Annotated in this window: 107 protein-coding genes, 1 other RNA gene, 2 pseudogenes and 1 riboswitch (2 of these 111 only partly in view); of the genes and pseudogenes, 43 read left to right on the top strand and 67 right to left on the bottom strand. The window is 64.1% G+C overall.

Annotated features, from left to right (window positions below):
• On the bottom strand, nt 1–280 hold the 5' portion of the coding sequence (locus A9K71_RS24010) for a lysozyme inhibitor LprI family protein (RefSeq protein ID WP_067002206.1). 137 nt of this gene lie to the left of the window's left edge; the window shows 280 of its 417 coding nt (coding positions 1–280); it begins with the start codon at nt 278–280; its stop codon lies off the left edge, out of view.
• A 335-nt stretch (nt 281–615) separates the two neighbouring features.
• Between A9K71_RS24010 and ykgO the strand changes: the two genes are divergently transcribed.
• The 3 genes from ykgO to A9K71_RS23995 all read left to right on the top strand — a co-directional run bounded on the left by ykgO (nt 616) and on the right by A9K71_RS23995 (nt 2,779).
• Complete coding sequence (gene ykgO, locus A9K71_RS24005) at nt 616–741, top strand: type B 50S ribosomal protein L36 (protein WP_040974291.1); 126 nt, start codon at nt 616–618, stop codon at nt 739–741.
• 110 nt (nt 742–851) lie between these two features.
• Complete coding sequence (locus A9K71_RS24000) at nt 852–1,469, top strand: hypothetical protein (protein ID WP_067001924.1); 618 nt, start codon at nt 852–854, stop codon at nt 1,467–1,469.
• A 251-nt stretch (nt 1,470–1,720) separates the two neighbouring features.
• Complete coding sequence (locus A9K71_RS23995) at nt 1,721–2,779, top strand: alpha/beta hydrolase (protein ID WP_067001921.1); 1,059 nt, start codon at nt 1,721–1,723, stop codon at nt 2,777–2,779.
• 151 nt (nt 2,780–2,930) lie between these two features.
• On the opposite strand, the gene pyk is transcribed toward A9K71_RS23995, so the two are convergent.
• A complete protein-coding gene (gene pyk, locus A9K71_RS23990) occupies nt 2,931–4,358 on the bottom strand; it encodes a pyruvate kinase (RefSeq protein ID WP_067001918.1) in 1,428 nt (475 codons plus the stop codon).
• The gene (locus tag A9K71_RS23985) at nt 4,355–4,873 is read right to left on the bottom strand and encodes a DUF1036 domain-containing protein (protein ID WP_170950279.1); all 519 of its coding nucleotides are present in this window, start codon (nt 4,871–4,873) and stop codon (nt 4,355–4,357) included. Before A9K71_RS23985 ends, pyk begins: the two co-directional genes overlap by 4 nt.
• Nucleotides 4,874–5,087: 214 nt before the next feature.
• Between A9K71_RS23985 and A9K71_RS23980 the strand changes: the two genes are divergently transcribed.
• From A9K71_RS23980 to A9K71_RS23970, 3 genes are all read left to right on the top strand, one after another.
• Nucleotides 5,088–5,885, top strand: coding sequence for an N-formylglutamate amidohydrolase (locus A9K71_RS23980; protein WP_067001916.1), 798 nt, complete (start codon nt 5,088–5,090; stop codon nt 5,883–5,885).
• A gap of 29 nt (nt 5,886–5,914) precedes the next feature.
• Nucleotides 5,915–6,223: a DUF1244 domain-containing protein gene (locus A9K71_RS23975; protein WP_067001913.1), complete on the top strand. Its 309-nt coding sequence runs from the start codon at nt 5,915–5,917 to the stop codon at nt 6,221–6,223.
• Between the two features lie 227 nt (nt 6,224–6,450).
• Nucleotides 6,451–7,632: an MFS transporter gene (locus A9K71_RS23970; RefSeq protein WP_067001910.1), complete on the top strand. Its 1,182-nt coding sequence runs from the start codon at nt 6,451–6,453 to the stop codon at nt 7,630–7,632.
• On the opposite strand, the gene A9K71_RS23965 is transcribed toward A9K71_RS23970, so the two are convergent.
• Complete coding sequence (locus A9K71_RS23965) at nt 7,590–8,504, bottom strand: LysR family transcriptional regulator (RefSeq protein ID WP_067001907.1); 915 nt, start codon at nt 8,502–8,504, stop codon at nt 7,590–7,592. The two genes, A9K71_RS23970 and A9K71_RS23965, sit on opposite strands and share 43 nt — an antisense overlap.
• Nucleotides 8,505–8,600: 96 nt before the next feature.
• On the opposite strand from A9K71_RS23965, the gene A9K71_RS23960 reads away from it, so the two are divergent.
• A complete protein-coding gene (locus tag A9K71_RS23960; RefSeq protein ID WP_067001905.1) occupies nt 8,601–9,557 on the top strand; it encodes an SDR family oxidoreductase in 957 nt (318 codons plus the stop codon).
• Nucleotides 9,558–9,622: 65 nt separating this feature from the next.
• Here A9K71_RS23960 and A9K71_RS23955 read toward each other — a convergent pair whose 3' ends face one another.
• The 6 genes and pseudogenes from A9K71_RS23955 to A9K71_RS23930 all read right to left on the bottom strand — a co-directional run bounded on the left by A9K71_RS23955 (nt 9,623) and on the right by A9K71_RS23930 (nt 18,609).
• Nucleotides 9,623–9,781 carry a DUF3309 family protein gene (locus tag A9K71_RS23955; protein ID WP_040991775.1) on the bottom strand — a complete coding sequence of 53 codons (159 nt, stop codon included), beginning with the start codon at nt 9,779–9,781 and terminating at the stop codon, nt 9,623–9,625.
• Nucleotides 9,782–9,879: 98 nt separating this feature from the next.
• Nucleotides 9,880–13,056 carry an efflux RND transporter permease subunit gene (locus A9K71_RS23950; RefSeq protein WP_067001902.1) on the bottom strand — a complete coding sequence of 1,059 codons (3,177 nt, stop codon included), beginning with the start codon at nt 13,054–13,056 and terminating at the stop codon, nt 9,880–9,882.
• Between the two features lie 71 nt (nt 13,057–13,127).
• Nucleotides 13,128–14,300: an efflux RND transporter periplasmic adaptor subunit gene (locus A9K71_RS23945; RefSeq protein ID WP_082980682.1), complete on the bottom strand. Its 1,173-nt coding sequence runs from the start codon at nt 14,298–14,300 to the stop codon at nt 13,128–13,130.
• Nucleotides 14,301–14,668: 368 nt separating this feature from the next.
• Entirely contained in the window at nt 14,669–16,090 is a 1,422-nt protein-coding gene (locus tag A9K71_RS23940; protein ID WP_067001899.1) for a coniferyl aldehyde dehydrogenase, read from the bottom strand.
• A 118-nt stretch (nt 16,091–16,208) separates the two neighbouring features.
• Complete coding sequence (locus A9K71_RS23935; protein WP_067001896.1) at nt 16,209–17,339, bottom strand: patatin-like phospholipase family protein; 1,131 nt, start codon at nt 17,337–17,339, stop codon at nt 16,209–16,211.
• Between the two features lie 189 nt (nt 17,340–17,528).
• Nucleotides 17,529–18,609, bottom strand: a pseudogene (locus A9K71_RS23930) (citrate synthase/methylcitrate synthase).
• Between the two features lie 93 nt (nt 18,610–18,702).
• Here A9K71_RS23930 and A9K71_RS23925 point away from each other — a divergent pair.
• Nucleotides 18,703–19,854 (top strand): citrate/2-methylcitrate synthase, encoded by a 1,152-nt coding sequence (locus A9K71_RS23925; protein ID WP_067001894.1) that lies wholly within the window; start codon nt 18,703–18,705, stop codon nt 19,852–19,854.
• A gap of 3 nt (nt 19,855–19,857) precedes the next feature.
• On the opposite strand, the gene phaR is transcribed toward A9K71_RS23925, so the two are convergent.
• Nucleotides 19,858–20,451, bottom strand: coding sequence for a polyhydroxyalkanoate synthesis repressor PhaR (gene phaR / locus A9K71_RS23920; RefSeq protein ID WP_067001892.1), 594 nt, complete (start codon nt 20,449–20,451; stop codon nt 19,858–19,860).
• Between the two features lie 300 nt (nt 20,452–20,751).
• On the opposite strand from phaR, the gene A9K71_RS23915 reads away from it, so the two are divergent.
• The 6 genes from A9K71_RS23915 to A9K71_RS23885 all read left to right on the top strand — a co-directional run bounded on the left by A9K71_RS23915 (nt 20,752) and on the right by A9K71_RS23885 (nt 28,780).
• Nucleotides 20,752–21,939, top strand: a complete 1,188-nt coding sequence (locus A9K71_RS23915; protein WP_067001890.1) for an acetyl-CoA C-acetyltransferase — start codon at nt 20,752–20,754, stop codon at nt 21,937–21,939.
• A 134-nt stretch (nt 21,940–22,073) separates the two neighbouring features.
• Nucleotides 22,074–22,796, top strand: a complete 723-nt coding sequence (locus tag A9K71_RS23910) for a beta-ketoacyl-ACP reductase (protein ID WP_067001887.1) — start codon at nt 22,074–22,076, stop codon at nt 22,794–22,796.
• 723 nt (nt 22,797–23,519) lie between these two features.
• Complete coding sequence (locus A9K71_RS23900; RefSeq protein WP_067001882.1) at nt 23,520–26,933, top strand: helicase-related protein; 3,414 nt, start codon at nt 23,520–23,522, stop codon at nt 26,931–26,933.
• 15 nt (nt 26,934–26,948) lie between these two features.
• Nucleotides 26,949–27,335 (top strand): RNA-binding S4 domain-containing protein, encoded by a 387-nt coding sequence (locus A9K71_RS23895; protein ID WP_067001879.1) that lies wholly within the window; start codon nt 26,949–26,951, stop codon nt 27,333–27,335.
• 149 nt (nt 27,336–27,484) lie between these two features.
• Complete coding sequence (fdxA, locus tag A9K71_RS23890; RefSeq protein WP_067001876.1) at nt 27,485–27,823, top strand: ferredoxin FdxA; 339 nt, start codon at nt 27,485–27,487, stop codon at nt 27,821–27,823.
• 375 nt (nt 27,824–28,198) lie between these two features.
• Nucleotides 28,199–28,780, top strand: a complete 582-nt coding sequence (locus A9K71_RS23885; RefSeq protein WP_040974338.1) for a CarD family transcriptional regulator — start codon at nt 28,199–28,201, stop codon at nt 28,778–28,780.
• A 257-nt stretch (nt 28,781–29,037) separates the two neighbouring features.
• Here A9K71_RS23885 and A9K71_RS23880 read toward each other — a convergent pair whose 3' ends face one another.
• The 3 genes from A9K71_RS23880 to A9K71_RS23870 all read right to left on the bottom strand — a co-directional run bounded on the left by A9K71_RS23880 (nt 29,038) and on the right by A9K71_RS23870 (nt 31,404).
• Complete coding sequence (locus A9K71_RS23880) at nt 29,038–29,832, bottom strand: amino acid ABC transporter ATP-binding protein (RefSeq protein WP_067001874.1); 795 nt, start codon at nt 29,830–29,832, stop codon at nt 29,038–29,040.
• Nucleotides 29,829–30,509, bottom strand: coding sequence for an ABC transporter permease subunit (locus A9K71_RS23875; RefSeq protein WP_067001871.1), 681 nt, complete (start codon nt 30,507–30,509; stop codon nt 29,829–29,831). The genes A9K71_RS23880 and A9K71_RS23875 overlap by 4 nt, the downstream gene beginning before the upstream one ends.
• Before the next feature lie 121 nt (nt 30,510–30,630).
• On the bottom strand, nt 30,631–31,404 hold the full coding sequence (locus tag A9K71_RS23870) for an amino acid ABC transporter substrate-binding protein (protein WP_067001868.1): 774 nt from the start codon (nt 31,402–31,404) through the stop codon (nt 30,631–30,633).
• Between the two features lie 307 nt (nt 31,405–31,711).
• On the opposite strand from A9K71_RS23870, the gene A9K71_RS23865 reads away from it, so the two are divergent.
• Together A9K71_RS23865 and A9K71_RS23860 are read left to right on the top strand one after the other, a co-directional pair.
• Nucleotides 31,712–32,575 carry an RNA polymerase factor sigma-32 gene (locus A9K71_RS23865; protein ID WP_067001865.1) on the top strand — a complete coding sequence of 288 codons (864 nt, stop codon included), beginning with the start codon at nt 31,712–31,714 and terminating at the stop codon, nt 32,573–32,575.
• A 156-nt stretch (nt 32,576–32,731) separates the two neighbouring features.
• On the top strand, nt 32,732–34,729 hold the full coding sequence (locus A9K71_RS23860; protein WP_067001862.1) for a caspase family protein: 1,998 nt from the start codon (nt 32,732–32,734) through the stop codon (nt 34,727–34,729).
• A gap of 78 nt (nt 34,730–34,807) precedes the next feature.
• Here A9K71_RS23860 and A9K71_RS23855 read toward each other — a convergent pair whose 3' ends face one another.
• The 4 genes from A9K71_RS23855 to thiB all read right to left on the bottom strand — a co-directional run bounded on the left by A9K71_RS23855 (nt 34,808) and on the right by thiB (nt 40,062).
• Nucleotides 34,808–36,250 carry a M48 family metalloprotease gene (locus A9K71_RS23855; RefSeq protein WP_067001859.1) on the bottom strand — a complete coding sequence of 481 codons (1,443 nt, stop codon included), beginning with the start codon at nt 36,248–36,250 and terminating at the stop codon, nt 34,808–34,810.
• A gap of 207 nt (nt 36,251–36,457) precedes the next feature.
• Nucleotides 36,458–37,219, bottom strand: a complete 762-nt coding sequence (thiQ, locus tag A9K71_RS23850; protein ID WP_067001857.1) for a thiamine ABC transporter ATP-binding protein — start codon at nt 37,217–37,219, stop codon at nt 36,458–36,460.
• Nucleotides 37,216–38,838, bottom strand: coding sequence for a thiamine/thiamine pyrophosphate ABC transporter permease (gene thiP, locus A9K71_RS23845; RefSeq protein WP_067001854.1), 1,623 nt, complete (start codon nt 38,836–38,838; stop codon nt 37,216–37,218). Before thiP ends, thiQ begins: the two co-directional genes overlap by 4 nt.
• Nucleotides 38,839–39,054: 216 nt before the next feature.
• Nucleotides 39,055–40,062, bottom strand: a complete 1,008-nt coding sequence (gene thiB, locus A9K71_RS23840; RefSeq protein ID WP_067001851.1) for a thiamine ABC transporter substrate binding subunit — start codon at nt 40,060–40,062, stop codon at nt 39,055–39,057.
• A gap of 42 nt (nt 40,063–40,104) precedes the next feature.
• Nucleotides 40,105–40,220, bottom strand: a riboswitch (TPP riboswitch).
• A 141-nt stretch (nt 40,221–40,361) separates the two neighbouring features.
• On the opposite strand from thiB, the gene A9K71_RS23835 reads away from it, so the two are divergent.
• Nucleotides 40,362–41,006, top strand: coding sequence for a thiamine diphosphokinase (locus tag A9K71_RS23835; RefSeq protein ID WP_067001848.1), 645 nt, complete (start codon nt 40,362–40,364; stop codon nt 41,004–41,006).
• Between the two features lies 1 nt (nt 41,007).
• Nucleotides 41,008–42,822 carry an ABC-F family ATP-binding cassette domain-containing protein gene (locus A9K71_RS23830; protein WP_067001845.1) on the top strand — a complete coding sequence of 605 codons (1,815 nt, stop codon included), beginning with the start codon at nt 41,008–41,010 and terminating at the stop codon, nt 42,820–42,822.
• 16 nt (nt 42,823–42,838) lie between these two features.
• Here A9K71_RS23830 and A9K71_RS23825 read toward each other — a convergent pair whose 3' ends face one another.
• Nucleotides 42,839–43,777 carry a homocysteine S-methyltransferase family protein gene (locus A9K71_RS23825; protein ID WP_067001842.1) on the bottom strand — a complete coding sequence of 313 codons (939 nt, stop codon included), beginning with the start codon at nt 43,775–43,777 and terminating at the stop codon, nt 42,839–42,841.
• A 154-nt stretch (nt 43,778–43,931) separates the two neighbouring features.
• Here A9K71_RS23825 and A9K71_RS23820 point away from each other — a divergent pair, with 154 nt between their 5' ends.
• Both A9K71_RS23820 and A9K71_RS23815 read left to right on the top strand, forming a co-directional pair.
• Nucleotides 43,932–44,174: a type II toxin-antitoxin system CcdA family antitoxin gene (locus tag A9K71_RS23820; protein ID WP_067002201.1), complete on the top strand. Its 243-nt coding sequence runs from the start codon at nt 43,932–43,934 to the stop codon at nt 44,172–44,174.
• Nucleotides 44,174–44,476: a CcdB family protein gene (locus A9K71_RS23815; RefSeq protein WP_067001839.1), complete on the top strand. Its 303-nt coding sequence runs from the start codon at nt 44,174–44,176 to the stop codon at nt 44,474–44,476. Before A9K71_RS23820 ends, A9K71_RS23815 begins: the two co-directional genes overlap by 1 nt.
• Nucleotides 44,477–44,487: 11 nt before the next feature.
• Here A9K71_RS23815 and A9K71_RS23810 read toward each other — a convergent pair whose 3' ends face one another.
• The gene (locus A9K71_RS23810; protein WP_067001836.1) at nt 44,488–46,332 is read right to left on the bottom strand and encodes a hypothetical protein; all 1,845 of its coding nucleotides are present in this window, start codon (nt 46,330–46,332) and stop codon (nt 44,488–44,490) included.
• A 71-nt stretch (nt 46,333–46,403) separates the two neighbouring features.
• Complete coding sequence (locus A9K71_RS23805; RefSeq protein WP_067001833.1) at nt 46,404–47,702, bottom strand: adenylosuccinate synthase; 1,299 nt, start codon at nt 47,700–47,702, stop codon at nt 46,404–46,406.
• Nucleotides 47,703–47,920: 218 nt separating this feature from the next.
• Between A9K71_RS23805 and A9K71_RS23800 the strand changes: the two genes are divergently transcribed.
• Nucleotides 47,921–48,811 carry a DMT family transporter gene (locus A9K71_RS23800; protein ID WP_067001830.1) on the top strand — a complete coding sequence of 297 codons (891 nt, stop codon included), beginning with the start codon at nt 47,921–47,923 and terminating at the stop codon, nt 48,809–48,811.
• 41 nt (nt 48,812–48,852) lie between these two features.
• Here A9K71_RS23800 and serA read toward each other — a convergent pair whose 3' ends face one another.
• The 5 genes from serA to glmM all read right to left on the bottom strand — a co-directional run bounded on the left by serA (nt 48,853) and on the right by glmM (nt 55,259).
• A complete protein-coding gene (gene serA, locus A9K71_RS23795; RefSeq protein WP_067001828.1) occupies nt 48,853–50,454 on the bottom strand; it encodes a phosphoglycerate dehydrogenase in 1,602 nt (533 codons plus the stop codon).
• Between the two features lie 67 nt (nt 50,455–50,521).
• Nucleotides 50,522–51,697 (bottom strand): phosphoserine transaminase, encoded by a 1,176-nt coding sequence (locus A9K71_RS23790; protein WP_067001825.1) that lies wholly within the window; start codon nt 51,695–51,697, stop codon nt 50,522–50,524.
• A gap of 197 nt (nt 51,698–51,894) precedes the next feature.
• Nucleotides 51,895–52,668 carry an outer membrane protein gene (locus A9K71_RS23785; RefSeq protein WP_067001821.1) on the bottom strand — a complete coding sequence of 258 codons (774 nt, stop codon included), beginning with the start codon at nt 52,666–52,668 and terminating at the stop codon, nt 51,895–51,897.
• Between the two features lie 206 nt (nt 52,669–52,874).
• Entirely contained in the window at nt 52,875–53,690 is an 816-nt protein-coding gene (locus A9K71_RS23780; protein WP_067001819.1) for an outer membrane protein, read from the bottom strand.
• 216 nt (nt 53,691–53,906) lie between these two features.
• Entirely contained in the window at nt 53,907–55,259 is a 1,353-nt protein-coding gene (glmM, locus tag A9K71_RS23775) for a phosphoglucosamine mutase (RefSeq protein WP_067001816.1), read from the bottom strand.
• A gap of 364 nt (nt 55,260–55,623) precedes the next feature.
• Here glmM and A9K71_RS23770 point away from each other — a divergent pair, with 364 nt between their 5' ends.
• Complete coding sequence (locus A9K71_RS23770) at nt 55,624–56,487, top strand: hypothetical protein (RefSeq protein WP_067001813.1); 864 nt, start codon at nt 55,624–55,626, stop codon at nt 56,485–56,487.
• Nucleotides 56,488–56,864: 377 nt separating this feature from the next.
• Here A9K71_RS23770 and ftsH read toward each other — a convergent pair whose 3' ends face one another.
• From ftsH to A9K71_RS23695, 16 genes are all read right to left on the bottom strand, one after another.
• On the bottom strand, nt 56,865–58,799 hold the full coding sequence (ftsH, locus tag A9K71_RS23765; RefSeq protein WP_067001810.1) for an ATP-dependent zinc metalloprotease FtsH: 1,935 nt from the start codon (nt 58,797–58,799) through the stop codon (nt 56,865–56,867).
• Nucleotides 58,800–58,905: 106 nt separating this feature from the next.
• Complete coding sequence (gene tilS, locus A9K71_RS23760; RefSeq protein WP_067001807.1) at nt 58,906–60,297, bottom strand: tRNA lysidine(34) synthetase TilS; 1,392 nt, start codon at nt 60,295–60,297, stop codon at nt 58,906–58,908.
• 51 nt (nt 60,298–60,348) lie between these two features.
• Nucleotides 60,349–61,494, bottom strand: a complete 1,146-nt coding sequence (ybgF, locus tag A9K71_RS23755) for a tol-pal system protein YbgF (protein WP_067001805.1) — start codon at nt 61,492–61,494, stop codon at nt 60,349–60,351.
• Between the two features lie 269 nt (nt 61,495–61,763).
• Complete coding sequence (gene pal, locus A9K71_RS23750; protein ID WP_067001802.1) at nt 61,764–62,270, bottom strand: peptidoglycan-associated lipoprotein Pal; 507 nt, start codon at nt 62,268–62,270, stop codon at nt 61,764–61,766.
• A gap of 317 nt (nt 62,271–62,587) precedes the next feature.
• Nucleotides 62,588–63,868: a Tol-Pal system beta propeller repeat protein TolB gene (gene tolB / locus A9K71_RS23745; protein WP_245299761.1), complete on the bottom strand. Its 1,281-nt coding sequence runs from the start codon at nt 63,866–63,868 to the stop codon at nt 62,588–62,590.
• Nucleotides 63,869–63,947: 79 nt separating this feature from the next.
• On the bottom strand, nt 63,948–65,102 hold the full coding sequence (locus A9K71_RS23740; RefSeq protein ID WP_067001796.1) for a TonB family protein: 1,155 nt from the start codon (nt 65,100–65,102) through the stop codon (nt 63,948–63,950).
• A gap of 7 nt (nt 65,103–65,109) precedes the next feature.
• Nucleotides 65,110–65,571 (bottom strand): protein TolR, encoded by a 462-nt coding sequence (gene tolR, locus A9K71_RS23735; RefSeq protein ID WP_067001793.1) that lies wholly within the window; start codon nt 65,569–65,571, stop codon nt 65,110–65,112.
• A 9-nt stretch (nt 65,572–65,580) separates the two neighbouring features.
• Nucleotides 65,581–66,291, bottom strand: a complete 711-nt coding sequence (tolQ, locus tag A9K71_RS23730) for a protein TolQ (RefSeq protein WP_067001789.1) — start codon at nt 66,289–66,291, stop codon at nt 65,581–65,583.
• 407 nt (nt 66,292–66,698) lie between these two features.
• On the bottom strand, nt 66,699–67,172 hold the full coding sequence (gene ybgC / locus A9K71_RS23725; RefSeq protein ID WP_067001785.1) for a tol-pal system-associated acyl-CoA thioesterase: 474 nt from the start codon (nt 67,170–67,172) through the stop codon (nt 66,699–66,701).
• A 137-nt stretch (nt 67,173–67,309) separates the two neighbouring features.
• Complete coding sequence (locus A9K71_RS23720; protein ID WP_067001780.1) at nt 67,310–68,212, bottom strand: metallophosphoesterase; 903 nt, start codon at nt 68,210–68,212, stop codon at nt 67,310–67,312.
• Nucleotides 68,213–68,340: 128 nt separating this feature from the next.
• Nucleotides 68,341–69,378, bottom strand: coding sequence for a Holliday junction branch migration DNA helicase RuvB (gene ruvB / locus A9K71_RS23715; RefSeq protein ID WP_067002199.1), 1,038 nt, complete (start codon nt 69,376–69,378; stop codon nt 68,341–68,343).
• Nucleotides 69,379–69,421: 43 nt separating this feature from the next.
• The gene (gene ruvA / locus A9K71_RS23710) at nt 69,422–70,042 is read right to left on the bottom strand and encodes a Holliday junction branch migration protein RuvA (protein WP_067001776.1); all 621 of its coding nucleotides are present in this window, start codon (nt 70,040–70,042) and stop codon (nt 69,422–69,424) included.
• A gap of 10 nt (nt 70,043–70,052) precedes the next feature.
• Nucleotides 70,053–70,472, bottom strand: a complete 420-nt coding sequence (locus A9K71_RS30800; protein WP_082980671.1) for a type II toxin-antitoxin system VapC family toxin — start codon at nt 70,470–70,472, stop codon at nt 70,053–70,055.
• Entirely contained in the window at nt 70,450–70,719 is a 270-nt protein-coding gene (locus A9K71_RS23705) for an AbrB/MazE/SpoVT family DNA-binding domain-containing protein (RefSeq protein WP_067001773.1), read from the bottom strand. The genes A9K71_RS30800 and A9K71_RS23705 overlap by 23 nt, the downstream gene beginning before the upstream one ends.
• A gap of 53 nt (nt 70,720–70,772) precedes the next feature.
• Nucleotides 70,773–71,285 (bottom strand): crossover junction endodeoxyribonuclease RuvC, encoded by a 513-nt coding sequence (ruvC, locus tag A9K71_RS23700; protein ID WP_067001770.1) that lies wholly within the window; start codon nt 71,283–71,285, stop codon nt 70,773–70,775.
• Between the two features lie 212 nt (nt 71,286–71,497).
• Nucleotides 71,498–72,028: a DUF1465 family protein gene (locus A9K71_RS23695; protein ID WP_067001767.1), complete on the bottom strand. Its 531-nt coding sequence runs from the start codon at nt 72,026–72,028 to the stop codon at nt 71,498–71,500.
• A 524-nt stretch (nt 72,029–72,552) separates the two neighbouring features.
• Here A9K71_RS23695 and A9K71_RS23690 point away from each other — a divergent pair.
• The gene (locus tag A9K71_RS23690; protein ID WP_067002197.1) at nt 72,553–73,104 is read left to right on the top strand and encodes a DUF2269 family protein; all 552 of its coding nucleotides are present in this window, start codon (nt 72,553–72,555) and stop codon (nt 73,102–73,104) included.
• A 38-nt stretch (nt 73,105–73,142) separates the two neighbouring features.
• Here A9K71_RS23690 and A9K71_RS23685 read toward each other — a convergent pair whose 3' ends face one another.
• A complete protein-coding gene (locus A9K71_RS23685; protein WP_067001765.1) occupies nt 73,143–73,913 on the bottom strand; it encodes a sulfite exporter TauE/SafE family protein in 771 nt (256 codons plus the stop codon).
• A 193-nt stretch (nt 73,914–74,106) separates the two neighbouring features.
• Here A9K71_RS23685 and A9K71_RS23680 point away from each other — a divergent pair, with 193 nt between their 5' ends.
• Nucleotides 74,107–74,565, top strand: a complete 459-nt coding sequence (locus tag A9K71_RS23680; protein ID WP_067001762.1) for a GNAT family N-acetyltransferase — start codon at nt 74,107–74,109, stop codon at nt 74,563–74,565.
• A 30-nt stretch (nt 74,566–74,595) separates the two neighbouring features.
• Here the strand turns inward: A9K71_RS23680 and A9K71_RS23675 are convergent, their stop codons facing one another.
• Entirely contained in the window at nt 74,596–75,315 is a 720-nt protein-coding gene (locus A9K71_RS23675) for a class I SAM-dependent methyltransferase (RefSeq protein WP_067001759.1), read from the bottom strand.
• A 226-nt stretch (nt 75,316–75,541) separates the two neighbouring features.
• On the opposite strand from A9K71_RS23675, the gene A9K71_RS23670 reads away from it, so the two are divergent.
• The 8 genes from A9K71_RS23670 to A9K71_RS23635 all read left to right on the top strand — a co-directional run bounded on the left by A9K71_RS23670 (nt 75,542) and on the right by A9K71_RS23635 (nt 82,605).
• Entirely contained in the window at nt 75,542–76,189 is a 648-nt protein-coding gene (locus A9K71_RS23670) for a thiamine phosphate synthase (protein ID WP_067001756.1), read from the top strand.
• A 202-nt stretch (nt 76,190–76,391) separates the two neighbouring features.
• The gene (locus A9K71_RS23665) at nt 76,392–77,366 is read left to right on the top strand and encodes a tetratricopeptide repeat protein (protein WP_067002195.1); all 975 of its coding nucleotides are present in this window, start codon (nt 76,392–76,394) and stop codon (nt 77,364–77,366) included.
• A 132-nt stretch (nt 77,367–77,498) separates the two neighbouring features.
• Nucleotides 77,499–78,065: an elongation factor P gene (gene efp, locus A9K71_RS23660; RefSeq protein WP_067001754.1), complete on the top strand. Its 567-nt coding sequence runs from the start codon at nt 77,499–77,501 to the stop codon at nt 78,063–78,065.
• A 25-nt stretch (nt 78,066–78,090) separates the two neighbouring features.
• Nucleotides 78,091–78,891: an inositol monophosphatase family protein gene (locus tag A9K71_RS23655; RefSeq protein WP_067001752.1), complete on the top strand. Its 801-nt coding sequence runs from the start codon at nt 78,091–78,093 to the stop codon at nt 78,889–78,891.
• A gap of 192 nt (nt 78,892–79,083) precedes the next feature.
• The gene (locus tag A9K71_RS23650) at nt 79,084–79,776 is read left to right on the top strand and encodes a hemolysin III family protein (RefSeq protein WP_067001750.1); all 693 of its coding nucleotides are present in this window, start codon (nt 79,084–79,086) and stop codon (nt 79,774–79,776) included.
• A gap of 105 nt (nt 79,777–79,881) precedes the next feature.
• Entirely contained in the window at nt 79,882–80,901 is a 1,020-nt protein-coding gene (locus A9K71_RS23645; protein WP_067001748.1) for a MotA/TolQ/ExbB proton channel family protein, read from the top strand.
• A gap of 1 nt (nt 80,902) precedes the next feature.
• The gene (locus A9K71_RS23640) at nt 80,903–81,931 is read left to right on the top strand and encodes a peptidoglycan -binding protein (protein ID WP_067001746.1); all 1,029 of its coding nucleotides are present in this window, start codon (nt 80,903–80,905) and stop codon (nt 81,929–81,931) included.
• 248 nt (nt 81,932–82,179) lie between these two features.
• Entirely contained in the window at nt 82,180–82,605 is a 426-nt protein-coding gene (locus A9K71_RS23635; RefSeq protein ID WP_067001742.1) for a hypothetical protein, read from the top strand.
• Nucleotides 82,606–82,693: 88 nt separating this feature from the next.
• Here the strand turns inward: A9K71_RS23635 and A9K71_RS23630 are convergent, their stop codons facing one another.
• Complete coding sequence (locus A9K71_RS23630; RefSeq protein WP_067001740.1) at nt 82,694–83,047, bottom strand: DUF1304 domain-containing protein; 354 nt, start codon at nt 83,045–83,047, stop codon at nt 82,694–82,696.
• A 148-nt stretch (nt 83,048–83,195) separates the two neighbouring features.
• Here A9K71_RS23630 and A9K71_RS23625 point away from each other — a divergent pair, with 148 nt between their 5' ends.
• Nucleotides 83,196–84,680: a peptidase M32 gene (locus A9K71_RS23625; RefSeq protein WP_067001737.1), complete on the top strand. Its 1,485-nt coding sequence runs from the start codon at nt 83,196–83,198 to the stop codon at nt 84,678–84,680.
• 19 nt (nt 84,681–84,699) lie between these two features.
• Here A9K71_RS23625 and A9K71_RS23620 read toward each other — a convergent pair whose 3' ends face one another.
• The gene (locus A9K71_RS23620) at nt 84,700–86,502 is read right to left on the bottom strand and encodes an ABC transporter transmembrane domain-containing protein (RefSeq protein WP_067002193.1); all 1,803 of its coding nucleotides are present in this window, start codon (nt 86,500–86,502) and stop codon (nt 84,700–84,702) included.
• 205 nt (nt 86,503–86,707) lie between these two features.
• Between A9K71_RS23620 and rpmE the strand changes: the two genes are divergently transcribed.
• Nucleotides 86,708–86,929: a 50S ribosomal protein L31 gene (rpmE, locus tag A9K71_RS23615; protein WP_040974396.1), complete on the top strand. Its 222-nt coding sequence runs from the start codon at nt 86,708–86,710 to the stop codon at nt 86,927–86,929.
• Between the two features lie 91 nt (nt 86,930–87,020).
• Here the strand turns inward: rpmE and A9K71_RS23610 are convergent, their stop codons facing one another.
• Nucleotides 87,021–87,659 carry a TetR/AcrR family transcriptional regulator gene (locus A9K71_RS23610; RefSeq protein ID WP_067001733.1) on the bottom strand — a complete coding sequence of 213 codons (639 nt, stop codon included), beginning with the start codon at nt 87,657–87,659 and terminating at the stop codon, nt 87,021–87,023.
• A 111-nt stretch (nt 87,660–87,770) separates the two neighbouring features.
• On the opposite strand from A9K71_RS23610, the gene A9K71_RS23605 reads away from it, so the two are divergent.
• Both A9K71_RS23605 and A9K71_RS23600 read left to right on the top strand, forming a co-directional pair.
• Nucleotides 87,771–88,604: an NAD(P)H-binding protein gene (locus tag A9K71_RS23605; protein WP_067001730.1), complete on the top strand. Its 834-nt coding sequence runs from the start codon at nt 87,771–87,773 to the stop codon at nt 88,602–88,604.
• Nucleotide 88,605: 1 nt separating this feature from the next.
• Entirely contained in the window at nt 88,606–89,082 is a 477-nt protein-coding gene (locus tag A9K71_RS23600; RefSeq protein WP_067001727.1) for a DUF1772 domain-containing protein, read from the top strand.
• Nucleotides 89,083–89,111: 29 nt separating this feature from the next.
• On the opposite strand, the gene A9K71_RS23595 is transcribed toward A9K71_RS23600, so the two are convergent.
• The 3 genes from A9K71_RS23595 to A9K71_RS23585 all read right to left on the bottom strand — a co-directional run bounded on the left by A9K71_RS23595 (nt 89,112) and on the right by A9K71_RS23585 (nt 90,753).
• Nucleotides 89,112–89,423 carry a SelT/SelW/SelH family protein gene (locus A9K71_RS23595; protein ID WP_128373438.1) on the bottom strand — a complete coding sequence of 104 codons (312 nt, stop codon included), beginning with the start codon at nt 89,421–89,423 and terminating at the stop codon, nt 89,112–89,114.
• A 33-nt stretch (nt 89,424–89,456) separates the two neighbouring features.
• On the bottom strand, nt 89,457–90,206 hold the full coding sequence (locus A9K71_RS23590; protein WP_067001721.1) for a YebC/PmpR family DNA-binding transcriptional regulator: 750 nt from the start codon (nt 90,204–90,206) through the stop codon (nt 89,457–89,459).
• A gap of 223 nt (nt 90,207–90,429) precedes the next feature.
• Entirely contained in the window at nt 90,430–90,753 is a 324-nt protein-coding gene (locus A9K71_RS23585; RefSeq protein WP_067001718.1) for a helix-turn-helix domain-containing protein, read from the bottom strand.
• A gap of 51 nt (nt 90,754–90,804) precedes the next feature.
• Here A9K71_RS23585 and A9K71_RS23580 point away from each other — a divergent pair, with 51 nt between their 5' ends.
• The gene (locus A9K71_RS23580; protein WP_067001716.1) at nt 90,805–91,287 is read left to right on the top strand and encodes an SRPBCC domain-containing protein; all 483 of its coding nucleotides are present in this window, start codon (nt 90,805–90,807) and stop codon (nt 91,285–91,287) included.
• Nucleotides 91,288–91,313: 26 nt separating this feature from the next.
• A complete protein-coding gene (locus A9K71_RS23575; RefSeq protein ID WP_280940573.1) occupies nt 91,314–91,703 on the top strand; it encodes a VOC family protein in 390 nt (129 codons plus the stop codon).
• 1 nt (nt 91,704) lies between these two features.
• On the opposite strand, the gene A9K71_RS23570 is transcribed toward A9K71_RS23575, so the two are convergent.
• The 5 genes from A9K71_RS23570 to ssrS all read right to left on the bottom strand — a co-directional run bounded on the left by A9K71_RS23570 (nt 91,705) and on the right by ssrS (nt 94,908).
• Nucleotides 91,705–92,472 carry a TerC family protein gene (locus tag A9K71_RS23570; RefSeq protein ID WP_067001713.1) on the bottom strand — a complete coding sequence of 256 codons (768 nt, stop codon included), beginning with the start codon at nt 92,470–92,472 and terminating at the stop codon, nt 91,705–91,707.
• A gap of 80 nt (nt 92,473–92,552) precedes the next feature.
• Entirely contained in the window at nt 92,553–93,377 is an 825-nt protein-coding gene (locus A9K71_RS23565; protein WP_067002189.1) for a YmdB family metallophosphoesterase, read from the bottom strand.
• 190 nt (nt 93,378–93,567) lie between these two features.
• Nucleotides 93,568–93,876 (bottom strand): hypothetical protein, encoded by a 309-nt coding sequence (locus tag A9K71_RS23560; protein WP_156752755.1) that lies wholly within the window; start codon nt 93,874–93,876, stop codon nt 93,568–93,570.
• A 209-nt stretch (nt 93,877–94,085) separates the two neighbouring features.
• A complete protein-coding gene (locus A9K71_RS23550) occupies nt 94,086–94,670 on the bottom strand; it encodes a 5-formyltetrahydrofolate cyclo-ligase (RefSeq protein WP_067001704.1) in 585 nt (194 codons plus the stop codon).
• Nucleotides 94,671–94,752: 82 nt separating this feature from the next.
• Nucleotides 94,753–94,908, bottom strand: a non-coding RNA gene (gene ssrS / locus A9K71_RS23545) — 6S RNA.
• Nucleotides 94,909–95,058: 150 nt separating this feature from the next.
• Between ssrS and A9K71_RS23540 the strand changes: the two genes are divergently transcribed.
• The 5 genes from A9K71_RS23540 to msrB all read left to right on the top strand — a co-directional run bounded on the left by A9K71_RS23540 (nt 95,059) and on the right by msrB (nt 98,841).
• The gene (locus tag A9K71_RS23540) at nt 95,059–95,898 is read left to right on the top strand and encodes a MoxR family ATPase (protein ID WP_067001701.1); all 840 of its coding nucleotides are present in this window, start codon (nt 95,059–95,061) and stop codon (nt 95,896–95,898) included.
• Nucleotides 95,899–95,988: 90 nt separating this feature from the next.
• Entirely contained in the window at nt 95,989–96,435 is a 447-nt protein-coding gene (locus A9K71_RS23535) for a GNAT family N-acetyltransferase (protein WP_067002187.1), read from the top strand.
• Nucleotides 96,436–96,487: 52 nt separating this feature from the next.
• On the top strand, nt 96,488–97,099 hold the full coding sequence (locus tag A9K71_RS23530; protein WP_245299748.1) for a type II toxin-antitoxin system HicB family antitoxin: 612 nt from the start codon (nt 96,488–96,490) through the stop codon (nt 97,097–97,099).
• A 10-nt stretch (nt 97,100–97,109) separates the two neighbouring features.
• Entirely contained in the window at nt 97,110–98,300 is a 1,191-nt protein-coding gene (locus A9K71_RS23525; protein WP_067001697.1) for a VWA domain-containing protein, read from the top strand.
• Nucleotides 98,301–98,436: 136 nt separating this feature from the next.
• The gene (gene msrB / locus A9K71_RS23520) at nt 98,437–98,841 is read left to right on the top strand and encodes a peptide-methionine (R)-S-oxide reductase MsrB (protein WP_067001694.1); all 405 of its coding nucleotides are present in this window, start codon (nt 98,437–98,439) and stop codon (nt 98,839–98,841) included.
• 52 nt (nt 98,842–98,893) lie between these two features.
• Here the strand turns inward: msrB and A9K71_RS23515 are convergent, their stop codons facing one another.
• The 12 genes and pseudogenes from A9K71_RS23515 to A9K71_RS23460 all read right to left on the bottom strand — a co-directional run.
• A complete protein-coding gene (locus tag A9K71_RS23515) occupies nt 98,894–99,193 on the bottom strand; it encodes a hypothetical protein (RefSeq protein ID WP_082980670.1) in 300 nt (99 codons plus the stop codon).
• 7 nt (nt 99,194–99,200) lie between these two features.
• Nucleotides 99,201–99,641, bottom strand: coding sequence for a hypothetical protein (locus A9K71_RS23510; protein ID WP_067001692.1), 441 nt, complete (start codon nt 99,639–99,641; stop codon nt 99,201–99,203).
• A gap of 121 nt (nt 99,642–99,762) precedes the next feature.
• Nucleotides 99,763–100,023, bottom strand: a complete 261-nt coding sequence (locus A9K71_RS23505) for a DUF2312 domain-containing protein (RefSeq protein ID WP_067001689.1) — start codon at nt 100,021–100,023, stop codon at nt 99,763–99,765.
• 355 nt (nt 100,024–100,378) lie between these two features.
• Nucleotides 100,379–103,837 (bottom strand): pyruvate carboxylase, encoded by a 3,459-nt coding sequence (gene pyc, locus A9K71_RS23500; RefSeq protein WP_067001687.1) that lies wholly within the window; start codon nt 103,835–103,837, stop codon nt 100,379–100,381.
• Nucleotides 103,838–104,100: 263 nt separating this feature from the next.
• Nucleotides 104,101–105,219: a branched-chain amino acid ABC transporter substrate-binding protein gene (locus tag A9K71_RS23495; RefSeq protein WP_067001684.1), complete on the bottom strand. Its 1,119-nt coding sequence runs from the start codon at nt 105,217–105,219 to the stop codon at nt 104,101–104,103.
• Between the two features lie 139 nt (nt 105,220–105,358).
• Complete coding sequence (locus A9K71_RS23490; protein ID WP_067001681.1) at nt 105,359–105,706, bottom strand: DUF6867 family protein; 348 nt, start codon at nt 105,704–105,706, stop codon at nt 105,359–105,361.
• A gap of 17 nt (nt 105,707–105,723) precedes the next feature.
• Nucleotides 105,724–106,452, bottom strand: a complete 729-nt coding sequence (locus A9K71_RS23485) for an ABC transporter ATP-binding protein (RefSeq protein WP_067001678.1) — start codon at nt 106,450–106,452, stop codon at nt 105,724–105,726.
• 23 nt (nt 106,453–106,475) lie between these two features.
• A pseudogene (locus tag A9K71_RS23480) lies at nt 106,476–107,558 on the bottom strand (ABC transporter ATP-binding protein); the annotation flags it as partial.
• Nucleotides 107,558–108,949: a high-affinity branched-chain amino acid ABC transporter permease LivM gene (gene livM / locus A9K71_RS23475; RefSeq protein WP_067001672.1), complete on the bottom strand. Its 1,392-nt coding sequence runs from the start codon at nt 108,947–108,949 to the stop codon at nt 107,558–107,560. The pseudogene A9K71_RS23480 and the gene livM, both read right to left, overlap by 1 nt.
• A 5-nt stretch (nt 108,950–108,954) precedes the next feature.
• Nucleotides 108,955–109,857: a branched-chain amino acid ABC transporter permease LivH gene (locus A9K71_RS23470; protein ID WP_067001669.1), complete on the bottom strand. Its 903-nt coding sequence runs from the start codon at nt 109,855–109,857 to the stop codon at nt 108,955–108,957.
• Nucleotides 109,858–110,309: 452 nt separating this feature from the next.
• Complete coding sequence (locus tag A9K71_RS23465; protein WP_067001666.1) at nt 110,310–111,311, bottom strand: 4-hydroxyproline epimerase; 1,002 nt, start codon at nt 111,309–111,311, stop codon at nt 110,310–110,312.
• 36 nt (nt 111,312–111,347) lie between these two features.
• A protein-coding gene (locus A9K71_RS23460; RefSeq protein ID WP_067001663.1) for an FAD-dependent oxidoreductase crosses the window boundary here: on the bottom strand, nt 111,348–112,555 show its 3' portion. It continues 109 nt past the right edge of the window; the window shows 1,208 of its 1,317 coding nt (coding positions 110–1,317); its start codon lies off the right edge, out of view; the stop codon is at nt 111,348–111,350.

The following is a 112,555-nucleotide window of genomic DNA, read 5'->3' as shown; positions in this document are numbered from 1 at the left end:
AACCGCCCTCGCTGTCGGCGGTCGAATAGGCGCATTCGGCGTCGCGGAAGGTGATCCAGGCGCGCTGTGCGGTCTGCAGCAACTTGTTGGCCTTCTCGTCATTGCGGCCGACAATATCCTTGTAGGCGGCGTTGAGCTTGGCATCGGCCGCCTGATAATCGGCATTGGCGCAGATATTCATCATCGACTGGCTGTCGTCGCTGCGGTCGCAGTCCTCGGCCCATGCAGCCGGAACCGTCGCGATGAGGACAAGGCATGCGGGCAGAAAGAGACGGCGCATGATAAGACTCCGTTTCGCTGAGAGCATCTGCAACCTAGAGGAATCGCTTGGCGTCGCAGAAATGCAGCTAAACAAATAGACATAACCGGAGGGGACCGATGTCCCGCTCTGGCGTGGCCCGCAACATTCCAGCCGCCTCTGAGTCGCGCAATGCCGCGCGTTACCTATGGCGAATATTTGATCAGCGCACCATTTGCGGCATAAGAGCCGCCCGCTTGCGGTTGACACGGGCAAGGCTCCTCGTTTATGAGCCAAGCAAGTTCAAGGCGCGCTTTTTTCGGGCGCGCCTTTAAAATTCGGCCCGGGACCGGGCCCCCGACCGAACAGGCAAGACCATGAAGATCAAGAATTCGCTCAAGGCGCTCAAGGCGCGTCACCGCGACAACCGGCTGGTTCGCCGCAAGGGACGCATCTACATCATCAACAAGACCGCTCCGCGCTACAAGGCGCGCCAGGGCTGAGACTTGCGCGCGGCGCTAAGCGCCGCGCCGCTGATGTCGACTGCCGGTTCGCCGGACCTCTCACGCTAAAATCATTTTGACGATCCGCCGTCCGGGACTAGATTCCGGACATGCGGATTCTTTTTGCGTTCTTCATTGCCCTCGTCCTTTCCGGAACGACCTTGCCCGCTTCGGCGCAGGATGAGGCCACGCCGCCCGCCGCTTCGCCGCCGCCCGCCATCACGCCGCCGCCGGTCGCCTCGACCAGGCAGGGACGGCTCGACCAGCTCTTTGCCGATCTCAGACGCGAGCGCAACGAGAAGGCCGCCGAACGCATCGCCGGCCGCATCTGGAATGAGTGGAACCAGTCCGGCAGCGCCTCGATCGACCTGATGATGCGATGGGCGCAAAGGGCGGCGGAAGACCAGAAATTCGACGTCGCGCTCGATTTCCTCGATCAGGTGGTGACCTTGCAGCCCGATTATGCCGAAGGCTGGAACCGCCGCGCTACCGTGCATTTCCTGATGAAGAACTATGGAAAGTCGATGTCGGACATCGACCACACGCTGCGGCTCGAACCGCGCCATTTCGGCGCGCTGTCGGGTCTCGCGCAGATCATGGCCGAGACCGGCCACAAGCAGTCGGCGCTGGAAGCCTGGCAGAAGGTGCTCACCATCTATCCGATGATGCGCAGCGCCCAGGGCCAGGTCTCGACGCTGTCGGAAGACCTGGCCGGCGAGGGCATTTGAGGGGCAGCTTTTCGTCATCCTCGGGCTCGAGCCAACGACCCATGCCGTGACTTTTCCGCGCCGCGACGGTGGTGCAGAACTCTGCTCCGCTGCAGCCTTCGCGCAAGGTGACGACGACCTTGACAAGCCCGGCCAAGCCGAACGTTTGCGATACTCCACCGAAGCGGGCAATAATTTGGCCTGGCAGCAGGCCGCCAGCTCGCCAAACTCACCGTGCTCCTAAACTAAATCCGCTCGCCCGTACTTTCCGCATGGACCTCATCTGCCTCGCGCTCCTCCCCCTCGTTGCCTTCCTCATCGCCCTTGCCGGCATTACCCGCGCCGGCGTCTGGCTGATCGAGCGTCGCAATCCGCCGATCGGCGCATTCGCCGACATCGATGGTGCCCGCATCCATTATGTCCACGTCCCCGCCGCCGGCGCCGGTCTGCCGCCTGTCGTCTTCATGCATGGCGCCAGTGCCAATCTCAAGGACCAGATGCTGCCGCTGAGGCCTCTGCTCGAGGGCCGCGCCGAGCTGCTGTTCCTCGACCGACCGGGCTTCGGCTGGTCCGAGCGCGGCGACAACGAAACGCTGGCGGCGCAGGCCGACACTGTCGCCGCGCTGATGGATCGGCTCGGCATCGCAAGGGCGATCATCGTCGGCCATTCCTTCGGCGGCGCGGTCACAACCGCCTTCGCGCGCCAGCATCCGCAAAAGACGCTCGGCCTCGTCTTCCTGGCGCCCGTGAGCCATCCGTGGCCGGGCGGCGCGACCGCCTGGTATTACAAATTGACGGCTGTTCCGGTGGTCGGCTGGCTGTTTTCCGAGACCATTGCTTACGCCGCTGGCATGCTGCGGATCGGCAATGCCACGGCCTGCGTGTTTTCACCGAACAATGTGCCGAAGGGCTATATCGGCAAGGCTTCCATTCCGCTTGTGCTGAGGCCGCCCGCCTTCCGCGCCAACGCCCGCGATGTGGCCCGACTTTACGACTATGTGCGCGCGGCCTCGCCTGGGTACCGTGAGATCAAGGCGCCGACCTTGGTCATCTCCGGCGATCGCGACAAGGTGGTCTATGCCACGGTCCATTCCGTCGGCCTCGAACGCGACATTCCCGGCGCCGAGCTGGTCTGGGTCGCAAATCTCGGCCACAAGCCCGACTGGATCGCCCCCGACCTCGTCGTCGGCGCTATTGAAAAGGCGGCCGGCGCGCCGGTCGACCTGCAGTCGATGGCGAGTGTGGTGGAAAGCCGGATCGCCGGCGACGCGCAAGGCGCTGACAGGTACCCGGAACTGAAGGTGCCGGACGCCGAGCTGGCGCCGGGCTAAGCTCGAGACCGGAAGGGCATCGAGATTCAAATTAGGCCGAGCCGAGCAGAGCGGATTCCCAGAACCGGAGCGGAGCGACTTAACCACATGGGCCCCGGAAGCGCAGGGAGGCGCGCCTCATAGGCCGGACCCACCTGAATACGGGCATAGCTTAGTGCGTCTCTGATCCGACATAGGCTATGCGCAGCATGTTGGTCGAGCCGGGCGTCCTCAGCGGCACGCCCGCCGTGATGATGACGCGGTCGCCGGGCTTGCCGAAGCCTTCCTCGAGGGCAATGCGGCAGGCGCGGTCGACCATATCGTCGAGGTCGATAGCGTCCTCCGAGACCACGCAATGCGTACCCCACAGAAGCGAGAGCCGGCGCGCCGTGTTGACGATCGGCGACAGCGCCACGATCGGCACTTGCGGCCGTTCGCGCGCGGCGCGCAGACCAGTTGTTCCAGAGGCGGTGTAGGAAATGATCGCCGACAGTTTCAGCGTCTCCGCGATCTCGCGCGCAGCGAGAGAAATGGCGTCGGCCCCGGTCGCTTCCGGTTCCGAGCGCTGGGCGTTGATGATGCCGGCATAAGTCGGGTCGGCTTCGACCTTGGTGGCAATGCGGTTCATCATCGCGACCGCCTCGACCGGGTAGGCGCCGGCGGCGGATTCGGCCGAAAGCATGATCGCGTCCGCGCCTTCGAAGACGGCGATCGACACATCCGAGACCTCCGCGCGGGTCGGCACGGGTGCGGTGATCATCGATTCCAGCATCTGGGTCGCGATCACCACCGGCTTGCCGGCGCGGCGGGCGGCGCGCGTGATCTGCTTCTGAATGCCGGGCACCGCCTCGAGCGGCATCTCGACGCCGAGATCGCCGCGTGCGACCATCAGCGCGTCGGAGAGTTCGATGATCTCGGCCAGGCGCGCCACCGCCTGCGGCTTTTCGATCTTGGCCATGATCAGGGCCCGGCCGCGCGCGATCTTGCGCGCTTCGGCCAGATCCTCCGGCCGCTGCACGAAGGACAGCGCCACCCAGTCGACGCTTGCCGCCAGCACCGCGTCGAGATCGGCGCGGTCCTTCTCGGTCAGCGCGCCGACCGGCAGATCGGTGTCGGGCAGGCTGACGCCCTTCTTGTCGGAGATGCCGGTGCCGGCGACCACCGTGCAGGTGATCGACTTGCCGTCGCTCTTGACCGCCTTGAGCTCCAGCTTGCCGTCATCGATCAAAAGACGGTGACCGGCCTCGACCGAGTTCAGGATTTCCGGATGCGGCAGGTAGACGCGCTTCGACGTGCCGGGTTCCGGACTGTCATCCAGCGTGAAGGTCTGGCCGACGGTCAGCGCTTCCCTGCCATTGGCGAACTTGCCGACCCTGAGCTTTGGCCCCTGAAGATCGGCGAGAATGCCGATCGGCCGCCCGACCGCCGCCTCGACGGCTCGGATGCGGCCGACAAGCGTGCGCATCAGCTCATGGTCGGTATGGCTCATATTGATGCGGAAGACGTCGGCGCCTGCCTCGAAGAGCTTTCGCAGCATCTCCTCGGAGGAGGAAGCCGGACCGATGGTGGCGAGGATCTTGACCTTGCGGTTACGTCTCATTGATTGTTCGTTCCCGGAGCGGGAGCCGCTGGCGCGCCGCCCGTTGCGGGCTCGTCAGTCAGCTGGACCATCCAGCTTGCCTGCTCGCCCGTGTCATATTCCTGAAATCCGGCGCGCTGAAAGCCCCGGGCGACGCAATCATTCACGCCGGCAATCTTGAACTCTTTTTCGGCGACGCACATGTTGATCGGGCCGTCCCAACGCCCGCCGCGCTCGGCGTCTTCTGCATAAAGATAGTAAAACCTTGATGACAGCGGCCCCTCGATCAGCGTCTTGCAGGTCGATCCCTCGATGTGCCACCAGCCCTCGGTGATCCAACCCGCCTTCGCCCGATAGCCGATGCCGACGCCGACCAGGTTCTGCGTTGCGTTGCAGACGCGGAAGTCGGCGCGCGCCGGCGAGGTCGCGGCGAGCGCGCACAGGCCCGCGCCAAAGATCAGGAGCGGCAGGCTCAGGCGCTTGCGCAGCCTGCCGGCGCAACCCAATCCAAAACCCTTGGCGAACCACATCTGCATCGTCGAAGCACCTTTTCAGCAAACTCCGGGCGCATGTCAACGCGCCGTTTTATTCAATTCCAATCGATTTAGAAGGGTCCGGTGGACGATTTGGCGTCCCATCCGGGATTCTTTGCAGAAACCGTGGCCAAACAACGGCATTGCGCCTCAGTCCTCTTCGTGGAATGACGATACCACCCCGCCCGGACGCCAGCGAACAGACCGTTTTCAGCCGATGACCCGATCCACAGCTTTCGCGCCCTTCGACATCGTCGAGGGCGACCGCAAGAAGGGCATCGTGCTTCTGGCCGATCACGCCCGCCGCGACCTGCCGGAAGAGTATGGCAGCCTCGGCCTGCCGGCTGCCGAGTTCGAGCGCCACATCGCCTATGACATCGGCGTCGAGACGGTGACGCGCGAGTTGGCGGCGGCGCTCGATGCGCCGGCCGTGCTGGCCGGCTTCTCCCGCCTTCTGATCGACCCCAACCGGGGCGAGGACGACCCGACGCTGATCCGCCAGCTCTATGACGGTACCGTCGTGCCGGGAAACTATCCCATGGCCGCCGAGGAGCGGGAGAGACGGCTCGACCGCTTCTACCGCCCCTATCACGACGCCGTCGGGGCGATGATTTCTTCGGTGGCGCAGGCCTCCGGCAAAGCGCCGTTCATCTTCTCGGTGCATTCCTTCACCCCTCGCATGCAAGGCTTCATCCGCCCCTGGCATGTCGGCATCTTGTGGGACCGCGACGACCGCGTTGCGCGGCCGCTGATCGACATGCTGGCCGAAGACAAGGCGCTGATCGTCGGCGACAACGAGCCGTACGACGGCGCGCTGCGCGGCGACACCATGTTCCGCCATGCCATTGTCAACGGCTATGCCCATGCCCTGCTCGAGATCCGTCAGGACCTGATCGCCGACCGCGCTGGCGCTGTTCAATGGGCGGAGCGATTGGCTCCGATCGTTGACGCCGTCGACCGCCGTGCCGATATACACGAGGTGAAGATGTTCGGCTCGCGCACCGGGCCGGCCTAAAAAACGGCCGAGAGGCCGGGGACCACGAAATGACCGAACTCAGCGAAGAACGGAAACGCGATTTCGAGGCCGCCGCCTTCCGCCGGCTGGTCGAGCATCTGCGCGCACGCGGTGACGTCCAGAACATCGACCTGATGAACCTGGCCGGCTTCTGCCGCAACTGCCTGTCGAACTGGTATCGCGAGGCGGCCGAGGCCGACGGCATTGCGCTGACAAAGGACGAATCGCGCGAGATCATCTATGGCATGCCCTATGCCCAATGGCAGGCGCTCAACCAGACCGAAGCCTCCGAGGCCAAGAAGGCTGAGTTCGAGGCCAGGCGGCCGAAGGATCATTGAACGGTCCTATTTGGCTCGCCCCTGCTGCTTTGTCGTCCAGGGTCTGCGCGCGTCGCTTCGTTCCTGCTCGCCCATGGATGGCGAAGGAGGCGTTTCGGCCAAATCTCCAAAGTAGGGCCCATTCCTCACAGGTCCGCGCCTCTTGGTCCAACGCTTCTGCCATAGCGCTTCTTGACTACAAATTGAATCGATCTAATTTGCCGCGCAAAGCATTCGGACTTCAAACCATGAGCGTGCAAACCACAAGGCAAGCCGCGACGCGCGGCCGCTGGGCCGTTGCCGGCATTTTCCTGGCCAATGGCTTTCTCACCGGCAGCTGGGCGCCGCAGATCCCGGTGTTTCTGACCCGGCTGGACATCTCGAAATTCACGCTCGGCCTGCTGATCCTGTTGTTTGGTGTCGGCGCGGTGATGGCGATGACCTGGTGCGGCCATCTCATTTCCAGGCACGGCTCGCGCCCCGTGCTGCGCTGGTTCGGCATCTGCGGCAGTTTCGGCCTGCTGGTCGTGGCACTTGCGCCCAACGTGCCGCTCGCGGCCCTCGCGATGCTCGTCTTCGGCGGCTCGATCGGCGGCATGGACGTCGCCATGAATTCCAACGCGGTGATCGTCGAACGACGGCTCTCCCGCGCCATCATGTCGTCCTCGCATGGCTTCTGGAGCCTCGGCGGCTTCGCCGGCGGCGCGCTTGGTGGCTATTCCATTCAGAACTACGGCTATCTCGCGCATGCGATTGCGGTGACGGCGCTCGCCTTTTTGGTCATCGCCTTTGCTGTTGGCTACCTCATCGCCGACGACAGGCCGCAGGCCGCCGGGCATCAGAAATTTACGCTGCCGCGGCACACAATTGTCTATCTGGTCGGGTTGATGGCGCTGCTCACCATGGTCTCAGAGGGCGCCGTGCTCGACTGGGCCGCGCTCTACCTCCAGCAAGAGCTCGGCGCCGACCTTGCGATTGCCGGCCTCGCCTATGCTGCCTTCTCCGGCGTCATGGCGCTCATGCGCTTTCTCGGCGACGGCGTGCGCAACCGCTTCGGCGCGGTGGCGACGCTGCGCGGCTCGGCGCTTGTCGCTGCCGCCGGCCTGTTCGTGGCGGGCCTCTCCCCCTCGCCTTATCTTGCCATTGCCGCTTTCGCCTTCTGCGGTTTCGGCATCGCCAATATGGTGCCGATCCTGTTTTCGGCCGGCGGCAACCAGGAAGGCTTGTCTTCCGGCACCGGCATGAGCGTCGTGACCACCATGGGGTATTCAGGAATCTTGGTGGCGCCGTCGGCGATCGGCTTCGTCGCCGAGCATTCGAGCTTCGGCCCGATCTTCGTCGCGCTTTCCGGCCTGCTGGTCGTCGTGCTGTTGATGGCAAACCTGGCTCACCGCGCCGAATTCGCCGCCGAGCCTGCGCCGGCGGAGTAGCGCTTCAGCTCTTCATGCAGAAAATCCGCGACGCGGCGGATGCGCATGCTGGTGCGCACGTCACGGTGCATTGCAAGCCACACCGGCAGCTCGGGCAAGGGAACCTCCGGCAACAGCTTCTCCAGTCGAGGATCGCGGCTAGCGAGCGGCTCCTGGCCGATGCCGATGCCATTGCCGGCCCGCACCGCCTCCCACAGCACGATCTGGTTGTCGGTCCTGAAGCGGAAGTTGCTGCGGCTGACCGGGATGCCAAACGCGGTGAGGCCGCGAACGATCTCATCGCTGCGGTCGAAACCGACCAAAGGATGGTCGACGAGATCGCTCGGCTTCTGCGGGCGTCCATGTCGGTCGAGATAGGATTTCGCAGCACATATGCAGAGCGCGATATCGGTGACCTTGCGCGCCATCAGCTCGTTCTGCGCCGGCCTGACCATGCGGATGGCGATGTCGGCGTCGCGCCGCAGCAGGTTCTCGACCTGGTTGGAAGCGACGATCTCGACCTCGATGCCCGGCTCTTCCTCGCCAAGGCGCGCCGTGATCTGCGGCAGCACGCAGGCCGCAACCACCTCCGAGGCAGCGATGCGCACCGTACCCTCGATCGCCTCGACCGAGCCCAGCGCAAGCAATGAGACTGCATTGGCCTGCTCGCTGACTGCCTTTCCGCGCCCGTAGAGTGCGCTGCCTGCCTCCGTCAGTTCGTAGCCGCGCCGCCCGCGCCGGAACAGCGTGACGCCGAGCGCCTGCTCCAGCTCGGCGATGTGGCGGCCGAGCGTCGGCTGGCTTGATGCGAGCTTGCGCGCGGCGGCCGAAAGGCTGCCGGTCTCGGCCACCGCGACGAAGCTCTTGATCAGATTCCAGTCGAATTCATTCATTCGTTTTTGAATAACAGAGTGCCAATCTTAGTCAATTTCCATTCGGCTTTGAAGACGTCAGATTAAGCGAGCAAACGCAAACAACGGAGACGAACAATGACCAAGATCGCAATTCTGGGCGCCAATGGCCGGCTCGGACGCGTGGTTGCCAAGGCCTTCATCGACGCCGGTTTCGACGTCCGCACCGTCACCCGCACCGGCAAGGTGCCGGCCGAGCTCAAGGGTGCTATTGCCGTCGCCGGCGACGCTCTGGACCGCCAGTCGCTGATCCGCGCCACGCGAGACGTCGACATCATCTTCAATGGCTTGAACCCGATCTATACCGACTGGGACAAATGCCTGCCGATGGCCGAGAACGTCATGGCAGCCTGTCGGGCGAACGGCGCGCTGCATCTCTTCCCTGGCACTGTCTATAATTACGGCTCGCCGATGCCGCAGGTGATCACCGAGGAAACGCCTTTCCATCCTACCACCGAGAAGGGCCGCATCCGCGTCGCCATGGAGGAGCTTTTCCGTCGCGAAGCCGATGCGGGCCGCGTGCGCACCATTCTGCTTAGGGCCGGCGACTTCTTCGGCGGCACCGGCAGCGGCGGCTGGTTCGATCTCGTCGTCGCCGCCAAGATGGAAAAGGGGGTCTACACCGCCGCCGGCCCGGCCAAGCTCGTGCACGAATGGGCCTATCTGCCCGACTTCGCGGTGGCTTTTGTTGCACTGGCGCGCAATCTCGATAAGCTCGGCTTTTACGAGGCCATCAATTTCCCCGGCCACGCCGTCACCGATCTCGACATCAAGGCCGTCGCCGAAAAGGCGCTCGGCCGCAAACTAAAACTCACGCTCATGCCCTGGTGGGTGTTGCGCGCCGGCAGCCCGTTCGTGACCATGTGGCGCGAGATCGTCTCGATGTCCTACCTGCGCTTCGAGCCGCACCGGTTGGCATCAGTGCGCCTGGAAAAGGTCATCGGCGAAATCCCGCACACCCCGCTCGACCGAGCAGTGGCGGAAGCCATGCAGGACATCGGCATAGCCGTCGCGCCCACGCGTCAGGCCGCCTGAGCAAAGAACAACCTCAAGATGAAAACGGGCCGGACCTCAAGGCCCGGCCGCAAATCGTCGTCGGTTCAGATCCTGCCCATCAAAAGCAGGATCAGCAACACTACCAGAATGACTCCCACAATCCCCGAAGGCCCATAGCCCCACGACCGCGAGTGCGGCCATGCCGGCACGGCGCCGATCAGGATCAGGATCAGGATTATTACGAGAATTGTACCGATCGTCATGAAAAACCCTCGCCGTCTGGTTGAACTTCGAGGGAACAATGCAAAAAGCCGCCCGGTAGTTCCCGAGCGGCTTTATGTACCTGAGTTGCGAAGCTGCTCTACTCGGCGGCTTTCGGGAAGGCGACCGCCGGCTCGGCATTGGCTTCCGCTACCGGCTCGCCTGTCGAGAGCTCGCCCTTGCCGCGGCGGAACAGGCGGCTTAGCCAGCCACGCCGGGCGCCGGGCTTCACCTTGGCGCGGGTGAACACCATCAGCATCGAGGGCGTCACCACCAGCGTCAGCAAGGTGGCGAAGGACAGGCCGAAGACGATCGCCGACGACAGCGAAATCCACCACTGCGTCGATGGCGCGTTGATCGTCGTCTCGTGATGGAAGATTTCAAGACCGAGGCCGAAGGCTATCGGCAGCACGCCGAGGATGGCCGACACCGCGGTCAGGACCACCGGCCGCGCGCGCTCGCGGCAGGTCTGCAGCACGGCATCCATCTTGTCCCAGCCTTCCTCGCGCAGCCGGTCATAGGTATCGATGAGCACGATGTTGTTGTTCACCACCACGCCGGCAAGCGCAATGACGCCGATGCCCGACATGACGATGCCGAAGGCCTCGCCCGTCAGAAGCAGCCCGAGGAACACGCCGATCGTCGCCATCACGACGCAGGAGAGAACAAGCCACACGCTGGTGAACTTGTTGAACTGCGCGAGCAGCACCAGGAAGATCAGGAAGATTGCCGCGCCGAAGGCCTTGCTGAGGAAGGCGCTGGCTTCCGCGCTGTCCTCGTTGGAGCCAGCGAGCTTCCAGCGTATGCCGCTGCCGAGATCCATGTCGGCCACGGCCTTGGTGACTTCCGCCTGCACCGCTGCCACTTGCGCGCCGGCGCTGACATTGGCTTGCACCACAACGGTGCGCGCGCCGTCGATCCGGTTGAGGACGCCGACTGTCGGCTCGGGCTTCCTGACCACGAAGTTCGAGATCGGCACCGAGCCTTGCGAGGTCTGCACCCTGAGCTCGTCGAGCGTCGAGAGCGTGCGCCGGTCTTCCGGCAGACGCAGGCGAATGTCGACGGCGTCGTCGGCACCGGCCGGCCGGTATTCCGACAGCTTGAGGCCGTTCGTCACCAGCTGCACCACCGTGCCCACCGAGGTCGGGCTGATGCCGTATTGCGCTGCCTTGGCGCGATCGACCTCAAGAGCCCAGTCGACGCCGGGCGGCGGCAGGCCGTCGGAAACATCGATCACGTTGGGGACCTTGGCGATGCGCGCGGCGACGGCGCGTGCCTTGTCGTCGAGCCCGGCGGGGTCGGCGGCCGAAAGCCTGATCTGGATCGGCTTGCCGGTCGGCGGGCCGGCCTCGGGCACGCGCACTTCGACATCGACCCCGGGAATGCCGGCCATGACGCCACGCAAATCGTCGAGGATCTGGTTGGCGGACTTGCGCTCGCGCCAGTCGACGAATTCGTACTGGATCACCCCGACCACGTCTTCCGGGATGTCCTGGCCGCCGCCTTGCGTCTTGCCGACGCGCGTGTAGACCGATTTCACGCCGAGCCAGCCGAGCAGGCGGCTTTCCGCCGTCTTGGTTGCGGCGTCCATTTCGGCCAGCGAAAGGTTGCCGCGGGCATGCACATAGAGCAGGCCGTAATCCGGCTCGACGCTGGGGAAGAACTCGACGCCGGCGCCGTATTTCGAATAGGCGAAGCCGACGCCGACCAGCAGGCCGACGGTGAGCAGGATGACGGTGATCGGGAAACGCACCGCCTGCTTGACCAGCGCCATATACCAGCCGTCGCGATCGCTGTCCTCGTGATGCGCCGGCGCCTTGGCGAAGATGGCGCCGAGCGTCGGCGCGAAGACCAGCGCATAGAGCATCGAGGCCGACAGCGTCACGATCAGCGTGATCGGCATGTACTTCATGAAGTCGCCTATGATGCCGGGCCAGAAGAGCAGCGGCGAGAAGGCGGCGATGCGCGTCATCGTCGCTGCGATGACCGGGCCGGCCATGCGCTTGGCGGCTAGCGCGAAGGCATCGGCCTTCGGCATGCCCTCGCTCATGCGCCGCTCGGCGAATTCAGTGACGATGATGGCATCGTCGACCAGCATGCCGACCGCCAGGATGAGGCTGAACAGCACGATCATGTTGATCGTGTAGCCCATCATCGCAAGCAGCAGGATGCCGATCAGGAAGGACGACGGAATGGCAAGGCCGATGAGCAGCGAGGCGCGTCCCGACAGCGCGTAGAGGATAACGATGAACACCAGGATGACCGCGATCATCACATGGTTCTGCAGGTCGCCCAAAAGCTGGTTGACGAAGACCGACTTGTCCTGCGTGTAGGTGACGTGCATGCCTTCCGGCATCGTCTTGATGAAGGTGTCGGACACTTCCCGAACATGGTTCAGCGTGTCGATCAGGTTGGCGCCGATGCGCTTCTTCACCTCGATGGCGATCGCCGGCTTGCCGTCGAGGCGGGTCACCGTCTCGGCGTCCTTGAAGGTGGAGCGGATGGTGGCGACGTCCTTGGCCTGCACCACGGCATTGGGCGTGGCGACGACCGGCAGCTTGGCGACGTCCTCGGGCGTCTCGATCAGCGACGGCACCTTGACCGCGTACTTGCCCTCGGAGCCTTCGAGATTGCCGGCCGCGACCAGGCTGTTGGAGGCGCCGACGCCCTGGATGACCTGATCGAGCTGGAGTCCGTAGGAGGAGAGCTTCACGGGATCGATGACGACTTCAACCAGATCGTCGCGCGCGCCCTGCAGCGAGCCTTCGAGCACGCCCGGCACCTCCTCGATGCGATCACGCAATTCGCGCGCCGCCGACGTCAGCACGCGCTCCGGCACGTCGCCGGAAAGCGTGACGACGAGAACGGGGAATTCCGAGACGTTGACTTCAGTGACGGTCGGCTCCTCCGCCGCCTGCGGCAGGTCGGCCTTGGCGTCCTGCACCTTGCTGCGCGTGTCCTGCAGCGCGGTGGCCAGATTGGTCTGCGGCTGGAACTCGACCAGCACGTAGCCGCCGCCCTGGAAGGCGGCCGAGCGCATCTCCTTAAGCCCCTTCAGGCTCTTGAGCTTGCTTTCCATCGGCCTGAGCAGCAGCCGTTCTGAGTCCTCCGGCGAAATGCCCTGGTAGATCAGGCTGACATACATCATCGGAATTGGAACGTCCGGCTCCGCTTCCTTCGGCGTCGACTGATAGGCGACCCAGCCCGCGACGAGCAGGAACATCAGCGCCGATATTGTGAGGCGGGCGTTGTGAATGGCGAGTCTGACGATGTCCATGACTTATGCCTGCTGTTTCCCTGGAAGCCGCGACATTGGCCAGCGGCGCCGGCCGAGCCGGCGCGGCCGCGCTATTGCGTGCCGGCGGAGGCTTCGCTGATCAGCTTGTTGATGGTTGCCTGGTCGGCCTCGACCGGCTTCACCAGATCGCCTTCCTTCACCAGTTCCTGGCCGGCGACGATGATGCGCGCGTCCTGCGGTATGCCGCCGAGCACCAGTCCCTTCGGCGTGTCGTCGACGAGGTCGATCGGGAAGAACGCCACCTTGTCGTCCTTGCCGACGGCGCGGATGCCGAGGTCGCCCTTGTCGCCCAGCGTCACCACCGAGCGTGGCAGCATGACCGCATCGGTCGGCTGGGCGCTGAGCGTGATCTCGGCCGTCATGCCGGCGGGGATGGAGCCGTCGGCATTGGGGATGGCCACCTCGACACGGAAGGTGCGGGTCTGCGAGGAGGCGTCACGGCTGATGTAGCGCACCGTGCCGGTAACCTTCTGGTCGTTGACAAGGCGCACATTGGCCTGGTCGCCGATCTTGATGTAGCGCAGGTCGCGCTCGCTGATCTCGCCGCGCGCGATCACCGGGTCGAGCTTGAGGATGGTGGCCACCTCGCCGCCCTGCATCACCGAGCTGCCGAGCTCGACGGGCACGCGGTCGATGACGCCGTCGAAAGGCGCCTTCACTTCGTTGCGGTCGAGTTCGGCCTGCGCCGTCTCCAGCATGGACTGCGCCGCCGTCAGGTTCGACCGAGCGGTGTCGAGCTGCAGCTTGGGCAGATTGCCGGTCTTGGCCAGCCGTTCGGCTGCGTCGAGCTCGGCCTTGCGCTGCGCCAGCAGCTGCCTGGCATTGTCGACATTCGAGAGCTTCTCCTCGGCGGCAAGCATCAGCACGAGGTCGCCGGTCTTGACGTGATCGCCCTGCTTGACCGGGAGCTTATCGATGACACCGGCGACGCGGACAGCAAGCACAGCGCGCTTGTCGGCTTCGGTCAGGCCCGAGATCCGTATCGCCCGCGCGAAGGTTTTGCGCGGCGGCGTCACCACCGCGACGGTGCGCAATGCTGCCTTCGGCTCGGCCTCCGCCGTCTTCGGCTTTTCGGCGACGGACTGCGCGGCTTTGCCTGCTTCTCCCTGCTTCTGGTGGTCGGCGGCGCTGCCCACGGACGAGAACTCGCCCGTTGCCATCCAGGCAGCGAATCCGATGAGCACAGCAATGGCTGCAAGCTTGTGAAACCTGATTTTCGGCATCGTCATTTTTTCCGTTGCAGGCTTGGGCGAGGTCGACGGTTTCGATCCCCGGGCGCGCGGCCGATATGGGGGCGCGCAGAGCCATCTTCAATTTGCCGTGATCGGCGAAGCGCGCTTCTACCGCAAAGCCGTTGCGCAAAACAGTCAGAAACTTTGATGGATTATTGCGCCGCCGAGCTTGGGGCGCTGGTTTTTTCCGCGTTTTACATGCTGGACTGCTTGGCTTTTCTCAATCGGGGCCGGTTTTTCAGCCGATCGGACACTCAATGGCAGCAGGCGTCAGTATGATGAAGAATTTTTTTGCGAAATGACATGTCGCATTGGCATGGGGCAATCAGAGGACGCGCCCAATCCGAAAATAAATCCGATCAGGTGATCAGGTTGAGCAAGCGGAACAGCCGCTCGAATGTGCGGCCATAAGGCGGCCTGAGCAGGGCCCCGGCACTCAGCCTGGATTGGACGAAGATCGGCTTTTCCTTGCTGAAGGTGCGGAAACCCCATTCGCCGTGATAGGCGCCCATGCCGCTCTCGCCGACGCCGCCGAATGGCTGCCGTTCCTGCACCAGATGCATCATGCTGTCGTTGATCGTCACGCCGCCGGCAACGGTTTCTCGCATGATCCTTTGGCGATTGGCGCTGTTCTTGCCGAACCAATAGAGGGCGAGCGGACGCTCGCCGCGGTTCACGTGATCGATTGCCTCATCTACCGCGCCGTATTCAACGATCGGCAGCACCGGCCCGAAGATTTCCTCGCGCATCAGCCGCAAACTCTCGCCGGCGTTCCTGACCAGGACCGGCGCCATCTTGCGGTCGCTCCAGCCGAGCCTTTCATTTGCCGGGTTGACCTCGGTGACATCGGCGCCGCTTTCGCGCGCCTCGGCGATCATGTCGCTCAGGCGCCGCTGGTGCCGTTCGCTGATGATCGCCGTGTAGTCGGGATTGTCGCCCAGGCGCGGATAGAGCTGCGTCATCGCGCCGGCAAGTTTTGCGGCGATCGCCGCGCCTTGCCCTTGCGGGACCATCAGATAGTCGGGTGCGATGCAGGTCTGGCCCGCATTCAAGAGCTTGCCGTAGGCGACGCTCGCAACCGCAGCGTCGAGATCGCACGACGCATCGAAGATCGCCGGCGACTTGCCGCCAAGTTCGAGCGTCACCGGCGTCAGATTGGCGGCCGCGGCTAGCGCCACCTGCCGGCCCACCGCGGTGGAGCCGGTGAACAGGAGATGATCGAAAGGCATGGACACGAATGTCTTGCCGACTTCGGCATCGCCGACCACAACGCTCATCTCGTCGGAAGAAAAATGCTCTTCGACCAACCGGGCGAGCAGGTCCGAAAAGTTCGGCGTCAGCTCGGACGGCTTGAGCAGCACCCGGTTGCCGGCGGCTAGAGCGGCAGTTGCCGGCGCGATGGCAAGCTGGAACGGATAGTTCCAGGGCGAGACGATGCCGACGACCCCGAGCGGCTGCGGCAGAAGGCGGTTGCGCCCCGGCAGGAACGGCAGGCTGGTGGCGACGCGGCGCTCGCGCATCCAGCCGCGCAGATGCCGGATGGCGTGCTTGATGCCGGCGCGAACGACGAACAGTTCCGCAAGCCGCGTTTCCTGCGCCGCCCGTCCAGTGAAATCGCTGTCGATCGCCGTGCAGATCTCGGCTTCATGCTTTTCGGTCAGCGCCAGCAGCCGCTTCAGCCGATCCTTGCGCACTGCGAGGCCAGGAAAGGGGTCCTTCTCGAAGGCCCTGCACTGCGCCTCAAACTTGACCCCGAGAGAGTTCTGTCTGGTCTGCAGCATCGCTGCCTCCCGTTTACGTCGAGGTAAACTACTCGCGCAACGGAGGTGAATCCAGCATATCGCCGGTTCCGCAAGGGAAACCTCAGCGCCTGCTGAAACGTGCGACAGGGTTGGGCAACTAGGCTCGCCGGCGCGCTGACTCTGGCTTGATGCGCGCGGCGAGGAATTCCTTGACCCGCCGGCCCGGGGCCGGGCCGCGCATCGGCTTGAAGCCGTCGTCGAGCTCGCCCGAGAGGTCGAGCGTCGCTCGGCTGCCGACCGCGTCGTAGTTTTCCTCCAGCCAGTCGCTGGCCGCACTGCGGCCAAGGTCCCGCAGATAGGCGAGGAAGGCCCATTCGGCGTTGACCTTGGACGAGGCCGACAGATCCTTGAAAGCCTCGTCGGCATCGATGCGGTGCATGCGGATGTCGCGGTATTCGCCATGCGGCAGGCGTCCCGCCGCGATCAGTTCCTTGACGAAGGCGATCGAGCGGAATTCGCGCAGCAGCCCGGCATTGAAGGTGATCTCGTCGATGCGGTTCTGGATCTCGTTGGCACTCTTCGGCGTGCCTTCGCGCACCACCGGATTGATCTGCACGAGCAGCACGTCCTCGGTCGCCGCAGTCTTGAAGAAGGGATAGAGCGCCGGATTGCCGCCATAGCCGCCATCCCAATAGGGCACGCCCTTGATCTCGACGGCGCGGAACAATTGCGGCAGGCAGGCCGACGCCATCACCGTGTCGAGGTCGATCTCGCCATCCGAGAAGACGCGCAACTGCCCGGTCTCGACATTGGTCGCCGAAATGAAGAGCTCCATCGACTTGCAGGCGTGCACGTTGCCGAAGTCGATCTCCTTCTCGACCACATCGCGCAGCGGGTTGAAGCCGAGCGGATTGGCGACGTAAGGCGAGAAGACCCGCGACATGGTGTCGAAGAAGAAATAGCCGGGCGTGTTCTCGATCGACCAGTTCCCCCAGACCACGTCCCACGGCATGCGTTGCACCGGGCTGAACCGCCCCTTCGAGGCCACAGCACGCCAGAAATCATCGAGCTTTGTGCGCGCGCCCTCGACGCCGCCGCGCACGAAGCCGTCGGCCAGCGCCACCGCATTCATCGCGCCGGCGCTGGTGCCGGACACGGCAGCGATCTCAAGCCGCCCGTCTTCGAGCAGACGATCGAGCACGCCCCAGGAGAAGGCGCCGTGCGAACCGCCGCCCTGAAGCGCGATGTTGATCTTCTTCTTGTCCCCCGCCTTGCCGTTCTTCGCCATGGCGTTCCTTGTCGCGATGTGCCGGCCTGCCCCTGCGTCATTGGAGCGGGACCGCTGCCGTCAGCCTATGTTGCAGCGCAGCATATAAGGACGGACCAAGGCAAGAACACGAGCACACAAGCGTGATCGGGTGAAATTTCGCTCATGAAAAAACTGTCCGCTGCCGGACGCGGAGTATTGCTCGCGGCGTCAGGCGACGAGATCGGGCACCGGCCCGACATAGCGCGACTGCGGCCGGATCAGGCGTCCGGTCGCCTGCTGCTCGCGCGCATGCGCAATCCAGCCGGCGACGCGGCCGGCGGCAAAGACGTTGGAGAACGCCTCCTTCGGGAAGCCCGCGGCTTCGAGCAGGAGCGCGGTATAGAATTCGACATTGGTCTGGATCGAGCGTTGCGGCTTGGCCACCCTGAGCACGTCGAGTGCCGCCTGCTCCACCGTCTCGGCGAAGGCCAGCCGGCGGCCGGACTCATTTCGTGTGCCGCCGCACGACGGCTTTCAGCACGTCGGCACGCGGGTCGCGTACGCGGTAGATGCGATGGCCGAAGCCCATGATGCGCTCGCCGCGCGCTATCTCGTTTCGCAGCCAGGCGGCCGCGTCGCCGCTCGCCTCGATCGCGTCGAGCATCTCGATCACCGGCCCCGGCGCGCCGCCATGCAGCGGGCCTTTGAGCGCGCCGAGCCCGGCCAGGATCGCCGAGGTCAAGCCCGCCTGCGTCGACGCCACCACCCGCGTTGCGAAGGTCGAGGCATTGAGCCCATGGTCGCAGACTGTCACCAGATACGTATCGAGCGCCTTGGCAAGGGCCGGCGACGGCGTGCCGGAGAGCATTCGGAGCATGTCGTTGGCATGATCGGCGCGTGCGTCCGGAGTCAGAGGCTTCTCGCCGCGTCCGAGCCGCAGCAGGGCCGGAGTTAGCACCGCCGGCGCCGCGATCAGCCGGAGCGCGTCGGCGAGCGACTCGCCGTCGGGCAGAAGGGCGATGCCGGCGCGCATACCGCTGTAGACGTCGAGCGCTGGAAGTTCAGCGAGCATCGGCTGCAGCCGTTCGAAAATCTCGACACGCGCATTGCCGATCGCCTTCTCCAGCTCGTCGTCGCCGGGAAGCTCGTCAAAGAACCCGTGGAACAAGAGGCGGACCACCTGGCCGTAGCGCCAGTGCCCGGCGAGTTCCGTCAACGAATGGCCTCGGATGGTGAGATGGCCGCCCGCGCCGTCGACATCGGAAAGAACCGTCTCCGCCGCCACAACATCATCGAGCCCATTTGCCATGACTGTCTCCTTGACCCTTTGTGCACTGCAGTTAATGCTCTACAATCAACGCATCAATCTTGATCAACTGAATCAATATGAGGCGGTGCGGACTTGTCCGAATGGCTGACGCGGGAGGAAGCGCTGGCGCGGCTCAAGGTCCGGCCGCAGACGCTTTACGCCTATGTCAGCCGCGGCCGCATCGGCATGCGGCCCGACGGGGCCGATCCGCGCCGCAGCCAGTATCGAGCCGACGACATAGCCGCGCTCGCCACCCGCCGGGCGCGCGGGCGCAGCCCCCAGGCGATCGCCGAAAGCGCCATCGCCTGGGGCGAGCCGGCGATCACCACTGCCATCTCGACCGTGCTGCACGGCCGCCTCGTTTATCGCGGCAAGGATGCCGTTGCGCTTGCCGCGACAGCGACGCTGGAGGAGGCAGCAAGCCTGCTTTGGGCATCCGGCGCCGCGATATCCTTCGCATCGCTGACGCCTTCGATCGTTCGCGAGAGCGGCACCCCGACGGCCTTTGCAAGATTGTCGGCGCTTGCCGCGGCTGGCCGGCCTTCGCTCGGCCGCAGGCCGGGCATGCTGCAGCAGGATGGCGCCAGCGCCACCAGCGTGCTCGCGACGTCACTCGGTGCAAGCCCGGGGGCGGAGCCGGTGCATGAAAGGCTGGCGCGCGGCTGGTCGGTCGACGCTGCCGGTGCCGATCTCATCCGCAAGGCGCTGGTGCTTTTGGCCGATCACGAGCTCAACGCCTCGACCTTCGCCGCACGCGTCGCCGCTTCGACCGGCGCGCCGATCGTGGCCTGCCTGCTTGCCGGGCTCGCTGCCCTTACCGGCCCGCGTCATGGCGGCGCCAGCGCCGCGGCCATCGCGCTGGTCGAGGATGCCGAGCGGCTCGGGCCGGACGAGACGATCGCGCGCTGGCTGGCCCACGACCGGCCGCTGCCCGGCTTCGGCCATCAGCTTTACCCCGAAGGCGATCCGCGCGCCGAGGCTCTGCTGCCCGACTTCGATATCGCTGACGGTCTGCTGCATCTGCGCGACGCCGTCCTTGCCGCGACAGGCATGCGCCCGAATGTCGACTTCGCGCTGGCCGCGCTGACGCGCAGCCTCAATCTCCCCGCCGACGCGCCCTTTCGCCTGTTCGCGCTCGGTCGCAGCATCGGCTGGACGGCGCATGCCATCGAGCAGGTGACGAGCAACAGGCCCATCAGGCCGCGAGCCCGCTATGACGGCCCTGCAGGAACACCTGACGGCTAGCCATCACGACATGGTGTCGAGCTTGCGCTGCATGGCGGCGATCTGCGCCTTCAATTCCTGCAGGTCGTCGGATTTCTCGTCCTTCTTCGACGGCTCGGCGGGCGCCGCGGAATTGGGGCCGGCTGACGGGAACGGCGTGAACATGCGCATCGCGTTCTGGAACATCTCGACGTTGCGCCGCGTCTGTTCCTCCAGCGCCTTCATCGGCGTCTTCATCATGTCGATCGGCGTCTTGCCGAAGGCGCCCTTCAGCTGCTCGCGGAAACGCTCCTGCTCCTTGGAGAAGGCGATCATCGACTGTTCGAGGAAGCTCGGCACGATCATCTGCATCTGGTCGCCGTAGAAGGAGATCAGCTGGCGCAGGAACGGGATCGGCAGCATGTTCTGCCCGTCCTTGTTCTCCAGCTCGAAGATGATCTGGGTCAGCACCGGATGCGTGATGTCGTCGCCGGTCTTGGCGTCCTGCACGGTGAATTCTTCGCCCTTCTTGACCATCTCGGCCAGATCTTCGAGCGTGACATAGGTGCTGGTGCCGGTGTTGTAGAGCCGGCGGTTGGCGTATTTCTTGATGACGATCGGGTCGTCTTTTGCGGCCATCCGTATCCTCCCCAGGATACCGGCGCGTTCACAGTAAGCGGCCGGTAACGATTGCGCCATTTGTCGAGGATATGCGCAAAAGCGTCACAATTCCAAGCGGTTTGTGCAGTGCGGCATCAATTAATGCCGAAAGGGCGGGCCAAATTGTGCTGCAGCGCGATGGCCACGCCGTCACGATAAGCGCTCGACTTGCTTGCCGCGCATGGCGGCCATGCCGATTTCCGGTTTGACTCAGGTGCTTGAACGGGCAAGAAAGTCTCCAAGGATAGCCTAACGACACCTCGAAGCCTGGAGAAGAAAATGTCCGCTTCCAATTCAATCGTCGTCGCCAGCGCAGCCCGCACAGCAGTCGGCTCCTTCAACGGCAGTTTCGCCGCCACGCCCGCGCACGAGCTCGGCGCGGTCGTCATCAAGGAATTGCTCGCGCGGGCCAAGGTCGACCCGGCGGAGGTGGACGAAGTCATCCTGGGTCAGGTGCTGACCGCCGCTCAGGGCCAGAACCCGGCCCGCCAGGCTTCCATCAATGCCGGTCTGCCCAAGGAGACGACTGCTTGGGGCCTCAACCAGGTTTGCGGCTCGGGCTTGAGGGCCATTGCGCTCGGCATGCAGCAGATCGCCACCGGCGACGCCAAGGTGATCGTCGCCGGCGGCCAGGAATCGATGTCGCTGTCGCCGCACGCCCAGCACCTGCGCGCCGGCGTCAAGATGGGCGACTACAAGATGATCGATACCATGATCAAGGACGGCCTATGGGATGCCTTCAACGGCTACCATATGGGCAACACCGCCGAGAACGTCGCTCGTCAGTTCCAGATCACCCGCGAAGTCCAGGACGAGTTCGCGCTGGCCTCGCAGAACAAGGCCGAGGCGGCGCAGAAGGCCGGTAAGTTCAAGGACGAGATCGTCGCCGTCACCATCAAGGGCAAGAAGGGCGACACCATCGTCGACCAGGACGAATACATCCGCCACGGCGCTACGCTGGATGCCATGACCAAGCTGAAGCCGGCCTTCGACAAGGACGGCACCGTCACCGCCGCCAATGCTTCGGGCATCAATGACGGCGCCGCCGGCGCGCTGCTGATGACCGAGGCCGAGGCTGCCAGGCGCGGCATCACCCCACTGGTCCGCATCGCCTCCTGGGCGACCGCCGGCGTCGATCCGGCGATCATGGGCACCGGCCCGATCCCGGCCTCGAAGCGGGCGCTGGAGAAGGCCGGCTGGTCGGCCAAGGACCTCGATCTCGTCGAGGCCAACGAGGCCTTCGCCGCGCAGGCCTGCGCCGTCAACAAGGGCATGGGCTGGGATCCCTCGATCGTCAACGTCAATGGCGGCGCCATCGCCATCGGCCATCCGATCGGCGCCTCGGGCGCCCGCGTGTTCAACACGCTGGTCTACGAGATGCGCCGCCGCGGCGCAAAGAAAGGCCTCGCGACGCTTTGCATCGGCGGCGGCATGGGCGTCGCGATGTGTGTGGAAGCCTTGAACTGAGCGAACGGCGAACTGAGCGAATAGCGAATGGGGAGTAGCCTATAGGGGGAAATGGTGTTGCGCGACGGGTTATCGGATTCCTACTCGCTATTCGCCGCTCCCTACTCGCTCTTCCGACCAAAGGGAGGAAATGCATGAGCAAGGTAGCAATCGTCACGGGCGGATCGCGCGGCATCGGTGCGGCGATATCGGTGGCCCTGAAGAATGCCGGCTATTCGGTCGCCGCGAACTATGCCGGCAATGACGAGGCGGCCCAGAAATTCAACGCCGAGACCGGCATCCCCGTCTACAAATGGTCGGTCGCCGATTATGACGCTTGCGCCGCCGGCATCGCCCAAGTCGAGGCCGATCTCGGTCCGGTCTCGGTGCTGGTCAACAATGCCGGCATCACCCGCGACACCATGTTCCACAAGATGACCCGCGAGCAGTGGAAGGAGGTCATCGACACCAACCTTTCCGGCGTCTTCAACATGACGCATCCGCTATGGAACGGCATGCGCGATAGGAAGTTCGGCCGCGTCATCACCATCTCCTCGATCAACGGCCAGAAAGGCCAGATGGGCCAGGTCAATTATTCGGCTTCGAAAGCCGGCGATATCGGCTTCACCAAGGCGCTTGCCCAGGAAGGCGCCCGCGCCGGCATCACCGTCAACGTTGTTTGCCCCGGCTACATCGCCACCGACATGGTCATGGCCGTGCCGGAAAAAGTGCGGGAATCGATCATCGCTCAGATCCCGGTCGGCCGTCTCGGCGAGCCGGAGGAGATTGCGCGCTGCGTCGTCTTCCTCGCCTCGGAAGACGCAGGCTTCATCACCGGCTCGACGATAAGCGCCAATGGCGGCCAATATTTCGCCTGAGATCTTACTGGCCTGAACTCTTCTGACACCGATGGCAGACGGCCCGCCGCAAACGGGCCGCCTGTTTTTGTCTGCGCAGCGGCGGCACCGGGTGGGCATGCCTCAATTTGGCACGCAAAAGTTAACGGCCTCCCCGCGCCCTGTGGGAAACCCGGTTCACAAGCTGTGGATTTTCGGTGCACAAGCTTTGGACAACACCATATCTAGGGGTGAACAAAACAGGAAGTTTTGCAGATCGCTGATTCGTCGCCGATTCGTTCCGGCTTTGGCCGAAAAGTTAACACGCCACGCCGCAAATAGCCCGAAAAAGATTAACGCCGGTTAGGAAAGATCAACCATTTCATAATGTTGGCGGCCGCGCTCGAGTCCGTCGCGGTCGCTCTCCCGCAAAGGTTAACGACGCCCCAGAACCAGCGCGAGCTAAGCACGAAACGGGCCAGTTCACAGATTCAGCATGTGGTGAGACTCATGGTCAAAAAATCCACATATAGCCGTGAACAAAACCTGAATCAGAGCGAGTCAGTGATTCGTCGCCGATTCGTTCCAGACTCGTTCCAACGGTTAATCGGCCGCGGATTTTGACCTTGCCTGTCGTCGCGCCATCTCTTGATGGGAACATTCCGCTTTCGCTTCGCGTCTGAAATCCCTATGTGTGCCCTGTCACACGCGGCGGCACCGCCGCGTCCCCGACAACAAGCGGCAGAAAGCCTCATTTCCGAGCCGATGAATATCCAGCCGAAACCCTCCCAGCCGCTGATCCTTTCCGGCCGCGACGTGACGGCCGTGCTCGGCCCCACCAACACCGGCAAGACCCATCTCGCCATCGAGCGCATGGTGGCGCACGACACCGGCATCATCGGTCTGCCGCTGAGGCTCCTTGCCCGCGAGGTCTATACGCGCGTCTGCGAGAAGGTCGGCGCCAGCAAGGTGGCGCTGGTCACCGGCGAAGAGAAGATCGTGCCGGCGAGCGCGAGATATTCCGTCTGCACCGTGGAGGCGATGCCGCGAGAGACCGATGCCGCCTTCGTCGCCATCGACGAGGTGCAGCTCGCCGGCGACCTCGAACGCGGCCACATCTTCACCGACCGCATCCTGCATCTGCGCGGCCGCCAGGAGACGCTGCTTCTGGGCGCCGCCACCATGCACGGCATCCTGCAACGCCTGCTGAAGGGCGTCTCGGTGGTGACGCGGCCGCGGCTGTCGCATCTTGCCTATGCCGGCTCGAAGAAGCTCACCCGCCTGCCGCGGCGCACGGCGATCGTCGCCTTCTCCGCCGACGAGGTCTATGCCATCGCCGAATTGATCCGCCGCCAGCAGGGCGGTGCTGCCGTCGTTCTCGGCGCGCTCAGTCCCCGCACCCGCAATGCCCAGGTGGAGATCTTCCAGTCGGGCGACGTCGACTATCTGGTCGCCACCGATGCCATCGGCATGGGCCTGAACCTCGACCTCGAGCACGTCGCCTTCGCCCAGAACCGCAAGTTCGACGGCTACCAATACCGCAACCTGACCGCCGCCGAGCTAGGCCAGATCGCGGGGCGTGCCGGCCGACACCTGCGCGACGGCACCTTCGGCGTTACCGGCCAGGTCGATCCGTTCGACGAGGATCTGGTCAAGAAGATCGAGGCGCACGATTTCGACCCGGTGAAGGTGCTGCAGTGGCGCACCGCCGATTTCGATTTTGCCAGCCTCGATGCCCTGAAACGCTCGATCGAGACCAACGCGCCGGTCGAAGGGCTGACCCGGGCATTGCCGGCGGTCGACGCTCAGGCGCTGGAACATTTGTCGCGCGACGCCGACATCAGGACGCTTGCCACCGGCAGGGAGCGCGTGGCGCTGCTGTGGGAGGCCTGCGCGCTGCCGGACTACCGCAAGATCGCGCCCGCCCAGCATGCCGACCTCATCGCCTCGATCTACATGGACCTTGCACGCCATGGCCATGTCGATGAGAATTACATGGCCGAACAGGTGCGGCGGGCCGACACCACGGATGGTGATATCGACACGCTGTCGCACCGGATCGCCCAGATCCGCACCTGGACCTTCGTCTCCAACCGACCGGGCTGGCTGGCCGATCAGCTACACTGGCAGGAAAAGACGCGCGAAATCGAAGACAGATTGTCGGATGCGCTGCATGAGCGGTTGACGAAACGCTTCGTAGACCGCAGGACTTCCGTCCTCATGCGGCGCCTTAGAGAAAATACCATGCCTGAAGCTGAAATCAGCCCAACCGGAACCGTGCTCGTCGAAGGCCATCACGTCGGCGAACTGCAGGGATTCCGCTTCACCGCCGACCAGAGCGCCGGCGGCGAGGACGCCAAGGCGGTGCGCACCGCTGCCCAGAAGGCGCTCGCGGCTGAGTTCGAGGCGCGCGCCGAGCGCTTCGCCGCCTGCGCCAACGGCGATCTGGCATTGGGCTCGGACGGTGTCCTGCGCTGGATCGGCGCGCCGATCGGCACCCTGGTTGCCGGCGACGAGGCCTTGAAGCCGCGCCTTGTGCTGCTTGCCGACGAGCAGCTCACCGGCCCTGCCCGCGACAAGGTCGCAGCGCGTGCCGAGCGTTTCGTCAATTTCCAGATCGAGTCGCTCTTGAAGCCGCTGGTCGATTTGAAGAACGCCGAGCAGCTCACCGGCATCGCGCGCGGTATCGCCTTCCAGCTCGTCGAGCATTTCGGCCTCATCAACCGCCGCGACATCGCCGAGGAAATGAAGTCGCTCGACCAGGAAGGCCGCGCGGCGCTGCGGCGTCTTGGCGTCCGCTTCGGTGCCTACCACGTCTTCGTGCCGGCGCTGATCAAGCCGGCGCCTGCCGGGCTGGTGACGCTGCTCTGGGCGCTTAAGAGCGACGGCAAGGACAAGCCAGGCTTCGGCGACGTGGTGCATGCGCTGGCATCGGGCCGCACCTCGGTGGTGATCGATCCTGCTTTCGACAAGACGTTCTACAAGCTCGCCGGCTATCGCAATCTCGGCCGCCGCGCCGTACGCGTCGATATCCTAGAGCGGCTGGCCGATCTCATCCGACCCGCGACCAACTGGAAGCCCGGTCTCGGCCAGCGACCGGACGGCGCCTATGACGGCCACGCCTTCATGGTGACGCCGCCGATGATGTCGATCCTCGGCGCCACCGCCGACGACATGGAAGAGATCCTCAAAGGCCTTGGCTATCGCGCCGAACCGAAGCCGGCGGCGGAGGTGAAGGCCAAGCTCGACGCGCTGGACAATGCCGCCCGCGAGGCCTCCGCTGCGAAGCTTGCGGCGGAAGAGGCCGCGCGTGCTGCACAGGCGGCAGAGACGGACGCCGTGGCAACCGACAGGGTTGCAGAGGCAACGATCGAGGGATCCGAGCCGGCTGCCGCTGTAGTTCCTGCCGACGCCATCGCGGAAGCCGCGAGGGAGCCTGACGCGAAAGACCCGGCGGAAGCGTCGGCTGCGGTCGCGGAAGAGGCTCCGCCTGTGGAGGCCGCCGCAGCGGTGGACGCTGCAGCAGCGTTTGGGTCGGCTGAAAGCGCCGACGCCTCCACCTCGATGGGGGAGGTCGCGGCGGGAAGCGACGCGGGTGGGGCTGACGGCGCCGACGATGCAGACGGCACCAACACCGCCGACGCCGGCGCTCTCCACGAGGGCGAAGGCGGTGAAGGCGCAGAGCCCCCCGCCGAACCGGAAGAGCCGAAGCCGATCCTGCTGTGGCGGCAGGCGCGCTTCGACCATTCGCGCCCGCGCCACCGCCATGACAATCGCCGCGACAATCGTCCGCGCAACGGCCAGGCTGCAGGCGATGGCCAGGCGGCTGCCACGGGTGGCCAGGCCGGCGATCGGCCAGCCCGTGAGGGCCGCCGCGACCAGCGCGACGGGGCCGGCAAGCCGCGCTTCGACCGCTCGAAGTTCAAGCCGAGACCGGAACGCGAAGGCGGCGAACGGCGCGAAGGCAGGCCGCAGGGCGAGCGTGCCGATCGCCACGAGGGGGGCCGCCGCGAGGGCCGGCCGGACTGGAAAGGCAACAGGCAGGACGGCAAAGGCAATGCCGCGGGCGGCAGCAAGCCGGCCTTCCAGGGCAAGCCGCGCGAGGAGCGTCCGCAGCGCTTTGATCCGGATTCACCCTTTGCCAAGCTCGCCGCCTTGCGCGACCAGCTGAAGAAATAGCCTCGGCCGGTCGCGATGGTTGGAGAAGGCCGCCAGCGCATCGACAAATGGCTGTTCTTCTCGCGTGCGGTGAAATCCCGGTCGCTGGCGGCGAAGCTCGTCGTTGCCGGGCGCGTCCGCATCAATCGCGACAAAGCAGCGCAGGCCTCCGATCTGGTCAAGGCCGGCGATGTGCTGACCATCACGCTCGACCGCCGAATCCTTGTCTGGAAGGTGCTTGGGCCCGGCGCCCGGCGTGGTCCTGCCGACGAGGCGCGGCTGCTTTACGAAGATATGTCGCCGCCGCCGACGCCCAAGGGCGAGGCGGTTCCTGACGCCATTCCGGCGCTGCGCGAAGCCGGCACCGGCCGTCCGACCAAGCGGCAGCGGCGGCAGACGGACCGGCTGCTCGGCGAGGACTAGAAGATACGACGGAACCTCGTCGCGGCAGGCGCGCGGAATTCCTTTCCGCGATGCCGGCTCAGGCGGGAAGTCCTGCCCTTGCAAGCGGCGGGCAAAGGCGTTACCTCACCAAAAAAGCCCAGCAAATACGGGACGTCCCGGAGCCTGCGATGACCTATGTCGTGACCGACAATTGCATAAAATGCAAATACATGGACTGCATCGAGGTCTGTCCGGTCGACTGTTTCTACGAAGGCGAGAACATGCTCGTCATCCATCCTGACGAGTGCATCGACTGCGGCGTGTGCGAGCCCGAATGCCCGGCCGACGCGATCAAGCCGGACACCGAGTCCGGGCTCGACAAATGGTTGCAGGTCAATTCCGAATACGCGGAGAAATGGCCCAACATCACTGCCAAGAAAGAGCCGCCGGCCGACGCCAAGAACTTCGACGGCGAGGCCGGGAAGTTCGAGAAGTATTTCTCGCCGGAGCCCGGCGAAGGCGACTGACGGCTGGGCCGGGCAAGCCGGCATGACGCCACGTAAGAGAGCCGATACAATTGCTGTCTTGACAGCCAGCGATGGCGCGTGGCGTTAGCGAATGCAGCAAAACCTTGATTCTTCCGACTTTTTGTGTTATATCCGCGAAACATGCCGGTGACACAACGTCGATTTATGGCGCTAACGCCCCAAATCACTGAAAGGTGAACTTTTCAAATCCGGACCAGAGCGATCTGGGGCAGGCAATCGCATTCGTGCGGTTTGTCGGTCCCGGCTTTTTCCGGTGAGTTCACTTGTTGTGCGGCTAAAGATCGGCTTCCGCCGATCGTCTGAGTTCAGCCGGCGCCGCCATGCCGGCGCTACAACTAAGGAGTTCAGGGCGTAATGGCAACGATCACCCCGCAGAAGAAGTCCACCGCGGCCCGTCACGGGTTCAAGACCGGTGAGTTTATCGTTTATCCGGCGCATGGCGTCGGCCAGATCGTGGCCATCGACGAGCAGGAAGTCGCGGGTCACAAGCTGGAGCTGTTCGTCATCGATTTCCAGAAGGACAAGATGCGGCTTAAGGTGCCGGTCGCCAAGGCGACCTCTATCGGCATGCGCAAGCTCTCGGAAGAGGATTATGTCGATCGCGCGCTGAAGGTCGTGCAGGGCCGCGCCCGCATCAAGCGCACCATGTGGTCGCGCCGCGCGCAGGAATATGATGCCAAGATCAATTCCGGCGACCTGATCTCGATCTCGGAAGTGGTGCGCGACCTCTATCGCGCTGACAACCAGCCGGAGCAGTCCTATTCTGAGCGCCAGCTCTACGAAGCCGCGCTCGACCGCATGGCTCGCGAGATCGCCGCCGTCAACCGCATGTCGGAGACCGAGGCGGTTCGCCTCATCGAGGTCAACCTCAACAAGGGTCCGAAGCGCGGCGCCAAGGCCGACAACGAGGAAGCCGAGCAGGAAGAAGCTGCCTGAGCATTCGCCTGCCGAACAACGAAGAACCCGGCCTGGCGCCGGGTTTTTTGTTGCGCGCAATATCGGAAGGTCGGCGCTGCCCTCATCCGCCTGCCGGCACCTTCTCCCGTATAGTGAACGGGGAGAAGCGAGATGACGGCGTCGTTGGCGCCCATTCTGAAACGTTGGCGATTGGCGAACTCTCTGATGAAAGCGTCCTTTCTCCCGTCACTATACGGGGAGAAATGCCCGGCAGGGCAATGAGGGGCAGCGCCAACTTATGAAGGAATCGTACCTGATCCCCCGCCCCCGCCTTCCTTCCGCGCCTCCTCCTGCCGCAGCGAGGCGATGAAGCGCTTGGTCCGCTCGCGCTCGGGGTTGTCGAACACGATCGAAGCCGGGCCCTTCTCGACGATCGAGCCGGCATCGAGGAACACCACCTCCTGCGCGATCTTGGAGGCGAGTCTCAGATCATGCGTGGCCATCACCATGGTGGTGCCCTCGCGGGCCAGTTGACCCAGCACGTCGACCACTTCCTGCGCCAGCTCCGGATCGAGCGCCGAGGTCGGTTCGTCGCAAAGCAGCACGCGCGGCGACGGCGCCAGCGCCCGGGCGATCGCAACGCGCTGCTGCTGGCCGCCTGACAGAGTCGCCGGCCAGGCATCGGCCTTATGCGCCATGCCGACCTTCTCGAGCAGCGCCATCGCCCGCTCGCGCGCCCGCGCCTGCGGCCATTTCAGCACCGTCACCAGCCCTTCCATGACGTTCTCGATCGCGGTGCGATGCGGAAAGAGCTGAAAATTCTGAAACACCATGCCGGTCTGCAGCCGCACGCGCTGAATGTCCGCTGCCGGTACCTTGGCGCCCGGCCGAAATTCCAGCGTCTCGTCGCCGATGCGCAAAGTGCCCGAGGTCGGAATTTCCAAGAGGTTGATGCAGCGCAAGAGCGTGCTTTTTCCGCCGCCCGAAGGCCCGACCAGCGCCGTGACGCTGCCTTCGTCGATGCTGACGGTGACACCTTTCAGGACAAGATTGTCGCCGAAGCGCTTCTCGATGTTGGTAAGGCCGATCATGCATTGGCCTCCAGGAAGCCGCCATAGCGGTTGAGCCGCACCTCCAGCCGCGCCTGCAGAGCCGACAGCACCGAGCTCATCGCCAGATAGAGCGCCGCCGCCTCGACATAGAGGATCAGCGGCTCGTAGGTGGTGGCGACGATGCGCTGCGCAGCCTGGAACATTTCGGGCACCGTTATTGCCGCCGCGAGCGAGGTGTCCTTGACCAGCGATATGAACGTATTGGAGAGCGGCGGCACCGCGACGCGGCCCGCTTGCGGAAGGATCGTGCGCCGCATCGCCTGGCTCCAGGTCATGCCGATCGAATAGGAGGCCTCCCACTGCCCTTTCGGCACCGAGCCGATGACGGCGCGGATGATCTCCGACGTGTAGGCGCCGATATTGAGCGTGAAGCCGATCAACGCTGCGGGAAAGGCATCGAGCAGGATGCCCACCGACGGCAGGCCGTAGAAGATCAGGAAGAGCTGCACCAGGAGCGGCGTGCCGCGAAAGATCCAGACATAGAAGCGCACAAGCGCGACCAGCGGTTTCGGGCCGAACAGCCTGATCAGCGCCGTCACCAATCCGGCCATAAGCCCCAAGGCGAAGGACAGCAGCGTCAGCGGCACGGTGAAGATCAGTGCCGCCCATAGCAGCGTCGGCAGCGACTCCAGCATCAATTGCAACCAGTGCGGCACGGAGCCCTTCTCCTTTCCGGACGCTGCGACCCTCTGGCCGCATGCCGAGCGACTATCAGGTAAAAATCGGCGGGCCGTCAAAGACGGCCCGCCGGAACTCAAGCAAAAGGGATGATTGGGCTTACTGCGAGACGTCCTGGCCGAAATATGTGTCGGCAATCTTCTTGTAGGTGCCGTCGGCCTTGATGTCGGCCAGCGCCTTGTTGATCGCCGCCACCAGTTCCGGATCGCCCTTGCGCACGATGACACCGGAATAATCGGCATTCTCTTCCTGCGCGGCGATCTTCACATTGGCGTCGGGCTTGTGCTTCTTGAAATCGAGGAAGGACAGGCTGTCGTTGATGGTGGCGTCGGCGCGACCGGTGAGCAGCAGCTGGATCGACTGATCGAAGCCGTCGGTGCCGACCAATTCGGCGCCGTTCTTCTCGGCGAGCTTGCCGAAATTCGAGGTCAGCGACTGCGCCGCCTTCTTGCCCTTGAGATCCGCGAATGTCTTGATGTCGCTGTTGTCGCCGCGCACGATCAGCACCGCCTTGGAGGCGATGTAGGGATCGGAGAAATCATACTTGGCCTTGCGTGCGTCGGTGATGCCGACCTCGTTGATGACGGCGTCGTAGCGGTTGGCATCGAGCCCCGCGATCAGGCCGTCCCACTTGCCCTCGAGAAACTGCACCTTGACGCCGAGCTTCTCGGCGATCGCCTTGGCGATCTCCACGTCGAAGCCGACCAGGGCGCCGGATTCGTCATGATAGGTGAAGGGCGCGTAGGTGCCCTCCGTGCCGACCTTGATCACGCCTGCCTGCTTGATCTGGTCGAGATTGGTGCCGGCATGACCGGCTGTGACTGCCAGAACCTGCAGCGTTCCGGCGACGAGAAGCGATTTGAGCCATTTCATTTTTCTGTGATCCCGTTTTGACCGGTGCCCCGGCGCATGGTGAGAGCCGCAAACTGGCAGATGGAAGCTCAAGAAATAAGGAACCAGATTTCAAAAATCGACCGTTCCAGAAATCCAGTTCTCAACACCAGCGAAAAATCCGCCAAGCCAAGCCTCACGGATCGATAACAGAAACGTTTTCGGCAGGCATATGCATCCGCCGGCACTACGGAACCATTCGCGCTTCTGGCACGTTGCTGGCTGTTGTAGGGCGCTGCGACGTCATTTCAACCGTCATCCAGTGCAACGACCGCCAAAAGGAGCCGGCATGATCGAGGATGTGGCAGGACGGACACTGGTCCGGGCGGCAATGAAGGCTCCCTATCTCGAGCGCGACGAGGAGCATCTCCTGGCCATACGCTGGAGGGAAAAAAAGGATCAGGACGCGCTGCATCTGATCACCGTCGCCCATATGCGGCTGGTGATTTCGATGGCTTCCAAATTCCGCCACTACGGTTTGCCGCTCGGCGACCTCATTCAGGAAGGCCATGTCGGCCTGCTGGAGGCGGCTGCCCGCTTCGAGCCCGCCCGCGAAGTGCGTTTCTCCACCTATGCCACCTGGTGGATCCGCGCCTCGATGCAGGACTATATCCTGCGCAACTGGTCGATCGTGCGCGGCGGCACCAGTTCCGCGCAGAAGGCGCTGTTCTTCAATCTGAGGCGGCTGCGCGCGCGCCTTGCCAACGGCGCCGAGCCGCTCTCCAATGCCTCGCTTTACCGCGAGGTTTCGGCCGCGCTCGGCGTGCCGGAAGCCGACGTGGCGATGATGGATTCGCGTCTTTCGGCCCCCGACAGCTCGCTCAACACCCCGCTTGCCGACGAGAACGGCGCCGCCGAGCGGATGGATTTCCTGGTCTCGGAGGATCCGCTTCCCGACGAGGTCGTCGGCGAAACTATCGACGTCGAGCGCCGCGCGGTCTGGCTGAAGAGCGCGCTCGGCGCGCTCAATGCGCGCGAGCTGCGCATCATCGAGGAGCGCCGCCTGAGCGACGACGGCGCCACCCTGGAATCGCTTGGCGAGGCGCTCGGCATCTCCAAGGAACGCGTCCGCCAGATCGAAGCCCGCGCCATGGAAAAGCTGCGGGCGGCGCTGGTGAAGCAGAACCCCGAATTCCTGGCGGAAGCCGCCTGAAAGCCGAGGCAGCGACTCGAAGTCGTCAGGAGGCCATCAGTCAGCCATCCCGGCGGCTTTTCTGCATCCATAGCCATGGATTGTGAATTCTTTAACAGACCCTCGCGGCGTAAACTGTCTTCCTGACTGCACAACTTTAGCGGATGGGGGTTTGCCATGCTGCGATGCTGCGCGTTCCTTGCAGCCCTGGTTCTCGTGTGCTTCACCGCGTTCGAGGCTCGCGCCGATCGAAGGGTTGCCTTGGTCATCGGCAATGCCGAATACCGAAATATTCCGGCTCTCAAAAACCCGGACAAAGATGCTCAGGACGTCGCGAACACGTTCCGGCTGGCCGGCTTCGACGTGTTCGTCGCAAAGGACTTGACCAAGCTTCAGTTCGAGGAGCGGTTCCGCAACTATCTCGCCGCGGCGGACGGTGCGGATCTGGCCGTCGTCTACTATTCCGGCCACGGTTTTCAGATCGGCGGCGAGAATTTCCTGATCCCCGTCGACGCGTCGCTGAAGGATGCCGCCGACATCGAGGTCCAGGCGATCAAGCTTGACGACGTGCTGGAGCAATTGCGTTCGAAAGCGAAGATCCAGGTGATCATCCTCGACGCCTGCCGCAACAATCCGTTCCCCCGCCAGGATTACTGGCTGAGGGACCAGCTGATCGTCGCTGGCGACGCCGGCCTTGCGCAGGTGAAGAGCTCACTGAACACGCTGATTGCCTTCGCCACCGAGCCAGGCGCGGTCGCCTATGACGGGCGCGGTGCCCTCAGCCCGTTCTCATCTGCCTTTTCGCGCCACGCGTTGGCGCCCAACCAGGAAATCCGCACGGTGATGGCGGCGGTTCGCCGCGACGTGGTCAAAGCCACCAACGGCAAGCAGGTTCCGTGGGAGAATTCCTCGCTGGTCGACGAGGTGGTGCTGATGCGCCACGATGACGCCGGGGGTCAGGAGGTCACGGCCAAGCAGAAGCAGCCGGATCCGGAGAGCGGCATCCACCTCACCGGCGCCGCCGAGGCGATCGAAAATCGCGATATCAGCATCCCGGTTGGCGTCGGTCCGGTTCCGCTGAAGCTCGATTTCCCGAGCAACGACCCCGCGGTGCGCCTGAAGCTTGCAAGCTATCCGGCAACGGGAACGCTGTCGCTGCCGGACCGGACCCTGTCTCCGGATTCCAGCCTGATGGCCGGTGAAGTCGATAATTTGCGTTACGAGCCGCAGATCGGCTCGGCTACTCCGGTCCAGATTGGCTTCCAAATCCGCGGCGGCAACGCGTCCAAGGCAGCGATGATGAAGCTGTCGCCAAGCGTCGACCCCTGCGACCAAGCGGCGGGCGCACCGCTCGACCTGCAGGGCGTCGCGTCCGGCCGTTTGCAGAACGAGATCGCCGGCGAGGCCGCTGAGGCCTGCCAGGCGGCGGTGAAGGCCTACCCCGACGTCGCTCGGTTTCGCTACGAGCTTGGGCGGGCGCTGCTGGCGTCCGGCAAGGTCGACGAGGCCAGGAAAGCTATCCAGGAAGCTGCCGACAGGGGGCACGTCCGCGCCATGTTCGAGCTCGGCCATATCGCTTCGTCCGGAATAGGACCGGCCGCGGACTCCGCGAAAGCGATCAGCTTCTATTCAGAAGCATCCGACAAGGGAGACCCCTATGCGATGGCCGCTTGGGGGCGAGCCTTGTTCAATGGTGTCGACGTCGAGCAGAATACCGACAAGGGATTGGACCTGCTGCTCAAGGCGGCGGCCATGGGGCACGTCAACGCGATGAACGATCTCGCCGTGATCTTCAAGGATGGCCGCAACGGCGTGCCCGCCGACGAGGCCCGCGCCTTGGCTTTCCTCAAAGCCGGCATCGCGCGGCAAGAGGCATATTCGATGAGCATTCTCGGCCTTCCCGCGCGCAGCACCTTAACGGTCGCAGTGTGCAAGCCCAAGGTCGTGACGAAAATAGTCACCAAGGTAAAGGTTGTCCGCACACCCGCGCCGAAGACGCCGACGGTGACAGTCCCGACAGTGGTCAAACCACCTCAGACCGATACCGGACCGGCGCCCTGGCGCGGCAGTAGCGGCGATCATTCGGGGTCCGGCGGCGGCCAAAGTGGTGAGGGCAGCGGGGGCAGCACCGGCGGCCAGAGCAGCCCTGAAGGCGGCAGCAGTGGCGGGCTCTGATTGCTGCGGCAGCCGCGCGCCCGCCGAATAGAAGCGCGCGGCTGATTCGTTGCGGAAGCACTTGCGCGGATGCCGACCCTACTTGTCGGTGACGATCTTGACCTTGTCGCCGGCCGACACATTCGCGCCCGGCGACATTGCGTTGAGCACCCGGAACAGGTCGAGCTTGCGGTCGACGCCCACCATCTGAGCGGCAAGCGTGCCCATGTTCTGGCCGGGCTGCACAGTGACAACCCGGATATGCAGCGGCTTGAGCGCCGCCTTCTCGGCCGCGCTCAACGTGCGGAAGGAGCCGCTGACGGAGCGCGCGACAGGCTCCAGCGCGGTGCTGGCCGAGGGTGCCGCAGTCAGCAGCCGGTAGACCTGTCCGCCGGCCCGGATGACCGCGATGTCGAACTGCCACCCTTGCGCGCTGGCATGCGCCATCGCCGCCTCGTTGCCGTTGACCGTTTCCTGGCGCACGCTGGCATCGTCCAGTCCGGCGACCCAGCCGCTGCGGATATAGTCGGTGAGCGACACCGACTTGTCGATCGCCACGCCATCGAAGCGGATGGCGATATCGCCCGGACCGGTCGCGGTCACCGCGGCCGCCGAATTGTCGATGACGAAACCCTCGGGCACTGAGAACGACACGCCAAGGCCGGGATGCAGGAAGGTCTGGCCGCGCACATAGCCCTCTTCCGGCGTGTCGCCGTAGAGCAGCCCGTCTATGCCGGCGAGAAAGGCATCGCGGTCGCGCGTGCCGACGCCGGGCGGTCCGAAGTTGCGGGCGAGTCGCTGCGCCAGCTCGATGCGCTGCGGCGTGTTGGGATGCGTGGCCAGGAAGTCGAGGCTGGCATCCGTGGCGCCGCTGACCGAGCGGAAATCGGTATAGGCCGACATCGACTGCAGGAAGCGGCCGGCCGCATAGGGGTCATAGCCCGCTTCGCCGATCGACTTGATGCCGATCGCGTCGGCCTGCAGTTCCTGGTTGCGCGAAAACTGCGCAAGCCTCAGCTTGCCGCGGATGAGAGCGGCCTTGGCGGTCGGGCTGTCGCCGAGCACATCGGAGACGACCTTGGTCGCCAAGCCTTCCTCGGCCTCGAGCTGCTGCCGCTGCAACCCGTGATTGGCGGTGACGTGGCCCATCTCATGCGCGATGACGGCCGCAAGCTCGGAGGAGTCATTTGCCAGCGCCAAAAGTCCGCGCGTGACATAGAGATAGCCGCCCGGCAGCGCGAAGGCGTTGACGTTGGGCGAGTTGAGGATGGTGATGCGATAGGTCTGGGTCGGATTGGCCGAGACCACCGTCAGATTGCCGACGACCTTGGCCACCATGCGCTCGAGCTTCGGATCGGAATATTCGCCGCCATAGGTGGCGAGAATCCGCGGATGCTGCGCTTTGGCCATTTCGGCCAGCCTGGCGTTGGCGACGACATTGTCGACGGTGATCGGCTTGTCGGAGGGCTGGAAGCCGGACTCCTGCACGTCCGGCGGCGTGAACATCTGGCAGCTCGCCAGCGCCACGGCAAAGCCGGCCATCGCGAAAAATCGCGCCAGCGGCTTAGTCCATACTCTCTCGATGCCGGCCGTCAGATCGGCTTCCTTTCGTAATCTTTCGGCAAATCACGGCCCACTCGGACCAGCATGGCCGGACCTAGCCACACTCCCCCGGACAAGGCAAGCAAACGCCTGATCACCCGCGACCGGTTTGGCCGTAAATTATGTCCGCTTCCGGGCAATGTGTTGTCATCCGGCAACGCTGCCGCCTCGATCGCCGATATAGCGCCGGAAGGCCTCCGGTCCAGCACCGTCGAAGAAATCGGCGGCCGACCCTCTTGCCGCGACCCTGCCCTCGTCGACGAACGCGATCCGCTGGCCGATGCGGCGCGCGTCCTGCGGCTGGTGCGTGACGAAAAGCACGGTCATCTGTCGCTCGGCGTGGATGCCGGCCATGAGATCGAGCATGTCTTCGCGCAGCGCCGGGCCGAGCGAGGCGAAAGGCTCGTCGAGCAGAAGCACCGGACGGTCCCGTATGAGCACCCGCGCCAGCGCGACGCGCTGCCGCTCGCCGCCGGAAAGCTCGCGCGGCAGCCGCTTTTCCTTGCCGGCGAGACCGACACGCCCCAGCGCTTCCGCGACCGCGCGGTGGTCGTCGGCCGTGAGCTTGAGCGATGGCGAGCGGCCAAGCCCGACATTGCCCTCGACCGAAAGATGGGCGAACAGGTTGTTTTCCTGGAACACCATCGACACCGGCCGCGCCGAGGGCGGCGCATTGTCGACATCGATCCCGCCGATCAGCACCTTGCCAGCATTGGGTGATTCGAAGCCGGCCACCAGATTGAGCAGCGTCGACTTGCCTGAACCGCTCGGCCCCATGATGGCGGTGATCCTGCCGGCGGCGAATTCGACATCGAACCGGAAGGATGCCTCGCCATAGCTGAAGGATACGCCGTCCAACGTGACGGCCAGGCCCTTTGTGGCCGCGATGCCATTATTATCCCTCGTCATGCCTTTGCCTCCCGTCCCAGCCAGTCGGCGGCGACAACCAGCATCAGGCAGACGAGGCCGAGCAGCAAGGCCAGCCCCGCGGCGTCGGCGGTCCGGTAGCTGCCCATGCGCGCGAGTAGAAGATAGGGCAAGGTCTGGACCGAATCGCTGCCGAACAGCGCGATCACGCCGAGATCGCCGAGCGACAGCGCCATGGCGAACGCAAAGCCGGTGGCCAAGGGCCGCCGCAGCGACGGCCAGTCGACCAGCCGCAGCCGGTTCCAGCCGGAAATGCCGAGCGCCAGGCAGAGTCGCTCGTGGCGCTCGCTCGCCGCGTCATAGGCAGGGCGGACGGCGCGAATGGCAAATGGCATCGCCATCACCGCATTGACCGCGACGACCATGACAGGTGCGATGGCGAACACATCGGTGATGTTGCGCAGAGCCAGGAACCAGCCGGCGCCGATCACGATCGGCGGCACGACCAGCACGAAACCGGCGCCGGTGTCGGCGGCGTGTTCGAGCAGCGACATGGCGCCGCCCGCGCGGCGCCGCAGGGCCAGTGCGCGTCGGGCGGCAATCAGCGACAGCGACAGCATCACGCAAAGCAGCGCCGAGAGAAAGGAGAGCCCGGCGCTGGTGAGCGTCGCCCGACGCACGGCGTCCTCGCCGGCCAGCCGCCCAAGATCCGCCTCCAGCCCGGCGAGCACGGTCGCCGCCATCGGTCCGGCGACGAACAGCAGCGCAAGCACGATCAGGCCGGCATTCAACACGGCCTCGGTGGTGCTGGCCGCAAGGTAGCGGCGTGGCGCTACCGGCAGATTCGTATCGCCGGCCGTGTTGGCGCCGAGTCGCGTCAGCATGGCGACCACGACGAAGGTCAGCACGATCTGCAGAAACGTTAGTGTCACGGCCCGCGCGGGATCGAAATCGAAGCGCAGCGCCTGGTAGATCGCGACCTCCAGCGTCGTCGCCGCCGGCCCGCCGCCCAGCGTCAGCACGATGGTGAAGGAGGTGATGCACAGCATGAAGACCAGCCCGGCGACCCCAGGCAGCGCCGTGCGCAGCGCCGGCCATTCGATCAGCCGGAAGGCCGACCGAGCGTCCATACCGAGCTGGCTCGCCAGCCGCCACTGGTCGGCCGGCACGGTGCCGAGCGCCTCGAGGAACAGCCGCGTGGCCAATGGCAGGTTGAAGAAGACATGCGCGACCAGGATGCCGGAGAGGCCGTAAATGCCCGGCCATTCCCCACCGCCGAACGTGCCGAGGATGCCGGCAAAATAACCGGCATGGCCGTAAAGCGCCAACACGCCGAGCGCGGCGACGATGGCCGGCAGCGCCAGCGGCACCGTGAACAACTGCAGGATCAGGCGACGTCCGGGAAAGTTGGTGTGCCTGGACAGGGCGCGGCCGACGAACACTGCCGGCAAGACCGAAAGCAATGTCGACAGCAGCGCCTGCCAAAGCGTGAAGCGGGCGACGCGGAGCAGATAGCTGTCGAAGGCCGCGGCAGCGCTGGACGGACCGCTTGCGCCTTCGAGGATGAGGCCGGCGAAGGCGCCGCCGATGAGCAAAGTAATGGCGACAAGGGCGATGATGCCGGCGGTGATGCGAGGGTCAGGGCGCGGCGTGGATTGCACGCTGCACCACGTTGGCTCGAGCTAGCGAACGCCGCGTTCCGTCGCGCCCCCCTCTGTCTTGCCGGACATCTCCCTCTCTAGGAGGGAGATTGGCAGCTTTGCCGCTCTTCCTACATCGTCGGCGGCTAGCGAAATCACCGATGACCGCGAATTTCCCCCTTTGCGGGGGAGGTGGCCGGCCGGACAGAGGCGGGTGCTCAAGCGCCATCCTGCGTCCTACTTGCTCATCGCCGCCAGCCATTCATCCACCCAGGCCTTGCGGTTGGCCGCCACCTCGTCCGGGCTGAACAGCAGGGTTTTGGTCGGCTTCACCAGCTTTTCGAAGGCCGGGTTGAGCGGCTTGTCGGTCTTGCCCGCCGGGAACATCCAGTTGGTCTCCGGGATGATGTCCTGGAACTTGGGCCCGGTCATGAAGGCTATGAATTTTTCCGCCAGCGGGTTCTTCGCGCCGGTTTTGGTGATGCCGGCGACCTCGATCTGCAGATATTCGCCCTCCTCGAAGGACGCCGCCTGATAGCGCTCGGTGTTCTCGGCCACCATGTGGTAGGCCGGCGAGGTGGTATAGGAGAGAACCATCGGCGCCTCGCCCTTGGTGAACAGACCATAGGCCTCGCTCCAGCCCGGCGTCACGGTCAGCACCTTCGGCTTCAGCTTGGCCCAGGCTTCCGGCGCCTTGTCGCCATAGACCGACTTGACCCACAGCAGCAGCCCGAGGCCCGGCGTCGAAGTGCGCGGATCCTGGATGATGATCTTGTCGGGGCCGGCGCCCTCGACCAGTTCCTTCAAGCTCTTCGGCGGGGTCTTCAGCTTTTCGGTGTCGTAGACGACGGCGAAATAGCCGTAGTCGAAAGGCACGAAGGTGTCGTCTTTCCAGCCGCCGGGCACATTCAAATCGGCCACCGCGCCATGCCGCGCGAATAGGCCGCTCGCCTTGGCATCCGCGGTCAGGTTGGTATCGAGGCCGAGCACGACATCAGCCTTGGTGCCGGCGCCCTCCAGCTTGACGCGGTTGAGCAGCGCCACGCCGTCGGCAACCGAGACGAAGTCGAGATCGCAGCCGCATTCGGCCTCGAATTCCTTCTTCACCGCGGGCCCGGGACCCCAGTCGGCGGTGAAGCTTTCGTAGGTGTAGACGGTAAGCTTGTCTTTAGCCTCGGCAGGTCCGCCTGCCAAAAGCGAAACAAGGCCGACTGCAAGAACAATGTTGGACAATAACGAGCGCATCGGCGCCTCCTTCGTTCGCGTTAAAGGAATTGAGGCGTCGGATGGTCCGAAACGTCTAATCCCTCCGCCGGTACAAACCGGATCAGGTTCAGCGGGTTGGCTTTCGTTGCCTCTCAGCCGGTTCGCAAAATCAGCGTCCGGCACCCCGTTAGAGCGTTTCGAGACATAGGCCCGGCCGATGCGGCGCGCAAGCGGAAGTTTCCTGGGCATCCATCAGGGTTCACCGCGGTAGCGAAGTGCGATTCCGTTTGGACGCGCCCGCTTCCGTTTCGTTGGCCGGGCTGGTAAGGGCGACGGCCATGGGCACATTCACCATCCTGCTTGGCGGCGATCTCGTCCGCACGCCTCGGCTCGATCGCCAGATCGAAGGCTCCCGCATCATCGCCGCCGATGCCGGTATCGGCCATGCCGATATGCTTGGCCTGCTGCCGGAGCTCTGGGTCGGAGATTTCGACTCGGTGCCGGCGAGCCTGCCGGAGAATCTGGCCGCCGTGCCGCGCAAGATTTTCCCGACCGAGAAGGATATGACCGACGGCGAGCTCGCCATTGCCGAGGCGCTGGCGCGCGGCGCCACCAGCCTGGTGCTGGCCGGCGCCTTCGGCGGCAAGCGCGCCGATCATGCCTTTCTGCATTTGGCTCTAAGCGTGCGGCTGGCCGAGGCGGGCACGACCGTGCTGCTGACCAGCGGCGCCCAGGAGGGCGTGCCCATCCTGCCGGGCAAAGCCGGCTTCGACTACGCCGACGGCACGCTGTTCTCGGTGCTCGGCTTCTCCGACCTCGCCGGCCTGACGGTCTCAGGCGCCAAATGGCCGCTGGACGGTGTCGAGGTGGCGTTCGGCTCCTCGCTTACCATATCAAATGAGGTCAAGGGCCGGCTCCATATCGCGCTCGAGCGTGGCCGGGCGCTGCTGCTCGCCCACCCCTATCCTCTTCCCGAAAGCTGACATGGCCCCGCCTCTTCTCAATCTGGATGGCATAAAACTGACTTTTGGCGGCACGCCGCTGCTCGACGGCGCGGTACTGAGCGCCTCCGCCGGCGAGAAGATCGCGCTTGTCGGCCGCAACGGTTCGGGCAAGTCGACGCTGCTCAAGATCGTCGCGGGGCTGATCGAACCGCAGGACGGCGAAGTATTCCGCCAGCCCTCGGCAACGGTGCGCTACCTGCCGCAAATGCCCGATATGGATGGCTTCGCCAGCGTGCGCGCCTATGTCGAAGCCGGCCTCGGGCCGGCCGACGACCCGCATCGCGCCACTTATCTGATGGAGCATCTCGGCCTGACCGGCGAGGAGCGGCCGAACGACCTTTCCGGCGGCGAGGCGCGCCGCGCAGCACTCGCTCGCGTCATGGCGCCGGAGCCCGATATCCTGCTCCTCGACGAGCCGACCAACCATCTCGACCTGTCGGTCATCGAATGGCTGGAAGAAGAGCTTGCCCGCACCTCGTCGGCCGTGATCCTGATCTCGCACGACCGCCGCTTTCTCGAGCGCGTCTCGCGCGCCACCGTCTGGCTCGACCGCGGCCAGACGCGCCGGCTGGACAGGGGGTTCGCGCATTTCGAGGAATGGCGCGACCAGGTGCTTGAAGAGGAAGAGCGCGAACAGCACAAGCTCGGCCGCCAGATCGTGCGCGAGGAGCATTGGCTGCGCTATGGCGTGACCGCCAGGCGCAAGCGCAACATGCGCCGGCTCGGCGAGCTGCAGGCCATGCGCCAGCGTTTTCGCAGCCATCGCGGCGCCGAGGGTTCGGCGACGATGGTGGCAAGCGACGCCGCTGAATCCGGCAAGCTGGTGATCGAAGCCAAAGGCATCGAGAAGAGTTTTGGCGACCTCACCGTGGTCAAGGGCTTTTCGACCCGTATCCAGCGCGGCGACCGTGTCGGCCTTGTCGGCCCGAACGGCGTCGGCAAGACGACGCTTCTCAAGATGCTGACCGGCGAGCTGGCGCCGGATGCCGGCACCGTGCGGCTTGGCGTCAATCTGGAAATCGCAACGCTCGATCAGAAGCGCGAGGCCGTCGACCCGCAGGAGACGCTGGCGAACTACCTGACCGACGGGCGCGGCGAGAACCTTGTGGTCAATGGCGAGCAGCGCCACGTCGTCTCCTATATGAAGGATTTTCTTTTCAAGCCGGAGCAGGCGCGCACGCCGGTGCGCGAGCTTTCGGGCGGCGAGCGGGCGCGACTGCTGCTGGCCCGGGTGCTGGCGCGGCCGGCGAACCTTTTGGTGCTCGACGAGCCGACCAACGACCTCGACATGGAGACGCTGGAGCTGCTGCAGGAACTGGTCGCCGGCTTTGCCGGAACGGTCGTCCTGGTCAGCCACGATCGCGATTTCCTTGACCGCACAGTCACCAGCGTGATCGCGCCCGACGGCGCCGGACGCTGGATCGAATATGCCGGCGGCTATTCCGACATGCTGGCGCAACGCGGCGGCTCGAAGCTGGAGGAGCGCAAGGCAAGGCCGAAGGCTGAAGCGAACGAAGCGACGGCCAGGGCCGAACAGACCAGCGCGAAAAGCCCGGCCAAGAAGCTCTCCTTCAAGCAGAAGTTCGCGCTGGAATCCCTGCCGAAGAAGATCGAGGCGGTGAGCGCGTCCATCTCAAGGCTGGAGAACAATATCGCCGACCCGTCCTTCTATGAGCGCGATCCGGTCTCGTTCCAGAAGACCATCGCCGCGCTCGACAAGGAGCGCACCACGCTGGCCTCACTTGAGGAAGAGTGGCTGGAGTTGGAGATGCTGCGCGAGGAGATGGAAGGCTAGCCGCTATAGGCAAGCCTCAGAGGCAGGCCTCGCAGATCGCAGCGATATGGCGTCTGTCGGTGCCGCAGCAGCCGCCAAGCACGGCTATCTGGCCGAAGCGGTCGCGCATGGCGCGGTAGCGCCGGCCGAGGTCGACAGGATCGCCTGGATCGAGTTCGGTCGCCGCATCCAGCTCGGCATGGCTTTTGGCGGAGGCGTTGGCCCGCACGCCGCGAATGCGCCTGATCCAGCGTCCGTCGCCGGCAAGGACGGCGTCGAAATGGCTCGGATGCGCGCAGTTGATCATGAAATATGCGGGGGCGCCGTCCGTTTCGCCGTCAACGGTCTCGATGGCGTCTCTCAGGCTCTCCCCCGAAGGCAGGCGTCCATCCGTCTCGACGGTAAACGAAATCACCGACGGGAGCCCCACCGCCATCGCGGCGCAGGCTATTCCGGCAGCCTCCTGCGCATAGGTCATCGTAATGGCGCTGACCATATCGGCGCTGGCATCGCGGAATGCCTTGACCTGATCGCCGTGATAGGTCTCGGCCTCGGCGGGCGACATGACTGTGTCAACGCGGTAGCCGTCGCCACGGGGCCCGACCACCCCATTGACCAGCACGGTCATGCCACGCGCAACATAGGGCGCAGCCAGCGCCCGCGCCCATGACACTGCCTGCATGTCTATGCCCGACAATGCGACTTTCGAATAGCCGAGCTTTTCGCCCCAGTCCGGATTGGCGCGCCACGTCGGGGTATCGAGCACGAAGCCGACGCCGTGTTTGTCGGCGATGTCGAGATACTGGCGGAAATAGCGGGCCAACGTCGTCCGCCCCTCCTCCTCGCCAAGAAGCGGAAAGGCGGCGAAGGAGGGCAGATCGAGGCCTTCCAGAAAAACAAGCGAGGTCTCGAGGCCGCCATCGGTCAGGAAAACGGCTTCACCCAGCTCACGAACGTCGATCTTCGCACTGGTCATCGCCGTCTCCGGTCAGACCTGCCGCTTGCGCGACTATAGCATTTGAGGGCGAATTTGCCATGCCGGTCCGGTCGCGAAGGTCGCGCTGGTCCAAGCTATCCATTGCAGCACTCGCGTGATGCGCATATTCTATACGCATGTTGCGGAGGCTATCATGCGCAAGATTGCCGCAAATGCGGTCCGCCAGCCGGCAAATCTATCGATCGATTCACAGCTCATGAAGGAAGCCAAGGGGCTCAACGTGAATGTATCTCGTGCCGCCGAAGCCGGGATCGCAGAAGCCGTGGCAGCCGAGAAAACGCGGCTGTGGAAGCTCGAAAACCGCGCCACCATGGATGCCTGGAACGAGTATGTCGACACGTACGGCGTTCCGCTCAAGGAGCATCGGCAGTTCTGATGGCGCGCTATGACGCCTTTGCCGCCAGCGGCATCGAAGGCGGCTACCTCCTCGAGGTTCAATCCGACCTGCTCGACAATTTCAAGACGCGCGTCGTCGTTCCGCTTTTGCCCCTCGCGTCGGCGCCGCCGCCAATGCGGAAGCTGCATCCGGTCTTCGAAATCAATGGACGCAAGCTGGTCATGGCCACCCATCTGATCGCTACGGTGGCTGCGACGGAACTCGGGGAAAACCGTTTCAACCTCGCGAAGCATCACGACGAGATCGTTGCAGCGCTCGACATGCTGTTTCAGGGCTTCTGAGCCGCTCGGCCTCAACCGGACGTCTTCGTCGCCCAGGCCTTCAGCGCCTCATCAAACACCTTCTCGCCCGGAATGCCCTTTTCCATGGTGAGCAGGGCACGGCGTCCGGTCTTGTAGACCACCGGCACGTCGATCCAGGCCTGCCCCCTGAGCAGCGTCAGGTTGGCGTCCTCGTCGGCCTTGGTGTCGTTGAGGGCGACGAGGAAGAAGCCATCGGCGATCTTGGCCGGGATGCCGATCAGCGGGCTGCCGGCGTCCTGTTCCGAGCTCTTCATGGCGATGCGCAGGATGTTGTCGACGCCGCCGCCGTCAAACCCTTCCGGCGTCAGGAAGATCATCTCGATGATGTGGCTGGCCGGCAGCGTCTGGTCGGTATTGCGCCGGATGGTCATGCGCAGCTGGATGTCCTTGCCGGGTATCGTCGCCTCGGCGCGGATCGCCGGCTCCGGCGGCAGGTCGCCGCCCGGCGATTCCTGCACCAGCGACCAGACGATGCTGCCGGGCTCGGCGGTTCCCTGCTGGGTGCTGGTGCGCTCCTCATAGAAGATTGCTTTCTGGCCGACCGGCACGGTCGCTTGGGCCGTCGCAGGCGCAGTCCCGGACGCGGGTGGCGGAGTCGTGCCAGCGGCAGGCGGAGTGGCCGCCGCGGCCGGAGGCGTGGTCCCGGCGGCCGGCGCGGGCGGATTGGCGGCGGCACCGGCGGGCGCCGACGGCGTGGTCCCGGCAGGCGGGCTCGCGGGCGGCGTTTGCGCAGCCTGCGGAGTGTCGGCGGCGGGCGGGGTCGCGGCCGGAGTTGGCGCGGCGGGCGGCGTGCCGGCGGCGGGCGCCGGCGTCATCCCAGGCGCGGCTGGCGGCGGCGTGGTCAGCGCGGCGACGGATTCGCCCTCGCCGATGGTGCTCTGGCCGCCGGCCGGACCAGGATCTACTTCCTTGCCCTCGGGCGTCAGCCGCTGGGTGAATTTCGCTGTTTCGGCCGGTTCATTGGCTGCAGCCGCGTTATTGCCCGCAGCCGGCGGCGCGGCCGCCGTCTCGGCGGTCGGCTTTGTCGGGGCGGCAGGCTTGACCAGAGGCTCGGTCGAGACGGTCTGGCTGCTGCCGCCCTTCAAGCCGAGCATGGAGCTGAACGCATCCTTGTTCAGCCAAACGCCGTACCCGCCGCCGGCCAGCACCAGCAATGCGACAACGGCAGCAATCAACCCGCCATAGCTGCGCTTGCGCGGCGCAGGCCGCAGCCGCTGGAAAGTATCGGCCGGCTGGTCGTCATTGGCAAAGACATCGCTGTCCTCGTCCGGTTCGGCGGCGTTCATCCCGGGCAGGCCGACATCGTCCTCGCGCGGCGAGGGCATGGGCGGCGGTGCCGCGGGCACCTTGTGCCAGCCGCCGGGCTCAGTCTTCGTTGCCCCTTGCCAGCTTGGTTCCGTCTTTGCTGCGCCTTGCCAGCTCGGTTCCGCCTTCACCGGCGCCGGTGCGGGCGCCGTCTTGAAGGGCTCCGGCTTGAAGGACTCCGGCTTGGCAGGTTCGGGCTTCGCCACCGACGGCTGCCGGACGTGGCTCGGCTGGTTCTTGTTGCGGTCGATCGAGGAAAAAATATGTTCCAGCTCCGCCAGGGGATCTTCCGCTGGAGCCGGCTTGGGCGCCGGAGCAGGCTTGGCATACTCGCGCTCGACGCTGGCGACGGCATCTTCGAGCGAACGTTTCTGCTTGCTGATGACCTCGGCCGACAACGGCGGAGAATAGTTCGCGAGTTTCTTCGCCAGCATCTCACGAGCATTCTCGTAAATCCGCTTGCGCAACTCGGGCGAGGGCTCGCTGTGCTTCGCAAGCTGTTTTTTCAGAACACCAACGAAATCTGCCATGCGTCAGTCGACCTGCAATTCTTTCCCGGGCCGGCCGCAAATCAGCCGTAGCGCCTGGAAGCGCTGTGAAACTAGTCTTGAAACGGATCGGTCACAAGTATCGTGTCGTCCCGCTCCGGGCTGGTGGAAAGCAGTGCAACCGGGGCGCCGATCAGCTCCTCGATGTGGCGGACATATTTGACGGCTTGCGCCGGCAGATCGTTCCAGCTCCTGGCGCCGGCCGTCGTTCCCTTCCAGCCTTCGAGCGTCTCATAGACCGGCTCGACGCGCGACTGGGCGCCCTGGCTGGCCGGCAGATAGTCGATCAACTCGCCATCGAGGCGATAGCCGGTGCAGACCTTGATCTCGTCCAGCCCGTCGAGCACGTCGAGCTTGGTGAGCGCGATGCCCTTGATGCCGTTGACGGCCACCGCCTGGCGCACCAGCACGGCGTCGAACCAGCCGCAGCGGCGCTTGCGGCCGGTGACGACGCCGAATTCGTGGCCGCGCGTGCCGAGGAACTCGCCGACCTCATTCTTCTGCTCGGTCGGGAACGGCCCTTCGCCGACGCGCGTCGTATAGGCCTTGGTGATGCCGAGCACATAGCCGATCGCGCCGGGGCCGGTGCCGGAGCCGGCGGCCGCTTGCCCTGCCACGGTGTTGGATGAGGTGACGAAGGGATAGGTGCCGTGGTCGATATCGAGCAGCGTGCCTTGCGCGCCCTCGAACAGGATGCGCGCACCCGCGCGGCGCTTGTCGTCGAGCACCTTCCAGACGCGGTCCATGTAAGGCAGGATCTCGCCGGCCACCGAGGTCAGCTCCTGCATGATCGCCTCCTGGGTCGCTTCCGGATGGCCGAGCCCGCGGCGCAGCGCATTATGATGCGTGAGCAGCCTGTCGACCTTCAGGGGAAGCGTTTCCAAATCCGCCAGATCCATCACCCGCACCGCACGCCGGCCCACCTTGTCCTCATATGCGGGGCCGATGCCGCGGCGGGTCGTGCCAATCTTGGTTCCGGAATTCGAGGCGGCGTCTTCGCGGAACCCGTCCAGCTCCCGGTGCAGCGACAGGATAAGCGCGGTGTTTTCGGCGATTTTCAGGCGTTCGGGCGTCACCTCCACGCCCTGCTCCTTGAGCTTCTTTGTTTCCGCGACGAAGGCGTGCGGATCGAAGACGACGCCGTTGCCGATGATCGACAGCTTGCCCTCTCTGACCACGCCGGACGGCAAGAGCGAAAGCTTGTAGACCTTGCCGTCGACGACCAGGGTATGGCCTGCATTGTGGCCGCCCTGGAAGCGCACGACCACGTCGGCGCGCTCCGACAGCCAGTCGACGATCTTGCCCTTGCCTTCGTCGCCCCACTGCGAGCCGACGACCACCACATTGGCCATGTTCTTTTCCCTTGAGATGCCGCCTTGGCGGCTTGAAACGACAGGCCTCTATAGCCTCATGTGCAGGCCGATGCGACCCCTTCTTTGTCCCCGAAACCACCCAGGGCACAACAAACCAGGCACAACAAATTCCGGCTTTCGCATCATTTACTTGGCCTCGCCAATCGCAATAGGCCGGCATCCTTCTTCCACCGCGCCTGCCGGTCCAGGATTAAGCGATGCATCGAGCCGCCTATCTGTTCCTGCTCTCCACCATGCTGCTGTGGGGCGGCAATTCCGTGGCCGGCAAGCTTGCCGTCGGCCATGTGTCGCCGATGACGTTGGTTTTCCTGCGCTGGGTGCTGGCGGTGCTGATCATGCTGCCCGTCGGCTGGCGGACGTTTCGCGAGGACTGGCCTGAACTGCGCCGGCATTGGCTGCTGGTCGCCGGCCTCGGCGCCTGCGGCTTCACGATGTTCAACGTCATCTTCTACACGGCGCTGAACTACACGACCGCCATCAATGTCTCGATCGAGCAGGCCGCCATACCGATCGTCATCATCCTTGCCAACTTCGTGCTGTTTAGGCTGCACGTGCAGCGCCTGCAGATCGTCGGCGTCGCGCTCACCATCCTCGGCGTCGCCCTGACCGCTAGCCATGGCGACCTCGGTCAGCTGCTGAAGCTCGAGCTCAATTTCGGCGACGCCATCATGCTGGTCGCGGTCCTCTGCTACAGCCTCTATTCGGTGGGGCTGCGCCTGAAGCCGGCCGTTCGCTGGCAAAGCTTCATGCTGGCTCTGTCGCTCGCCGCGCTTTTGACCTCGGTGCCGTTCTTTGTCTGGGAAGGGGCGGCGGGCCGCGTCATCGTCCCGGACGCGCGAGGATGGGCGGTCGCGTTCTACACCGCGCTCGGCGCGTCCGTCGTCTCGCAGATCTTCTACATCAAGGGCAACGAGCTGATCGGCGCCAATCGCGCCGGACTGTTCATCAATCTGGTGCCAATCTTCGGCACCCTGCTTTCGGTGCTGATCGTCGGCGAGCAGTTCCAATTCTATCAGGGTCTTGCGCTTGTGCTCGTGCTCGGAGGCATCGCGCTGGCCGAATACAGCGGCAGCAGAGCCGTTCTGTAGGGGAAATGCCCCGCATGCCGAAGCATGCGGAACATGATCTTTCAGGCGGCGCCGACATCGAAGTGCAGCGGTTTGGCCGAATCGATCGATTGGTGCGCCCGCAGCTGATCGAGCACCCTTTCCGGGAAGGGTGCGTCGAGATAGAGCAGCGCGATCGCATCGCCGCCCGGCCGGTTGCGGCCGAGCTGGAAGTTGGCGATGTTGACGCCGTTCTCGCCGCAGACGGTGCCGAGCAGGCCGATGATGCCGGGCGCGTCGGCATTGGTCGTGTAGAGCATGTGCTGGCCGACCTCGGCATCGAGGTTGATGCCCTTGATCTGGATGAAGCGCGGCTTGCCGTCCGAGAAGCAGGTGCCGGCGATCGAGCGGGTCATGTGCTCGGTCTTGACGGTGAGCTTGATATAGCCGTCGAAGACGCCAGATTTGTCGCGCTTGACCTCGGCGACGATGATGCCGCGCTCCTTCACCATGATCGGCGCCGAGACCATGTTGACGTCGGAGACCTGCGGCCGGATCAGGCCGGCAAGAGTGGCGCTGACCAGCGCACGCGTGTTCATCGTCGCGGTCGAGCCGTCGAACAGGATCTCCACCTCCTTGATCGGATCTTCAGTGACCTGGCCGACAAAGGCGCCGAGCACCTCGGCCAGTTTGACGAAGGGTTTCAGTCGCGGCGCTTCCTCGGCGGTGATCGAGGGCATGTTGATGGCGTTGGAAACGGCGCCCTTGATCAGGTAATCGGCCATCTGCTCGGCCACTTGCAGCGCAACGTTCTCCTGCGCCTCGGTGGTCGAGGCGCCGAGATGCGGGGTTGCCACGACATTCTGCATGCCGAACAGCGGATTGTTCTCCGCCGGCTCGGCCTCGAAAACATCGACGCCGGCGCCGGCCACCTTGCCGCTCTTCAGTGCCGCGACCAGGTCGGCCTCGACGACCAGCCCGCCGCGCGCGCAATTGATGATGCGCACGCCGTCCTTCATCTTGGCGATCGCGGCCGCATCGATGATGTTGCGCGTCTTGTCGGTCAGCGGCGTGTGCAAGGTTATGAAGTCGGCGCGCGCGAAAAGCTCGTCGAGCTCGACCTTCTCGACGCCGAGCTCTTCAGCGCGGCTGTCCGACAGGAACGGATCGAAAGCCACGACATGCATCTTCAGGCCGACGCCGCGCGTCGCGACGATCGAGCCGATATTGCCGCAGCCGATCACGCCCAGCGTCTTGCCGGTGATCTCGACGCCCATGAAGCGGTTCTTCTCCCATTTTCCCGCATGCGTCGAGGCGTTGGCCTCCGGGATTTGGCGCGCCAGCGCGAAGATCATCGCAACGGCATGCTCGGCGGTGGTGATCGAATTGCCGAAGGGCGTGTTCATCACGATGATGCCCTTGCGGCTCGCCGCCGGAATGTCGACATTGTCGACGCCGATGCCGGCGCGGCCGACGACCTTGAGCCTGGTGGCGGCATTGATCAGCTTCTCGGTGACCTTGGTTGCCGAGCGGATGGCGAGGCCGTCATACTGGCCGATCACTTCGAGAAGCTTTTCCTTGTCCTTGCCGAGATCGGGCAGGTAGTCGACCTCGATGCCGCGGTCCTTGAAGATCTGCACGGCGGTGGTTGAAAGTTTATCCGAGACGAGAACGCGGGGCGCCATGGCGGCCTCCTTGAAGAATGGGATTGATCCGTTTGGGATCGGCGGCCCGAAGGCCGCCGCGAATGACTCAGGCGGCCGCTTTCAGCGACGCCTTCTGCATGGCGAAGGCCCAGTCGAGCCAGGGCAGCAGTGCTTCGAGATCGGAGGTCTCGACGGTCGCGCCGCACCAGATGCGCAGGCCGGGGGGCGCATCGCGGTAGGAGCCGATGTCGTAGGCGACACCTTCCCGGTCGAGCGTCGAGACGATACCCTTGGCGAAAGCCGCCTGACCGTCGGCATCGAGCGCCGCCACGTCCGGATCGGTGAAGGACAGGCACACGGAAGTGTTCGAGCGTGTCGCCGGATCGATGGCCAGATGGCCGAGCCACGACGACCTGTCTGCGAACCGGTCCAGCACCGCGGCGTTGGCGTCGGCGCGGGCGATCAGCGCTTCCAGGCCGCCGATCGACTTCGCCCATTGAAGCGCATCGAGATAGTCCTCGACGCACAGCATCGACGGCGTGTTGATGGTCTCGCCCTTGAAGATGCCCTCGATCAGCTTGCCGCCGGAGGTCAGGCGGAAAATCTTCGGCAGCGGCCAGGCGGGCTTGTAGGTCTCCAGCCGCTCGACGGCGCGCGGGCTGAGGATCAGCATGCCGTGCGCGCCCTCGCCGCCCAGCACCTTCTGCCAGGAGAAGGTGACGACGTCGAGTTTGTCGAAGTCGAGCCGCTGCGCGAACGCCGCCGAGGTGGCGTCGCAGATGGTGAGACCCTTGCGGTCGGCCGGAATGAAATCGCCGTTCGGCACGCGCACGCCGGAGGTCGTGCCGTTCCAGGTGAAGACCACGTCGCGGTCGAAATCGATCTGCGTCAGATCCGGCAACACGCCGTAGCCGGCCTCGAACTTGCGCACATCGGCGAGCTTGAGCTGCTTGACGACATCGGTCACCCAACCGGAACCGAAACTTTCCCAGGCGACCATGTCGACACCGCGCTCGCCAAGCAGTGACCACAGTGCCATCTCGACCGCGCCGGTATCGGATGCCGGCACGATGCCGATCCGGTAGCCGGCCGGGACCTTGAGGATTTCGCGCGTCAGCTCGATCGCCTGCTCGAGCTTGCCCTTGCCGATTTTGGCGCGGTGAGAGCGTCCGAGCGCAGCAGCTTGCAGCGCCTCGACCGACCAGCCGGGGCGTTTTGCACAGGGACCTGAGGAGAAATTGGGATTTGCCGGACGGAGTCCGGGCTTGGTAAGCGTCGTCATCGTGGTCTATCCTTCCAGATAGTGGCCCCTCGTTGGGGAGGGGTGGCCCACGGACGGCGATATGCTTTCAGGCTTTCGGCGTCAAGAGCAAAGTTTTTGTCGCAGTCGGGATATTTGTCTCACGGTACCACGCGCCGGAAACGAAAAAGAACGGCGGACCGCTCGATCCGCCGGCGGCAATTTCCGAGTTCTCTCGCTCACCAAAGATCGTAGCGCAGCCCGAGCTTGACCTGATGATTGCTGATCCCCTTTCGGATCGAGTAGGAGGTCAGGCTGTCGGCTGTCGCATATTCAGCATCAGGCGCTGAGAAATACTGATATCCCAGATCTATCAGCACATTCTTTGAGACCTGGTAAGCAAAACCTGCGTTCAAAGTGTACGCAAGCGAATACTTCGTCTTGTTATCGGTCTGGGTGAAATCATCGGACGGATCAGCGTTGTCGGTGAAATAGCTCGCTGAAAGATTGTACTTGCTCCGGACAATACCGAGACCCGCTCCAACATAAGGTGTAACGCCGATATAGGTACCAAGGTCGACGTAACCGTTGAGAATGCCCGAGAATGCATAATTCTTGAGGGTCGCGGATGCCACGGTTGCCGTGGCCGGCGGTGTCACGATCAATGTGTCATCGTAACCGACACTGACCCTGTTGCCCGGCAGATAACCGAAATTGAAATCAGCACGCAGGTAATCTGTGAAATGGTAGCCGAAGCCTATACTCGCAAAGATCGGGTCTTCTTTGTCGCTGAAGCTCCCCGGCGGGGAGGCGAAATCCTCATTCCTGAAGCTCTTCTCCACCAGATAGGAGACGTCGCCGCGGAGGTACCAGCCGGAGCCTACCTCGACCGGCTGATAGTCCGGCGCCTGGTCGACATAGATCGGCGGATCGTAGTCGGCCGACACCGCCTGTGTCGCCGGCATCAGCACGATTGCGGCGAGCGCCAGTGCGATACGCGATTTTGATGTCATGGTCCCCGGCTCCTGAGATTGGCACCAGTCGCGAACGCGAGCACAGCTGCCGTTTCAGGAGCATTGTTAACCATAGTGGTTAAGTGCCGGTTAAGGATAACAGGGGGTTACCGAATTGATTTCGATGCTGTTTTACCGGCCACCCACAAAAGAAAATCGCCCGGCTGACGCCGGGCGATCGGTAAAATCCAGGATCTTCGAAGCGACTACTTGGTGTAGATCGGCTCCGGCTCCGGCTGGTAGGCCACCGGTGTAGTGCACCCATTGTTGCCGCCGAATTGGTAGCGCAGACCGCCGCGCACCTCATGCGTGTTGATGCCGTGGTCGAACCCCGGCCCGGAACTCGTCGAATCGAACTCGAACATGCGCCCGCCCTGGATGTGAGTGAAGCGGTAGCCTGCGTCGAGGATCACCCTGTCGGTCAGGCAGTAGGAAGCGCCGGCCATGAGCGCATAGGCGAAGCGCCAGTTGGACGAACCCGGGTTGGTTTCGGTGGTGTTCGGATCGTGGACCGTGTCCCACTTGACGTGCGCGCCGCCGATGCCGGCGCCGACGTAAGGCGTGATGCCGTGATAGGTGCCGATGTCAACATAGGCATTGGCCAACAGCAGCAGCGCGCTCATCCTCGACACCTCGGTGGATGTCGTTACGAGGTCCGAGGTCTGGCCGTTGAAGTCCGACTTGAACCAATAGTCGGCCGTCAGATCGGTTCGGAAGTAATCGTTGATCTTGTAGCCGACGCCGCCGCCGAGCGAGAAACCGCCCTTCAGCTTGCCGAAATCGAAATCGTTAGTGCCGGGCGGTGGCCCGTATGTAATGTAGTCGATGCCGCGCAAGGTCGACTTGTGGTAGTCGATGTCGCCGCGAATATACCAGCCGCCGACGTCGATCGGCTGAGCTTCGACCACCGGCGGCGGAGCTTCCTCCACCGGCGGTGGTTCCCCCAGGTCGGCGGCGAGGGCCGGCCCGGCCACTCCCGCCAACAGCGCGGCAAACAGTGCCATTCTTGCGGTATCGAACATGCTGTCACCCCTAAGAAGCCTCGGGACGACATCGCCCGAAGATGAACCTCGGCGTGGATAATGAATTGCAAAGGTTAAAAGCCGTTTAACCGTACCGATTAACCACGAATGCCTACAATTTTAGAGGGTATTCCGTTGTCCGGGGTGTTGTGAGCGCGCGAAAAAGCCCGCCTGGCGGCGGGCTTGCAGGTGCGATCGTCCGATTTGCGGCGGCGATCAGGCGGCGCTGCGGGTATCCGAAATGATGCCGACGATCTCGTTGACGACGGCCTCGACCAGCTGCGGATCGTCGCCTTCGGCCATGACGCGGATGAGCGGCTCGGTGCCGGACGGCCGGATAACGAGGCGGCCGGCCTTGCCCAGGCGGTTGCGCCCTTCCTCGATGGCTGCCTTGACCGGCGCCTCCTCCAGCGGCTTGCCGCCGGAGATGCGGACGTTCTTCAGAAGCTGAGGCACCGGCTCGAACTTTTTCGACAGCTCGCTGACCGGCCGGTTCTGCCGCTTGATGCAGGCCAGCACCTGCAGCGCCGAAACCAGGCCGTCGCCGGTGGTCGAGAAATCGGACAGCACGATATGGCCGGACTGCTCCCCACCGACATTGAGGCCATGCGCGCGCATGTGCTCGACGACATAGCGGTCGCCGACCTTGGTGCGGTGCAGCTGCAGCTTCATGTCGCCAAGGAAACGCTCGAGACCGAGATTGGACATCACCGTCGAGACGACGCCGCCGCCGGCCAGGCGCCCGCTCTGGTGCCAGGACTCGGCGATCAGCGCCATGATCTGGTCGCCGTCGACTATGGCGCCGTTCTCGTCGACGATGACCACACGGTCGGCGTCGCCGTCGAGCGCGATGCCGATATCGGCGCGCACCTCGTGCACCTTCTTCTGCAGGCCGGCCGGATGGGTCGAGCCGCACTCCTTGTTGATGTTGAAGCCGTTCGGCTCGACATTGATGGCGACTACCTCGGCGCCGAGCTCCCACAGCGCCTCCGGCGCCACCTTGTAGGAGGCGCCGTTCGCGCAATCGACGACGATCCGAAGCCCGGAAAGCGACATCGAGCGCGGCAGCGTGCGCTTGGCGAATTCGATATAGCGGTCGTGGACGCCGTCGACGCGCTTGGCGCGCCCCAGCCCGTCGGAATCGGCAAGCGACAACTCGATGTCCTTGTCGAGCATGCCTTCGATGCGCTCCTCGATCTCGTCGGAGAGCTTATAGCCGTCGGGGCCGAACAGCTTGATGCCGTTGTCGTAATAAGGGTTATGCGAGGCCGAGATCATCACCCCGATGTCGGCGCGCAGCGAGCGCACCAGCATGGCGACCGCCGGTGTCGGAATCGGCCCGAGCAGGAACACGTCCATGCCGGCGGCGCACAGGCCTGACACCATCGCGTTCTCGATCATGTAGCCGGAAAGCCGCGTGTCCTTGCCGAGCACGACGCGGTGCCGATGGTTGCCCCGCTGGAAAGAAAGGCCGGCGGCCATACCCACCCGCATGGCCACCTCGGCCGTCATGGGAAACTTGTTGGCGCGTCCGCGAATGCCGTCGGTGCCGAAATACTGCCCTGCCATACCTGCCAAAGTCCCCGTCGGTTTCAGCCGTCCGTATTGCCACAATTGGGCCGCATCCGATCATCACGTTTCGTGATTATATATTACCATTCCTTAGAAAATCATTGTCGCGGACGGGTCAAGTGATTCGGCGGCCTGCCACGACCTCTCGTTGTAGCGGGAATATAAAAGCCCGGACAGCTTTTCCGCCCGACACGGTTGGAAAAACCTTATTTGCTCGAACCGAGCGCCAGCAATTTAGCGCCCTGTCGGCAGGAACACACTTTGTGAGGGCATCCGCGCGGGAAGCATCTGGCGCAGCCCGAAGTTGAGAGCTATTGATTTGGTATAGAGACCATTTGGCGCAGCAAGGGAGAAAAACGCCATGCTTATTCATAGACTTGCAACATTGACGGGCATCGCCGTCGCAACCCTGTTCCTGGCGGCGCCGGCCAACGCGCTGACCATGGCCGAGTGCAGCACCAAGTACAACGCGGCCAAGGACGCCGGAACGCTCAATGGCCAGACCTGGAACCAGTTCCGCAAGGCCCAGTGCGGCAGCGACGCTTCCGCCGCGACCGACACCAAGGCGGCGACCGACACCAAGGCGGCGACCGAGACCAAGGCTGCGACCGAGACCAAGGCTTCTGACACCAAGAAGGCAAAGACGGCAGCTGCCTCGGACGGCACGGCCAAGGGCCTGACCGCAAAGGAATGCAGCACCAAGTATCAGGCCGCCAAGGCGGCCGGCACGCTGAACGGCATGAAGTGGAACGATTTCCGCAAGGCTGAATGCGGCCCCGGCGCCACTGCTGCGGCAACCGCCAAACCTGCCACCAGCAAGACTTCCACCGCCGCTGACGGTGGTTCGGCCAAGGGTCTGACCATGGCCGAATGCAGCAGCAAGTACCAGGCTGCCAAGACCGCCAACAAGCTCAACGGCATGAAGTGGAACGACTTCCGCAAGACCGAATGCGGCGCCGGCGACGACGACGACACCGTGCCGGCTCCGACCGAGGCGACTTTCACCAAGGAACCGGCAAAGCCCAGCGTGGCTGCGCCGAAGGGCGTGACCTTCCCGACCGCCATCTCGCCGAAATTCGCCAACGAGACGCCGGCCAAGGCCCGCATGCACACCTGCCTCGAGCAGTACTATGCCAACAAGGACGCCAACACGCTGAACGGCCTGCGGTGGATCCAGAAGGGCGGCGGCTTCTACAGCCTCTGCAACGCCAAGCTGAAGAGCTGATCGCTCAGCGCTTACCTCCAAGACAAAGGCCCGCGCATCGCGAGATGCGCGGGCTTTTTCGTTGGACGCGCATAAAGAGGCATGTCGGCGCCGCAAAAGAACCCCCGCCGGCGAAGCTACCAATCTCCCCCTATATGGACTGAGGACATCGCGAAAAGGTGTGCGAAGACATCGCGAACAGTTTCGTGCGTTTTGCGCGGGAGGTTCGGGGTGCCATGCGAGGCCAGAAGCGTGATGAGCCAGAAGGAAGATTGGCGCTTGCGCCGGACGCCGATCTTGCAGGTGCGGTCCGCGAGCCACTCGCCAATCGTCTGTGACCTCCCAAACAAAAACGCCGCGGTCTGAGCCGTTTTTTATGTTTCGTTTTCGATCGAGCCTTAGCCCTGCGGCTGCGGCTCCATGCCGCCTTCGGGCTCGGGGCCCTTCTTGCGACGGCCGCCGGTGCCGGCTTTCGGCACAGCCGAGCCGCGGCTGGGCGGCGTGTCGTCGCCAAGGTCGCGGGCGGGCTTGTGGCCGGCGATCAGCTGCTTGATCTCCTCGCCGGTCAGGGTCTCGTATTCGAGCAGCCCTTCGGCCAGCGCGATCCAGTCCTTCTTCTTCTTGGTCAGCACGGTCTTGGCGGTGGAATAGGCATCGTCGATCAGCCGGCGCACCTCGGCGTCGATGATCTGCGCGGTCTCTTCCGAGATGTTCTGCTGGCGCGCCACCGAATGGCCGAGGAAGACCTCTTCCTGGTTGTCGCCATAGGCGACATGGCCGAGCTTGTCGGAGAAGCCCCAGCGCGTGACCATGGCGCGCGCCAGCTTGGTCGCCTGCTCGATGTCGGAGGAGGCGCCGGAGGTGATGTTCTCCTTGCCGAACTTGAACTCCTCGGCGACGCGGCCGCCCATCATGATCGCCAGCCTCGAGATCATGTATTTGTAGCTCATCGAATAGCGGTCGCCTTCCGGCAGCTGCATGACCATGCCGAGCGCGCGGCCGCGCGGGATGATGGTCGCCTTGTGCAGCGGATCGGCCGTCGGCACGTTGAGCGCCAGGATGGCGTGGCCTGCCTCGTGATAGGCGGTCAGCTCCTTCTCGGCCTGCGTCATCGCCGACGAGCGGCGCTCGGCGCCCATCATGATCTTGTCCTTGGCGTCCTCGAACTCGGCCATGGTGACGAGCCGCTTGTTGCGACGCGCCGCCATCAGCGCGGATTCGTTGACCAGGTTCATCAGGTCGGCGCCGGAGAAGCCGGGCGTGCCGCGCGCGATGACCTTGAGGTCGACATTGGGCGCCAGCGGCACGTTGCGCACATGCACCTTGAGGATCTTCTCGCGGCCGACGATGTCGGGGTTCGGCACGACCACCTGGCGGTCGAAGCGGCCCGGCCTGAGCAGCGCCGGGTCGAGCACGTCGGGCCGGTTGGTGGCGGCGATCAGGATGATGCTTTCGTTGGACTCGAAGCCGTCCATCTCGACCAGCAGCTGGTTCAGCGTCTGCTCGCGCTCGTCATTGCCGCCGCCGAGGCCGGCGCCGCGATGGCGGCCGACAGCGTCGATTTCGTCGATGAAGATGATGCAGGGGGCGTTCTTCTTGGCCTGGTCGAACATGTCGCGCACCCGGCTTGCGCCGACGCCGACGAACATCTCGACGAAATCCGAGCCGGAGATGGTGAAGAACGGCACATTGGCCTCGCCTGCGACGGAGCGGGCGAGCAGCGTCTTGCCGGTTCCGGGAGGGCCGACCAGCAGCACGCCGCGCGGGATCTTGCCGCCGAGCCGCTGGAACTTCTGCGGATCGCGCAGGAACTCGACGATCTCCTCCAGGTCCTCCTTGGCCTCGTCGACGCCGGCGACGTCCTGGAAGGTGACGCGGCCATGCGCCTCGGTGAGCAACTTCGCCTTCGACTTGCCGAAGCCCATGGCGCGGCCGGAGCCGGACTGCATCTGGCGCATGAAGAATATCCACACGCCGAGGATCAGGATCATCGGCAGCCACGAGATCAGATAGCCGAACAGCGAGTTCGAACCGTCGCTTTCAGGCCGCGCGTTGATGGTGACGTTCTTGTCCTGCAGCCTGGAGACCAGCGACGGATCGCCCGGCGAATAGGTCTGGAAGCCGTTGGCGTTGTCCGTGTAGTTGCCCGAGATACGGGCGCCGGCGATCGTCACGCTCTTGACCCGGCCGGAAGAGACATCCTGCAGGAACTGCGAATAGGCAATCTCGCTCGAAGCGCCGCGCGTCTGCGGCGTCTGGAAAAGATTGAACAAGGCGATGAGCAGGACCGCTATGATCGCCCAGAGCGCGAGGTTGCGATAATTCGGATTCATCTATTGTCCTGTTGGCGTCCGCGCGCGGACCCACGATGGTGATTGGAGGCTTGGGCCTAACATAGGGAGAGCGTCTCCCCTTGCCAAGCAGAACAGCATGCCTCGGTTAAGCTTTCGCCCATGCTCCGCCGCGATCATGGCCGCGAAAAGGCGAGGGCGGCAGCGGCGGCGCGCCGATCAGCGCGGCGACGGCGGCAGCGGGCCGGAGATCGAAGGACGGCAGGAAGCGGGTGAAGGGCGACACCGCAGGAACGATCGCCGTCGCCGGCGGCGCGGCATCACCGCCAGCCAAATCAAGGCGTTCGCCGCCGCGCCACAGCGCGGGCTCGGCGGCCAGCGCCTTGCGCAGCAAGCTCGCCGGAACGTCGCCTTCCGGGGTAAATCGCTTGGCGGCGCCGGGACCTGCTGGCGCGATCACCAACCCGCTCGGCCTGTCGCTCAATGTGATCCTCCGCCGACCGTCCCATAGGGCCTGCTCAGCAGCCGGAACCGCGGGCAGATTGCGGGCCTCGCGGTGGAGGAAGATGTTGGTGCGGCGCGCGTCGACCACCGTCCGCGACAATGTGGCGCAAAGCGTCCCCGACCGCAGATGCTCGAACAGCGCCCGGCAACGCGCCTCGTCGACAAGGAACGTGACGCCGCCGACCGTGGCTAGCAGGATGCGAAATGCATAGACGGCGGCTTCGCTATCCTCACCACTTGCGAAATCGCGATCGAGGCGGATGAGCCCCGGAGCCGGCTGGCTAGCGAAGGCGCCGATCAGCGCCGCCGCACGCTGGCCGAGGTTCTCGCGCTCGGCGGCTGCCTGTCCGGCCTTCGCGATTGCTTTCTTGAAACGCGCCTCGCCGTCTCTGCCTGCAAGCGAGATGCGCAGGCGCGGCCGCTCGAAGCGCCGGTCGACATTGGTCGGATCCTCGGTCCAGCCGACGCCGCGACGCTTCAGCATCTCCCGCAATGCCGCGCGGCGCGTGGCGAGCAGCGGGCGGGCGATCCAGACCCGCCAATCGTAGAGCGTGGCGGGCGCCATGCCGGCGAGGCCGCGGCCGTCGCGTGGATCCTCGTTGCGGGCCTCCTCTTCACGAACTTGCCGCATCAGCACGGTCTCGGCCTGGTCGTCGGCGGTATGTCCGGTCACCACCGCGCGAATGCCTGCCGCTTCGGCTGCCTCGGCCAGCAGCCGATAGCGCGCCTCGCGCGCGGCGGCCGGCAAGCCGGTCGACGGCTTGCGACCGGACCAGACGAGCGTGCGGTGCGCGATGCCGTGCTCGGCGCAAAGTCGGGCGACAGCTTGCGCTTCGGCTGCCGAGCTTGGTCTGAGGTCATGATCGATCGTCACCGCAAGCAGCCTTGCCGCGGGCAGGGTTCGGTCGAGGTGGTGCTTGAGCAGATGGAGAAGGGCGGTCGAGTCGCTGCCGCCGGACACGGCCGCAACGGCGCCGTGGGAGAAGTCGAAGTCTTGGAAAAGGCGATCCGAAAGGTCAGTCTCGGTATCGAACATCACTGCGCGTCGTCCAAAAGCGGTCCCGATTCTGGGACAACGACACGCAAGCTAGCACGAGGCCAGCGCCTTTTCCTGCTTGATGCGTTCCTTCAGCGTGCCGGAAACATCCGGGTAGCGCTTGCCGATCTCGTTGAAAGTGGCGCAGGCCACGTCGTTCTGCTTGAGGCCGACCAGCGATACGCCGAGCTTGAGCAGCATGTCGGGCGCCTTCTTGGCCTTCGGATAATCCTTGCTGGCGGCCAGGAAAACCTCCGCCGCGTCGCGATATTTCTGCTGGCCAAGCAGGGATTCGCCCAGCCAGTAATGCGCGTCCGCCGCCTTGGCGTCCTTGGGGAAGCGCGAGATATGGTCGCGGAACCCCTGCTCGGCGGTGGGATAGTCGCCCGACAGGATGAACTGGTAGGAGTTGCGGTAGAGTTCGTCCGGATTGTTGGTCGAGGGCAGCGAGGCCATGACCGTGCCGCCGGACTTGCCTTTGCCAGCCTTGCTGCCGGTCTCGGCGGCAGGCGCGTTTGCCGTAGCCGCGGGAGCTTCCGTCTGCGAGCCCGCCTGCGGGGCGGGGTCGGCATTGACGACATTGCCGTTCTTGTCGACGGTAATGGTGCCGAAGGTCTTCGGCGGCGCGCCGGTGATCAACTTGCCCGGGTCACCGGTCTGAGACTCGACGATGACGTCGCCGACGCTCTTGCCGCCGCCGTCCTGCGGAGCCGTGCCGGGCACAGCTTGCGTCGCCGGAGCCGTTGCGACGTTGGTGTCGGTGCCGCTGTCGCCGGCGCCAGCATCGCCCACATTCGTGTTGCCGCTGATGCCGTCCTGCGGCGCGGTCTCCGACTTCTTCTGGCCCGTTGGCTTCGCGCCCTGCGAGCCGCCTTCGAGCTGCTGGAAGCGGAACTCGTTGTCCTCCTGCTGCTTGCGCATCTGCTCCTGCATTTGCAGGATCTGGAAATTGAGTTCCTCAAGCTTGCCGTTCATCTGGCGGATCTGATCCTCCAGACCGGTCATGCCGGCGCCGTCCTGCTGGGCGACTTGCGCCTGCTCGGTCTTCTTCTTGTCGCCGAAAATGCCCAACGTCGGCAGATGGAAAGTAAACCCGCTGTCCGAGGATTGCCCGCTGTCCGCCGGGGCGGCGACGCCTGCGATGCTTGATAGGAGCAGCAGCGCAAGCGTGCCGCTCAGGACCGTTCTGAAATGCATTATGTCTCTCGCCGTGAAATCTGTTGGCCCGATGCGCCTTTCCAAATCGGAGGGGGATAAAGCGCCCTCGCGCTCTTAGCAGGACGCGAGACTTCGGCCAAATTTTGTTTCAAGCTGTCGCATATGAAAAAGGCGGCTCGGAGGCCGCCTTTCGTTCCGCGATGTTGTATTTTTGCCGCCCACAGCGCCGCGCGTCGTCGGACGCGCCAAGGACGCTGTGGCGCTTATGTTCGTTTCCGAAAATCGATATCGATTTCCGGTGCGGCGCGTCAGGAACCGGCGCCTGAGAGCGTGGTGACGGCGCGGCGGTTCTGCGACCAGCACGAGATGTCGTCGCAGACGGCGACCGGGCGTTCCTTGCCGTAAGAGATCGTCTTCAGGCGGTTGGCTGCGACGCCCTTCGAAACCAGGAAGTCGCGGGTGGCAGCGGCGCGGCGGGCGCCCAGCGCCAGATTGTACTCGCGCGTGCCGCGCTCGTCGGCATGGCCTTCGATAACAATGGCATACTGCCTGTACTGGTTGAGCCACTGCGCCTGGCGCGACAGCGTCGTCTGCGCGTCGGCGCGGATCGACGAGGAGTCGGTGTCGAAGAAGATGCGGTCGCCGATGTTGACGGTGAAGTCCTGCGCCGAGCCGGGCGTGGCAGAGCCGGCGCCGTTGAGGCCGAGATCGGCGGCGCTGTTCGGGGTCTTCTTCGAGGCGCAGCCGGTGATGGCCAGAGCCGCCACCAGCGCGATCATCGCCGGATTTCTGGTAAGTGCTGCGATACGGCCCATGCCGCCTCTCCTTCGCATTCGAGTGATTTCGTTGATCACCCAGTAACCACGTTTGGGTTAACCGGCATTCAAGAAACACGGTTAATTTTTCGTTTCGAGCCGCCGTCCTCGGCCGATTTAGCTAGGCTCACAATGCGCGGCGACCGTAGGCGGAAATGCGGCCAAAACATGAAAAAAGGGGGAATTGAGGAACTGAAGAACTGAGGAATTGAAGGAAGAAATTAGGCCAGCTTCTCTCTGAGATTTACAAGCGCCCCGGGTCCTCCATTTTCCTCAGTTCTTCAGTTCCCCGTTCTTAAATTCTTCCGTTCCTCTGCCTACTCCAGCAGCGGCGACCAGGCCGGATCCGAGGCGAAGTTCGAGGTCGGGATCTGCTGCTCGTTGCGGCCGGTAAGATCGACCGTGACCAGCTTCGGCCCGCCGGCGGAGTCGCGGAAGAACATCAGCACGCGACCGTTCGGCGCCCAGGTCGGCCCCTCCTGCTGGAAGCCGGAGGACAGGATGCGCTCGCCCGAACCGTCGGTCTTCATGACGCCGATCTGGAACTCGCCGCCCGACTGCTTGGTGAAGGCGATGAGGTCGCCGCGCGGCGACCACACCGGCGTGGAATAGACGCCGTCGCCGAACGAGATGCGGTGCGGGTTGGAGCCGTCCGCACCCATGACGTAGATCTGCGAGCGGCCGCTGCCGCCGCCGCGGTCGGAGGTGAAGACGATCTGCGAGCCGTCGGGCGAATAGGAGGGCGAAGTGTCGATGGCGGTCGAGTCGGTGAGCCGCGTGGTCGAACGGCTTCTCAGATCCATGGCGAAGATGTTGGAGTTGCCGTCATCGCGCAGCAGGCTCATGATCACCTTCTGGCCATCGGGCGAAAAGCGCGGCGCGAACGTCATGCCGGGGAAATTGCCGACCAGCTCGCGCTGTCCGGTCTCGATCTGCAGCAGATACACCTTCGGCTGTCCGCTCTCATAGGACATGTAGGTGATTTCCTGCCGGTTCGGCGAGAAGCGCGGCGTCAGCACGATCGAACGGCCGTCCGACAGGTAGCGGACGTTGGCGCCGTCCTGGTCCATGATGGCAAGACGCTTCTTGCGCGCGTTCTTGGCGCCGGATTCGTCGACGAAGACGACGCGCGTGTCGAAATAACCCTTCTCGCCGGTCAGCCGCTCGTAGATCGCATCGGCGATGATATGGGCCACGCGCCTGGTATTGGCGTCATTGGCGAAGAACTGCTCCCCGGCCATCTGCTGGCCGGCAAAGGTGTCCCATAGCCGGTATTGGGCGCGAATGCGGCCGTCGGCTTCCTTGCCGACGCTGCCGGTGACCAGCGCCTGCGCATTGATCACCTTCCAGTCGTCGAAGCGCGGCGTGGCGTCCGGGCCGGAGATCTTCTCGATGAAGGCGCTCTTGTCGATCGGCGCGAACAGGCCGGAGCGCTTGAGGTCGGCCGTGACGATCTCGGTGATCTGGGCGCCGAGCTCACCATTGGACTGGAAGTCAGTGATGGCGATCGGCAGCGGCTCGACATTGCCCTTGTTGACGTTGAGCTCGACGAGCGCCCAGGCCGGCAAGGTGGCGGCGGTCGTCATGCCCAGCGCCATGGCTGCAATCGTCAGGAGCGGCTTGAGGAAAGATCTCATGTCTTCTCGCTTCTCTTCTTTGATGGTTCAGACGCAAGGCCTATAGGCCAAGCATCTCCCTTGGGTCGAAGGTGACCCGGATGTCGTTCCAAATGTCCTGCTTGCCGGCGGGAACCTGCAGGCCGGCCACGTCGCATTTTTGAACCGCGCGCACTGCGCTTTCGTCGAACTGCCGGTTGCCGCTCGACTGCTCGACCGACGGGCGGCCGTCGAGCTTGCCGTTGGTATCGAGATTGAAGCGGACCACGACGACGAAGTTCTCCGAACCTTCCAGTCCAACCGGCAAGGTCCAGCAGCCGCCGAGCTGAGCTTCTAGCGCGCCTTGCTCGGATTTGGACAGCTTCTGGCCCTGATCCTTCTCGCCGCCGAGCGACGACTGCTGGGTGGAGCGCTTGGCGCCGCCACCCGACGGCTTCTGCTTGTCCAGAAGTGCTGAAATCTCGTCGGCGTTGAACTGCTTTTCATCCGACTTCGGCTTCGAGGAAGCTTCCTTCACCGGCTTTTCCGCGTCCTTGCGCTCCGGCGCCTTGGCGCTTTCGGCGGGAGCGGGCTGCGGCTTCGGCCGCGCTGCAGGGGCGGGTGCCGAGTCCGGAAGCTTTGCCTCCTCGGTCGGCTGCTCCTTGGCGATCGCCTCGGCGACGGCGTCCGGCTTGACCTCTTCCTTCTGGATGGCGGCGGTCGTGTCCTTCGGCGGCGCTGGCGTCGGCTCCTTGGCGGGTGTCGGCTTCGGCTCCGTCTGCTTGACCGGCTCGGGCTTGACCTCTTCCTTAGGTGTCGGCGTCGGCGCGACTTCGGTCGCCGGGGTCGGCTTCGGCTTTTCCTGCGGCTTCGGCACGTCCTCGACCGCCGGCTTCTCGGTCGGCGTCGGCGCCGGGGGCGGCGCGGATGTCTTCTCGACCGGCTTCGGCTTGGCCTCGTCCGTCGCCGGTTTGTCGGTGTCGACGCTGTTCTCGCCGACCTTCTGCGCGTCGGGGACGATATCCGGGCGCTTGGTCGGCAGCGGCGCCGGCTTGTCATGCATGACCGCTTTCTTGTCGCCCTGCAGGGTCTGCGCGATCGCTTCCATCGGCACGATGTCGACCGCGACGGACTCCACGTCGGAAGCCGGCATGGCGGGCGGCGAGGAGAGCGTGAACAGCCCGAAGGCCAGCGCCACCGCATGCAAGATCACCGAGGAGGTGAGGCCCGTCCGCATTTGGCGTCTACTGGTCCTGTTCCTGCAGCGAGATCAGGCCGATGTTCTTGTAGCCGGCGTTCTGGATGAGGCCCATCACCTTCAGCGCGGTGCCGTAACTGGTCGCTTTGTCGCCGCGGATGTAGATGCGCTCGTCATAGCCGGTCTTGGAAATCGCCTGCAGCTTGGCGACCAGCTCTTCCTGAGGGATTTCGGTTTCCTGCAGGTGAATCTCGCCGGAAGGGCCGATCGAGATTTGGATCGGCTGCGTGTCGGCGTTCATCGCCTTGGCTTTCGTCTCCGGCAGGTCGATCGGCACACCGACGGTGAGCAGCGGCGCCGCGACCATGAAGATGATCAGCAGCACCAGCATCACGTCGACCATCGGCGTGACGTTGATTTCCGACATCAGGGCATGATGACGACCGCGCCGCCGGTGGCCGCGTCCGCCTCGCCCTATGCCACCTGCGCTAGCAGCAGACATACCCATGATCGTACCTCAGGCCTTCTGCGCGACTTTTTCATCGATTTGGCGCGAGAGTATGGCGGAGAACTCATCCGCAAACCCTTCCATGCGCACGGCGAGCTTGTTCGCATCCGATGACAGCTTGTTGTAGGCGATTACGGCCGGAATGGCCGCGAGCAGGCCGATGGCCGTCGCCAGCAGCGCTTCCGCGATGCCGGGCGCCACGACCGACAGGCTGGTGTTCTTCGAGGCGGCGATCGCCTGGAAGGAGGTCATGATGCCGATTACGGTGCCGAACAAGCCGATGAAGGGCGCGGCCGAACCCGTGGTGGCAAGGAAGCCGAGCCGACCCTCCAGCCTTTCCATCTCGCGGGTCAGCGCGAGATCCATCGCCTTGTCGATGCGGGTCTGCAATGCCAGCGCCGATTTGGCGCCCTTCTCGAAGCTCTTCTTCCATTCGCGCATGGCGGCAACGAAGATCGCGCCCATGCCGGTGGTCTTGCGGTCGGCGAGCGTGCGGTAGAGCTCCTCGAGCGACTGTCCCGACCAGAACACCTGCTCGAAGCGATTGAGCGCCATCCGCATGCGGCTATAGGCGACAAGCTTGTCGATGATGATCGCCCAGGTCCAGATCGAGGCGCACAGCAACCCGATCATGACCAATTTGACCACCCAGCCGGCCTGCATGAACAAGGCCCATATCGACAAATGCGCGCCCGGGTCGGCGAGTGCGATGTTTTCCATGACTACGTCCTTAAGATTTTTCCGGGCATCGCTGACGGCTGGCCCATGGCATCCCTTTGGTCCGATCGCGCGAAGCCTGAAGCCCGCGGGACAAGCCCCGAATGCACCGTTTCGCGGCGTTTTCGGGGCAAATCTTGGTGAAAGGAAGGCACACGAATTGCGCCAATCTTCACCAATTCCTTCATGAACCGTTATGGTTAAGGATGGGTTAGGATATGAAGCGTGGCGCATTGCCGCGCCCACCCGGCCGGCGCCACGCCTAGACGCGGCTGGTCAGTGCCCTAAGCGGGGTCGCGCTCAATCGGATTCAGGCGCCGCTCTTTAAGGCCTTGCTTGATGCATGTCGTTGTCCAGAACCGGGCAAACTTCTGCGCGACATGCATTAGGCCGAAGCCGGTTCACGGTGATCAGTCGCTCGCCTTCGGCATAAAGGCCGCGATCCATTCCTTCGGAAATCGGCGCGGCCGGCCGTTCTCGCCGATGATCGCCGCCTCGACCTTCGCCTCGACCAGCACCTCGCCGCCGCGCTTCAACTGCTGCGCCATGAAGATGCGGGCACCCGAAATGTCCTCGGTGCGCGTGTCGATGGTGAGGATGTCGTCCATGCGGGCCGGCGAACGGAACTCGATTTCCATGCGCCGGACCACCCAGACGATGCGCTCGCCATGCTTGCCATCGGCAAGCTCGGTGTGATGGACGCCGGCGAGCCTGAGATAGTCCGAGCGCCCGCGTTCGAAGAATTCGAGATAGCGCGCATGGTAGACGACGCCGGAGAAATCGGTGTCGGCATAGTAGACGCGGGCCATCAGGCGATGGCCGGATTGCGTCAGCGCCCCCGAAAGCCCGGCGCTGAGCGCTGCGGATTCACCATGATCGTCCATCGCGCTTTCCTTTTCAGGCCTGAACTTTGGCGCGAGAACCGGATGGCACCGATGGGCGCGATGATCAAGACCTTGATGGCGGGGCTGCTGGCGCTTGGCGCCTGCGCGGTTTTCCGTCCGCGTGAAAAATGCTGAAGCTACCCGAGATCGATCTGCAGGATCTCTGGCGGCATGCCGAAACGGACCGGCATGATGCTGAAGCCGAGCCCACCGGAGACGATCAGGTTGCGATCATTCTCGACGACATGGCCATAGGCGTAGCGGTTGCCGAAGTCGGACGGCACGACCGGCGAATAGCCGAACAGCCGCACCTGCCCGCCATGGGTGTGGCCCGAAAGCGTCAGCGAAACCCGCCAGGGCACTTTCGGAAAGATGTCGGGCTCATGTGCGAGCAGGATGATCGGCTCGTCGCCTTGCACCTTGGCAAGCGTCCCGCCGAGGTCGTCCAGGCCCTTGAAGCCATGGCGGCCCAGGGCTTTGCTCGGCCGGATTGCCAGCTGGTCCGCAAGTCCGGCGATCCAGAAGCCATGCCCGTCCTTCTCCAGCCGCACCACGTCGTTTTCCAGCACCGGGATGCCGACGCTCTCCAGTGCCATGCGCGCGGCCGTCGGCCCGGCCTTGGCCAGCTGCGCCGCATGATCGTGCCACCAGTCGTGATTGCCGAGGATCGAGAGCACGCCGAGCGGGGCCTTCAGCCCTGACAAAGCGGCGGCCCACTCCGGTGCAGACACTTCGGCCGTGACCAGCCGCATTCCATCGACATAGTCGCCAAGCAGCACGATCAGGTCTGGCTGCAGGGCATTCGTCCTTTCGACGAGCGAGGCGATCCGCTCCGACGTCATCCAGGGATGGCAGGCATGAATGTCGGCCAGTGCTGCGACGCGCAGCTTGAGGCCCGCGGGCCAGTGCGGCGGCGTCAGCGAATAGCGTTTCACATGGGCGAGCAGCATCGGCTCAATGCCGACCGCATAGGCACTCAACGACACCATGGACAGGAACGATCCGCCGATGAGGCGCAGAAAGCCACGTCTGGTGATCATCGGTCAGCCCCGCCCCCTGGAAATGCGTCAAGCTGCCTTAGAGGCTGCAATTGTGCCTTCAGCTTGGCGGAGCTGGGGAGATTTCGCGCAGGAAGCCCTTCAAGGCGCGTCCGACGAACAAATGTCCGTTACTCTTCCTGGAACAGGCTGATCTGCTGCTGCGCGAGGTCTTTCGGTGCTTCAAGGCCGAGATGCCGCCAGGCATTGGCGGTCAGCACGCGGCCGCGCGGCGTGCGCTGGATGAAGCCCTGCTGGATCAGATAGGGCTCGATGATGTCCTCGATGGCGTCGCGCGGTTCCGACAGCCCAGCCGCGATCGTCTCGATGCCGACCGGTCCGCCGCCGAAGTTGCGGGCGATCATCGAGAGATACCGGCGGTCGAGCGCGTCGAGGCCGAGCCCGTCGACTTCCAGCCTGGTCAGCGCCTCGTCGGCAATGCGTTTATCGACATGGCCGTTTCCGGCGACGGAGGCGAAGTCTCGCACCCGGCGCAACAGACGTCCGGCAATGCGCGGCGTGCCGCGAGCGCGGCGCGCGATCTCCAGCGCGCCGTCGTCACCGAGCGGCATCGAGAGGATGCGGGCGCCGCGGCGCACGATCTGCTCCAGCTCCTCGACCGTGTAGAAATTGAGCCTGACCGGGATGCCGAAACGGTCGCGCAGAGGATTCGTCAAAAGTCCGAGCCGGGTTGTCGCCGCAACCAGCGTGAAGCGGGCGAGATCGATTTTGACCGAACGCGCCGCCGGCCCCTCGCCGATGATGAGATCAAGCTGGAAATCCTCCATCGCCGGGTAGAGGATTTCTTCCACCGCCGGATTGAGCCGGTGGATTTCGTCGATGAAGAGCACGTCGCGCTCCTCGAGATTGGTGAGCAGCGCCGCAAGGTCGCCGGCCTTGGCGATAACCGGCCCCGACGTAGAGCGGAAATTAACGCCGAGCTCACGCGCCATGATCTGCGCCAGCGTCGTCTTGCCGAGCCCCGGCGGGCCTACGAACAGCACATGGTCGAGCGCCTCGCCGCGGCTCTTGGCGGCATCGACGAAGACCTTGAGATTGGCACGCGCCGCAGCCTGGCCGACGAACTCGTCAAGCGACTGCGGCCGCAAGCTCTGGTCGGCATCCTCGCCGCGCTTGTCGGGGGCAATGAGACGGGGCGAAAGGCTCATGCGGTCTTCCTTGCATACGGCAAGGACCGGGACAAGCGCCACCTCACCGCGCCAGTTCCTTCAGGCCGAAGCGGATCAGTTTCGAGGCATCCGCCCCTTCGCCGGCCGACTTTACGGCCGCGGCCACCGCATTGGCGGCGATGTCGCGCGAATAGCCGAGATTGACCAGCGCCGAGACCGCGTCGGTGATGGGTGCTGCCGCCACGCCTTCGCCAAGCTCCTGCTTGAGGCTGATCGTGCCGGTGGCGGCGCCCGCATAGGCCGGCGCCTTGGTGCGCAATTCGGTGACGATGCGCTCGGCCACCTTCTTGCCGACGCCCGGTGCGCGCGACACCATGGCGATGTCGCGCAACGCGATCGCATTGGCGAGGTCGGGCGGCGCCAGCGTCGACAGCACGGCCAGCGCCACCTTGGCGCCGACGCCCTGCACATTGTTCATCAAAAGGCGGAACCACTCGCGCTCGAGCGGGGTCTGAAAGCCGTATAGCCGGATCATGTCCTCGCGCACATAGGTCTCGATGAACAGCACCACCGCCTCGCCGGGGGACGGCAGCGATGCCAATGTGCGAGCCGAGCAATGGGCGACATAGCCGACGCCGTGCACGTCCACGATGCAGGAATCCTCGTCGATCTCATCCAGCGTGCCCTTCAGCTTGCCGATCATGTCCTGGCCTTCATGGATGCGTTTCCGGAGAGACGATTTCGAGGTCGGGGAAATAGCTGCGATAGCGAGGAGCGTCGCGCGTCAATAGGCGGTGACCAGCAACGGCCGCATGAGCGCCAATGAAAAAATCCGGCAAGGTCCGCTCTCGAACACCGCCGGCCCGCCGATAACGGGAATGTGCCACCCCAGCCAAGAATGCGGCTTCCCAGGGCAAAAACTCGCGATCCATTTCAAGCCTCTCGGCTGCTTTCCTCAGCATTGCTTCGGAAGCAACCAGGGGAGCAAGCTCGGACCAGACGATGCTGTTGATGACCAACGCGCCATCGCGTCGGCAGGAGATAATCGCGGACGAAGACCATTCCGTCAGCGGCCCAGCCGGACCCCAGACGTCAATGAGCACGTTTGTGTCAATCAACGTCGAGATTTTCACGTGGTCCCCTCAACCACTCCATGTACTCGTCCGTCGTCATGCCGCCCAAATCCAGCGTCCCCTCCATCTTGCCGAGGACCTCTTTGAATTTGCGGGCAGCTTCCTCCTTCGAAATGTTTTCGTTGACGGCGACAAGCCGGGCGCCCTCGTCCGTAGCCACGAACTGGACCTCCGAACCCGGGCCTATGCCCAGGTGGTCCCTTATTTGTTTGGGGATCGTGACTTGCCCTTTGGTGGTCACACGCATGGTAATACTCCGAAGGTATTACTTACTGCGCAAATGAGAACAAGTCAAGAACACTACCCGGCCAGCGCCGCCATTCGGTAGGCGACGCTTTGACGGTGATGCGCATGACATATGGCGATGGCCAGGGCATCGGCGGCATCGTCGGTCTCGAACACCGCTTTCGGCATCAGCACTTTCACCATCATATGGATCTGCTTCTTCTCGCCGTGACCGACGCCGATCACCGCCTTCTTGACCGCGTTGGGAGCGTATTCCGCGACCGCCAGCCCGGCGCGCGCCGGCACCAGCATGGCGATGCCGCGCGCCTGGCCGAGCTTCAGCGTCGCTGTGGCATCCTTGTTGACGAAGGTCTGCTCGATCGCCGCCTCGTGCGGCATGGCCTGGTGCAGCACTTCGGCGAGCCCATCATGCAATTGGCAGAGCCTCGTTGCGAGCGGCGCCTTGTCGTCGGAACGCACGGTGCCGGAGGCGACGAAGCGCAGCGAATTGCCGAGGCTCTCGACGATGCCCCAGCCGGTGCGCCTCAGGCCCGGATCGATGCCGATGATGCGAATCGCTTCCCCCATGCGCCAAGTCTAACCGCTGCGCATGGCGATGCCAGTGAATTGTGAACAAACCAGAAACAGCCTGTGCCGGGATGGGCTGCTTCAGAATTCGATCCGATGAGTCGTAAGGCGGCGTTCTCGAGAACCGGTGCGGAGCGTGCTTTGGTATGCGAGCACCGGACGCGCAAGAAACGGCGCCAGATGGCCATCAGAGCGGATTGTGGAGCAGCCTGTTAGCCGCGGGCGAAAGCCGTGTTCAGCAGGCTGATCTGATCGGAGACCGGGTTGGCGCGGCGGCCGGCGGCCGGCGTGTCGTGCATGGCGCCGCCGTAGATCTCCTCGTCCATGCGCTTCACCAGCGCCTGCAGGCGCAGCGACCGGCTCACCAGATCCAGGAAGTCCTTTGGCAATTCGCTCCAGCCCAGCGCCTCATCATGCGCGGAGGCGGTATCGAGCCGCACCTTGGATTTTTCGGAGGCGACCTGGTCGCGGGTCATCTCGCCGGAATTGGCCGCCCGCTGCAAAAGCAGCCAGGAGGCGACCTGCATCAGCCTCGTGGTAAGACGCATCGATTCGGCCGCATAGAGCGTCGCCGCCGTGCGCGACAGCTTCTTGGCTTCGAGCCTGCCCTTGCCGTCAAGATATTCGGCCGCCTGTTCGACCAGGCCCATGCCCTCCTGGTAAAGCGGCTTGAAGGACTGGGAGAAAACCCGGCGTTCCGCGAGCTTTATGGTTTTCGCGCTGCCTTTCGAAGGCTCGTTCATCGATACGCCCCTGCACTGCCGCAAGCCGATTCGGCATCCTTGCCGATACGTCCTGCACCCTTAAACGACTGAGGCTTGAAAATGCGCTTCGATGCCCATGAAGGCAAGCGCATGTTTAACAAACGGTTAACGCCGAGGCGCGTTGTCCGCCGGCGGCCAACGCGCAAAAAAAGAGCCGCGGATAAGGCGGCTCTCAGGAGTTTAACAGGGAGGCGTCAAACAAAGTGGCTCCAACCACTCGGTAAGAATCCAGACAAACTGGATGGGTCCTAGTAAACGCCTGTAAAGCTTAATGAAGCCTTAACGCCGCGCGGAATTTTTAAGCGAACGGACTTTTTCCTGTGCCGGAACGGGACGGCCCGGCTCCCTCCCGCGCCATCCAGCCCTGGATGCATATGGCGGCGCCGAAACATCGGTCCCGCCGCCGCGACATCGTTTCGAAACACGCTCCGCGCTAAACGCCCGCTCCTCTCAATGCGGGCGCAGTCGACGCCGCCACCAATCAAGAAATGCAGGAGCACACCATGGACTGGTATTCGATCGTCAAATTCCTTCACGTCGTCTCGGCCATCCTCTGGGTCGGCGGCGGCTTCGTCCTGTTCCTGCTCGGCGTGCTTGCCGAGCGCGCCGGCAACATCCAGGACAAGCTGCAAGCGATGCGGGCGAGCGGCGAGCTCGGCGGCCGCTTCTTCGCGCCGATGTCGATGCTCACCCTGATTTTCGGCCTGATCATGTGCGGCTTCTGGGTCGGCTTTTCCGACCTGTGGATCATCATCGGCCTTGTCGGCTACGCCACGACCTTCTCGATCGGCATGCTCGTTTTCAAGCCGACCGGCGAGCGGATGGGCGCCATGGTCGCCAAGGAAGGCGTGACGCCGGGGGTTCTCGCCATCGGCCAGCGCATGATGCGCTGGGCGCGTTTCGACTACGCGGTGATGCTGGTGATCATCGCCGACATGGTGCTGAAGCCTACGCTTCACGACATCGGCATCCTCGCCGGCATGGTGCTGGTGATCGCGTCCGGCGCAGCGCTTGCGCTTGGCGGCGGCCGCCAGCTGGTGCCGAGCGCCGTTTGATCCTTCTGTGGCGGGCGGCCGGTGCGCCGCCCTGCCCGTTACATCAGGCCGGCAATACCGTCCCAGAGCAGCTTGAGCGCCACCACCGCCACCGTCGCGTATGTGAACGGGTAAAACACCTCCGGCCGCATGCGGCGCACCAGCCAGGCGCCGGCGATGGTGGAAAGCGGCGCCAGCGGCATCAGCGCAAACGATGCGGTGAGATTGGTGCTGTCGAACTGGCCAAGCGCGAAATAGGGAATGAGCTTCAGCGCGTTGGTAGCGGCGAAGAAGATCGCCGCCGTCCCTGACAGCACCTTCGGGTCGAGCCGGATCGGCAGCGCGTAGACCTGGAAGGGCGGGCCGCCGACGTGGGCGACGAAGCTGGTGAAGCCCGCAACGATGCCCCAGAACGCCGCAGCGATGCGGTTCGGCTCCACCTCGTGGTCGGCGCCGTGGCGGAACTGCAGATAGATCCAGCGCAGGACGAAGACCAGCGCGACCGCGCCGACGATCAGCCGCACCATTTCCTCCGTCACCAGGGCCGCCGTCAGCCAGCCGAGGCCGAGGCCGATGACGGCGCCGGGCATCATGTCGACCAGCATCTTGCGATCATAGACGCCCCACCATGTCCACACCGAAACGATGTCCATCAGGCAAAGGATCGGCAGCAGGATGGCCGCCGCCTGCACCGGCGGGATGGCCAGCGCCATCAGCGGCACGCCGACGAAGCCCACGGCGCCGCCGAAGCCGCCCTTCGACAGGCCGACGAGGATGACCGCCGGAATGGCGGCGGCATAGAACCAGGGATCGCTGAGCAGGCCTGACATGGGAGATACGGCGACAAGAAACGGCTGGAGGATGGCGGGAGACTTGCAATAGACCACAAAGCGAAAGACCGCGATAGCCGAAGCGCCCCGTCAGCCGGTCGGCGCGATCAACTGTCCGTAATCCGGCCTGCCGAGTTTGCGGCTGGTGGGGGGCCATGTGCATAAGGTCACCCGCCCAGCATGAGGTTTGACGATGAGCGAAGTCCTGATCCGCCGCGCGGACAAAGCCGATCTTGCGGCGATCGTCGCGATGCTTGCCGATGACGCGCTTGGCCGCGCCCGCGAAAATGCAAGCGTGCCTTTGGCGCAAGCCTATCAGGACGCCTTCGCGGCCATAGACGGCAACCCGAACCATTTTCTGGCGGTGATGACGGACGGCGCCGAGGTCATCGGCACCTTGCAGATCAGTTTTATCCCGGGCCTGTCGTTGCAGGGCGCCTGGCGCGGCCAGATCGAGGCGGTGCGCGTCGCGGCGAGCCGGCGCGGAGACGGGCTCGGGCAGCGCCTGCTGGAATGGGCGATCGAAAGATGCCGCGAGCGCGGCTGCAGGGTGGTGCAGCTGACGACCAACAAGAGCCGGCTCGACGCGCACCGCTTCTACGAACGGCTCGGCTTCAAGGCGAGCCACATCGGCTACAAGCTGGATATTTAACGCACCCGCGCCGGCGATGCCGCCGACCTCTCATCGTCGCGCCTGGACCAGAAGAAACATCGGCCGCTCGACCTCTTTGGCCAGTTCAGGTCTGGCGGCGATCTGCGCTTCAGTTGGACAGAATTCCTCCACGCGGCCGATGGTGAACCCAGCCTGGATCAGATTGTTGAGCGTGGTGCCGAGTGTGCGGTGGTGCTTCACCACGCCCTTGGTGAACCAGTCGGTCGTGCGCGGCCCTTCCACCAGATACCGATCGAGGGGCCAGACGTTCCTTCCTGCGGCGTCCACGGACCAGCCCGGATTGCTTGGAGCCATGAAGATCGGATGCTCCGTCGAGAAGACGAAGAACCTGCCAGGGACCAGGGCCTGGTAAACCGTCGCGAACAGCCGCGCGGCATCGCTGACATAATGCAGGGCAAGCGAGCTATAGGCGAGGTCGAAGCGCGCCTTCGGCAGGCTCAGCTCGTCGAGGTCGACGCGCTCATAGGCTATGGCTTCGTCGGAGCCGGCGGCGCGTGCTCGGGCGAGCATCCTTTCCGACAGGTCGAGGCCCAGAACCTGCTTGGCTCCGTGCGCCCGCGCCCAGCGGCAGAACCAGCCGAAGCCGCAACCGAGATCGACGATGCTTAGACCAACCACCTTCGGCAGCATGGCGCGCAGAACCGGCCACTCGGGCGCGCCTTCCACCGAACGATGCAGACGGCTGTAGCCTTCGAAGAAATCGGCCTTGTCGTAGATATTTTGCGCCATGCTCTTCCCGTGCTTTCGCTTGCTAACCTAGCGGTCGTTTCGTTAGCGTCCATCAGCAGCTTCAACAGGCCGTCTGTCAGTCCTTGAAGATTGGCGCAAGCCGCTGCTGCCGTGACGCTTTTCGGCGGCGATCTTCGCCCGCCTCCTGTTCAAGCCGGACGCTTTGCTCTATGCCGCAATGCCACCATGTTCGCCCGGCATAGGCGAAAACCGGGATCGTAGACCGATGAATGAAGCAACCCCGCCCAATCGCTGCCGAATCGTGCTGATCGCGCCGCCGCTTGTGACTCCCGAGCACATCTGCACCGCCTTCGACGGCGGCGACGTCGCCTCGCTGATCCTGCCCGAAAACGGCATGGATGACGCCGCCTTCCAGGCCTTCGCCGAGAAGATCGTGCCGATCGCGCAGGCCGCCGGCGTCGCCGTCATCATCGCCGGCGACAGCCGCATCGCCGGCCGCGTCCATGCCGACGGCATCCATGTCGAGGCAAACCGCCAGGAACTGGCCGAGACGATCGAGCGCTTGGCCGACAGGATGATGGTCGGAGCGGGCGGCGCCAAGACCCGCGACGAGGCGCTGGATCTCGGCGAGGAGCGGCCCGACTACATGTTCTTCGGCCGCTTCGGCTATGACAACAAGCCCGAGCCGCACCACCGCAATCTCGCTCTCGGTGAATGGTGGGCGCAGATGATCCAGATTCCTTGCATCGTGATGGCCGGCTCCGAGCTTGCGTCGGTGGAAACGGTAGCGGCCACCGGCGCCGAGTTCGTGGCGCTCTCCAGCGCCGTCTTCGCCGACGGACTCGATCCGCGCGCGGCGGTCGCCGCGGCCAACGCACTGCTCGACCAAACCGCGCCGCGCTTCGAGGACTGACGTGCGCTGGTCCCGGCTTTCCTTCGCGGCGTTGGCCGCGGCCTTGACGATCCAGGCGCCCGCCGCCGTGGCCGCCGAGACCCCGCCGGTGCCGCAGCCCAGACCGGACACGACCACACCCGACACGAGCGCGCCGGATACAAGCGCCCCTGCTACCGGCGCCCCGAATACAAGCATTCCGAATATAAGCGCCCCGAATGCAATCGCCCCAAGTACTGGCGCCCCGAATAGTGGCGCTCCGAATGCTGGCGCGGCCCATGCCGACAAGCCGATCGAAACACCGCTGCCGCAGCCGGCAACGCTTCAACCGCCATCGGCCGATACCATCAATCCCGATCGCTTCGGCGCCAAGCTCCCGGACGCCGCCTACGGCGCCTTCCAGCGCGGCCTCTATAAAACGGCCTACAACCTTGCCATGGTGCGGGCCAAGAACGGCGACCCAGCGGCGCAGACACTGGTCGCCGAGATCCTGTCGCGTGGGCTGGGCGTGCCGCTCAACGCGGCAGAGGCCGCGAAATGGTATGGGCTCGCCGCCGAGCAGGGCGTGCCGGAGGCGCAGTTCCAATATGCGCTGATGCTGCTCGACGGACGCTATGTGAAGAAGGACGCCAAGGAAGCCTATGCGCTGATGCAGGCCGCCGCCGAGGCGGGCAACCGCCTGGCCCAGTTCAACTTCGCCCAATTGCTCGTCCAGCAGGATCCGGGCGATGCCGGCATAGCCAAGGCGGCTGTGTATTATGAGCGCGCCGCCAGTACCGGCCTTGCCGACGCCGAGTATGCGATGGCGCAAATCTACGCCAACGGCGTAGGCGGCAAACCGCGCGACGACGCCAAGGCACGCACCCTGCTGGCGCAAGCCGCCCGGCAGAACTACGACACCGCGCAACTTGACCTCGCCGCATGGATGATCGAGGGGCGCGGCGGCGATCGCGACCTGAAATCTGGCTTTGCCTGGATGAGGCGCGCGGCCGAAGGCGGCAATGTCGCCGCCCAGAACCGCCTTGCCAAACTCTATATGGGCGGCATCGGTACCGACCCCGATCTGATCCTGGCCGGAGCCTGGTATATCGTCGCCCGGCGCGCCGGGTTGATCGACCCGCAGATGGACGATTTCCTGCAAGGCCTCGACGACGGTCAGACCAAGCAGGCACTGCAGAAGGCGAACCGGCTGCCCTGAAAAGACGGCTGACGGCAGAGGCAATCCCCATGAGCGTTGGCGACGCCCTCCCTTGCCACTCAATGCGATTTGTGGTCTTGGAGGCGCCAAAGCGCGCTCCGCGCCAAAAATCTCATTCCGGATCAGTTCAACATGGCCAAGATCAGTGGCAGCGAAATCCGTCCCGGCTATGTCATCGAGCATGACGGCGGCCTCTGGGTCGCGGTCAAGACCAACACCGTGAAGCCCGGCAAGGGCGGCGCCTACAACCAGGTTGAGCTGAAGAACCTGATCAACGGCACCAAGCTCAACGAGCGCTTCCGCTCGGCCGAGACCGTCGAGCAGATCCGGCTGGAGATGAAGGATTTCTCCTTCCTCTACGAGCAGGGCGACGCGCTGGTTTTCATGGACACCGAAAGCTACGAGCAGCTCGAACTGAACAAGGATTTCGTCGGCGAGCGCGCCGCCTTCCTGCAGGACGGCATGATGGTCACGGTCCAGCTCTACGAGGAGCGGCCGATCGGCATCTCGCTGCCCGACCAGGTGACGCTGACCATCACCGAGGCCGACCCCGTGGTGAAGGGCCAGACGGCGGCGTCTTCTTACAAGCCTGCAGTGCTGGAAAACGGTGTCCGCGTCCTGGTGCCGCCCTTCATCTCGGCCGGCGAGCGCATCATCGTCGACACCAACGAGATCACTTACGTGCGTCGCGCAGAATAAAACGGCCAACACAGGAAGAAGAAGAATGGCGCGTTCCGCTCTCCTCAATGTCATGGTCCAGGCCGCGATGAAGGCCGGCCGGTCGCTGTCGCGCGATTTCGGCGAGGTGCAGAACCTGCAGGTCTCGATGAAGGGGCCTGGCGACTATGTCAGCCAGGCCGACCGCAAGGCCGAAGAGATCGTCTTTGCCGAACTGTCGAAAGCGCGGCCGGGCTATGCCTTCCTGATGGAGGAGCGCGGCGCCGTCGACGGCGAGGACGGCCAGCATCGCTGGATCGTCGACCCGCTCGACGGCACCACCAACTTCCTCCACGGCATCCCGCTCTTCGCGGTCTCGATCGCGCTCGAGCGCCAGGGCCAGATCGTCGCCGGTGTCGTCTACAATCCGGCCATGGACGAGCTCTATACCACCGAGCGCGGCGGCGGCGCCTTCATGAACGACCGCCGGCTGCGCGTCGCCGGACGCGCCAAGCTCACCGATGCCGTGATCGGCTGCGGCGTGCCGCATCTTGGGCGCGGCCAGCACGGCAATTTCCTGATCGAGTTGCGCAATGTCATGGCCGAGGTCTCCGGCGTCCGCCGCCTTGGCTCCGCCTCGCTCGATCTCGCCTATGTCGCGGCCGGCCGCATGGACGGGTTTTGGGAAACCGGCCTTTCGGCCTGGGACATCGCCGCCGGCGCCCTGCTCATCCGTGAAGCGGGCGGCTTCGTTTCGGATATGGATGGCGGGCAGGACATGCTGGAGGCCGGCTCCATCGTCGCCGGCAACGAGCTTATCCAACGCGCCCTCTTGAAGACGGTAAAGAAGCCGCTGGCTGCGCGCTGAAGCGCCCCTATCGCATCACCCCGAAATCGGAATTGATTCGCTGACCTCCGGTTCGGAACGGATAAGCGCAAATCAAAGGGCTGCAGCCTCCTTTGCGCGTCGAAAGGACGCGCGGCGCGCTCGTCGCAAAACCGCAACCGAAGCTTGAAATACTGATCCGCGACTGCCCAGATTATGGATGCAGGATCATTCATGAACGACGCTCGCGCAAATACAACGATCGAAATCCCCTTTGTCGGCCGCTGGCACTATTCGCGCGCCGAGATGATCGCCGATGGGATCGTCCATGCTGTGGGCATCGTGCTGGCGATCGCCGCCGGCTCGGCCTTCCTGGCTTTAGCCGCCTTCCATTCCGGCCCGGGTGAGTACATCGCCGCCGTCTTCTACGTTGTGTCGCTGCTCACCGTGCTGTCGGTATCGCTGGCCTATAATTTGTGGCCGATATCGTGGCCGGCGAAGTGGATCCTGCGCCGCTTCGACCATGCCGCGATCTATCTGCTGATCGCCGCCACCTACACGCCTTTCCTGGCCCAGCTCCACACGTCCGCGCTTGCCGTGCCGATGATCGCTATCGTGTGGAGCGCGGCGGCACTGGGCATCGCCATCAAGATGTTCCTGCCTGGACGCTACGACCGGCTGGCGATCCTCTTCTATCTCGCCATCGGCTGGAGCGGCGTCGTGCTCGCCGGGCCGCTGGTCGCGACGCTGCCGCCAGCCTCCGTCATGCTGCTGGTCGCGGGCGGCATCGTCTATTCATTGGGCGTCATCTTCTTTGCCTGGAAAGGCCTGCGTTTCCACAATGCCGTCTGGCATGGCTTCGTCGTCACCGGCGCCGGGCTGCACCTGGCCGCCATGGTCGACTGTCTGGTCATCAGCCGTTTTTGAAACGACCCGCGCGGGGCGATATTGTCAAGCACCATTCAATTTGGTCACAATTCCGTTTAGAGTCGCGGCAATTCTGCGGCGGGTGGCATCGGAAACGGGGCACGGATGGCTTTTCTCAGATCCTTCGGCAGGCGCTCGGATGTCCTGGTCTACGATCCGCACAAGCTGTCGAGCCCGCAGGTCTTCCTGCTCACGATGGTGATCTTCCTGGTCATCGTCGCCTTCATCGCCGCCATCCTCACCCGCCAGATCTCCACCGCCTTCTCCAGCAACCCCGGCCTCAACGGGCTGATCATCGGCGTGCTCGCCGTCGGCATCCTGCTCGCCTTCGCCCAGGTCGGCCGGCTGTTCAGAGAGGTGCGCTGGGTCAATTCCTTCCGCGCCGGCTCCGAGACCACCGAGCCGGTGCTCCTGGCGCCGATGAAGGCGATGATCGGCCGCTCGTCGACGATCGCCTTCTCGACCTCTTCGATGCGCACCATGCTCGATTCCATCGCCACGCGCCTCGATGAAAGCCGCGACACCTCGCGCTATCTCGTCGGACTGCTGGTGTTTCTTGGCCTGCTCGGCACCTTCTGGGGCCTGCTCAACACCATCGCCTCCATCCGCGAGACGATCGAGGCGCTCGACCCCGGCAGCGGCGATGCCGCCGCCGTGCTCGACGCGCTGAAGCAGGGCCTGTCGGCGCCGCTCGCCGGCATGGGCACGGCCTTCTCGTCCTCGCTGTTCGGCCTCTCCGGCTCGCTGGTGCTCGGCTTCCTCGACCTGCAGGCGGGCCGCGCCCAGACCCGCTTCTACACCGAGCTCGAGAACTGGCTGTCCTCGGTCACCGATCTCTCGTCGGATATCGTCGTGTCGGAATCGGCGCGCGCCGAGCCGTCGGAGGAGATCCGCCTGCTGTCGGAACGGCTGCGCAGCCTGCAGGAAAATGGCGGCGGCTCCAACCCGCGCGTCGCCACCGCCATGGCCAACCTGGCGGACGGCATTTCCGGGCTGGTCAAGAACATGCGCTCGGAACAGCAGATCATGCGCGACTGGGTCGAGGCGCAGTCGGACGAACAGAAGGCGATGCGCAACACGCTGGAAAAGATCGCTGACGCCCTGAAGAAGACCGGAGTGCACTGACGTGGCGCTGGCAAGGCGGCGCGCCGATCGCCGCATCGACTACTGGCCCGGCTTCGTCGACGCGCTGTCGACGCTTCTGCTCGCCATCATGTTCCTGCTGACGGTCTTCGTGCTGGCGCAATTCCTGCTCAGCCGCGAAATCTCCGGCAAGGACACGGTGCTCAGCCGCCTCAACTCGCAGATCAACGAGCTGACGCAGTTGCTGGCGCTGGAGCGCTCGAACAGCCAGGACAAGGAAGACACGCTCGCCAATCTGCAGGCCTCGCTGTCGGCGGCGGAGGCGGAAAAGAGCCGTCTTCAGCAATTGCTGGAGCAGGGTGCCGGCGCCGGCGACGCGGCCAACAAGCGGGCGGACGCGCTGTCCGGCGAACTCAGCAGCCAGCGCCAGATCAGCCAGCAAGCGCTGAGCCAGGTCGAGATCCTCAACCAGCAGATCGCGGCACTGCGCAAGCAGATCGCGGCGCTCGAGGACGCGCTCAACGTGTCCGAGCAGCGCGACCGCGAGTCCAACACCAAGATTGCCGATCTCGGCCGCCGCCTGAACGTGGCGCTGGCGCAGCGCGTCCAGGAGCTCAACCGCTACCGTTCCGACTTCTTCGGCCGGCTGCGCGAGATCCTCGCCGACCGCGAGAACATTCGCATCGTCGGCGACCGCTTCGTCTTCCAGTCGGAAGTGCTGTTCCCGACCGGCTCCGACGAGATCAACGATGCCGGCAAGGTCGAGATGAAGAAGCTCGCCGATGCCGTCATCGAGCTGCAGAGGGAAATCCCGCCCGAGATCAGCTGGGTGCTGCGCGTCGACGGCCACACCGACAACAAGCCCTTGTCCGGAACCGGCCGCTATCGCGACAACTGGGAGCTGTCGACGGCCCGCGCGACCTCGGTGGTGAAGTTCCTGATCGAGAACGGCGTGCCGGCGAACCGGCTGGTAGCCGCCGGCTTCGGCGAATTCCAGCCGCTCGATCCGGCCGACACGGATGAGGCGCGCAGCAAGAATCGCCGAATTGAACTGAAGCTCACCGAACGTTGATCCGGCATCACGCGAACTCACGCGAATTTGTTCGCAGGCTCAACTCTAGCGCGCAGAAGCTCGCCGGCAAGGCCTGAAAACATTATCTTTTTTTAATTACACTCGGCGACTTGGCGGCCCTAATTTGCTGCGCAGGGCCGGGAACCGCCGGCGATGCCTCCCATCGCGACGCGACGGAACCGGACGGCCCACTAGCTCGGAAGCAGAGCGGGATGGCCGCTCCTTCCCCAGCAGGAGGACGCGCCGTCATGCGCGCTTTGACATCTCTCAAGACTGCAACTCTCGCCGCGGTTCTGATTGCCGCTCCGCTCGCCGGCGCCTACGCCGCCGGACATCACAAGGGCGCTCTCGACGCAACCGATCCAACCGACTTCACCGGACCGCGGGTGACCAGCCTGATCGAGCAGGTCCAGGGTGTGGATCAGGGCATCGCCGACGCGCGGCAAGCAAACGACATCTCGGCCTCGGAAGCGCAGCAACTGCATATGCGCGCCGCGCACATCAGCCAGGTGGCCGAGCACGTAGCCGCTTCGGATCACGGCAGGATTCCGGCTGCGCAATATCACGACCTGCTGCGCCGTCTCGACAATGTCGACCAGAAGCTGAGAACCGATACCGGCAGCGGCTTCCTGATGGGCGACGGCGCCGACGGCGGTCACTATCCAAACGGCTGAGCGGTTTCGGTCCGCGACTGCCGTTTCGAGACCAGGAAGGGACGATCTGGCGCCCGAGGGACCTGGCCCGAGGGCGTCCTTTTTTCAGTCACCGGCCGAGCCAAAGCGCGATAATGGCAAGCACCGCAGGCAGCGTCTGGACGAACAGGATCTTGCGGCCGACGGTCGCCCCGCCATAGAGGCCGGCGACGGCAACGCAAAGCAGGAAGAACATCTTGATTTGGAAGCCGCCGGTGCCGAGATAGAGGCCCCAGATCAGGCCTGTCGCAAGAAAGCCGTTATAGAGGCCCTGGTTGGCGGCGAGCACTTTCGAGGCGCTGGCGAAGTCCGGCTTGAGGTTGAACGCCTTGTGGCCGCGCGGCGTGTCCCACAGCACCATCTCCAGATAGACGATGTAGCAGTGGATCAGCGCCACCAGCCCGGTCAGGATATTGCCGATCATTGTCCCCTCCGCTCGTTGGCCCCAACCTTTGATCACGCAGCGCTGTTGCAAGGCAAGATGGGCTGATCCGGAACGGGCGGATCAGGGTTGCCAAGCTGCGCGCCTTGGTATCTTTTCGCGCCAACCCCTTTGCAGCCGGAAACCATCCATGTCCTTCCATAAACTCGATCTACTCGGCCATAGGCTCGAAGCGCTGGAACATGCGCTGGCCATCCTCGGCGCCGATGAGGCGACCCACATGGCGGTTGGCGGCGGCGAGAAGCGCGCCGAGGCGATGTCGGCCCTGACCGGCATGCTGCACGCCCAGGCTACCGCGCCGGAGATCGGCGACTGGATCGCCGCCGCCGAAGCCGAGCCGCTGAACGACGAGCAGCAGGCTGCGGTGAGGGAACTGCGCCGGCAATATACCAACCTCACCTGCCTGCCGGTCGAATTTGTCGAGCGCCAGACGACGGCGCGCATGCGCTCCGAGCAGCTCTGGCGTGACCTGCGCGCCAAGAATGACTGGGCGGGCTTGCTGCCGGCACTGGAAGGCGTCGTGACGCTGGTGCGGGAAGAAGCGGCGCTGCGCGCCGAGGCGCTCGGCCTCGCCCCCTATGACGCGCTGATGGAGCAGTACGATCCGGGCAACCGCGCCGCCGACATCACGCCGGTGTTTGTCGAGCTGAAGGCTTTCCTCAAGGATTTCCTGCCGCATGCGCTGGCGATGCAGGATGCGCGGCTGGCGAAGCACGCGCTCAAGCCGCTCTCCGGCAGCTACGCCGTCGAGAAGCAGCGCGAGCTTGGTCTTGCCATGATGGCGGCGGTCGGCTTCGACCTCACCCATGGCTCGCTTGCGGTGTCGCACCATCCCTTCTGCGGCGGCGTGCCGACCGATGTGCGCATCACCACCCGCTACAAGACTTCCGATTTCCTGTCGGCGCTGATGGGAGTGCTGCACGAGACCGGTCACGCGCTTTACGAACAGAATCTGCCGAAAGCCTGGTCGCACTGGCCGCTCGGCAAGGCGCGCGGCATGGCCGTGCACGAGAGCCAGAGCCTGTTCGTCGAGAAGCAGATCGGCCGCAACCCCGCCTTCTGGCGCTGGGCGCTGCCGGTTGTCGAGAAGCATCTCGGCGAAGCGTGGTCGATCGACGACATCCTGCCGCATGTCCATCATGTGGAACGCGGCTTTATCCGCGTCGACGCCGACGAGGTCACCTATCCGCTGCATGTCATCCTGCGTTACGAGCTCGAGCAGGAGCTCGTCTCAGGACGGCTGGAGGCCGCCGACCTGCCCGAGGCCTGGGATGCCAAGATGCGCGACTATCTCGGCCTCTCGACCATCGACAACCCGGCCGACGGGCCGATGCAGGACGTGCACTGGCCGGGCGCCGCCTTCGGCTATTTCCCGTCCTACACCTTGGGGGCCATGATGGCGGCGCAGCAATGGGCGGCCCTGACCAGGGAGCACCCGTGCGCGGACGAGGATCTCGCCAAGGGGGACTTCAGCGCCATCAACGACTGGCGTCGCGAAAAAATCTGGTCGCAGGGCTCACGCTGGTCGACACCGGACCTGCTCGAGCGCGCCACCGGCGAGAAGCTCAACGCCGTTTACTTCACCGAGCACCTGCGCAAGCGCTACGGCGACTGATAGCGCCTGCCGGCGGGCGCTACTCCGCCGCGCCCTTGAAGGCGCTCGCTCCGGTCTCGAACTGCAGCTTGGCGAGCCGCGCATAGGTGCCGCCCTTGGCGACAAGGCTCTGATGCGTGCCTTCCTCGACGATGCGTCCGCCGTCCATGACTAGGATGCGGTCGGCCTTGAGCACCGTCGCCAGCCGGTGGGCGATCACGATGGTGGTGCGGCCGCGCATCAGCCGCTCCAGCGCCGTCTGCACCAGCGTTTCGCTTTCGGCGTCGAGCGCCGAGGTCGCCTCGTCGAGCAGCAGGATCGGTGCGTCGCGCAGAATGGCGCGGGCGATCGCCACGCGCTGGCGCTGGCCGCCCGAAAGCGTCACACCGCGCTCGCCGACCTGGCTGTCATAGCCCTTTTCAAGCTTGCCGATGAATTCGTCGGCAAGCGCCGCCTTTGCCGCCGCCTCGATCTCGGCATCGCTGGCGCCCGGCCGGCCGAAGCCGATATTGTCGGCAGCACTGGCCGCGAAGATGGTGACGTCCTGCGCCACGATGGCGATGCGCTGGCGGATTGCGGCCGGATCGGCCTGGCGCAGATCGACGCCGTCGATGACGACACGGCCGCTCTCCGGATCGTAGAAGCGCAGGATAAGCGAGAAGACGGTGCTTTTTCCCGCGCCCGAAGGACCGACGATCGCCACCGTCTCGCCGGGCTTCACCTGGAAGCTCAGCCCATGCACGGCGGCCCGGTCCGGCCGCGCGGGATAGGAGAAGGAGACATCGTCAAAGCTGATCGCGCCCTTGGCCTTGGCCGGCAGCGGCTGCGGATCGGCGGGCGCTTGAATGGCGGGCTTCTCGGCCAGGATCTCGGTCAGACGCTCGGCGGCGCCCGCCGCCTGCGACAGCTCGCTCCACACTTCCGACAGCGCGCCGAGTGCGCCGGCGGCGAACACCGAATAGAGCAGGAACTGGCCGAGCGTGCCGGCCGACATCGTGCCGGCAAGCACGTCGCGCGAGCCGAACCAGAGCACCGCCACCACCGATGAAAAGATCATGAAGATGGCGAAGAAGGTGAGAAAGGAGCGGGCGAAGACCGACGTGCGCGCCGCCTCGAAGGCGGCCTCGACGGCGGCCGAGAAGCGCCCCGTCACCAGCTTCTCGTTGGTGAAGGCCTGCAGCGTGCGCACGGCGCCGATCTGCTCGCTGGCATAGGCAGTGGCTTCCGCCAGCGTATCCTGCGCCAGCCGCGACTTGCGCCGCACCGAACGGCCGAAGGCGACGAGCGGCAGCACGATCAGCGGGATGGCGGCCAGGACCAGGCCGGACAGTTTCGGGCTGGTGAAGACCATCATCGCCACGGCACCGACGCCGAGGATGAGATTGCGCAGCGCGACCGATGCCGTGGCGCCGACCGCCGACTTCACCTGCGTGGTATCCGCGGCAAGCCGCGACACGATCTCGCCCGACTGCGAGCGATCGAAAAAGGCCGGCGAGAGCGTCGTGACATGGGAGAAGACATCGCGGCGGATGTCGGCGACGACCCGCTCGCCGAGCGTGATGACGAAGTAGTAGCGGCTGGCGGACGCCGCCGCCAGCACGGCCGCCATCAGCACCAGCGCGGCGAAATACTCGGCAATGAAGGTAGTGCCCGCCGGCTGGAAGCCGTGATCGATCATGCGCCGCACGGCCATCGGCAGGGCCAGCGTCGTCCCTGCCGCGACGATCAGCGATATGATCGCGCCGACCGCCAGTTTGCGGTACCGCATGACGTACGGAAAAAGGTTCCTGAGCGGCCGGACCGAGCGCCTGCGCTCGTCACCACTGACACCAATATCCGCCATGAGCGTTTCCTCTGGCCGCGTGTTCGTCATGCGCTTCAATATGCGCCTGCCGCGGCCTTGTGATTCAATTCCGGCTGATGTATAGGCTCGCCGACCGTTTTAGAAGCCGTGGCTTTTCATTAACTGCGGCTTCGAGTTTTAAAAAGGGGCGCATCGACGCAGGCCATCGGCCCGTCACCAGCGCCGGCAAGCCAGGAACACGACAATGAAGGCCGATATCCATCCCGACTACCACACCATCAAGGTCGTCATGACCGACGGCACCGAATACCTGACCCGCTCGACCTGGGGCAAGGAAGGCGACACGATGAACCTCGACATCGACCCGACCACGCACCCGGCCTGGACCGGCGGCCAGCAGACCCTGCTCGACCGCGGCGGCCGCCTGTCGAAGTTCAAGAAGCGTTTCGAAGGTTTCGGCCTCTAAGCCTTTCTAAACGTGTCGCAGATCAAAACCCGCCTCCGAGGCGGGTTTTTTGTTGGCCACAGACGCTGCGGGAAACCCGACCAGGTTGTACCTACCCTTCCACCAGCTCCCGCAGCGCCATGCGCTTATAGGCCGCGACCAGCCTGTCGCCCTCCTCCCGGTCGACGGAGATCGCCAGCCGCATGACCGCCTCGCCCATCTGCCAGACTAGCAGCGCCGCCGTCTCCATCGCCACGGTATCTGCGCCGGGACGCAACCGCTTCAGCACCGCGACGAGGAATCGGGCATTGGCCCGGCTGTCGGCCAGTTCGAGTTCGCGCAAGGCCTTGTCGGCCTGCGTGCCCGACCAGATGTCGCGCATCACCGGTTCGGCCAGGAACATCCCGTAATAGATGTCGACCAGCTCCGAAAACGCCTGCTTCAGCCCTTCGGCGTCGCTGACGTCCTTCAGCGCCGCCGAAATGCAGGCCTGGCTTTCGGCGGTGTAGCGCTCGGCCAGCGCCCAGACGATCGCCCGCTTGTCGGGAAAGAACTGGTAGAGCGAGCCGATCGACACCCCTGCTCTTTCCGCCACCTCGCCCATGCGCATGGCATCGCTGCCTTGCTCGGCGATCAGCGCCGCGGCAGCGGCAAGCATCCGCTCGACCCGCTCGCGGCTGCGCTGCTGCGTCGGCGCTCGCCGGGGCATTGCGATTTCCTGGTCGAGCTTCGTGGCTACCCTGCCTTGCATGAGCTTCCTCCGAAAGATCCTCGAGAAACTGGCTTGACTCACAAAATACGAGGGGTTATCACGTTTTGCAAACATGAGGATTACTCATATTAAGAAAACGAGGAGACCGAGATGACCGACACGTCACGGAAACCGATTTTGATCCTGGGCGGCACCGGTAAGACCGGCCGGCGGCTGGCCGAACAGCTGACCGCCCGCAATATCCCGGTGCGGATCGGCTCCCGCGCAGGCACGCCTCCCTTCGACTGGTCGGACAAGAAAACCTGGGGCGCGGCCCTCGACGGCGTCGGCGCCGTCTACATCAGCTACTATCCTGACATCGCGGTGCCGGGCGCCGCCGAAACTGTCGAGGCGTTGGCCAAACTTGCCGTCGAGCGCGGCATCAAGCGGCTGGTGCTGCTCTCCGGTCGCGGCGAGACGGAGGCTCAGCGCGCCGAGGAAATGGTCAAGGTCTCCGGTGCCGATTGGACGATCCTGCGCTGCTCATGGTTCTCGCAGAATTTCAGCGAAGGCTTCCTCATGGAATCCATACTCGAAGGCGAAGTCACCCTGCCGGTCGGCGCTGTCGGCGAACCCTTCGTCGATGTCGACGATATCGCCGATGTCGCCGAAGCCGTGCTGACGGAGCCGGGCCATGCCGGCCAGCTTTACGAACTCACCGGCCCGCGTCTGCTGAGCTTTGCTCAGGCCGTCGCCGAAATCGGCAAAGCCACTGGCCGCGACATCCGCTATCGGCGGATCTCGCATGCCCAATTCACCGAAACGGTGGCTGCGCACAACCTGCCGCCGGAATTCGCCTGGCTGCTCAACGAGCTCTTCACCGAGGTGCTCGACGGCCGCAACGAATCGCTGACCGACGGCGTGCAGCGCGCGCTCGGCTGCCGGCCGAAAGACTTCTTCGCCTATGCAACCGAAACCGCAGCCAGCGGCGTCTGGAGTAACTGAGATGATGAAAATTCTTCCCGCCCTCGCCTTCATTGCCGCGATCGGCTCTGGCGTGGTCGGCGGCGTCTTCTTCGCCTTTTCCAATTTCGTCATGGCAGCACTTGCCAGGCTGCCCGTCCCAGCCGGCATCGCAGCGATGAATTCGATCAACATCACCGTAATTACGCCCGCCTTCATGACGGCGCTTTTCGGCACCGGCCTCATCTGCCTGGTGCTGATTGCCGCCGTCATCATGGGCTGGAGCCAATCGGGCTCGTACTGGCTGCTTGCCGGCGCCGTAATCTATCTCGTCGGCAACCCGATCGTGACCATGGTGTTCAACGTACCGCTCAACGACGCCCTGGCCGCCGTCGACCCGGCCAGCAGCAACGGCGCCGCCGTGTGGGCGAACCATCTGCGCCAATGGGTCATGTGGAACCACGTCCGCACCATCACCGCGATCGTGGCGATGGCCTGCTTCATCCTGGCGCTGATTTGAAGAGAGCGGCCAGCGGATAAAACACCGCCTCAGGCGGGGTCCGTCTTCTTGTGCGTCTTGCGGTCGGCGTGTCCCAGATCGCGCTCCGGGTCGATGACATCGCGGACCAGTTGCTTGAGCTTCGCCGCGTCCGGAAAACCGCCGTCGCGCTTGCGCTCCCAGATAAGCTGGTCGTTGCAGGAGATCGTGAAGATGCCGCCGGTGCCTGGCACCAGCGTCACCTCGCCGAGATCGGTGCCGAAGGTCGAGAGCAGCTCCTGTGCCATCCAGCCGGCTCTGAGCAGCCACTGGCATTGCGTGCAGTAGGTGATGCGGACGGCGGGCCGCGGCTTCTCGCTCATGTCGGATCGAGTTCCGCTCATACGGTCAGCCGATCAGGCCGCGCTGAGCTTGGCCATGGTTTCGTCGTCGACCTCGAAATTGGCGTAGACGCTCTGCACGTCGTCGTCGTCCTCAAGAGTGGCGACCAGCTTCATCAGCGACTGCGCCCGTTCTTCATCGACCGGCACGTTGTTCTGCGGCTGCCAGATCGGCTTCACCGACTCCGCTTCGCCGAGCGCGGCTTCGAGCGACTTCGATACCTCGCCGAGATTTTCGAAGCTGCAATAGACGGTGTGGCCTTCCTCGTCCGACTCGACGTCGTCAGCACCGGCCTCGATCGCGGCTTCCATCACCTTGTCCGCGCTGCCGGCCGAAGCCGGGTAATAGATCTCGCCGACGCGGTTCCACATGAACGACACCGAGCCGGTTTCGCCGAGCGCCCCGCCGGCCTTGGTGAAGGCGGCGCGCACATTGGACGCCGAGCGGTTGCGGTTGTCGGTCAGCACCTCGACGATCAGCGCCACGCCGCCGGGGCCATAGCCCTCATAGCGCACGGCCTCGTAGTTCTCGGCATCGCCGGCGGAGGCCTTGTTGATGGCGCGCTGGATGTTGTCCTTCGGCATCGACACCGCCTTGGCGTTCTGCACTGCAAGGCGCAGCCGCGGGTTCATCGCCGGGTCCGGCGTGCCGGTCTTGGCGGCGACGGTGATTTCGCGTGCCAGCTTGGAAAACATTTTCGACCGCACCGCATCCTGGCGGCCTTTCCGGTGCATGATGTTCTTGAACTGCGAATGGCCAGCCATGGCACCCCTGTCGTGTTCGGCTAGAGCATTTCTCGGCCGGGCGCGATCACCCGGCATCGGCAAATGCTCGAATTCAAAATTTCAGAACGCTGCAAGCGTGCCTGCGAAGGCCCGCGGCGCTCTCTGTCGGAATGGCCGGCTTATAGATAAATCGGCTCAATTCGTCCAGCCGGACCGTCGACCCTGACGGCTGACAGACCGAGATTGCCCTTGCAGCGCGGCATCATCCCTCCAGATCCGACTTCAGCCGGTCGAGGATGCTGATCGCATGGCCCGCATATTGGCCGATCCAGCGGTCGTGGATCTGCCTGATCGGCAGCGCGTTGAGATGGTTCCAGCGCTCGCGCCCCTCGCGCCTAGCCACGACCAGATCGGCCTCTTCCAGCACCTTCAGATGCATCATGACCGTGCAGCGATCCATGTCCGGGAAAGCCTCGCAGAGCGCCCCGGTGGTCTGCGGCTGATCCTTGAGCCGGTCGAGCAACTCGCGCCGGCGCGAGTGCGCCAAGGCCTTGAAAACACGATCGTCCGAGGTTGGGCTTGACATGTTATGTTTTTATAACATATTGTTTCACGAGGCAAGGAAGGAGCTGTGGATATGTCTCTTGGATTCAGGATTTCCGGACGCATCGGCAAGCCGGTCGCCGAAGTCTTCGACGCCGTGGTCAACCCGACGAAGCTCAGCGGCTATTTCACCACCATTGGCGGCGCCTCTGCTCCGCTGGTCGCCGGCACCACCGTCACCTGGTGGAAGACGGTGCCGGTCGAGGTCGACGAGGTGATCAAGGATAGGCGTATCGTGCTGCGCTGGGACGCGGCCGACACTGACGGCAAGCCGGCCTACAAGACACGCATCGAGATGAACTTCGAGCCGTTGGACGACGGCGGCACCTTCGTTACCATCGCCGAGGCCGGCTGGCACGAAGGCGAGGTCGGACTGAAGAAATCCTACCTCAATTGCGAGGGCTGGTCGCAGATGCTCGCCTGCATGAAGGCGTATCTCGAATACGGCATCAATTTGCGCGACGGCTATTATCGCGCCGAGATGAAAGGCGAGCCGGCCAACGAGACCAATATTTGACTCCCTTTGAGCGAGGAGGCCCGGCCGTGAAGGTAACGCCGTTCCTGATGTTCGAAGGTCAGGCCGAGGAGGCCATGACCCTCTATTGCGACACCGTTCCAGAAAGCCGCGTTGTCGACGTCACACGCTATGGCGCCGGTGAGGACGGACCCGAAGGCACGCTCAAGCTGGCCCGCGTCGTGATCGGCGGCACGGAGGTCATGGTCTTCAACAGCCCCGTGCATCACGCCTTCTCCTTCACGCCGTCGTTCTCGCTCTTCGTCGACTGTTCCTCCGAGGAGGAGCTCGATCGCATTGTCGGGGTGCTGGGCAAGGACGGCGCGTTTCTGATGCCGACCGACGATTACGGCTTCAGCCGCCGTTTCGCTTGGCTCAACGACCGCTTCGGCGTTTCCTGGCAGATCAACCTGCCCTAGCTTAATGCCCGCCGCCGGACCGCTGCTTCTTTCGACGCCGCGCCAGCATGTTGAGGCCCTCGACCAGCGCGGAAAAACCCATGGCGGCGTAGATGTAGCCCTTGGGCACGTGATAGCCCATGCCGTCGGCAATCAGCGTCATGCCGATCATCAGCAGGAAGCCGAGCGCCAGCATCACGATTGTGGGGTTCTTGGCGATAAAGTTGGCGAGCGGCGTCGCCGCCAGCATCATCACACTCACCGCCACGATGACAGCGATGTACATGATGGCGATCTCGTCGGTCATCCCGACGGCGGTGATGATGGAATCGATCGAGAAGACGAGGTCAAGCAGCAGGATCTGGAAGATCGCGCCGGCCAGGCTCATCTGCAGTGTGCCGCCCATCATCGAGTCCTGATGATCCTGCGGATCGACCGTGTGGTGGATTTCCTTGGTCGCCTTCCAGACAAGGAACAGGCCGCCGGCGATCAGGATCAGGTCGCGCCAGGAAAAGCCATGCCCGAACGCCGTGAACACCGGTGTCGTCAATTGCACGATGATCGAGATCGTGGCGAGCAGCACCAGCCGCATGCCCAGTGCCGCCGAGATGCCGAGTTTGCGGGCGCGGGCGCGCTGCGCTTCCGGCAGCTTGTTGGTCAGGATCGAGATGAAGATCAGGTTGTCGATGCCGAGCACCACCTCCAGCACCACCAGCGTCAGCAGCGCGATCCAGGCTGTGGGATCGGAGACAAAGGCAAAGTGCGGCGCCAGGAACTCGACAAGCTGCATGGAGGTCGTCCCCTCTACGATCTAGAGCAGTTTTCGCGGGTTTCGTCGCCAGTTAGGTACGACCGGTGCTCATATCAATATCATGACCAGAAGGACGGCGCGGTTTCCTCGAGTCTCGGCCCGCGGCGAAACGGCGCGATCTTCTCGGCGAGCCCGGTGCGGTCGGAAATTTCCACGCCGACGCCGCACAGCGTCGCCGGTCCATTCGCGGCCTCGAAACGACCTTTCGGCACTTTCGACAGGAAGCGGTTGAGCGGCTCTTCCTTGTCCATGCCAAGCGAGGAATCATAGTCGCCGCACATGCCGGCGTCCGAAATATAGGCGGTGCCGCCGTTGAGTATCTGATGATCGGCGGTCGGCTGGTGCGTGTGGGTGCCGACCACAAGGCTGGCACGGCCGTCGACGAAATGCGCGAAGCACATCTTTTCCGAAGTCGCCTCGGCATGGAAATCAATCACTACCGCGTCGGCCTGTTCGCCAAGCGGACAGGCGGCAAGCTCGCGCTCGCCGGCCTGGAACGGATCGTCGAGCTCGGGATGCATGAAGACGCGCCCCATGATGTTGGCGACCAGCACCCGCGCGCCGTTCCTGGCGATATAGACGCCGGAACCACGCCCCGGCGTGCCCTTGGGAAAATTGGAGGGGCGCAGGAAGCGCTCCTCGCGCGGCGCGAAGACCAGCGCGTCGCGCTGGTCCCAGACATGGTTGCCGGTGGTGACGACATCCGCGCCCGCCGCGAGCGTCTCGCGAAAAATCTCCTCGGTGATGCCGAAGCCGCCGGCGGCGTTCTCGCCATTGACGATGACGAAGTCGAGCTTGAAGTCGGATATCACGCCCGGCAGCTGTTCCCACACCGCCGTGCGCCCAGTTTTTCCGACCATGTCGCCGAGGAAGAGAAGTCTCATACGATCCCGCGTCGAAAGTCCGCCGAGCAAAAGCTGCATGACTTTCCGCAAAAGATCATGCGTTTCTCAACCGCTTTTCTACAATTGCGGCGTGAACCGGCGCAACCCGCTCCCGGTGAGTATTTCCGGGATGATCACATGATGGTCTTATACGGCACCACCGCCCCGTCCTAGCAGCCGAAGGCGACGTCTAACGCGCGCTCCGTCCGCGCAGCCAGAAAAACCAAACGTAGAAGACGGTGAAGCCGCCGGTACCTGCAAGGATCAACAGCATGCTGCGCCAGCCCTTCATTCCGGCGGTATCGAGGGTCGCTGGATCGCCAGGGTCGTAGTAGAATTTCACCTTCTCGCCGATCGACGCCTCGTGGAGACCGACAAGGTTTCCCTTTCCGGACCAGGTCATCGGCACGTCGTCAACCACATAGGCGAGGGCGACATTGATGCGCTCTATGGCGAGGCCATTTTTGTGCATTTCAGTGAAAGGACTGACATCCGTCACGGTAGCGACCGTCTGCCCCAGGCGGCTTGGTGGTACAGGGTGGTTCCGGTGATATGCAATCCCATCGCAAACAGTGCTGCCGCGATCAGAGCAAACGGCATCAGGATGAATCGCATGAAGACAAAATCCTTTGCTAACCTCAACTTGGATTGGATAGCAGGAATACTGTTGGATAGGGATTGGAATCGCGCGAAGCGGATCGGAATATTCTAAGAGGCGGTAAACCGGCGTAACCCGCTCTCGGTGAGTATTTCCGGGATGATCACGTCATGGTTCTCATCCGGCACTTGCGCCACCTCCTGGCAGTCGAACGCAATGCCGATCAGCCGCGGCGCCAGCCCTTTGTCGGCCAGCCTGGCGATCGCCCGGTCGTAATAGCCGGCGCCGTAGCCGATCCGGTGGCCGCGCGCGTCGAACGCCGCGAGCGGAACAAACATGAGCGAGGGGTCGAGCTCTTCGGCCTCCTCGTGCGGTCCGACCGTGCCGAAACCCATCTCGACCATTGGCGCGCCGCGCACCAGCTCGCGGAAGACGATGGTTGTCTTGTTGAGGATCGCCGGCAGGCAAAGCCTGGCGCCTTTCTCGCGCAGCGCGAACATCAGCGGCCGCACATCGACCTCGGAGCGCATCGGCCAGAAGCCGGAGACGATCTGGCCCGGTTCGACAGCGATCTGGTCACGCGCCGTCTCAGCCATTTCGAGCGCGATCTCGACCCGCCAGAATTCGTCCAGCGCATCCCGCCGCGCCAGAGCTTCCTTGCGAAGCTGTTTTTTCAGGTCCTTTGATGAGGTCATGCGCAGACGTTAGAAAAGGTCGTATCCGGACGAAGTTGCAGGAGCGACGCTTTCTACCGCATCAAATTCAAAAACGGGAGAGTGGCGATCCACACAACCGGTGGAGAGGTCGATCCCGGGTGCCTACAAAGTAGGTGGGCGCCGTGTGAGAAAACCCACGGGTCTTCCCAGGGACAGCTCCCTAAGGATCGATAAGGCCCCGGGGATAAGTTTCTCCTGCCGGGAAGCGCAGACCGCCAAAACCAATATAGGCCGATGGTTGACCGAGCGCCAGAAGGACACCGCTCCAAGCGGCCGCAAATCTGCGTCATGGGCCTTGCGGCGTTGCCATGCCTTGAACAGCCTGGCCAGCGTCCTTAGGGTCGCGGCCGAACTATGAGGAGAAGAAATGCGTTTCGAAGGCACCGCGGCTTACGTCGCCGACAAGGATTTGATGGTGGCGGTCAACGCCGCCATCGTTCTGGAGCGACCGTTGCTGGTCAAGGGTGAGCCGGGCACCGGCAAGACCGAACTCGCCCGTCAAGTGGCGGCGGCGCTCGGCCTCGATTTCATCGAATGGAACGTCAAATCGACCACCAAGGCGCAGCAGGGCCTCTACGAGTATGACGCCGTCTCGCGGCTGCGCGACAGCCAGCTCGGTGACGACCGGTTCAGCGACATCAAGAACTACATCAAACGCGGCAAGCTGTGGGACGCCTTCGCGGCATCGAAAAAGGTCGTTCTCCTGATCGACGAGATCGACAAGGCCGACATCGAATTCCCCAACGATCTTCTGCAGGAACTCGACCGGATGGAGTTCTTCGTCTACGAGACCGGCGAGACCATCCGCGCCGAATTTCGGCCGATCGTCATCATCACCTCCAACAACGAGAAGGAGTTGCCGGACGCCTTTCTGCGCCGCTGCTTTTTCCACTACATCCGCTTCCCCGATATCGAGACGCTGCACCGGATCGTCGACGTGCATTATCCCGGCATCAAGCAGAATCTCGTGCGGGCCGCGCTTACCCAGTTCTACGAGATCCGTGACGTGCCCGGGCTGAAGAAGAAACCATCCACCTCCGAAGCGCTCGACTGGATCCGACTGCTGGTCGCCGACGACATCGCGCCGGAGGATCTGCGCTCCGATCCGAAGAACATGTTGCCGAAGCTGCATGGCGCGTTGCTCAAGAACGAGCAGGACGTGCACCTCTTCGAACGCTTGGCCTTCATGGCCAGGCGCCAGCAATAGGCTTGGCAGCAATAGCGCTTTGTCCGTCTGTGGACCGTTGCCGACAGGCGGCGGTTGCCGCAGCTTCCGACCAAAACGTTGGAGAAAAACATGTCCGAGATCACCGTCCGCCCGCTTACCCAGTCCGACCGCTCCGACTGGCGCCGGCTATGGACCGCCTACCTCACCTTCTACGAGACCAAGCTGCCGGAAGAGGTCTACGACGTCACCTGGAAGCGCCTGTTCACGCCTGGCGAGTTCGAGCCGAAAGGCTTTATCGCCACGCTTGAGGGCAAGGCCGTCGGCCTGACCCACTATCTCTACCACCGCTCCTGCTGGTCCGAGGTCAACACCTGCTATCTGCAGGATCTGTTCGCCGACCCCGAAGTGCGCGGCAAGGGCATCGGCGCGGCGTTGATCAAAGCGGTGCAGGACGAGGCCGGCAAGATCGGCGTGAAGAACGTCTACTGGATGACGCACGAGACCAACGCTACCGCGCGCCGGCTGTACGACCATGTGGCGCGGCGCACGGGCTTCATCGAGTACGATCTGTTGTGAAACGGTTGAAACCGGTCCAGCTGCGCAATATATTGCGCATCGGAAAGCCGCCGTGCCGCTGATTGAGACTAACACGCGCAAGATCATAGCGCGGCTTTTGCGCGACGGCTGGTCGAGCGTCGGAGGCGGCAAGCACGACAAATACGAGCACCCCGGGAAAACCGGATGTGACCATCATCGTGCCGCGGCACCGCGAGCAATCTCCGGGCGTTGCACGCTCGATCGCCAAGCTCGCCGGATGGATTTGAGGCCTGATCGCATGACGCATTATATCGGAGTTCTGGACGGCGCAGATAATGTCTGGGGAATCCGGGTCCCCGACCTCCCGGGCTGCCATGGCGGCGGCGCCAGCCCCGAGGAGGCGATTGCCGATGCAACATCGGCGATACGCGAATGGGCCGAAACTCGGTTGGCAAAGCACGTCTCGTTACCCGAAGCACGAACGGTGGCGGACTTGTTACGATCAGGTGAGATCGATAGCGCCGCAGGCGAGTCTGCCGTCATGATCCCGCTGCTGATCGACTCCGGTCGGTCAGTCCGGGCAAACCTGTCGTTGGACGCTGGTCTGCTTGCGGCGATCGATACTGAAGCCAGCCGCCGGGGCCTGACGCGCTCTGCCTTCATTGCGAGTGCCGCGCGTGAAAAGATCGAGGGGCAGAGATAGCCGTCTGGCGATGTTCATCCCCTTCTTCCTTGAACTGAAAGCCGCGCGGGTTCCCGTTTCGCTCCGGGAGTATCTGTCGCTGCTGGAAGGCCTGGAAGCTGGGCTGGTCGACTACGACGTCGAGGGTTTTTACTACCTCGCGCGCTCGGCCCTGGTGAAGGACGAGCGCCATATCGACCGTTTCGATCAGGTGTTCGCGCATGTCTTCAAGGGCGTCGAAGCGCTCGCCGGTCCGGACGCTGTCGACGTCGCCAACATCCCCGAGGAATGGCTGCGCCGGCTCGTCGAAAAGCACCTGAGCGACGAGGAGAAGAAGCTGGTCGAGGCGCTGGGCGGCTTTGACAAGCTGATGGAGACGCTAAAGCAGCGCCTGGAGGAGCAGAAGGGCCGGCACCAGGGCGGCTCGAAATGGATCGGCACCGGCGGCACCTCGCCCTTCGGCGCCTATGGCTACAATCCGGAAGGCGTGCGCATCGGCCAGCACGAAAGCCGCCACCGTCGCGCAGTGAAAGTCTGGGACAAGCGCGAGTTCAAGAACTTCGACGACGCGATCGAGCTCGGCACCCGCAACATCAAGGTGGCGCTGAAGCGGCTGCGGCGCTGGGTGCGCGAGGGCGCCGAGGAAGAGTTCGACCTGCCCGGCACCATCCACGCCACCGCCGAGCACGGCTATCTGGACGTGAGAACCCGGCCGGAGCGGCGCAACGCGGTGAAGCTCCTGATGTTCTTCGACGTCGGCGGCTCGATGGATGGTCACGTCAAAACCGTCGAGGAGCTGTTCTCCGCCGCGCGCGCCGAATTCCGCCACCTCGAGTATTACTACTTCCACAATTGTCTTTACGAGCGCGTCTGGAAGGACAATCGCCGCCGCCTGGCCGAGACGATCCCCACCTTCGACCTTATCCACAAATATGGGCCGGACTATAAGGTGATCGTGGTCGGCGACGCCTCGATGAGCCCTTACGAAATTGCGCATCCCGGCGGCTCGGTCGAGCACTGGAACCCGGAGGCCGGCGGCGTCTGGCTCGGTCGGCTGCTGCAGCAGTGGCCGAACGCGGTCTGGTTGAACCCTGAGGCTGAGAAGAACTGGCGCTACACCCATTCCATCGCGATGATCAGCGACATCTTCGGCGGCCGCATGTTCCCGCTGACGCTTGCCGGGCTCGAAGCGGCAACGAAGCAGCTATCGAGGAAGCATTGAGTGTGACAGTAATTCGCGGAAACCAGCGGCGATTGCGTTGTCAGTCCCAGCGCTGGTCAGTGGTGTAACAAACACCTATCTTCGTGCGAACATGACATGCCAACCAACAACGAGCCGCCAAGGCCGAGGAGATTTCATGGACACCCACGCCTATCCCGTCACCCGCACCGATGCCGAGTGGCGCGCCCGGCTGACGCCGGAGCAGTATGCCGTCATGCGCAACCACGGCACCGAGCGTCCCGGCAGCTGCGCCCTGCTCTACGAGAAGCGCGCCGGCACTTTCTTCTGCGTCGGCTGCGACCAGCCGCTGTTCGAATCCAAGCTGAAGTTCGAGAGCGGAACCGGCTGGCCGAGCTTCAACGATCCGGTCCCGGGCTCGATCGAGACCACCGTCGACCGCAGCTACGGCATGGTCCGCACCGAGTGCCACTGCTCGCGTTGCGGCAGCCATCTCGGCCATGTCTTCGAGGACGGTCCGCCGCCGACCGGCCTGCGCTATTGCATCAACGGCGTGTCGCTGCGCTTCGAGCCGGCGGCCTGACAGCCAGTTCGTGGTAGCTTTGTAAGGGCGGCTTCGGCCGCCCTTTTTCGATTCAGACGACGACCGTCGCGATCAGCCAGAGCGCCGAGCCCAGCATCATCAACTGCGCCTTGAACCCGCCGGCCGTTTCCGCCGTCCGCCAGACGGCAAGGGCGAGAAAGATGTTGTAGGGGGCGGGAAGGAAATGCACCGTGAGCACCAGCCAGAGCGGCAGCTTCAGCCCAAGCAGGACAAGCGCCAGCCCGGACGAAGCGATGTTGATCGCCGTGCCGGCGAGCAGCATGTCGCGCCAGAACAGCCGGTCGAGCGGCACAATGCCTTGCCAGCGCGAGCGGAAGAAGCCGGCAACCATCTGTGCTCTACTCCTGCCTCAGCACTTGGGTGACGGCTTGCTCGAAGCGCGAGCATTCCGTCGCCAGCCAGTCGGCCATGGCCGGCCAATTGTCCTCGGCAAAGCAGTTGACCCGCCACTGCGAATTTATGCCGAGATTCTGCGCGCTCTGCTCCGGCCTGAGCTTCAGCCGCGCCTCGATCGCCGGTTGGAATGGCATCAGCCGCGTCCAGACCTCCGTCGCGCCGAGCTTCTCGTTGCGGCCGAAGAAGACGCCGACCACGTTCTCGCTTGGCGCGACATACATGGACAGCACCAGGGCGAACTCCGGCATTCCGCGCTGCCAGAACCATGGCCCGCGTCGCGCCAGCCGCGCCCTTTCTTCCGGGTGCCGTTCGGCGAACAGCGCCCAGAACCCGCGATGCCGGAACTCCGAAGCGCGATGGCCGCCGAAGTCGAACTCACTCATGGCCGTCCCTAGAGTCAATTCCAGGAAAGTGTAGCGGTTTCCGTCCGGAATTGCGCAAAAGCAAATGGTTGGAGCAGTTCAGCGATTCCAGCAAAACGCTGAACTGCTCTAGCCGCGAGGCTTAGACCATGCCGAGCGCGGCCTTGTACAGATCGAGGATCGACTCCTCCTCCTGGCGCTCGGCCTGATCCTTCTTGCGCAGCCGGACGATGGTGCGGATCGCCTTGGTGTCGAAGCCGGTGCCCTTGGCCTCGCCATAGACGTCCTTGATGTCGTCGGAAATCGTCTTCTTTTCTTCCTCGAGCCGCTCGATGCGCTCGATGATGGCGCGCAGCTGGCCGGCGGCTACAGTCTGGCTGGTCTCGGTGATCTCGTCGGCCATTTTTTCTCTCCGCGTTTTTTTGCGCCACGGCGATTCCCGCCCGGCAAAATTGGAGCGGGTTCGATGCCCGAGCAGGCGCGGCGGGTCAAGACATTATCGATGCGGCATGAAGGGTTGGAGCACCCCAGGCTGTGCTGAGATTCTGGTCAGGCCGAGCCGGAGTCGAAGACGGGCGCGAAGCGGGCGAGAACGGTTGTTCCGAGAACCGGAGCCGAGCGTGCTTGGAGTACGTGGGCACGGGCCTAAGGTGGCCGTAGCCTTAACTGCGACGTGCCTGGTGAGTGCTTCGGCGGCGAAGGCCGGAACCCCAGGAAGCCGGCGTTTGCAGGCCGGCCTCACCTGAAGATCAGCACATTCAGCCAAAGGCGATGAGCAAATCCTTCGCATCGATCTGGTCGCCGGCCTTGACCAGCACCTCTGCCACCACGCCGTCGCGCTCGGCGTGCAACGCGGTCTCCATCTTCATCGCCTCGATCGAGAGCAGCACGTCGCCCGCCTTGACCGCCTGGCCTGGCGCCACGGCAAGAGCCGACACCACGCCCGGCATCGGCGCCCCGACATGCGCCTCGTTGCCCGGCTCGGCCTTGCGCCGCGCCTTGGCGGCCGAAGCGCCATGCGCGCGGTCCGGCACCTTCACGCGACGCGGCTGGCCGTTGAGCTCGAAGAAGACGGTGACCATGCCTTTTTCGTCGACGTCGCCGAACGCCTGGCAGCGTATCACCAGGGTCTTGCCCTTCTCGATGTCGACGAAGATCTCGTCTTCCGACTTCATGCCGTAGAAATAGGTCGGCGTCGGCAGCACGCTGACCGGGCCATAGGTCTCCTGAGCGGCGGCGAAGTCGGTGAAGACTTTCGGATACATCAGCCAGGAGGCGAATTCGAACTCGGTGAGCTTGCGCTCGAGCTTCTCCTCGATCTCCTTGCGGCTGGCCTTGAGGTTCGCCGGCTTGAGCAGCGAGCCCGGCCGGACGGTGATCGGCTTTTCGCCCTTCAGCGCCTTCTTCTGCAGCGCTTGCGGCCAACCGCCCGGCGACTGGCCGAGATCGCCGCGCAGCATCGAGACGACCGAGTCCGGGAAGGCGATGTCCTTCGCCGGGTTCTCGACATCGGTGACCGTGAGGTCCTGGCTCACCATCATCAGCGCCATGTCGCCGACCACTTTCGACGACGGCGTCACCTTGACGATATCGCCGAACATCAGGTTGACGTCGTGATAGGCCTGCGCCACCTCGTGCCAGCGCGTTTCGAGCCCAAGCGAGCGCGCCTGTTCCTTGAGATTGGTGAACTGGCCGCCCGGCATCTCGTGCAGATAGACTTCCGAGGCCGGTCCCTTGAGGTCGCTTTCAAAAGCGGCGTATTGGTTGCGAACCGCTTCCCAATAGAACGAGATGTGGCGGATCCACTGCGGGTCGAGGCCGGGGTCGCGCTCGGTGCCCTTGAGCGCCTCGACGATCGAGCCGAGGCAAGGCTGCGAGGTGTTGCCGGAGAACGAATCCATCGCCGCGTCGATGGCGTCGACGCCGGTCTCGACCGCCGCCAGCACCGTCGCCGCCGACAGGCCGGAGGTGTCGTGCGTGTGGAAATGGATCGGCAGGTCGGTCTCTTCGCGCAGGGCCTTGAACAGCACGCGCGCCGCCGAGGGCTTCAATAGGCCAGCCATGTCCTTGACGGCGATGATATGCGCGCCGGCCGCTTCCAGTTCCTTCGCCAGCCCGACATAATATTTCAGGTCGTATTTGGCGCGCGCCGGATCGAGTATGTCGCCGGTGTAGCACATCGCCGCTTCGATCAGCTTGCCCTCGGCACCCACCGCGTCCATCGCGACGCGCATGTTCTCGACCCAGTTCAAGCAGTCGAAGACGCGGAACAGGTCGACGCCGCCGGCAGCTGCCTGTTTGACGAAATGCTGCACGACATTGTCGGGATAGTTGGTGTAGCCGACGCCGTTGGCGCCGCGCAGAAGCATCTGCAGCAGAAGATTGGGGGCTGCCTCGCGCACTCTGCTCAGACGCTCCCACGGATCCTCGGTGAGGAAGCGCATGGCGACGTCGAAGGTGGCGCCGCCCCAGCATTCCAGTGAGAGCAGTTGCGGCAGCGCCCGCGCATAGGTGCCGGCGATGCCGGCGATGTCGTAGGTGCGCATGCGGGTGGCGAGCAGCGACTGGTGTCCGTCGCGCATCGTCGTGTCGGTAACGAGCACCTGGGCTTGCTCGCGCATCCATGCCGCGAACTTCTGAGGCCCAAGCGCGTCGAGCCGCTGCTTGCTGCCGTCCGGCACCTTGCCGTTGAGATAGGGCACCACAGGCGCCGCCGCATCCGCCTTCGGCATTGGCCGTCCGCGCGTCTCGGGATGGCCGTTGACACTGACGTCGGCGAGATAGTTGAGCAGCTTGGTGGCGCGGTCCTGCCGCTTGACCTGCTCGAACAGCTCCGGCGTCGTGTCGATGAACTTGGTGGTGTAGGAATTGTCGGCGAAGCTCGGGTGGTTGATGATCGCTTCGAGGAAGGTGAGATTGGTGGCGACGCCGCGGATGCGGAACTCGCGCAATGCCCGGTTCATGCGCGCGATCGTCTCGGCCGGCGTCGGCGCCCAGGCCGTCACCTTTTCGAGCAGCGGATCGTAGAACCGGGTTATGACCGCGCCCGAATAGGCGGTGCCGCCGTCGAGGCGGATGCCGAAGCCGGTGGCGCCGCGATATGCGGTGATGCGCCCGTAATCGGGGATGAAATTGTGTTCCGGGTCCTCGGTGGTGATGCGGCACTGCAGGGCGTGGCCGTTGAGCTTGATGTCCTTCTGCGCCGGCACGCCGGATTCCGGCGTGCCGATGGCGAAGCCGTCGAGGATGTGGATTTGCGCCTTTACGATATCGATGCCGGTCACCATCTCGGTGACCGTATGCTCGACCTGGATGCGCGGGTTGACCTCGATGAAATAGAACTTGCCGGTGTCGGCGTCCTGCAGGAACTCGACGGTGCCGGCGCCGATGTAGCTGGTCTCGCGCGCGATCTTCAGCGCGTAGCCGCAGAGTTCCTCGCGCAGTTTCTCGCTGAGGTAGGGAGCCGGCGCACGTTCGACGACCTTCTGGTTGCGGCGCTGGATCGAACAGTCGCGCTCGAACAGATGCACGGCATTGCGCTGCGTGTCGCCCAGCACCTGCACCTCGACATGGCGGGCGCGCTCGATCAGCTTTTCGAGATAGACCTCGTCCTTGCCGAAGGCGGCCTTCGCCTCGCGCTTGCCTTCCATGACTTCGCGCGCGAGGTCGGCTTCAGCGCGGATGGCGCGCATGCCGCGGCCGCCGCCACCCCACGAGGCCTTGAGCATCACCGGATAGCCTATTTCCGCGGCGAGCTTTTTCACCTCGTCCATATCGTCGGGCAGCGGATCGGTGGCGGGCACGACCGGCACGCCGACCTCGATCGCCAGGTTGCGCGCCGCCACCTTGTTGCCGAGCCGGCGCATCGTCTCGGGCTTCGGCCCGATGAAGGTGATGCCGGCGGCAGCGCAGGCCTCGGCGAATTCGGGGCTTTCCGACAACAGGCCGTAGCCGGGGTGGATCGCATCGGCACCCGAGAGGCGCGCGACGCGGATCACCTCGTCGATCGACAGATAGCTTTCGATCGGACCCATGTCCTTGGTGAGATGCGGACCGCGCCCGACCTGGTAGCTTTCGTCGGCCTTGAAGCGGTGCAGCGAATATTTGTCCTCTTCCGCCCAGATCGCCACGGTTTTGAGGCCTAGTTCGTTGGCCGCGCGAAAGACGCGGATGGCGATTTCGGACCGGTTGGCGACGAGGATCTTCGTGATTGCCAAGGACTGGGCTCCAGTAGCGGAAGGTGAGGTGAACCGGCGCAATGATTAGCGTGAAAATGCTGCAGCGCAAACAAAATAGCGCGACACTTCAATCGATTTAAATCGTTTGTTTGCGCCAAACCTTCGCGACGGCCTCCGAGCGCCTGGACGACAACGCCGACGAACTCGGCGAGGGACACGAAGGCAGGCTGGATGCGCGGCCAACAAAAAATGCCCGGCGCTCAGCGCCGGGCATCTCGGAAAGTCGGCTCTTCTTTGCCGGCTTATTGCTCGAAGTAGGAGTACTTGCCGTCTTCGCCCTTCTTCCAGGTGTACATGACATAGTCCGGGCGGGTGATGTCGCCCTTGGAGTCATAACCAATGTCGCCGATGGCGGTCTTCCAGGGGCCGCCCGACTTGATCGTCTCGGCGACTTTCTGCGCATCGTCGGCGGAGCCGGTCTTCGTGATGGCCGCAGCGATGATCTGGATCGCGGCGTAGGAGTAGAGCGTGTAGGCCTCCGGTTCGAAACCGGCAGCGCGGAACTTCTCCACGAGCTCCTTGGCGTTCGGGTTCTTGCGCGGATCCGGCGCGAACGTCATCAGCGTGCCTTGGACGGCGTCGCCGGCGATCGAGGCGAGCTCGTTCGACACGATGCCGTCGCCCGACATGAACTGGGCCTTGAGGCCCTGGTCGGCGAGCTGGCGGATGATGAGGCCGGCCTCCGTATGCAGGCCGCCATAGTAGACGACGGAGATACCGGCTTCCTTCATCTTGGCGATGAGCGCCGAGAAGTCCTTGTCGCCGACATTGATGCCTTCATACATGGCTTCGTTGACGCCATTGGCGTTGAGCGCCTTCTTGGTTTCGTCGGCAAGGCCCTGGCCATAAGGGGTCTTGTCATGGATGAGCGCGATCTTGGCGTCCTTGAAGTTCTTGGCGACATAGTCGCCGGCAACCTTGCCCTGCTGGTCGTCGCGTCCGCAGGTGCGGAACGTATTCCACATGCCGCGTTCGGTGAACTTGGGATTGGTCGCGGCCGGCGTGATTTCGAGGATGCCATTCTCGGCATAGACCTCCGACGCAGGAATTGAGACGCCCGAATTGAAGTGGCCATCGACGAACTTGATGCCGTCGGCGACAAACTTGTTGGCGACCGAGATGCCCTGCTTCGGATCCGACACGTCGTCACCCACGCTCAGCTTAAGTTGCTGGCCGAGGACTCCGCCGGCCGCGTTGATGTCGGCGACCGCCTGTTCGGCGCCCTTCTGCAGCTGCGCGCCGAAGGCCGCGTTCGGACCGGTGATCGGACCGGCGACGCCGATCAGAATGTCGGCCCACGCGCTGCCGCTGAACGCGATGAACGCGGTCAGCGCCACGGCGGACAAGAGTGATTTTTTCATTGAAACGCTCCCATTTACGGAGTGGGCGTGGATGATACTTTCATGCGATGCCCACCCTTATCGCAGAAAGCATAGAATGCCGATTTTCAGGCACTTGTCACGCCAAATTCATTCCCCGGAACGGCGTTGATCATGAACGTCAACCCTTTGGTTTCCAGCTCAATAAGGAGGCTCTTTCGTAGAGCCAATTATACTGAGTGACCATCTGGTTCGTGCGCGTGTATTGATACCCAAGGAAGCCCAGTATCATCAGCACGATGGTGTCGACGATATAGTAGTGCAGCGAAAACATCGTGCCGTCGAACAGCGCGTGGTGGATGAACCTTATGCCGATGCCGAGTCCGAGCATATAGAGGAACAGCTGAAAGAAGCTGCGCCAGGTCTGCGCGCTCGCCTTGCCGGTCATCCACGCCGCCCATCCGCCGAGCAGGCAGGTGACGAACAGGAACTGCCAGATCGAGGCTTCCTCGTAGAGAATGCCCTGCATGATGAAGTCTCCTGAACTCAGTGGTGGCCGCCTTCGAGATAGGCGGCGCGCACTTCCGGATTGGCGAGCAGCTCCTTGCCGGTGCCGCTCATCGTCACATTGCCGTTGACCATGACGTAGCCGCGATTGGCGAGCTTCAGCGCGCCGAAAGCGTTCTGCTCGACCAGGAACACGGTCAGCCCTTGGGTCCGGTTCAATTCGCGGATTGCATCGAAGATCTGCTTGACGATCAGCGGCGCCAATCCCAGCGACGGCTCGTCGAGCAGAAGCAGCTTCGGCCGGGCCATCAGCGCACGGCCGATCGACAGCATCTGCTGCTCGCCGCCCGAGAGCGTGCCGCCGCGCTGGCCGATGCGCTCCTTCAGCCGCGGGAACAGCGCAAACACCTTCTCGGCATCCTCGTCAAAATGTTTTAGGTTGTCGAGGCTGGCGCCCATCTGCAGGTTTTCCATCACCGTCATGCGCGGAAAGATGCGGCGTCCCTCAGGCGACTGGGCGATGCGCATCCGCGCGATCTCGTGCGTCGGCAACTGCGTGATGTCGTTGCCGGCAAAGGTGATGGAGCCGCTGCGCGCACGCGGCGCGCCGAAGATCGTCATCATCAACGTCGACTTGCCGGCGCCGTTGGCGCCGATCAGCGCCACGATCTCACCTTGGTTGACGGTGACGTCGACACCGTTCAGCGCGCGGATGTTGCCGTAATAGGTCTGCACGCCCTTGATATCGAGCAGCGTTGTGCCGGCCATTACTTACGCCCTCCGCGCGGCTTGGCTGTCGAGGATTTCGCGGCCGGCTTGCCCGTGGCCCGCTCGGACGACTTTCTTGGCGCTTTGGCCTTGGCATCGACCTGAGCCGCTTTCGAGGCGCCTCTTGATACCATGACCCGTTCGCCCTCGTCCGCGTGTTCGACAGTATCGGAAACCGGCCCCGCCATCATCGAGGCGGAACTGCCCGGCCCGTGAGCCGCATCAGGCCCGGTATCGAGCTGCTCGATGACATCCTCGTCGCCGACTTCGGTCAGCACCTCTTCCACTTCCTCGTCGTCGACGCCGAGATAAGCGGCAATCACGCGCGGATCGGTCCGGACCGACTGCGGGCTGCCATCGGAGATCTTGCGGCCGTATTCCAGCACCACGACGTGATCGGAGATCTGCATGACCACCGACATGTCGTGCTCGATGAGCAGGATCGACGTGCCGGTGTTGTCCTTGATGTCCATCAACAGTTCATTGAGCGAGGCCGACTCCTTCGGATTGAGACCGGCGGCCGGCTCGTCGAGGCACAAAAGCTCAGGTCCGGTGCACATGGCGCGCGCGATCTCCAGCCGCCGTTGCGCGCCATAGGGCAGGTCGCCGGCCGGATCGTCGGCGCGGTCGACGAGATTGGCCTTTTCCAGCCAGTGCTTGGCGAGATCGATCGATTCAGCCGAGGCCTGCCGGTAGCTGGAGAAGCCGAACAGGCCGAGGAAGGTATAGCCCGAGGCCTTCATCAGCTTGTTGTGCTGGGCGACCAGGAGGTTCTCCAGCAGCGTCATGCCCGAGAACAGGCGGATGTTCTGGAAGGTGCGCGCCACTTTGGCGCGCGCCGGGATCTCGTGATTGGGCAGGCGCTCGAGCAGATAGTTCGAGCCGTCGCGCCGGCTGAGCGTGATCATGCCTTCCGAAGGTTTGTAGAAGCCGGTGATGCAATTGAACACCGTCGTCTTGCCGGCACCGTTCGGCCCGATCAGCGCGGTGATCTCGCCGCGCTTGGCCTGGAACGACAGGTCGCCGATCGCGATCAGGCCGCCGAACTTCATCGACAGATGCTCGACCTGCAGGATGAAGTCGTTCATGGAAACTTGCGCGCTCATCAGCCGTGGCCCTCCTTGGTGAAGGAGCCTGAGACCGCTTTTCGCTCCTTGAGGAAGGCTGTTGGTTCTCGACTGCCGACGAAGCCGCGCGGCTTCCACAGCATGACGATCACCATCGCAACGCCGAACAATAGCATGCGGTAGAGCTCCGGCGTGAAGTCCGGACCGAACACCACCTTGAGGAAGCCCAGCTCGCGCAGGATCTCGGTGCCGCCGATCATCACCAGCGCCGCCACCGCGATACCGCCCAACGAGCCCATGCCGCCGAGCACGACGATGGCCAGGATGATCGCCGATTCAAGGAAGACGAAGGATTCCGGGCTGACGAAGCCCTGGCGCGCGGCGAAGAACGAGCCGGCGAAGCCGCCGAACATGGCGCCGGTGGCGAACGCCGTCAGCTTGGTGGTGGTGGTGTTGATGCCGAGCGAGCGGCAGGCGATCTCGTCCTCGCGCAGCGCTTCCCAGGCGCGGCCCACCGGCAGGCGGCGCAGCCTGATGGTGACGAAGGCGGTGAGGAAGCAGAGCGCCAGAATGAGATAATAGAGGAAGATCTTGTAGTAGGCGCCCGACTGGGCGATGCCCAGCACCTTGGCGATGTAGTTCGGGTCCGAGACGTTGAACGACATCAGCCCGAAGAAGGAGACCTTCGGGATGCCGGAAATGCCGGCCGAGCCGTTGGTCACCTCACGCCAGTTGATCAGCACCAGACGGATGATCTCGCCGAAGGCGAGCGTGACGATCGCCAGATAGTCGCCGCGCAGCCGCAACACCGGGAAGCCGAGCATGACGCCCCAGAAGGCGGCCATGGCGCCGGCGGCAGGCAGCAGGATCCAGAACGACAGGCCAAAATGCGTGCCGAGCAGCGCATAGGCATAGGCGCCGACGGCGTAAAAGGCGACATAGCCGAGGTCGAGCAGGCCGGCTAGCCCGATGACGATGTTGAGGCCCCAGGCCAGCATCACATAAATCAGGATCTGGATGCCGAAATTGTCGACCCATTTCAGCGAGCCCTGGAAGCCGAACAGAAGCACCATCGCCACTGGATAGAGGATCAGCACCGTGGCGCCGATCTTGTTGAAGTTTCGCCGCACGAAGCCGGGCTCCACGGCGATCGCAGGCGCCTTGGCCCTTTCAGCCCTTGATCGTTCGAGCGCCGGAACCGCATAGGCAACATAGAGGAAGCGCCCGACGACAACGGCGAGGACCACCAGGGCGAGCAAGCCCCAACGCTGCACCAGGATCAGCTCGTTGTTGATGTTCTGATCGGTCCTGAGACCGATGAACAGCACGAACAGGCCGAGCGCGATGGCGCCGGCGTAGAGCGCTTCGCGGAACGCGCGCTGGATGGGAGTAGCGACGACGTCGCGCTCCGGAGAAACGGTAACGGCCATGAGGATCAGACCTTTTCGACTTCAGGCCGGCCCAGGATGCCGGAGGGCAGGAAGATGAGCACGATCGCCAGGATCGAGAAGGCCGCGACGTCCTTGTAGTCGATCGAGAAATAGGCCGACCACATGCTCTCGATGAAGCCGATCAAAAGCCCGCCGAGCACTGCGCCCGGCAGCGAGCCGATGCCGCCAAGCACCGCCGCCGTGAAGGCCTTCACGCCCGGCACGAAGCCGTCTGAGAAGACCACCACGCCATAATACATCAAGAAAAGCGTCCCGGCGACCGCGGCAAGCGCTGCGCCCATGATGAAGGTGATGGAGATTGTGCGGTCGACGTCGACGCCAAGCAGCGCCGCCATCTTGCGGTCCTGCTCGCAGGCGCGCTGCGCCCGCCCCAATGCCGTCCTGTTGACGAGATACCAGAAGATCGCCAGCAGCACGGCGGTGACCAGCACGATGATGATCTGCTTCAGCGAGACGCTGATGCCGTCGATCGTATAGACCTGGCTGACCAGCGGCGGGATCGGCTTGTTGCGCGGCCCTTGCGTGACCTGCACGAAGTTGGACAGGGCGATCGACATGCCGATGGCGGTGATCAGCGGCGCCAGCCGGAACGATCCGCGCAGCGGCCTGTAGGCCACCTTCTCGATCGTCCAGTTGTAGAGGCTGGTGAGCAGCATGCCCACGATCATCATGATCAGGAGCGCCACCACCACCGGCACCGAATAGAACATCGCGCCGAGGATCAGGAAGACGATGAGGGCCGTGAAGGCGCCCACCATGAAGATATCGCCATGGGCGAAATTGATCATGCCGATGATGCCGTAGACCATCGTGTAGCCGATCGCGATCAGCCCGTAGATAGATCCCAGCGTCAGCCCGTTGATAAGCTGCTGGACGAAATACTGCATATTTAAGCGGCTCCCCTGGAATGTCGCCTTCGAGGACGCATTCCTTTTCGTATTGCCCCTAGTCGTAAAGTTTCAAGCCCGGATTGCAACGTGATTTTTCAATCGCCGCGCGTGGTTTGGAAGCACGCTGCCCGATTGCCCGCTTTTTCGCACCCGGCCCCTGGACTATCGCGGACCCTATCATTGGCACAACGCAATGTCTTTGACGATTAAGCCGTATCATGCGCGTCGTTTCGAAGAAATCGCCGTCAAAATAAATTGATGAGAAGATCCTTGCGTCAGCGGCAGCGCTCGATTTTGCCGTCCCGCGCATTCCGCCAAGTCAGGATTCTGCTCGGTATGACGGTCATGTGACGGCGAGGCGAACGGCGGCCGAAATCACCTTTGCCGATTGGTTCGGTAGTCAGGTTTCGACGAACGACGAGGCGGCCTGACGCGCCGAACGGGAGCGATCAGGTGACGATGAACCCGTGCGCGAACGGATCGCGGTCGTCGATGAAGATGGTGTTCAGTCCGGTCATGCGCGCCCAGCCGCCGATCGAGGGGATGATGGCTGGTTTGCCGGCCACGCTGACCTCCTTTTCGACCCTGCCCTTGAACAGCGAGCCGATGATCGACTCATGGACAAAACTGTCGCCAACCTTGAGCCTGCCCTTGGCGTGGAGCTGCGCCATGCGCGCCGAGGTGCCGGTGCCGCAAGGCGAGCGGTCGATCGCCTTGTCGCCATAGAATACGGCATTGCGGGCATCGGCCTCGGCATCTCTCGGCTTGCCGGTCCACAGCATGTGCGACAGTCGGTTGATGCCCGGATTTTCCGGGTGAATGAACGAGTATTTCTCGTTGAGGCGCTGGCGCACAAGCGGGCTCCAGGCGATGAGGTCGGCGGCCGAATGGTCGGCCATGTCGCGGTAGTTCTCCTGCGGCTCGACGATGGCATAGAAATTGCCGCCATAAGCGACGTCGACGCTGATCTCGCCAAGCACCGGGCACTCCACCGACAGCCCTTCGGCGTAAAGGAAGGACGGCACGTTGGTGATGCGCACCTCCTCGACATATTCGCCGATCTGCTTGTATTCGGCGACGACAAGGCCGGCCGGCGTGTCGAGCCTGAGCACGCCCGGCGTCTTCGGCTTCACCAGCCCATGCTCGATCGCCATCGTCACGGTGCCGATGGTGCCGTGGCCGCACATCGGCAGGCAGCCCGAGGTTTCGATGAAGAGGATCGCGATCTCGCAGTCCTCGCGCGTCGGCTGATAGAGGATCGAGCCGGACATCACGTCATGACCGCGCGGCTCGAACATCAGCCCGGTCCGGATCCAGTCATATTCGGCGAGGAAATGCGCCCGCCGTTCCATCATCGTCGCGCCTACTAGCAGTGGGCCGCCGCCGGCAACCAGCCTCACCGGATTGCCGCAGGTGTGGCCGTCGATGCAGAAGAAGGATTTCTTGGCCATGATGGCTCCCTGAAATATCAGAATTCTGGCGAATTGTCAGAACCGTTGCGGGCGGAAAGGAGTGAGATCGATCGGCGGCTCCTGCCCGAGAAGGAGATCTCGGATCGAGCGGCCGGTCGCTGCCGCCTGGGTCAGGCCGAGATGGCCGTGGCCGAAAGCGTAGACGATGTTCGGCGCCCGCGCCCTGCCGATGACCGGCAGCGAATCCGGCAGCGATGGCCGGAAGCCCATCCACTCGCGGCCACCCGACGGATCGAGCCCGGGCAGGAAACGCTTGGCTTTTTCCAGCATCGCCTTCGAGCGCGCGAAATTAGGCGCTCGTTCGAGGCCTCCGAGCTCGACGGCGCCGCCGACGCGCAAGCCGGTTTCCAGCGGCGTGATGACGAAGCCGTGGCCGGAAAAGATTAGCTGCCGCTTCACGTCGAAGGCCGACACCGGCAGCGTGGTGTTGTAACCGCGTTCGGTCTCCAGCGGGATGCGGTCGCCGATATCTTTGGCCAGCAGATGCGACCAGGCGCCGGCGGCGATCACGAGCTGCTTCGCCTTTCGGGCCGTGCCGTCCGCAAGCATAAGCGTGACGCCGTTTGTTCGGGTCCCGATACGCTCGACGCGCGCGTGCTCGAAGCGTGCGCCGAGCCGCTCCGCATAGGCCCAGATCGCCTTGCCGAGCAGTTTCGGATCGGCGACTGTCTTCCACCCCGGCACGAAGGTGCCCTTGACGAAGCGCGGCGAAAGACCCGGCTGCAGCGCCGCCATCTCCTCACCCTCGACATGGCGGAAGCCTATGCCGAAACGTTCGCGCGCCCTCCAGCCGGACAGCGAGGCGCGGAACTCGGCCTCGCTTTCGTAGAGTTCGAGCGAGCCGTCCTCACGCAGCATCGGCCGCGTGCCGGAGCGGTCGAGCAAACCCATCCATTCGGCTTCGGCGAGTTTCATCATGCCGGCCTGCGCCGCAAGGCTCGCCTCGAAGTGCCTGGCGGCGCCCGCGCGCCAGAAGCGGAACAGCCAGGGAAGAAGTTTAGGCAGATAGGCCGGCGGGATGGCAAGAGGCCCCAGCGGATCGGCAAGCCATTTCGGCAACTGCCTGATCATCCCCTTTTGCGCCAGCGGCAGCACGTCGGAGAAGGCGAAGGCGGCAGCGTTGCCGGAGCTCGTCTCCTCGCAAATGCCCGTCCGATCGAAAATGGTGACGCTGCGTCCCGCCTCCGCGAGCAAGGTGGCGGCGCAAATGCCGATGATGCCGC

The organism is Mesorhizobium sp. WSM3873, assembly GCF_001672445.1.
Lineage (GTDB): Bacteria > Pseudomonadota > Alphaproteobacteria > Rhizobiales > Rhizobiaceae > Mesorhizobium.
This window is presented reverse-complemented; position numbering and strand designations above follow the sequence as displayed.

Bases quoted from the DNA above. Each gene is read 5' to 3' on its own strand.
- ykgO (WP_040974291.1), top strand. From the start codon at position 616: ATGAAGATCAAGAATTCGCTCAAGGCGCTCAAGGCGCGTCACCGCGAC.
- A9K71_RS24000 (WP_067001924.1), top strand. From the start codon at position 852: ATGCGGATTCTTTTTGCGTTCTTCATTGCCCTCGTCCTTTCCGGAACG.
- A9K71_RS23995 (WP_067001921.1), top strand. From the start codon at position 1,721: ATGGACCTCATCTGCCTCGCGCTCCTCCCCCTCGTTGCCTTCCTCATC.
- pyk (WP_067001918.1), bottom strand. From the start codon at position 4,358: ATGAGACGTAACCGCAAGGTCAAGATCCTCGCCACCATCGGTCCGGCT.
- A9K71_RS23985 (WP_170950279.1), bottom strand. From the start codon at position 4,873: ATGCAGATGTGGTTCGCCAAGGGTTTTGGATTGGGTTGCGCCGGCAGG.
- A9K71_RS23980 (WP_067001916.1), top strand. From the start codon at position 5,088: ATGACCCGATCCACAGCTTTCGCGCCCTTCGACATCGTCGAGGGCGAC.
- A9K71_RS23975 (WP_067001913.1), top strand. From the start codon at position 5,915: ATGACCGAACTCAGCGAAGAACGGAAACGCGATTTCGAGGCCGCCGCC.
- A9K71_RS23970 (WP_067001910.1), top strand. From the start codon at position 6,451: ATGAGCGTGCAAACCACAAGGCAAGCCGCGACGCGCGGCCGCTGGGCC.
- A9K71_RS23965 (WP_067001907.1), bottom strand. From the start codon at position 8,504: ATGAATGAATTCGACTGGAATCTGATCAAGAGCTTCGTCGCGGTGGCC.
- A9K71_RS23960 (WP_067001905.1), top strand. From the start codon at position 8,601: ATGACCAAGATCGCAATTCTGGGCGCCAATGGCCGGCTCGGACGCGTG.
- A9K71_RS23955 (WP_040991775.1), bottom strand. From the start codon at position 9,781: ATGACGATCGGTACAATTCTCGTAATAATCCTGATCCTGATCCTGATC.
- A9K71_RS23950 (WP_067001902.1), bottom strand. From the start codon at position 13,056: ATGGACATCGTCAGACTCGCCATTCACAACGCCCGCCTCACAATATCG.
- A9K71_RS23945 (WP_082980682.1), bottom strand. From the start codon at position 14,300: ATGCCGAAAATCAGGTTTCACAAGCTTGCAGCCATTGCTGTGCTCATC.
- A9K71_RS23940 (WP_067001899.1), bottom strand. From the start codon at position 16,090: ATGCTGCAGACCAGACAGAACTCTCTCGGGGTCAAGTTTGAGGCGCAG.
- A9K71_RS23935 (WP_067001896.1), bottom strand. From the start codon at position 17,339: ATGGCGAAGAACGGCAAGGCGGGGGACAAGAAGAAGATCAACATCGCG.
- phaR (WP_067001892.1), bottom strand. From the start codon at position 20,451: ATGGCCGCAAAAGACGACCCGATCGTCATCAAGAAATACGCCAACCGC.
- A9K71_RS23915 (WP_067001890.1), top strand. From the start codon at position 20,752: ATGTCCGCTTCCAATTCAATCGTCGTCGCCAGCGCAGCCCGCACAGCA.
- A9K71_RS23910 (WP_067001887.1), top strand. From the start codon at position 22,074: ATGAGCAAGGTAGCAATCGTCACGGGCGGATCGCGCGGCATCGGTGCG.
- A9K71_RS23900 (WP_067001882.1), top strand. From the start codon at position 23,520: ATGAATATCCAGCCGAAACCCTCCCAGCCGCTGATCCTTTCCGGCCGC.
- A9K71_RS23895 (WP_067001879.1), top strand. From the start codon at position 26,949: ATGGTTGGAGAAGGCCGCCAGCGCATCGACAAATGGCTGTTCTTCTCG.
- fdxA (WP_067001876.1), top strand. From the start codon at position 27,485: ATGACCTATGTCGTGACCGACAATTGCATAAAATGCAAATACATGGAC.
- A9K71_RS23885 (WP_040974338.1), top strand. From the start codon at position 28,199: ATGGCAACGATCACCCCGCAGAAGAAGTCCACCGCGGCCCGTCACGGG.
- A9K71_RS23880 (WP_067001874.1), bottom strand. From the start codon at position 29,832: ATGATCGGCCTTACCAACATCGAGAAGCGCTTCGGCGACAATCTTGTC.
- A9K71_RS23870 (WP_067001868.1), bottom strand. From the start codon at position 31,404: ATGAAATGGCTCAAATCGCTTCTCGTCGCCGGAACGCTGCAGGTTCTG.
- A9K71_RS23865 (WP_067001865.1), top strand. From the start codon at position 31,712: ATGATCGAGGATGTGGCAGGACGGACACTGGTCCGGGCGGCAATGAAG.
- A9K71_RS23860 (WP_067001862.1), top strand. From the start codon at position 32,732: ATGCTGCGATGCTGCGCGTTCCTTGCAGCCCTGGTTCTCGTGTGCTTC.
- A9K71_RS23855 (WP_067001859.1), bottom strand. From the start codon at position 36,250: ATGGCCGGCTTTGCCGTGGCGCTGGCGAGCTGCCAGATGTTCACGCCG.
- thiQ (WP_067001857.1), bottom strand. From the start codon at position 37,219: ATGACGAGGGATAATAATGGCATCGCGGCCACAAAGGGCCTGGCCGTC.
- thiB (WP_067001851.1), bottom strand. From the start codon at position 40,062: ATGCGCTCGTTATTGTCCAACATTGTTCTTGCAGTCGGCCTTGTTTCG.
- A9K71_RS23835 (WP_067001848.1), top strand. From the start codon at position 40,362: ATGGGCACATTCACCATCCTGCTTGGCGGCGATCTCGTCCGCACGCCT.
- A9K71_RS23830 (WP_067001845.1), top strand. From the start codon at position 41,008: ATGGCCCCGCCTCTTCTCAATCTGGATGGCATAAAACTGACTTTTGGC.
- A9K71_RS23825 (WP_067001842.1), bottom strand. From the start codon at position 43,777: ATGACCAGTGCGAAGATCGACGTTCGTGAGCTGGGTGAAGCCGTTTTC.
- A9K71_RS23820 (WP_067002201.1), top strand. From the start codon at position 43,932: ATGCGCAAGATTGCCGCAAATGCGGTCCGCCAGCCGGCAAATCTATCG.
- A9K71_RS23815 (WP_067001839.1), top strand. From the start codon at position 44,174: ATGGCGCGCTATGACGCCTTTGCCGCCAGCGGCATCGAAGGCGGCTAC.
- A9K71_RS23810 (WP_067001836.1), bottom strand. From the start codon at position 46,332: ATGGCAGATTTCGTTGGTGTTCTGAAAAAACAGCTTGCGAAGCACAGC.
- A9K71_RS23805 (WP_067001833.1), bottom strand. From the start codon at position 47,702: ATGGCCAATGTGGTGGTCGTCGGCTCGCAGTGGGGCGACGAAGGCAAG.
- A9K71_RS23800 (WP_067001830.1), top strand. From the start codon at position 47,921: ATGCATCGAGCCGCCTATCTGTTCCTGCTCTCCACCATGCTGCTGTGG.
- serA (WP_067001828.1), bottom strand. From the start codon at position 50,454: ATGGCGCCCCGCGTTCTCGTCTCGGATAAACTTTCAACCACCGCCGTG.
- A9K71_RS23790 (WP_067001825.1), bottom strand. From the start codon at position 51,697: ATGACGACGCTTACCAAGCCCGGACTCCGTCCGGCAAATCCCAATTTC.
- A9K71_RS23785 (WP_067001821.1), bottom strand. From the start codon at position 52,668: ATGACATCAAAATCGCGTATCGCACTGGCGCTCGCCGCAATCGTGCTG.
- A9K71_RS23780 (WP_067001819.1), bottom strand. From the start codon at position 53,690: ATGTTCGATACCGCAAGAATGGCACTGTTTGCCGCGCTGTTGGCGGGA.
- glmM (WP_067001816.1), bottom strand. From the start codon at position 55,259: ATGGCAGGGCAGTATTTCGGCACCGACGGCATTCGCGGACGCGCCAAC.
- A9K71_RS23770 (WP_067001813.1), top strand. From the start codon at position 55,624: ATGCTTATTCATAGACTTGCAACATTGACGGGCATCGCCGTCGCAACC.
- ftsH (WP_067001810.1), bottom strand. From the start codon at position 58,799: ATGAATCCGAATTATCGCAACCTCGCGCTCTGGGCGATCATAGCGGTC.
- tilS (WP_067001807.1), bottom strand. From the start codon at position 60,297: ATGTTCGATACCGAGACTGACCTTTCGGATCGCCTTTTCCAAGACTTC.
- ybgF (WP_067001805.1), bottom strand. From the start codon at position 61,494: ATGCATTTCAGAACGGTCCTGAGCGGCACGCTTGCGCTGCTGCTCCTA.
- pal (WP_067001802.1), bottom strand. From the start codon at position 62,270: ATGGGCCGTATCGCAGCACTTACCAGAAATCCGGCGATGATCGCGCTG.
- tolB (WP_245299761.1), bottom strand. From the start codon at position 63,868: ATGGCGCTGGGCATGACGACCGCCGCCACCTTGCCGGCCTGGGCGCTC.
- A9K71_RS23740 (WP_067001796.1), bottom strand. From the start codon at position 65,102: ATGCGGACGGGCCTCACCTCCTCGGTGATCTTGCATGCGGTGGCGCTG.
- tolR (WP_067001793.1), bottom strand. From the start codon at position 65,571: ATGGGTATGTCTGCTGCTAGCGCAGGTGGCATAGGGCGAGGCGGACGC.
- tolQ (WP_067001789.1), bottom strand. From the start codon at position 66,291: ATGGAAAACATCGCACTCGCCGACCCGGGCGCGCATTTGTCGATATGG.
- ybgC (WP_067001785.1), bottom strand. From the start codon at position 67,172: ATGGACGATCATGGTGAATCCGCAGCGCTCAGCGCCGGGCTTTCGGGG.
- A9K71_RS23720 (WP_067001780.1), bottom strand. From the start codon at position 68,212: ATGATCACCAGACGTGGCTTTCTGCGCCTCATCGGCGGATCGTTCCTG.
- ruvB (WP_067002199.1), bottom strand. From the start codon at position 69,378: ATGAGCCTTTCGCCCCGTCTCATTGCCCCCGACAAGCGCGGCGAGGAT.
- ruvA (WP_067001776.1), bottom strand. From the start codon at position 70,042: ATGATCGGCAAGCTGAAGGGCACGCTGGATGAGATCGACGAGGATTCC.
- A9K71_RS23705 (WP_067001773.1), bottom strand. From the start codon at position 70,719: ATGCGTGTGACCACCAAAGGGCAAGTCACGATCCCCAAACAAATAAGG.
- ruvC (WP_067001770.1), bottom strand. From the start codon at position 71,285: ATGGGGGAAGCGATTCGCATCATCGGCATCGATCCGGGCCTGAGGCGC.
- A9K71_RS23695 (WP_067001767.1), bottom strand. From the start codon at position 72,028: ATGAACGAGCCTTCGAAAGGCAGCGCGAAAACCATAAAGCTCGCGGAA.
- A9K71_RS23690 (WP_067002197.1), top strand. From the start codon at position 72,553: ATGGACTGGTATTCGATCGTCAAATTCCTTCACGTCGTCTCGGCCATC.
- A9K71_RS23685 (WP_067001765.1), bottom strand. From the start codon at position 73,913: ATGTCAGGCCTGCTCAGCGATCCCTGGTTCTATGCCGCCGCCATTCCG.
- A9K71_RS23680 (WP_067001762.1), top strand. From the start codon at position 74,107: ATGAGCGAAGTCCTGATCCGCCGCGCGGACAAAGCCGATCTTGCGGCG.
- A9K71_RS23675 (WP_067001759.1), bottom strand. From the start codon at position 75,315: ATGGCGCAAAATATCTACGACAAGGCCGATTTCTTCGAAGGCTACAGC.
- A9K71_RS23670 (WP_067001756.1), top strand. From the start codon at position 75,542: ATGAATGAAGCAACCCCGCCCAATCGCTGCCGAATCGTGCTGATCGCG.
- efp (WP_067001754.1), top strand. From the start codon at position 77,499: ATGGCCAAGATCAGTGGCAGCGAAATCCGTCCCGGCTATGTCATCGAG.
- A9K71_RS23655 (WP_067001752.1), top strand. From the start codon at position 78,091: ATGGCGCGTTCCGCTCTCCTCAATGTCATGGTCCAGGCCGCGATGAAG.
- A9K71_RS23650 (WP_067001750.1), top strand. From the start codon at position 79,084: ATGAACGACGCTCGCGCAAATACAACGATCGAAATCCCCTTTGTCGGC.
- A9K71_RS23645 (WP_067001748.1), top strand. From the start codon at position 79,882: ATGGCTTTTCTCAGATCCTTCGGCAGGCGCTCGGATGTCCTGGTCTAC.
- A9K71_RS23635 (WP_067001742.1), top strand. From the start codon at position 82,180: ATGCGCGCTTTGACATCTCTCAAGACTGCAACTCTCGCCGCGGTTCTG.
- A9K71_RS23630 (WP_067001740.1), bottom strand. From the start codon at position 83,047: ATGATCGGCAATATCCTGACCGGGCTGGTGGCGCTGATCCACTGCTAC.
- A9K71_RS23625 (WP_067001737.1), top strand. From the start codon at position 83,196: ATGTCCTTCCATAAACTCGATCTACTCGGCCATAGGCTCGAAGCGCTG.
- A9K71_RS23620 (WP_067002193.1), bottom strand. From the start codon at position 86,502: ATGGCGGATATTGGTGTCAGTGGTGACGAGCGCAGGCGCTCGGTCCGG.
- rpmE (WP_040974396.1), top strand. From the start codon at position 86,708: ATGAAGGCCGATATCCATCCCGACTACCACACCATCAAGGTCGTCATG.
- A9K71_RS23610 (WP_067001733.1), bottom strand. From the start codon at position 87,659: ATGCAAGGCAGGGTAGCCACGAAGCTCGACCAGGAAATCGCAATGCCC.
- A9K71_RS23605 (WP_067001730.1), top strand. From the start codon at position 87,771: ATGACCGACACGTCACGGAAACCGATTTTGATCCTGGGCGGCACCGGT.
- A9K71_RS23600 (WP_067001727.1), top strand. From the start codon at position 88,606: ATGATGAAAATTCTTCCCGCCCTCGCCTTCATTGCCGCGATCGGCTCT.
- A9K71_RS23595 (WP_128373438.1), bottom strand. From the start codon at position 89,423: ATGAGCGAGAAGCCGCGGCCCGCCGTCCGCATCACCTACTGCACGCAA.
- A9K71_RS23590 (WP_067001721.1), bottom strand. From the start codon at position 90,206: ATGGCTGGCCATTCGCAGTTCAAGAACATCATGCACCGGAAAGGCCGC.
- A9K71_RS23585 (WP_067001718.1), bottom strand. From the start codon at position 90,753: ATGTCAAGCCCAACCTCGGACGATCGTGTTTTCAAGGCCTTGGCGCAC.
- A9K71_RS23580 (WP_067001716.1), top strand. From the start codon at position 90,805: ATGTCTCTTGGATTCAGGATTTCCGGACGCATCGGCAAGCCGGTCGCC.
- A9K71_RS23570 (WP_067001713.1), bottom strand. From the start codon at position 92,472: ATGCAGCTTGTCGAGTTCCTGGCGCCGCACTTTGCCTTTGTCTCCGAT.
- A9K71_RS23565 (WP_067002189.1), bottom strand. From the start codon at position 93,377: ATGAGACTTCTCTTCCTCGGCGACATGGTCGGAAAAACTGGGCGCACG.
- A9K71_RS23550 (WP_067001704.1), bottom strand. From the start codon at position 94,670: ATGACCTCATCAAAGGACCTGAAAAAACAGCTTCGCAAGGAAGCTCTG.
- A9K71_RS23540 (WP_067001701.1), top strand. From the start codon at position 95,059: ATGCGTTTCGAAGGCACCGCGGCTTACGTCGCCGACAAGGATTTGATG.
- A9K71_RS23535 (WP_067002187.1), top strand. From the start codon at position 95,989: ATGTCCGAGATCACCGTCCGCCCGCTTACCCAGTCCGACCGCTCCGAC.
- A9K71_RS23525 (WP_067001697.1), top strand. From the start codon at position 97,110: ATGTTCATCCCCTTCTTCCTTGAACTGAAAGCCGCGCGGGTTCCCGTT.
- msrB (WP_067001694.1), top strand. From the start codon at position 98,437: ATGGACACCCACGCCTATCCCGTCACCCGCACCGATGCCGAGTGGCGC.
- A9K71_RS23515 (WP_082980670.1), bottom strand. From the start codon at position 99,193: ATGGTTGCCGGCTTCTTCCGCTCGCGCTGGCAAGGCATTGTGCCGCTC.
- A9K71_RS23510 (WP_067001692.1), bottom strand. From the start codon at position 99,641: ATGAGTGAGTTCGACTTCGGCGGCCATCGCGCTTCGGAGTTCCGGCAT.
- A9K71_RS23505 (WP_067001689.1), bottom strand. From the start codon at position 100,023: ATGGCCGACGAGATCACCGAGACCAGCCAGACTGTAGCCGCCGGCCAG.
- A9K71_RS23495 (WP_067001684.1), bottom strand. From the start codon at position 105,219: ATGAAAAAATCACTCTTGTCCGCCGTGGCGCTGACCGCGTTCATCGCG.
- A9K71_RS23490 (WP_067001681.1), bottom strand. From the start codon at position 105,706: ATGCAGGGCATTCTCTACGAGGAAGCCTCGATCTGGCAGTTCCTGTTC.
- A9K71_RS23485 (WP_067001678.1), bottom strand. From the start codon at position 106,452: ATGGCCGGCACAACGCTGCTCGATATCAAGGGCGTGCAGACCTATTAC.
- livM (WP_067001672.1), bottom strand. From the start codon at position 108,949: ATGGCCGTTACCGTTTCTCCGGAGCGCGACGTCGTCGCTACTCCCATC.
- A9K71_RS23470 (WP_067001669.1), bottom strand. From the start codon at position 109,857: ATGCAGTATTTCGTCCAGCAGCTTATCAACGGGCTGACGCTGGGATCT.
- A9K71_RS23465 (WP_067001666.1), bottom strand. From the start codon at position 111,311: ATGGCCAAGAAATCCTTCTTCTGCATCGACGGCCACACCTGCGGCAAT.